Source organism: Pseudomonas shahriarae (assembly GCF_014268455.2).
Taxonomy (GTDB): Bacteria; Pseudomonadota; Gammaproteobacteria; order Pseudomonadales; family Pseudomonadaceae; genus Aquipseudomonas; species Aquipseudomonas shahriarae.
This window is the reverse complement of record NZ_CP077085.1, coordinates 114,744-229,401: the sequence shown is the minus strand read 5'-3', so window position 1 is coordinate 229,401 and position 114,658 is coordinate 114,744. Positions and strand designations below refer to the sequence as shown.

Here is a 114,658-nt window from a genome sequence, read left to right as displayed (position 1 = left end):
ACACCGAAGTGATCGAAGCCTTCCTCGCCCGCACCAGCGGCGCGCGGGAGTTGGACATTGCCACCACCGCCGGCATCAAGCAGTCCCACGGCCGCCAGTTGCTCGCGCAGGAAGGCGGGCACGATGGCTTCTATTACGCCAAGCTGATCAAGATTGCCGCTGCACGCGGTTGAATGATTTTTAAGGGAGTGACCGGATGAAGATCATCATCCTCGGCGCAGGGCAGGTCGGCGGTACGCTGGCCGAGCACCTGGCCAGTGAAGCCAACGACATTACTGTGGTCGACACCGACGCCGAACGCCTGCGTGGCCTGGGTGACCGCCTGGATATCCGCACGGTCCAGGGCCGCGCCTCGTTCCCCACTGTGTTGCGTCAGGCCGGTGCCGACGATGCCGACATGCTGGTGGCGGTGACCAACAGTGACGAGACCAACATGGTCGCCTGCCAGGTCGCTCACACCCTGTTCCACACCCCGACCAAGATCGCCCGGGTGCGTGAAGCGGCCTACCTGACCCGCGCCGGGCTGTTCGACAACGACGCGATTCCGGTGGACGTGCTGATCAGCCCGGAGCAGGTGGTCACCCACTACATCAAGCGCCTGATCGAAATCCCCGGTGCACTGCAGGTGATCGACTTTGCCGAAGGCAAGGCGCAACTGGTGGCGGTCAAGGCCTACTACGGCGGGCCGCTGGTGGGCCAGCAACTGCGCCAGCTGCGCGAACATATGCCGAATGTGGAAACCCGCGTAGCCGCGATTTTCCGCCGCGACCGGCCGATCCTGCCCCAGGGCGACACGGTGATCGAAGCCGACGACGAAGTCTTCTTCATCGCCGCCAAGGCCAATATCCGTGCCGTGATGAGCGAAATGCGCCGGCTCGACGAGAGCTACAAGCGCATTGTCATCGCCGGCGGCGGGCAGATTGGCGAACGCCTGGCCGAGGCCATCGAAAGCCGCTACCAGGTGAAGATCATCGAGATGAACGCCGCGCGCTGCCGCTACTTGTCCGATACCCTCGACAGCACCGTGGTGCTGCAAGGCAGCGCGTCGGATCGTGACCTGCTGATGGAAGAAAATATCGCCGACGCGGATATCTTCCTGGCCCTGACCAACGATGACGAGGCCAACATCATGTCATCGCTGCTGGCCAAGCGGCTGGGGGCGAAGAAGGTGATGACCATCATCAACAACCCGGCCTATGTGGACCTGATCCAGGGCGGCGACATCGACATTGCCATCAGCCCGCAACTGGCCACCATCGGCACCTTGCTGGCCCACGTGCGGCGCGGCGATATCGTCAGCGTGCACTCATTGCGGCGCGGCGCGGCGGAAGCCATCGAGGCGATTGCCCATGGTGACTCCAAGTCGAGCAAGGTGATCGGCCGGGCGATTCGCGATATCGGCTTGCCACCGGGCACCACCATTGGCGCGATCATCCGCGATGAAGAAGTGATCATCGCCCATGACGACACGGTAATCGCCACGGGTGACCATGTGATTCTGTTCCTGGTGGATAAAAAACATATCCGCGATGTGGAGAAGCTGTTCCACGTGGGGTTGAGCTTTTTCTGATCTGACGGAGAGACCGACATGCTCGAATCCCTGGAAAAAATGCTCGCCAAGGGTGTGGATAACTCGCTGCTGCGCTTTGGCTTGGGCAAGGGTTACCTGGACCTGAAAGACAACGCCAAGGCGGCCGAGCATTTGCAGAGGTGCGTCGGGTTTGACCCGAAGTATTCGGCGGCGTGGAAGCTGCTGGGCAAGGCACACGCTGCGCTGGGCGATAAAAGCGCAGCACGCCAGGCATGGGAGCAGGGGATTACAGCGGCCCAGGCCCACGGCGACAAGCAGGCCGAGAAAGAGATGACGGTGTTCCTGAAGAAACTCGACCGCCAAGCCTGAATGGAGATCACAAATGTGGGAGCGGGCTTGCTCGCGAATGCGGTGTATCAGCTACACATTCAGTGACTGAGACTCTGCATTCGCGAGCAAGCCCGCTCCCACATTGGTTTTGCATCGACCTTGAGTCAGTCGCGAATCAGTACCAACGCGCCTCGCCTGGCGGGCGTTTCTTGAAGCGCTTCATGCTCCACATGTACTGGCTCGGGTAGGCGCCGACATAACGCTCCACCACCTTGCTCATCGCCGCGCAGGAGGTGGCCGTGTCGGTGCTGTACATGTCTTCCGGCGCCGCTTCCAGGATCACTTTGTAGCCCGAGCCGTCCGGCAGCCGCAGGGCATGCAGGAACACACCCACCGCCTTATGGCCGGCGAGCATGTTCGGCACGAACTTGCTGGTCAGCGCCTGGGTGGCGAAGAACGGTACGAAAATCCCGGCCGATTCCGCCGGCTCCGGATCTGCAGGAATCCCCACCTGGCCGCCCTTGCGCACTTCCTTGATCACGCTGAGGATGCCTTCCTTGGTCGACGCCGCCACTCGGTTGCCCAGTTGCACGCGTTGCTTGCGCAGCAGGTCATCCACTGCCTTGAGCTTGGGCGGGCGGTAGAAAATGATCGGTTTGCACTGGCTGCAATAGAAGTGGTTCAACACTTCCCAGTTGCCCAGGTGGCTGGTGATGCCGACCACGCCTTTGCCCGAGGCCAAGGCTTGCTGCAGCACTTCCAGGCCTTCGACTTCGCGCACCAGGTCGATGGAGCGCTGGGCCGGCCAGATCCAGGCGCAGGCGCTTTCGGTCAGGGACTTGCCGATATCCATCAGGCTCTGGCCCACCAGGCGCTCACGCTCGGCCGGGTCCATGTCCGGGAAACACTTGGAGAGGTTGATCCGCACCGTGTCGCGGGAGCGGTTGGGGGTTTTCCACATGATCCAGCCAATCGCCGAACCCACGGCTTGCACAGCGCGCCAGGGCAGCAGGGCAAACAATCGCAGAGCGCCTACCAGCAAGGCGCCTTTTAACTTTTCCACAGGTCACTCCTGATCGTGTGTGGTGCGCAAAGCGGCCATTCTAACCGGCGTTGACCAAGTCCGCGTAACGGTCGCAGTCCTGGGTGTGGTCCATGACCATGCCTGAGGCCTGCATGAACGCGTAGCAGATGGTCGGCCCGACGAACGTAAAACCGGCTTTCTTGAGGGCTTTGCTCATGGCTTCGGCCTCTGGCGTAATCGCCGGGACCTGGCTGCGATCCTTGAAATGATTGACCTTGGGCACGCCGCCGACAAACGACCAGAGCAACCCCACCGGATCCTCCAGCGCCAGCCAGGCCGCGGCATTGCGCCGGGTGGCATTGAGTTTCAAGCGGTTGCGCACAATGCCTGGGTCGAGCATCAACTGCTCGATCTCGGCATCGCTCAACTGCGCCAGGCGCTTTGGATCAAAACCGAACAAGACCTTTCGATAATGCTCGCGTTTGCGTAAAACGGTGATCCAGGACAGGCCCGCCTGGAACCCTTCGAGCAAAAGCAACTCGAACAAACCCTGCGCATCGCGCAGCGGCGTTCCCCACTCTTGATCGTGATAAGCCATGTACAGCGGATCTTCAGAACACCAAAAGCAGCGTGGCATAAGGCTCCAGGGAGTGGTGGCGGGGCCGAATCGGGTATACTCCCGCCCTTTAAATCGCAGCCCAAGTAACAGGTGAATTTTGTGAGCCAGCCTACGCCAGCCGTGCGTACCTTCCAAGACTTGATCCTCGCCCTCCAGCAATACTGGGCCGAGCAAGGTTGTGTGGTACTTCAGCCCTACGATATGGAAGTAGGCGCCGGCACTTTCCACACCGCAACATTCCTGCGGGCCATCGGCCCGGAAACCTGGAACGCCGCTTATGTGCAGCCCAGTCGTCGCCCGACTGACGGCCGCTACGGCGAAAACCCCAACCGCCTGCAGCACTACTATCAGTTCCAGGTCGTCCTCAAGCCAAACCCGGACAACTTCCAGGAGCTGTACCTGGGCTCGCTGAAACATGTCGGCCTGGACCCGCTGGTCCACGACATTCGTTTCGTCGAAGACAACTGGGAGTCGCCAACGCTCGGCGCCTGGGGCCTGGGCTGGGAAGTCTGGCTCAACGGCATGGAAGTCACGCAGTTCACTTACTTCCAGCAAGCGGGCGGCATCGAGTGCTACCCGGTGACCGGCGAGATCACTTACGGTCTCGAGCGCCTGGCCATGTACCTACAAGGCGTGGACTCGGTCTACGACCTGGTGTGGGCTGACGGCCCGTTCGGCAAAGTGACCTACGGCGATGTGTTCCACCAGAACGAAGTGGAGCAGTCGACCTACAACTTCGAACACGCCAACGTCGAGAAGCTGTTCGAACTGTTCGACTTCTACGAAAGCGAAGCCAAGCGCCTGATCGAACTGGATCAGCCGCTGCCGTTGCCGAGCTACGAAATGGTCCTGAAGGCATCCCACACCTTCAACCTGCTGGACGCCCGCCGTGCCATCTCGGTAACCGCGCGCCAGCAATACATCCTGCGTGTACGCACCCTGGCGCGTTCCGTCGCCCAAGCCTACCTGCTGGCTCGCGCCAAGCTGGGCTTCCCGATGGCAACCCCGGACCTGCGTGATGAAGTGTTGGCTAAGCTGGAGGCTGCACAATGAGTGCTCAAGATTTCCTGGTTGAACTGGGCACCGAAGAGCTGCCACCCAAGGCCCTGAACACCCTGGCCGATGCATTTTTGGCCGGTATCGAAAAAGGCCTGCAGACTGCCGGCCTGAAGTTTGAAGCCAAGAAGGTCTACGCCGCGCCACGTCGCCTGGCGGTATTGCTGACCGCGCTGGAAACCCAGCAGCCGGACCGCAACATCAACCTCGACGGCCCGCCACGCCAGGCCGCTTTCGATGCCGAAGGCAACCCGACCCAGGCAGCCCTTGGTTTTGCCAAGAAGTGTGGCGTCGAGCTGAGCGAGATCGACCAGAGCGGCCCGAAACTGCGGTTCAGCCAGGTCATCAAGGGCAAGCCAACCGCCAGCCTGTTGCCGACCATCGTTGAAGATTCCCTCAATGACCTGCCGATCCCCAAGCGCATGCGCTGGGGTGCACGCAAGGAAGAATTCGTACGTCCGACCCAATGGTTGGTGATGCTGCTCGGTGATCAAGTCATCGACTGCACTATCCTGGCCCAGAAGGCCGGCCGCGACTCCCGTGGCCACCGCTTCCACCACCCGGAAAACGTGCGCATCACTTCGCCGGCCAACTACCTCAACGACCTGCGTGCAGCCTATGTGCTGGCGGATGCCAACGAGCGTCGCGAGCTGATCAGCAAGCGCACCGAAGAGCTGGCCCGCCTGCAGGAAGGCACGGCCATCGTGCCGCCAAGCCTGCTCGACGAAGTGACCGCGCTGGTTGAATGGCCGGTACCGCTGGTGTGCTCGTTCGAAGAGCGCTTCCTCGATGTGCCGCAAGAAGCCCTGATCACCACCATGCAGGACAACCAGAAGTATTTCTGCCTGCTGGATGTGGACGGCAAGTTGCTGCCGCGCTTTATCACCGTGGCCAACATCGAGAGCAAGGACCCGCAGCAGATCATCGCCGGTAACGAGAAAGTCGTGCGCCCGCGCCTGACTGACGCCGAGTTCTTCTTCAAGCAAGACAAGAAGCAGAAGCTCGAAGACTTCAACCTGCGCCTGCAGAACGTGGTGTTCCAAGAGAAGCTGGGCAGCGTCTACGACAAGGCTGTGCGGGTTTCCAAGCTGGCGGCCTACATCGCGCCACGCATTGGCGGCGACGCCACCCTGGCGGCACGTGCGGGCCTGCTGTGCAAATGCGACCTGGCTACCGAGATGGTCGGCGAGTTCCCGGAAATGCAAGGCGTTGCCGGTTACTACTACGCGCTCAATGACGGCGAGCCTGAAGACGTCGCCCTGGCCCTGAACGAGCAGTACATGCCGCGCGGTGCTGGCGCCGAGCTGCCGACCACCCTGACCGGTGCCGCGGTGGCCATCGCTGACAAGCTGGACACCCTGGTCGGTATCTTCGGCATCGGCATGTTGCCGACCGGCAGCAAAGACCCGTATGCCCTGCGCCGTGCGGCCCTGGGCGTGCTGCGCATCCTGATCGACAAGCAGTTGGACCTCGACCTGACCCAGGCCGTGGTATTTGCCGTCGGCCAGTTTGGTAGCAAGGTCAAGCAAGCCGGCCTGGCCGAGCAAGTGCTGGAGTTCGTATTCGACCGTCTGCGTGCGCGCTATGAAGACGAAGGCGTGGACGTTTCCGTCTACCTGTCGGTACGTGCCCTGCAACCAGGCTCGGCACTGGACTTCGACCAGCGTGTGCAAGCCGTACAAGCGTTCCGCAAGCTGCCGGAAGCCGACGCCCTGGCCGCCGTGAACAAGCGCGTGTCGAACCTGCTGAGCAAGGCCGAAGGCCTGGGCAATGCGGATGTCGACCCTGGCCTGTTTGCCGATGCCAAGGAGTTCTCGCTGAACTCGGCTATCGCCAAGGCAGAAAACGCCGTGAAGCCGCTGATCGCCGAGCGCAACTACGCCGAAGCACTGGCGCGCCTGGCCACCTTGCGTGAGCCGGTGGATGCGTTCTTCGAAGCGGTGATGATCAATGCCGAAGATGCCAGCGTGCGGAAAAACCGCTACGCCATGCTGGCGCGCCTGCGCGGCTTGTTCGTCAATATCGCTGACATTTCGACGCTGAGCTGATCATGTTGAAACTGCTGATTCTCGATCGGGACGGGGTGATCAACTACGACTCCGACGCTTACATCAAGTCGGTGGAGGAGTGGATCCCACTGCCCGGCTCGATCGAGGCCATCGCGCAGTTGAGCAAGGCCGGCTGGACGGTAGCCATTGCTACCAACCAGTCCGGCATTGCCCGCGGCTACTACGACATCGCCACCCTGGACGCCATGCATGCGCGCCTGCGCGCGTTGGTGGCGGAGCAGGGCGGTGAGGTGGGGCTGGTGGTGTACTGCCCCCACGGGCCGGATGAGGGCTGCGATTGCCGCAAACCCAAGCCTGGCATGTTGAAAATCATTTCAGAACATTACAAGGTGCCCCTGGCTGGGATATGGTTCGTCGGGGACAGTCTCGGTGACCTGGAGGCGGCCAAAGCCGTCGACTCTCAGCCAGTTTTGGTAAAGACCGGGAAAGGCGACAAGACCCAGGCGAAAAACCTGCCGGTAGGCACCTTGATTTTTGACGATCTGGCGGCGGTTGCCGCAGAACTTATCAACAACTAGTCGCCCTCGACTTCCTGACCAAGGATTGTTCGGGAGTGCACTTTTAACAGGCGGGCGTTGTCCCGCAACGGTAAATGCTGCCATGTCGATTTTGCAGGCCATCAGAACCTTCTTCTTTTACCTGCTGCTGGGCACCAGTTCGTTTCTCTGGTGCACCCTGAGCTTTTTTATTGCGCCCTTTTTGCCGTTCAAGGCGCGCTATCGCTTTATCAACGTCTATTGGTGCCGCTGTGCGTTGTGGCTGAGCAAGGTGTTTCTGGGCATCCGTTTCGAGGTCAAGGGTGCCGAGAATGTCCCGGACCAGCCCTGCGTGATCCTGTCGAACCACCAGAGCACTTGGGAGACGTTCTTCCTTTCTGCGTATTTCTCGCCCCTGAGCCAGGTGCTCAAGCGTGAGTTGCTGTTCGTGCCGTTCTTTGGCTGGGCCATGGCCATGCTGCGACCGATTGCCATCGACCGCGACAACCCCAAGGCCGCGCTCAAGCATGTGGCGAAGAAGGGTGACGAGCTGCTCAAGGATGGGGTGTGGGTACTGATCTTCCCGGAAGGCACCCGCGTGCCCTTTGGCACTGTAGGCAAGTTCTCCCGAGGCGGTACGGCATTGGCGGTCAACGCCAACCTGCCAGTGCTGCCGATTGCTCACAATGCCGGCAAGTTCTGGCCCAAGGAAGGCTGGGCCAAGCGTAAAGGCACCATCACCGTGGTGATCGGCGAACCGATGTATGCCGAAGGGGAAGGACCGCGTGCAATCGCGGCACTCAATGACCGCGCTGCCGCCTGGAATGAAGCGCAGCAACGGGCCATGGGTTCGCTGCCGCCAGTGCCAGTTGCAGAAGACCAGCCGGTGACCTGACGTTCTGTGGATAACCTGTGTACGGTTTGTTGGCAAAGTGCGTTTTTTAGCTTGTAGGCTTATGATTTTATTACATATTTCTTAAGCTAATAAAACACCGAAAAACGTGCATAAGTTTTTTCGACCGTTGAAGACCGGCCCTCGTGGCCGGTTTTTTATGCACAGCCGTTTGACTCTTCCCACAACGGCAGTCGCAGACTGAAAACCGTGCCTTGACCGACCACACTCTCACAGTCGATCCGGCCGCCATGGCGGTCCACTACCGCCTTGACCATGCTCAGTCCCAACCCCAACCCTTCGCTGCCCTGGGCCGAAACAAACCGCCGGTATTGGCTGAACAGTTCAGGAAGCTCCTCGGCCGCGATACCGGAGCCCTGATCCTGGATGTGACAGGTCAGCCATTGCTCGTTGCGTTCGAGGCGCACCGTCACCGTGGTGCCGGCTGGGCTGTACTTGATCGCATTCTCCATCAGGTTGAACAAGGCACGGGTGAGTAACGATTGATCCGCCAGGACCATTTCCTCACCGGCCGCGTCCAGGTCATGGACCAATTGGATATTTTTCAATTGGGCCAGCAGCACCACCTGGTCAAATGCGTCGAGCACCAGCATGGCAAACAGGCTGGGCTCCAACTGATAACCATCGGACTCGGCCTTGGCCAATTGAACGAACGATTCGGTCAAATTCAATGCGCGTCGCACTTGCTGTTCGATCTGGGTAAATACCAGCGCAACGTCTGAGGCTTCATGGCGCTGCACATCCAGCAACGCGAGGATTGCCGAATGGGGTGCACGCAAGTCGTGGGAGAGAAACCGCAGCAGGGTTTCGCGCTGCTGCTGGGCGTCGCGTTCGATACTCAGGTCGGTCAGGCTCAACAGCCAACCCAGTGCCACATCACCGTCAGCGGGTAACAGCGGGGCCAGTTCCAGGCGCAGGCTGCGTTGCTGAATATCGCGGAACTCGACAATTTCCAGGGCCGACAGCGGCGGGCGTACCTGCCCCTGCAGCGGTGGATAGCCCAATGCCGTCAATTGCTCCAGCAGGTTCTCGGCAATCAGCTCGTTGCCAAACACATCACGGGCGATCCGATTGGCCAGCAGGATCTCTCCCGCGGGATCGGTAATCAGCGTAGCCACGGGCAGGCATTCCAGGCCATCGGCCATAAAGCGCCGGGTATCGCGGGTACGGCTGACGGCTTGCTCCAGGGCCACGATACGCCCCTGCAACACGTCCCCCTTGCTGACAGCGGCACGACGACGCTCCGGCAGCACCTTGGGCTCGCTGTCGAGGCGCGCCAGTTCCCAGCCGAAGTAGGCAAGGATTACGCTCAGGCGGCGCCAGTTCCAGACCAGATAGCCCAGCAGCATGCCGATCAGCGTGGCCGCTGGCGACCACCAGAGCCCCAGGCGCAACATGCCCCAGGAAGCGAGGAGGGCACCTCCCATGCAGCCCAGGGTCAGCCACAGGGCATAACGCGGGCGCAACAACAGCAGGCCCAACAGTAAGGCCACCCACGAGGTGGACAGCAGGGTGGCCAACCAGCCAGGCAAGACGGTAATGCTGCGATCCTGCAGCAGCCCGTTGAGGATATTGGCCTGGATCTCGACGCCCGGTGTGGTGCCGACACTGGCCGAAAGCGGCGTCACATAGCGATCACCCATGCCCGGCGCGGTCGCTCCCACCAGGATGATCCGATCACGCAGCAATTGAGCCGGGACCTCGCCACGCAGAACGCTGACGTACGGCACGCTGGGAAAGCCGTGGTCGGCGGCGATAAACGGAATGCGGATGGCGTTGTCCCGCTGCCAATCGGTTGCATCAGAAGATACTGACAGCCCCGGCATATCCGCAGGCTGGCCAGTCAGCTCGAAGGCCAGCCACGCCAACTGCGGGACCAATTGCCCCGGCGGCCCCTCACGCAAGTAAAGGCTGCGCACAATGCCGTCGCTATCAGCTTCCACGTTGATATGACCGACCCCCCTGGCACAATCACGCAGGGGCTGCACGGGGAGGATTTGCGTGAGGGGTTGCCCCAGGCGCGGCGTGCCTTCGCGAATCAACGGCAGCAGGACATTGCCGGCATTGCAGATGGCCTGGGCCAGGCGTTGATCATTGGCAGGCTCGCGCGCAGGTTCGCTGAAGATTACATCGAGCAGGATCCCGGCGGGTTTGGCGGCACTCAGTCGGTCAATCAGGTCAGCATGCAGGTGGCGCGACCACGGCCATTGGCCAAGCGCCTTGAGACTCATGTCATCAATGGTCACCAGCAGAATGCGTGAGTCCACCGGCAACGGCGTCAGACGCCGCAGGCTGTCATACAGCAGGTTATTGAAGGAAAGCCCAGGGCTCAGGGACAGCAGGGCCGTCATTGGTAGCAGCAGCAGGCTGATCCACAGCCATTCCCGGACCAACCCATTGAACAGGCGTTGGGCCTGGGTCGGCTGACGTTGTTCAGCCCGGCGCCACCACTTCACCGCGTACTACTGCACACGGGTGGCAGGGGGGTAATAGAAGATGTCATAAACGCCTGCCTCTCCTTCCAGTCCTTGTTCATCAAAGGCCGACACGCGCACGTGATAAAACGAGGCCTTGAGTCCAGTGAAGCTCAAGCGCGGTTCACTGGAGAAGTTTTCCTGCTTGATATTCATGAACGTTTTATCGGTGGCCACTTGCGCACGGTAGCGCTGGGCACCCGGTTGCGGGTGCAGGAACAATGTCCAGACCGGCGCATCGCCTTTCTGGCCGTCCTGGCCCATCAGACGCGGGGCGGGCAATAGGTCGATGGTCTTCAACTCGCCCTGCTGCTTGAGCAACACCCCTTGTCGGGCACCGACCTTCAGTTCACCTTCAATCGGGCCCGTCTGCAGTTTTTTCTTGGCCTGTCGGCCCACGGGCAGCGGCTCGGTGCGGCTGGCGGCCACTTGGCCGTTGAGCACCTCTACAACCGATTGCTGATCGTCGTTACGCACACGAAAATGCGTGCCGCGCACGCCGAGCACGCCGACGGGTGTCACGATCTGAAAACGGTCATAGTCGCTGGTACGCTTGAGCACGTAGGCCTCGACCTGGCCTTGTTGCAGGATCACCTGGGGAATCGCCTGTTCTTCCACCAGGTGCAAACGCACCTCCGAGCTGGAAGGCAGGACAATCCGCGAACCATCGCCCAGCAACAGGCTGACAAACGCCGACGGCGAGGTTTTTACGCTTTCCTGTTCATCAATCAGCATGCCTTCTTCCAGCACACTGGGGCGGCCCTTGGCATCCAGCTTCCAGGCTTCACCGTTGAGGTGCTGGACCACTGCCGGCAGCGGTTGTGCCCGGCACATCAGGTTGTCATCAATGTAGGGCGCACGCACAGGTGCAGGCTTGGCCAGAATTTGCGGGCTGTTGATAACCAGCGCCAGGGCCAGGCTTGAGCCCAGCAGGGAAGAAAGGGAATAGTGGCGAGGAAAGAGGGTCATGGCACTCATCAAGGTTCTAGTTCTAAAAGTCCGTCAGACTGTACGTTCAGAAAGCGTCTTGCGGCGGCAGGACCTTGAAGCTTGCCTACGATACCCGATGACGCATCGAACTCGAAAGCCGTAGTAGAAGGGATGAGGCAATAGGAAGGGTGACACATCCCTGTGTCTGCCGGATCGACGATGCCGAACCGGATGTACATCGAAGAAATACTGTCCCTCACATTCCTCCGACAGCAGCCCGTAGCGAACCACGGTCTACAGATAATACGTCCCTGTATCGAGCGCGCTTCCCGCGCACGCCCTTCCTGTGTGTCACTCAGCGAAAGAGAATTTACCTACAAGAGTGGTACATAGGGCGGTAGCGCAATATTTGTTCAGATTCAGAAGATCCAACGTTGGTCCTGGTCGAGCACACTACCGTGTTGAAAAGCCTGAGGGGCGTCCACCTCTCTGAGCCCAGCGTAACCAAGACCGTCTACGGGCTCGGCGTACACTGAAATTTCGTCAAGTGGCGCAGACTGTGCCGGACTGCACGCATCTACCATTTCCGTCCCAAAACCCGTTGCCGCAACCAGTATCAACATCTTTCCCCACACTCTGACCTTCTGCACGAGACTCACGTGTCCCGACAGTGCATAAAACCTGATTGCCATTGATCCTTTTCCTGAGGGGCTTGAGCCGGTATCTTTCCAGCTGGGTACACGATGTTTAACGGCCTTAGGGCTATCTGATATCAGCGTACCGAGAGATGCGAGGGGCATGAGAAACTGGCCATAATTGTTCAGATTCAATGGTGAACCAGTACGCTCTCCTCAACCGTTGCAATACTCTTCAAGAAGAAAGGACCCTGCCATGCGTGTCGCGATACTGGATGACGAACCTGCCGAATTGCGGCGGGTGGAACAGACACTGCGACAAATCCCAAGTGCCTCGGAGCAGCCATGGACGCTGCATTGCTTCGAACGCGGCGAAGACTTGCTGCGCCAGTTGCGTCGGGAAACCTTCGACCTCTTGGTACTCGATTGGCAACTGCCGGACCTGAGTGGTATCGCCATCCTGCGCTGGACCCGTGAACACATGGAAGCCCCGCCTCCCGTGATCATGCTCACCAGCCGCGATGCCGAGAGCGATATCGTCCAGGCGTTGAACAGTGGCGCAGATGACTATGTCAGTAAGCCATTTCGGCCGAACGAACTGAAAGCACGGGTGAGTGCAGTGTTGCGTCGTCACGGCCTGCAGAAATCTACGGCCACTGATGTGTTGATCTTCAATGACCTGACCTTCGACGATGCCGAACTGACCGTCACCCGCGCCGGCAGTCCCATCAACCTGACCGAACGGGAATACCGCCTGGCACGCTGTCTGTTTGCCAACCTGGCTCGCCCGCTGTCCCGGGAATACCTCTACGAACGCTTCTGGACCCATGAAGAGATGGTGTCTTCACGACCGTTGGATACCCATATCTATCGGCTGCGGAACAAGCTGGGGCTGACGCCAGAGCGGGGTTGGCAGTTACTGACCATCTATGGATATGGCTACCGGTTGGAGAGCGTAACCGCAGCTACGGCATAGCCGATGTTCCACGTGGAGCATTTTGGAAGCGCCCGAAATCTGGGCAATAAAAAAGGCCAACGTTAAACGTTGGCCTTTTTTGGTTTCGCAATGGCGTTATCAGAAGTCCAGGTTGGACACTGCCAAGGCATTGCTCTCGATGAAGTCACGACGTGGCTCGACCGCATCACCCATCAGGGTGTTGAAGATCTGGTCCGCGCCAATGGCGTCTTCGATGGTCACACGCAGCATGCGACGCTGGGCTGGGTCCATGGTGGTTTCCCACAGCTGATCCGGGTTCATTTCGCCCAGACCTTTGTATCGCTGGATGGTGTGACGCTTAGTGCTTTCTGCCATCAACCAGTCCAGGGCTTCCTTGAACTCTTTGACCTGTTTCTTGCGTTCGCCACGCTGAATATAAGCGCCGTCGTCCAACAGCGTGCTCAACTGCGCGCCGAGGGTAACCACAGTCTTGTAGTCATTGCTGCCGAAGAAATCGCGGTTGAAGGTGACGTAGTTCGACAGGCCGTGGGAGATAAGTTCGACCTCTGGCAGCCAGACATTACGTTCACGGTCTTCACGCAGGCTGGCTTTGTACACCAGGCCCGACTTCTCGACGGTGCGCAGGCGCACTTCGTACTGGGCCAGCCAATCCTGCATGGCTGCGTGATCGCCCAGCTGTTCCAGGCTCACGGCCGGCAGGTAGATGAAGTGCTCGGTCAGCTCCTGAGGGTACAGGCGCGACAAACGCTTGAGGGTCTTCATCACCATGCGGAAGTCGTTTACCAGGCGCTCCAGCGCCCCACCGGAGATGCCCGGGGCTTCGTCGTTCAAGTGCAGGCTGGCGTCTTCCAGGGCCGACTGCGTCATGTACTCTTCCATGGCGTCGTCGTCTTTGATGTATTGCTCTTGCTTGCCCTTTTTCACTTTGTACAACGGCGGCTGAGCGATGTAGATATAGCCACGCTCGATCAGCTCCGGCAACTGACGGAAGAAGAAGGTCAGCAGCAGGGTACGGATGTGCGAACCGTCGACGTCAGCATCGGTCATGATGATGATGTTGTGGTAGCGCAGCTTGTCGATGTTGTACTCGTCGCGACCAATGCCACAGCCCAGGGCGGTGATCAAGGTGCCGACTTCCTGAGAGGAAATCATCTTGTCGAAACGGGCTTTCTCAACGTTGAGGATCTTACCCTTCAACGGCAGGATGGCCTGGGTGCGACGGTTGCGACCCTGCTTGGCGGAACCGCCAGCAGAGTCACCTTCCACCAGGTACAGTTCGGAAAGGGCAGGGTCCTTCTCCTGGCAGTCCGCCAGTTTGCCCGGCAGGCCAGCGATATCCAGTGCACCTTTACGGCGGGTCATTTCACGGGCTTTACGCGCCGCTTCACGAGCCCGTGCCGCGTCGATCATCTTGCCGACGACCAGCTTGGCTTCGTTGGGGTTTTCCAGCAGGAAGTCGGAGAAGTATTTGCCCATTTCCTGTTCGACGGCGGTCTTCACTTCAGAAGAAACCAGCTTGTCTTTGGTCTGGGAGCTGAACTTCGGATCCGGAACCTTGACCGAAATAATCGCGGTCAGGCCTTCACGGGCATCGTCACCGGTGGTGGCGACTTTGTGCTTCTTCGCCAAGCCTTCAGCTTCGATGTAGGTGTTCAGGTTACGCGTCAGTGCGGAACGGAAACCCACCAGGTGAGTACCGCCATCGCGCTGAGGAATGTTGTTGGTGAAGCACAACAGGTTCTCGTTGAAGCTGTCGTTCCACTGCAGGGCGATTTCCACGCCGATGCCGTCTTCACGCTGGATGTTGAAGTGGAACACCTGGTTGACCGCAGTCTTGTTGGTGTTCAGGTATTCAACGAACGCACGCAGGCCACCTTCGTACTTGAACAGCTCTTCCTTGCCGCTGCGCTCATCCTTGAGGACGATACCCACACCGGAGTTGAGGAAGGACAGTTCACGAATCCGCTTGGCCAGGATGTCCCAGCTGAAGTGGATATTTTTGAATGTTTCAGCCGAGGGCTTGAAGTGAATCTGGGTACCGGTGGTTTCGCTATCACCGACGATTGCCATCGGTGCCTGAGGCACGCCATGCACGTAGGTCTGTTCCCAGATCTTGCCGCTGCGGCGAACGGTGAGGATCAGTTCTTCCGACAGGGCGTTTACCACCGACACACCTACACCGTGCAAACCGCCGGAGACTTTATAGGAGTTGTCGTCAAACTTACCGCCGGCGTGCAGCACGGTCATGATGACCTCTGCTGCCGATACGCCTTCTTCTTTATGCACATCTACCGGAATGCCGCGACCGTTGTCGCGTACGGTGATGGATTCATCCGGATGGATGATGATACTGATGTCGTCGCAATGACCGGCGAGCGCTTCGTCGATGGAGTTGTCGACCACTTCGAACACCATGTGGTGCAGACCGCTACCATCATCGGTGTCGCCAATGTACATACCGGGACGTTTGCGTACGGCATCCAAACCTTTCAGCACTTTAATGCTGGTCGAGTCGTACGTGTTTTCTTCGCTCATGCCTTCACTCCCGATGGTCGTGGGTCTGGGTGATACGGCCTTGTTCCACGTGGAACAAAGCGACTGGCGTTTCCGTCTGCCAGCCTTCCCTCAATAATTCGTGGTCTACACAGGTAATAAATACCTGGCAGCGTAAGTCTTCCAACAAGCGGCATAGCGCGCGGCGGTGTTGCTCATCCAATTCGGACGGCAAGTCATCCACCAGATAAATACACTGACCGCGCCGGGCCTGGCTAACCAAGTGCCCCTGAGCGATACGCAGCGCGCACACCACCAACTTCTGCTGGCCACGGGACAAGATATCCGCGGCATTATGTGCGCCTAACCTAAGGCGCAAATCAGCCCGTTGTGGTCCTGCCTGGGTGTGGCCAATTTGCTGGTCCCGTTGCAAAGAGGTGGCGAGTACTGCACTCAAGTCACGCTCTTTGTCCCAACCACGGTAGTAACTCAGCGTCAGGCCCTCGAGTTCCAACAACTCACTCAAGGTCTGTTCAAAGACTGGTTTCAAGGCTTTGATATAGGTGCGGCGGTATTCATCTATTTCGTCGCTGGCCAGGCACAGTTCACGGTCCCAGGCCGCTTGCGAAGCGGCGTCAAGTGTACCATGCCGCAGCCATGAGTTCCGCTGCCGCAGGGCCTTCTGCAGGCGCTGCCACGTGGCCATGAACCGCGGTTCCACGTGGAACACTCCCCAATCGAGGAACTGCCGGCGGATTTTTGGTGCACCTTCCAGCAAGCGGAAGCTGTCAGGGTTGATCAATTGCAGGGGCAAGATTTCCGCCAGTTGTGCGGCACTGCGCGCATTCTGCCCATCTATACGGATCTGGAACTCCCCTTGACGATCACGGGATATCCCCAGGCTACTATGCCCGCCTTGCGCCAGTTCAACCTGGCCAAACACGGTGCACGCCAATTGTTCGTACTGAATCACGGGTAACAGGCGGGCGCTGCGAAAGGAACGAGCCAGCCCCAGCAAGTGAATGGCTTCCAGCACGCTGGTTTTGCCACTGCCGTTGGCGCCATGGAGGATATTGATGCGGGGGGAGGGGGAGAAGGTCACCGGGTGCAGATTGCGCACCGCGGTGACCGAGACGCGACTGAGGGACATCTAGCTTCTGCTGAGCATGATTACAGGCGCATCGGCATAACAACGTAAGCCGAGTCGTCGTTATCGGATTCTTGCACCAGGGCGCTGCTGTTAGAGTCCGACAGGATCAGACGCACCTGCTCGGTGGTCATCACACCCAGCACGTCCAGCAGGTAGCTCACGTTGAAGCCGATTTCCAGGGAACCGCCGTTGTAGTCGACGCCCACTTCTTCTTCCGCTTCTTCCTGCTCCGGGTTGTTGGCCTGGATTTTCAGCTGGCCGTTGGCCAATTGCAGGCGAATACCCCGGTACTTCTCGTTGGAAAGAATCGCTGTACGGCTGAACGCTTCACGCAGCGCCTGGCGATCACCGATCACCAGCTTGTCGCCACCCTTGGGCAACACGCGCTCGTAGTCCGGGAACTTGCCGTCTACCAGTTTGGAGGTGAAGGTGAACTCGCCCGTGGTGGCACGGATATGGTGCTGGCCCAGGACGATGCTGACGTTACCGTCCGGCTCGGTGAGCAGGCGCGCCAGTTCGAGGATACCTTTGCGCGGCACAATCACCTGGTGGCGGTCCGGCTGGCCGATATCGGCCTTCATCGAACACATTGCCAGGCGGTGACCGTCGGTGGCCACGGCACGGATGATGCCTTCGGAGACTTCCAGCAGCATGCCGTTGAGGTAGTAACGCACGTCCTGCTGGGCCATGGCGAAGCTGGTGCGCTCGATCAAACGGCGCAGGCGGCTTTGCTCCAGGCTGCAGGTCAGCGAACCTGGACCTTCTTCCACCGTCGGGAAGTCATTGGCCGGCAAGGTCGACAGGGTGAAACGACTGCGGCCGGCCTTGACCACCAACTTCTGCTCATCGACCTTGATGTCGATCAGCGCGTCGTTGGGCAGGCTTTTGCAGATATCCATCAGCTTGCGCGCAGGCACGGTGATCTCACCGGGCTCGGCGGGTTCTTCCAGCTGTACACGACCAACCAGTTCGACTTCCAGGTCGGTACCGGTCAACGACAGCTGCTGGCCTTCGACAACCAACAATACGTTGGAAAGTACCGGCAAGGTCTGTCGGCGCTCGACGACGCCTGCGACCAGTTGCAGGGGTTTCAACAGGGCTTCGCGTTGAATGGTGAAATGCATGGTCTAGTCCCTTGCCTTAATAAGCTGCGCTGGTGTTCATCACGTTGTCAGTGTACGCAGCAGGTTCTTGTAGTCCTCGCGAATATCCGCGTCGGATTCCTTAAGTTCGTTGATCTTGCGGCATGCGTGCAAGACCGTGGTGTGGTCGCGACCACCAAACACATCGCCAATTTCCGGCAGGCTGTGGTTGGTCAGCTCCTTGGAGAGCGCCATGGCCACCTGACGGGGACGCGCTACCGAGCGCGAGCGGCGCTTGGACAGCAGGTCGGAAATCTTGATCTTGTAGTACTCGGCCACCGTGCGTTGAATGTTATCCACACTGACCAGCTTGTCTTGCAGCGCCAACAAGTCCTTCAGGGATTCGCGAATCAACTCGATGGTGATGTCGCGACCCATGAAGTGCGAGTGAGCGATGACCCGCTTGAGCGCGCCTTCGAGCTCACGCACGTTGGAGCGAATGCGCTGGGCAATGAAGAAGGCCGCATCGTGGGGCAGATCGACTTTCGCCTGATCGGCCTTCTTCATCAGGATCGCGACCCGGGTTTCCAGTTCCGGCGGCTCTACCGCAACGGTCAGGCCCCAGCCGAAGCGCGATTTGAGGCGCTCTTCCAGACCTTCGATTTCCTTGGGGTACCGGTCACTGGTGAGGATGACCTGCTGGCCACCTTCAAGCAGGGCGTTGAACGTGTGGAAAAACTCTTCCTGGGAACGTTCCTTGCGCGCGAAGAATTGAATGTCATCAATCAGCAGTGCATCGACGGAGCGGTAGAAGCGTTTGAATTCGTTGATTGCATTGAGTTGCAACGCCTTGACCATGTCGGCCACGAAGCGCTCCGAGTGCAGGTACACGACCTTGGCATTCGGGTTCTTCTTTAATAGGTGGTTACCCACAGCGTGCATCAAGTGCGTCTTACCCAAGCCAACGCCGCCATAAAGGAAGAGCGGGTTGTAACCGTGCTTGGGATTGTCGGCCACCTGCCAGGCCGCAGCGCGGGCCAGCTGGTTGGATTTACCTTCGACGAAGTTTTCAAAGGTAAAGGTGCGGTTCAGGTAGCTGGTGTGCTTGAGCGCGCCTTCGACCTGGACCGTACGCTGTTCGGCGCGTACCGGCGCCTGCTGCGAGCTGGCTCCCGCCATCGGGTCAAAGCTGTCGCGGGACGGCTCTTCACTCATTGGCGCATTTTTTTGCGCCACGGATTTGCTCGGGGCGGGCGCAGCGGGGGCGGGTGCGTGGTTAACCGACGCCGCAGTGGCCTGGGCGTGCGATGCAGCGGCGGCCAGCGGCGCATTAGGCGCGGCGCGAGGGGCGGAGCTGCGTTTGCTGCCTATTAATAAGGAGAGTGCTGGAGCCATGCCGTTGCCGTGTTCGTCGAACAATTCGAGAACGCGGCTCAGGTACTTCTCGTTGACCCAGTCGAGAACAAAACGATTGGGTGCGTAGACACGCAACTCGTCGCCTTCGGCTTCGACCTGTAGTGGACGGATCCAGGTGTTGAATTGCTGGGCAGGCAGCTCATCGCGCAAAAGCTCCACGCACTGCTGCCAAAGTTCCACTGACACGGATATCCCCTAAGTTGAAAGCCGGTGAGGCAAAAACAGCCGCCATTGTAGCGGCGAGCGGTCCACTTATCCACATGTAGCTTGCTCAGAGGCCGCCAAGAATCAATGCCTTAAGCGTAAAAAAGGCGACAAATGGTCTGTGCATAAGCTCTGTGGATAAGCGCCCCTAAGCTCGTTGTACAAGTGGGGGCGAAAGTCTGTGGGTAACTGGCCTGTGGATAACTACCCATTCCACACACAGCTTATCCGACAGCGCAGCACAGGCAGAGCACCGTTTCTCCCCCGTGTTGTCATTCTCTGTACAGCACGTGGAATATGGCCTCAAGGCAGTTATCCACAGAAGATCGCGTCCCTAGCTTTTATAAGCTTTACAGAAAAGCTTTAAATAACTTCCTTCTTTATTTTTATATCTATGGCATTGCTCGTCAAAGTCGAACCGCCCGGAATCGGTCTTGATGCCCTCAGATATCTAATTGAAGGAATAGCTGGTTGGAAATTGACCTAGAGGCTTGCTTTCTCTAGAATCCCCGGTCTCTTAAAACGGGGGCCATTCCGGCCCGTTGTGGACGAACCAGGTAACACGCCATGAAACGTACTTTCCAACCAAGCACCATCAAACGCGCCCGTACCCACGGTTTCCGTGCTCGCATGGCTACCAAGAACGGCCGTGCTGTCCTGTCGCGTCGCCGCGCCAAAGGTCGTGCGCGTCTGGCAGTTTGATAATCCGGTACTGGTGGTGAGTCAGGACTTCAGTCGGGAAAAGCGTCTGCTAACCCCCCGGCACTTCAAGGCAGTCTTTGACTCCCCCACCGGCAAGGTTCCGGGGAAAAATCTCCTGCTCCTTGCGCGTAACAACGATCTGGATCACCCCCGTCTCGGGTTGGTGATCGGCAAGAAGAGCGTAAAGCTCTCCGTTGAGCGCAATCGCCTCAAGCGTCTGATGCGCGAATCGTTTCGCCTCCACCAGGACACTCTGGTTGGTTGGGATATTGTTATCGTCGCGCGCAAAGGCTTGGGGGACGTAGAAAACCCCGAATTGATTCAGCATTTCGGCAAGCTCTGGAAACGTTTGGCTCGCACCAGCAAGCCGACTCCAGCAGTCAGCCCCGAAACTGTAGGGGTAGACAGCACTGATGCGTAAACTGGCCCTCGTTCCGATCCAGTTTTACCGCTATGCCATTAGTCCGCTGATGGCCAGCCACTGTCGTTTCTACCCCAGTTGTTCCTGCTACGCGTATGAAGCCATAGAAAATCATGGCCTTCTGCGCGGTGGCTGGCTGACCTTTCGTCGTTTAGGTCGCTGTCATCCGTGGAATCCCGGTGGTTATGACCCGGTTCCGCCTATCCCTACCTCCCGTTCTTCTTCGATGGCCGAGTAATCATGGATATTAAACGCACGATCCTGATCGTCGCCCTGGCAATCGTGTCCTACGTTATGGTTCTGAAATGGAACCAGGACTATGGCCAGGCTGCCCTGCCGACTCAGAATGTTGCTACCAATCAGTCTGCTCCTGCTATTGCAGATGCACCGTTGGGTAACAATGCTTCCGCCAGTGCCGATGTACCCAGCGCGAATGCCGATACCAGCACCCCTGTAGATAACGCGGTCATCACCAATAAAGACCTCATCCACGTCAAAACGGATGTACTGGACCTGGCGATCGATCCACAGGGTGGCGATATCGCCCAGCTGAAATTGCCACTGTACCCACGTCGCCAAGACCATCCGGATGTTCCTTTCCAGTTGTTCGACAATGGTGGCGAGCGTGTTTATCTGGCACAAAGCGGCCTGACTGGCACTGATGGTCCTGATGCTCGTGCTACCGGTCGTCCGGTTTATTCGACCGAACAGAAGACTTATCAACTGGCTGATGGCCAAAACCAGTTGAACGTCGACCTGAAATTCAGTCACGACGGCGTCAATTACATCAAGCGCTTCAGCTTCACGCGCGGTTTGTACGATCTGAAAGTCACTTACCTGATCGACAACACCAGCGAAAAGGCCTGGACAGGCAACCTGTTTGCCCAGCTCAAGCGTGATGGCAGCTCCGATCCGTCTTCCAGCACAGCCACCGGCACCGCGACTTACCTGGGCGCCGCCCTGTGGACAAGTAACGAGCCGTACAAAAAAGTGTCGATGAAAGACATCGACAAGGGCGCGCTGAAAGAAACAGTACAAGGTGGTTGGGTAGCCTGGCTGCAACACTACTTTGTAACCGCGTGGATCCCGAACAGGGGCGAAGCCAACCTGGTCCAGACCCGCAAGGACAACCAGGGTAACTACATCATTGGTTTCACTGGCCCGGCGTTGACCGTTGCGCCAGGTGCCAAGGCTGAAACCAGCGCCACCTTGTATGCCGGCCCGAAAAGCCAGGCCGTCCTCAAGGAGTTATCCCCAGGTCTGGAACTGACTGTGGATTACGGCATCCTGTGGTTCATTGCCCAGCCAATCTTCTGGTTGCTGCAACATATCCACAGCATCGTCGGTAACTGGGGCTGGTCGATCATCTTCCTGACCATGCTGATCAAGGGGATTTTCTTCCCGCTGTCGGCCGCCAGCTACAAATCGATGGCCCGTATGCGCGCCGTTGCACCGAAACTGGCTGCGTTGAAAGAGCAACATGGCGATGACCGGCAGAAAATGTCGCAAGCCATGATGGAGCTGTACAAGAAAGAGAAGATCAACCCGCTGGGTGGATGCTTGCCGATTCTGGTGCAGATGCCGGTGTTCCTGTCGCTGTACTGGGTACTCCTGGAAAGCGTGGAAATGCGCCAGGCGCCGTTCATGCTGTGGATAACTGACTTGTCGATCAAAGACCCGTTCTTTATCCTGCCGATCATCATGGGCGCGACCATGTTCATCCAGCAGCGTCTGAACCCAACACCTCCGGATCCGATGCAGGCCAAGGTGATGAAAATGATGCCAATCATCTTCACCTTCTTCTTCCTGTGGTTCCCGGCTGGTCTGGTTCTGTACTGGGTGGTCAACAACGTGTTGTCGATCTCTCAACAGTGGTACATCACACGTAAGATCGAAGCGGCTGCCAAAAAAGCCGAGGCGTAACTTACTCTGTGGATAACCACTCAAGACGCCCCCTCGTGGGGCGTTTTGCATTCTGTCACTTTTGTCTGGGAAACCGCTGATGAGCGCTCCTCGTGAAACCATCGCTGCCGTCGCCACCGCTCAGGGCCGGGGCGGTGTCGGTATCGTTCGAATTTCCGGGCCGCTTGCCGGCATTGCCGCTAAAGCGATCAGTGGCCGTGAGCTCAAACCCCGGTATGCGCATTACGGGCCTTTCTTCGGCGAGGATCTTGAGGTACTGGATGAGGGCCTGGCCCTGTATTTCCCGGGCCCAAACTCGTTCACCGGTGAAGATGTGCTGGAACTGCAGGGACATGGCGGGCCTATCGTCCTCGACATGCTGCTACAGCGTTGCCTGCAGTTGGGCTGCCGTCTTGCACGGCCTGGTGAATTCAGCGAGCGCGCGTTTCTCAATGACAAGCTCGACCTGGCCCAGGCTGAGGCGATTGCCGATTTGATCGAGGCCAGTTCTGCACAGGCTGCGCGCAATGCCCTGCGCTCATTGCAGGGGGCGTTTTCCCTGCGTGTGCATAACCTCACCGAGCAATTGATCAGTTTGCGCATCTATGTCGAGGCGGCGATTGATTTTCCGGAAGAAGAAATCGATTTTCTTGCCGATGGCCATGTCCTGGCCATGCTGGACAAAGTGCGGGACGAGTTATCCACAGTTTTGAAGGAGGCCGGGCAGGGCGCACTGCTGCGCGACGGCATGACCGTGGTGATTGCCGGCCGGCCCAACGCTGGCAAGTCCAGCCTGCTCAATGCCCTGGCAGGGCGTGAGGCGGCGATTGTTACCGAGATTGCAGGTACTACCCGGGATATCCTTCGCGAACATATCCACATTGATGGTATGCCACTGCACGTGGTCGATACCGCCGGTTTGCGTGATACCGATGACCAGGTGGAAAAAATCGGTGTGGAACGGGCGCTCAAGGCTATCGGTGAAGCGGATCGGGTGCTGCTGGTGGTGGATGCCACCGCGCCGGAGGCCGTCGATCCTTTTGCCCTGTGGCCAGAATTCCTTGAACAGCGGCCTGATCCGGCCAAAGTCACGCTGATTCGCAACAAGGCGGACCTCACGGGTGAGGCGATTGCCCTGGAGGTCAGCGAAGATGGCCATGTCACCATCAGCCTCAGCGCCAAGTCTGCCGGTGATGGCCTGGAGCTGCTGCGCGATCACCTCAAGGCCTGCATGGGCTACGAACAGACCTCGGAAAGCAGCTTCAGTGCTCGCCGCAGGCATCTGGAAGCCCTGCGCCATGCCAGTGCCGCCCTTGAGCACGGCCGTGCGCAGTTGACCCTGGCAGGGGCAGGAGAGCTTCTGGCCGAGGATTTGCGTCAGGCACAGCAGCTTCTGGGGGAGATTACCGGGGCATTCAGTTCCGATGACCTGCTCGGCAGGATCTTTTCCAGTTTCTGCATCGGTAAATAGCCCTTCGTTGTTCACAGACAGGCCATTCGTGCCTGTCTGTTTTGTCCGTTTCAGGACACTCCCGCGTATTTTCTGACAATAACCTCGCCCCGAGGTGGCCTTGCCGTGGGCGAAATTTACCGCGGCTGAGGCTTTTCTGTGGATTAAGCCCTGTGAATAACCGCCCCTGTGCCCAGTTGATAACAGGGCTCGAAACCTGAGTAAAAACCCCTCTGTGGATAACCACCTGTTTAATCCACAGGCTTAAAGCACTTATCCAAGGGCCTCCTTGACACCTAACCACAGACTTTTGAATCTCTGTACACATCGTAAATAAAGGGCTGTAGCAATCTATCCACAGAAAGTAGGCTCAGTAGAAATAAACATAAAAACAAAGATTTAATAAATTTCTCTCTTTTAATTTCTATTATCTGTGATTCATCCACAGCTGGTTAAATTTTGTGCAAAGGGTTCTTTAGGAAGGGCTAAGTCCCTATACTTGCCGCCAAAGCTCTAAAACCAGCTCAACCAATCAATTCCTAATTACCTACATAAGCAGGCACGAGGTGCGTGGTGGATTTCCCTTCCCGTTTTGAAGTGATCGTCATCGGCGGCGGTCATGCCGGTACCGAGGCAGCACTGGCGTCAGCCCGCATGGGGGTCAAAACCCTATTGCTGACGCACAACGTGGAAACCCTCGGTGCCATGAGTTGCAACCCCGCCATTGGTGGGATCGGCAAGAGCCACCTGGTCAAGGAAATCGACGCCCTTGGCGGTGTGATGGCCATGGCTACCGATAAAGGTGGTATTCAATTTCGCGTGCTCAACAGCCGCAAAGGCCCGGCCGTGCGTGCTACTCGGGCACAAGCCGACCGCATTTTGTACAAGGCGGCGGTACGCGAAACCCTGGAAAACCAACCCAACCTGTGGATATTTCAACAGGCAGCGGATGATCTGATCGTCGAGCAGGACCAGGTGCGCGGTGTTGTCACCCAGATGGGTCTGCGTTTCTTCGCAGAATCCGTGGTGCTGACCACGGGGACCTTCCTCGGTGGACTTATCCACATCGGAATGCAGAACTATTCCGGTGGTCGCGCCGGTGATCCGCCGTCGATTGCCCTCGCTCATCGCCTTCGCGAACTGCCACTGCGTGTCGGTCGCCTGAAAACCGGGACCCCGCCGCGTATCGACGGGCGTTCTGTGGATTTCTCGGTGATGACCGAACAGGCCGGGGATACGCCTATCCCGGTAATGTCGTTCATGGGTTCCAAGGAGCAGCACCCCAAACAGGTGAGCTGCTGGATTACCCACACCAATGCGCGTACCCACGAAATCATCGCCGCCAACCTCGATCGTTCGCCGATGTATTCCGGGGTGATCGAAGGTATCGGCCCGCGTTACTGCCCGTCGATCGAAGACAAGATCCACCGCTTTGCCGACAAGGAAAGCCACCAGGTCTTCATCGAGCCGGAAGGTTTGACGACCCACGAGCTGTACCCGAACGGGATTTCCACTTCCCTGCCGTTCGACGTGCAAATTCAGATCGTGCAGTCGATTCGCGGCATGGAAAACGCTCATATCGTGCGTCCGGGCTACGCCATCGAGTACGACTACTTTGATCCACGGGACTTGAAATACAGCCTGGAAACCAAGGTGATCGGCGGCCTGTTCTTCGCCGGGCAAATCAACGGCACCACCGGTTACGAAGAAGCCGGCGCCCAGGGTTTGCTGGCCGGGACCAACGCCGCATTGCGCGCCCAGGGCAAAGACAGCTGGTGCCCGCGTCGCGATGAAGCGTACATCGGGGTGTTGGTCGACGACCTGATTACCCTGGGTACTCAGGAACCGTACCGGATGTTCACCTCCCGGGCCGAATATCGCCTGATCCTGCGCGAAGACAACGCCGACCTGCGCCTGACCGAAAAAGGTCGTGAGCTGGGCCTGGTCGATGACGCGCGCTGGGAAGCGTTCTGCAAAAAACGCGAAAGCATCGAACTGGAAGAGCAGCGCCTGAAAAGTACCTGGGTCCGCCCGGGCACGGAGCAGGGCGATGCCATTGCCGAAAAATTCGGCACGCCACTGACCCACGAGTACAACCTGCTGAACCTGCTGTCCCGTCCGGAAATCGACTACGCTGGCCTGGTCGAAGTAACGGGCGGCGGCGCAGAAGATCCACAGGTGGCCGAGCAGGTCGAAATCAAGACCAAATATGCCGGTTACATTGACCGCCAGCAGGACGAGATCGCTCGGCTGCGCGCCAGTGAAGACACCAAGCTGCCTGTGGATATCGACTACACCGGTATTTCCGGGCTGTCGAAAGAGATTCAAAGCAAGCTGGGGATAACTCGCCCCGAAACCCTGGGCCAGGCCTCCCGTATCCCGGGAGTCACCCCGGCAGCCATTTCGCTGTTGATGATTCATTTGAAAAAACGCGGCGCGGGCCGTCAGTTGGAGCAAAGCGCTTGAGTTCGTTGGTCACCTCGCAACACGCCGAAGAGTTATCCACAGGTGCACGCCAGTTGGGTGTGCACTTGACCGAAACCCAGCACGAATTGCTGTTGGGCTACCTGGCCCTGTTGATCAAGTGGAACAAGGCTTACAACCTCACTGCGGTGCGCGATCCCGATGAAATGGTTTCGCGGCATCTGCTCGACAGCTTGAGCGTGATGCCATTTATCGAGAACGGTCGCTGGCTGGACGTTGGCAGTGGTGGCGGTATGCCAGGCATCCCGTTGGCGATCCTGTTTCCCGAGTCGCAAGTGACCTGCCTGGACAGCAACGGCAAGAAAACCCGTTTCCTGACCCAGGTCAAACTCGAACTCAAGCTGGACAACCTGCAAGTTATCCACAGCCGGGTCGAAGCCTTCACGCCTGAACTGCCCTTCAACGGAATTGTTTCCAGGGCCTTCAGCAGCATGGAGAACTTCAGCAACTGGACCCGCCACCTGGGCGACCTGAACACCCGTTGGCTGGCAATGAAGGGCGTTCATCCAAGCGACGAGCTGTTAGCATTGCCGGCAGACTTCCACCTCGATAGCGAACACGCCTTGGCCGTACCCGGTTGCCAAGGCCAACGCCATCTGCTGATACTGCGCCGCACGGCATGATTGGGAACACAAGCAAGAATGGCTAAGGTATTCGCGATAGCGAACCAGAAAGGTGGCGTGGGTAAAACCACCACCTGCATCAACCTCGCAGCATCCCTGGTCGCTACCAAGCGTCGGGTGCTGTTGATCGACCTCGATCCACAGGGCAACGCCACCATGGGTAGCGGTGTGGATAAACACGGCCTGGAAAACTCGGTCTACGACTTGCTGATAGGCGAGTGCGACCTGGCCCAGGCCATGCACTATTCCGAGCACGGCGGTTATCAGTTGCTGCCGGCCAACCGCGATTTGACCGCGGCGGAAGTGGTGCTGCTGGAAATGCAGATGAAAGAAAGCCGTCTGCGCAGCGCCCTGGCGCCGATCCGCGAGAATTACGATTACATTTTGATCGACTGCCCGCCGTCGCTGTCGATGCTGACGCTCAACGCACTGGTTGCCGCCGATGGGGTGATCATCCCCATGCAGTGCGAGTACTTCGCCCTCGAAGGCTTGAGCGACCTTGTGGATAACATCAAGCGTATCGCTGAGTTGCTCAACCCGAACCTGAAGGTCGAAGGCCTGCTGCGGACCATGTATGACCCGCGCCTGAGCCTGATGAACGATGTGTCGGCGCAGCTCAAGGAACACTTTGGCGACCAGCTTTACGACACAGTGATCCCGCGTAACATCCGCCTGGCCGAAGCGCCAAGCTATGGCATGCCCGCGCTGGCGTACGACAAGTCATCGCGTGGTGCCATTGCCTACCTGGCGCTGGCCGGCGAGATGGTTCGTCGCCAACGTCGCAACTCACGCACCGCTGCAGCCCAGCCAACTTAAGGAATCCCCATGGCCGTCAAGAAACGAGGTCTCGGACGTGGACTGGATGCACTGCTGAGTGGTCCGACTGTCACTTCGCTGGAAGAGCAGGCGGTGCAGGCCGACTCCCGTGAGCTGCAGCACCTGCCCCTGGACCTGATCCAGCGTGGCAAGTACCAGCCGCGCCGGGACATGGACCCGCAGGCGCTGGAGGAGTTGGCGAACTCGATCAAGGCCCAGGGCGTGATGCAGCCGATTGTCGTACGCCCCATTGGCGGCGGTCGGTTTGAAATCATCGCCGGTGAACGCCGCTGGCGCGCCAGCCAGCAGGCCGGCCAGGAAACCATCCCGGCGATGGTGCGCGATGTGCCGGATGAAACGGCCATCGCCATGGCACTGATCGAGAATATCCAGCGTGAGGACCTCAATCCGATCGAGGAAGCCATTGCCCTGCAGCGTTTGCAGCAGGAATTCAAGCTGACCCAGCAGGAAGTGGCCGACGCGGTGGGTAAATCCCGTGTCACGGTTTCCAACCTGCTGCGCCTGATCGCGCTTCCGGAAGTGATCAAGACCATGCTGTCCCATGGTGACCTGGAAATGGGTCATGCCCGTGCTTTGCTCGGGTTGCCGGAAAATCAACAGGTTGAAGGGGCGCGACACGTTGTCGCACGAGGTCTCACCGTTCGTCAGACCGAGGCTCTGGTTCGGCAGTGGCTCAGTGGTAAACCTGCACCGGTCGAACCCACCAAAACTGATCCGGATATCGCGCGCCTGGAGCAGCGCCTGGCCGAGCGGCTGGGCTCTGCGGTGCAAATTCGCCACGGCAAGAAGGGTAAAGGGCAATTGGTTATCGGATATAACTCCCTTGATGAGCTTCAGGGCGTTCTTTCCCACATCCGCTGAAACATTTGCTTATGTAGCGCGCAGTCGGAAATCACTACCTGGCAGTTGAATAGGGGCAGAACCGCCCCTATACTCTGCGCGCATTTTGTCGGCACAAATTATGCCAAGTTATTGATTTCCGGCAGCCGACCATTGAGGAGCAAGAGTGATGGAAACCCGCACGCCAAACACGTTGCCGTTCCATCGCTTGGCCGTTTTTCCGGTTTTATTGGCCCAATTTGTCATTTTGCTGATCGCCGCATTGGCGCTTTGGTACTGGCATGGGGTCGTAGCCGGATATTCAGGACTCTGCGGAGGCCTGATAGCCTTGCTGCCCAATATGTATTTTGCTCACAGGGCCTTTCGGTTTTCCGGCGCCCGGGCAGCCCAGGCTATCGTCCGGTCCTTTTATGCCGGCGAGGCAGGGAAACTGATTTTGACGGCAGTGCTGTTTGCACTGACCTTTGCAGGTGTGAAGCCATTGGCGCCGCTAGCTGTATTCGGCGTCTTCGTGTTGACCCAACTGGTCAGCTGGTTCGCTCCCCTGCTGATGAAAACAAGACTTTCGAAACCTTAGGGCGTTTGAGGCAACCATGGCAGAAACAACCGCTTCGGGCTATATCCAGCACCACTTGCAGAACCTGACCTTCGGTCAGCTTCCCAACGGCGGCTGGGGCTTTGCCCACTCCGCAGCAGAGGCCAAAGAAATGGGCTTCTGGGCTTTCCACCTGGATACTCTGGGCTGGTCGGTCGCATTGGGTCTGATCTTCGTCCTGATTTTCCGCATGGCGGCAAAGAAGGCGACTTCCGGTCAGCCAGGTGCTTTGCAGAACTTCGTTGAAGTATTGGTCGAATTCGTCGATGGCAGCGTGAAAGACAGCTTCCATGGCCGTAGCCCGGTGATTGCACCGCTGGCACTGACCATCTTCGTCTGGGTGTTCCTGATGAACGCCGTCGACCTGATCCCGGTCGACTGGATTCCTCAGTTGGCCATCCTGATCTCCGGCGACCCGCACATCCCATTCCGCGCGGTATCGACCACTGACCCTAACGCTACCCTGGGCATGGCCCTGTCGGTATTCGCGTTGATCATTTTCTACAGCATCAAGATCAAGGGCATCGGCGGCTTCATCGGCGAACTGACCCTGCACCCGTTCGGCAGCAAGAACATCTTCGTTCAAGCCCTGCTGATCCCGGTGAACTTCCTGCTGGAATTTGTCACCCTGATCGCCAAGCCGATTTCCCTGGCTCTGCGACTGTTCGGCAACATGTATGCCGGCGAGCTGGTGTTCATCCTGATCGCTGTGATGTTCGGCAGCGGCCTGCTCTGGCTTAGCGGCCTGGGCATTGTTCTGCAGTGGGCGTGGGCTGTGTTCCACATCCTGATCATCACCCTGCAGGCGTTTATCTTCATGATGCTGACCATCGTCTACCTGTCGATGGCGCACGAAGAGAACCATTAAGACCAGTCTCGACTAGTCTGATGTCCTTCCCGGTGAAACGGGAAGGTGGCCCACCAGGGCTATGAAACGATTTGTTTTACCGCTTTAAAATCTAAAAAACCTAAACCATACGACGTAAAAGTCGGGAGGAAAGATGGAAACTGTAGTTGGTCTAACCGCTATCGCTGTTGCACTGTTGATCGGCCTGGGCGCCCTGGGTACTGCCATTGGTTTCGGCCTGTTGGGCGGCAAGTTCCTGGAAGGCGCCGCGCGTCAGCCAGAAATGGTTCCAATGCTGCAGGTTAAAATGTTCATCGTTGCCGGCCTGCTCGACGCCGTGACCATGATCGGTGTTGGTATCGCTCTGTTCTTCACCTTCGCGAACCCCTTCGTTGGTCAACTCGCCGGTTAATCACTCGTTTTTTCGAGTGATTGGTGTGTTGTGCAACGAACGAGCGAGGTATTGGCGTGAACATTAATGCAACCATTATTGGTCAGTCCTTAGCGTTCTTGATTTTTGTTGTTTTCTGCATGAAGTTCGTATGGCCTCCGGTCATCGCGGCTTTGCACGAACGTCAGAAGAAGATCGCGGATGGACTGGACGCTGCCGCACGAGCAGCTCGCGACCTGGAGTTGGCCCAAGATAAAGCGGGTCAGCAACTGCGCGAAGCGAAGGCTCAGGCAGCTGAAATCATTGAGCAAGCCAAGAAACGCGGTAACCAGATTGTTGAAGAGGCTGTTGAAAAAGCCCGTATCGACGCTGACCGTGTGAAGGTTCAGGCTCAGGCCGAGATCGAACAGGAATTGAACGGTGTCAAAGATGCGCTGCGTGCCCAACTGGGTGCTCTGGCCGTCGGCGGTGCTGAGAAGATCCTGGGTGCCACAATCGATCAAAACGCGCACGCGGAGCTGGTAAACAAACTGGCTGCTGAAATTTAAGCGAGGGCGATCATGGCAGAATTGACCACGTTGGCCCGACCTTACGCTAAGGCAGCCTTCGAGCACGCCCAGGCCCACCAGCAGCTGGCCTCTTGGTCAGCCATGCTCGGCCTGGCTGCAGCAGTGTCGCAAGACGACACCATGCAGCGCGTGCTCAAGGCCCCGCGACTGACGAGCGCAGACAAGGCCGCCACGTTTATTGACGTGTGCGGCGACAAGTTTGATGTGAAAGTGCAGAACTTCATCCACGTCGTTGCCGAAAACGACCGTCTCCCGCTTTTGCCGGAGATTGCCGCTCTGTTCGACCTGTACAAGGCCGAGCAAGAGAAGTCGGTAGACGTTGAAGTGACCAGTGCTTTTGCATTGAACCAAGAACAGCAAGACAAACTCGCCAAGGTTCTCAGTGCACGACTCGACCGGGAAGTGCGCCTGCAAGTTGCGGAAGACCCATCCCTTATTGGGGGTGTTGTCATCCGCGCCGGCGACCTGGTTATCGATGGCTCGATTCGCGGCAAACTCGCGAATCTTGCCGAAGCATTGAAATCTTGAGTTTGAAGGGGCAGCAGAGCAATGCAGCAACTCAATCCTTCCGAAATAAGTGAAATTATCAAGGGCCGCATCGACAAGCTCGATGTGACCTCCCAAGCCCGTAACGAAGGCACTGTCGTCAGCGTATCTGACGGCATCGTGCGGATTCACGGTCTGGCCGACGTAATGTACGGCGAGATGATCGAGTTTCCGGGCGGCGTCTACGGTATGGCCCTCAACCTGGAGCAAGACTCCGTAGGTGCCGTTGTATTGGGCGCGTACACCAGTCTGGCCGAAGGCATGAGCGCCAAGTGCACAGGCCGCATCCTGGAAGTTCCGGTTGGTAAGGAACTGCTGGGTCGCGTTGTCGACGCACTGGGTAACCCTGTTGACGGTAAAGGTCCACTGGGCAACACCGAGACCGACGCGGTCGAGAAAGTTGCTCCAGGCGTGATCTGGCGTAAGTCGGTAGACCAGCCTGTACAGACTGGCTACAAGGCTGTCGATGCCATGATCCCAGTCGGCCGTGGCCAGCGTGAGCTGATCATCGGTGACCGTCAGATCGGTAAGACCGCTCTGGCGATCGACGCGATCATCAACCAGAAAGACAGCGGCATTTTCTGCGTCTACGTAGCGATCGGTCAGAAACAATCGACCATCGCCAACGTGGTTCGCAAGCTGGAAGAAAACGGCGCCCTGGCCAACACAATCATCGTGGCTGCCAGTGCTTCGGAATCTCCTGCGCTGCAATTCCTGGCACCGTACTCCGGTTGCACCATGGGTGAATTCTTCCGCGACCGCGGTGAAGACGCGCTGATCGTTTATGACGATCTGTCCAAGCAAGCAGTGGCTTACCGCCAGATTTCCCTGCTGCTGCGCCGTCCACCAGGCCGTGAAGCCTACCCAGGCGACGTGTTCTATCTCCACTCCCGTCTGCTGGAGCGCGCATCCCGCGTTTCCGAAGAGTACGTAGAGAAGTTCACCAACGGCGCAGTGACCGGCAAAACCGGTTCCCTGACCGCACTGCCGATCATCGAAACCCAGGCTGGCGACGTTTCCGCGTTCGTTCCGACCAACGTGATTTCCATCACCGACGGTCAGATCTTCCTGGAATCGGCCATGTTCAACTCCGGGATTCGTCCTGCTGTGAACGCCGGTGTTTCGGTATCCCGTGTGGGTGGTGCCGCTCAGACCAAGATCATCAAGAAGCTCTCCGGTGGTATCCGTACCGCTCTGGCTCAGTACCGTGAACTGGCGGCATTCGCCCAGTTCGCTTCTGACCTGGACGAAGCGACCCGTAAGCAACTTGAGCATGGTCAGCGCGTTACCGAGCTGATGAAGCAGAAGCAATACGCGCCAATGTCGATCGCTGACATGTCGCTGTCGCTGTATGCCGCTGAGCGTGGGTTCCTGACTGACGTCGAAATCGCCAAGGTCGGCAGCTTTGAACAAGCGCTGATTGCTTACTTCAACCGAGATCATGCCGATTTGATGGCCAAGATCAACGTGAAGGGTGACTTCAATGACGAAATCGACGCTGGCCTGAAAGCCGGTATCGAGAAGTTCAAGGCCACCCAAACCTGGTAAGCCGCAGCGGGAGCCGCAAGGCTCCCGCTTGCTAACCTGATAGGTGTTACATGGCAGGCGCAAAAGAGATTCGCAGTAAGATTGCGAGCATCAAAAGCACGCAAAAAATTACCAGCGCCATGGAGAAAGTGGCGGTCAGCAAAATGCGCAAGGCACAAATGCGCATGTCGGCTAGCCGTCCTTATGCGGAGCGTATCCGCCAGGTAATTGGGCATCTGGCCAACGCCAACCCGGAATACCGCCACCCGTTCATGATCGAGCGCGCCGTCAAGCGTGCAGGTTATGTGGTAGTGAGCAGTGACCGTGGTTTGTGCGGTGGTTTGAATACCAACCTGTTCAAGGCCCTGGTCAAGGACATGGCGGTAAACCGCGAAAACGGCGTCGAGATTGATCTGTGTGTTGTTGGTAGCAAGGGTGCGGCCTTTTTCCGCAACTTCGGCGGTAACGTCGTTGCAGCTATCAGCCACCTGGGTGAAGAGCCGTCGATCAATGACTTGATCGGCAGTGTGAAGGTGATGCTGGATGCATACCTGGAAGGCCGGATCGACCGCCTGTCCGTGGTATCCAACAAGTTCATCAACACCATGACCCAGCAGCCAACCGTGGAGCAATTGATTCCACTGGTGGCGACCCCGGATCAGGAACTCAAGCACCACTGGGACTACCTCTACGAACCAGACGCCAAAGAGCTGCTTGACGGCTTGATGGTGCGCTACGTGGAGTCGCAGGTGTACCAGGCGGTGGTCGAGAACAACGCAGCTGAACAAGCGGCGCGGATGATCGCGATGAAAAACGCTACCGACAACGCCGGTGATCTGATCAGCGATTTGCAGCTGATCTACAACAAGGCGCGTCAGGCTGCGATCACCCAAGAGATCTCGGAAATCGTCGGCGGCGCTGCCGCGGTTTAACGGTTCAAATATTCAGAGGATCCAGCTATGAGTAGCGGACGTATCGTTCAAATCATCGGCGCCGTTATCGACGTGGAATTCCCACGCGACAGCGTACCGAGCATCTACAACGCGCTGAAAGTACAAGGCGCGGAAACTACTCTGGAAGTTCAGCAGCAGCTGGGCGACGGCGTAGTTCGTACCATTGCGATGGGTTCCACCGAAGGCTTGAAGCGCGGTCTGGACGTTGTCGACACTGGCGCTGCCATTTCCGTACCGGTCGGTAAAGCGACCCTGGGCCGGATCATGGACGTACTGGGCAACCCGATTGACGAAGCTGGCCCGATCGATACCGAAGAGCGTTGGGGCATTCACCGTCCAGCACCTTCGTTCGCCGAGCAAGCTGGCGGCAACGACCTGCTGGAAACCGGCATCAAGGTTATCGACCTGGTTTGCCCGTTCGCCAAAGGCGGTAAAGTCGGTCTGTTTGGTGGTGCCGGTGTAGGCAAAACCGTAAACATGATGGAACTGATCCGTAACATCGCCATCGAGCACAGCGGTTATTCCGTGTTCGCCGGTGTGGGTGAGCGTACTCGTGAGGGTAACGACTTCTACCACGAGATGAAGGACTCCAACGTTCTGGACAAAGTGGCACTGGTCTACGGTCAGATGAACGAGCCGCCGGGTAACCGTCTGCGCGTAGCACTGACTGGCCTGACCATGGCCGAGAAGTTCCGTGACGAAGGTAACGACGTTCTGTTGTTCGTCGACAACATCTACCGTTACACCCTGGCCGGTACTGAAGTATCCGCACTGCTGGGCCGTATGCCTTCGGCAGTAGGTTACCAGCCGACCCTGGCTGAAGAGATGGGCGTTCTGCAAGAACGTATCACTTCGACCAAGGAAGGTTCGATCACGTCGATCCAAGCGGTATACGTACCTGCGGATGACTTGACTGACCCGTCGCCAGCGACCACCTTCGCCCACTTGGACGCCACCGTCGTACTATCCCGTGACATCGCTTCCCTGGGTATCTACCCAGCGGTCGATCCACTCGACTCGACTTCGCGCCAGCTGGACCCGAACGTGATCGGCCAGGAGCACTACGACACCGCTCGCGGCGTTCAGTACGTGCTGCAGCGTTACAAAGAGCTGAAGGACATCATTGCGATCCTGGGTATGGACGAACTGTCGGAAACCGACAAGCAGTTGGTATCCCGCGCTCGTAAGATCCAGCGCTTCTTGTCGCAGCCGTTCTTCGTGGCTGAAGTCTTCACCGGTGCCTCGGGTAAATACGTTTCCCTGAAAGACACCATTGCTGGCTTCAAAGGCATCCTCAACGGTGACTACGACCACCTGCCAGAACAAGCGTTCTACATGGTCGGCGGCATCGAAGAAGCGATCGAGAAAGCCAAGAAACTGTAATCCAGGCGCCCGGAAACGGGCGCTCATCAGGTTGAGGCAATCAGATGGCTATGACAGTCCATTGCGATATCGTCAGCGCGGAAGGGGAAATCTTCTCCGGTCTGGTAGAGATGGTAATTGCACACGGCGAGTTGGGTGACCTGGGTATTGCCTTGGGCCACGCACCGCTGATCACCAGCTTGAAGCCCGGTCCGATTACTCTGACCAAGCAGGGCGGGGAAAAGGAGGTGTTCTACATCTCTGGTGGTTTCCTCGAAGTTCAGCCGAACATGGTCAAGGTTCTTGCCGACACCGTGCAACGTGCTGGCGACCTGGATGAAGCCTCCGCTCAGGAAGCCGTCAAGGCTGCCGAGAAGGCTCTGCACGAAAAAGGTGCGGACTTCGACTACAGCGCTGCTGCTGTACGTCTGGCCGAGGCTGCAGCCCAGCTGCGCACGCTCCAGCAGATCCGCAAGAAGTAAGCGGCCAAGCCGTCATGCTTCATGCGCGATTGATTAAAAAGGGTAGCCTCGGCTACCCTTTTTCTTTTTTTGCAAAACACTTCTTTGGTCTGAAGCCGGACCGCCCAGGATTGGTAGCCATTCATGTCTCTTGAAATCGTCATTCTCGCCGCAGGTCAGGGCACCCGCATGCGTTCTTCCCTGCCCAAAGTGCTGCACCCGGTTGCGGGTAACTCCATGCTCGGCCATGTTATCCACAGCGCCCGGCAACTGGAGCCACAGCGTATTCACGTCGTGATTGGCCACGGGGCCGATGCGGTGCGTGAGCGCCTGGCAGCCGACGACTTGAATTTCGTATTGCAGGACAAGCAACTGGGCACTGGTCATGCCACCGCGCAAGCCGTGCCGTTCATCAAGGCCGACACCGTGCTGATCCTCTACGGGGATGTGCCGCTGATCGAAGTGGAAACCCTGCAGCGCCTGCTCAAGCGCGTGGTACCGGGCCAGATGGGCCTGCTCACCGTCGAGCTGGACGACCCGACCGGTTATGGCCGTATCGTGCGCGATGCCGACGGCAAGGTCGCAGCCATCGTCGAACATAAAGATGCCAGTGATGCACAACGGGCGATTACTGAAGGCAACACCGGCATCCTTGCGGTACCGGCCGATCGTCTGGCGGACTGGATGGGCCGCCTGTCGAACAACAACGTTCAGGGCGAGTACTACCTGACAGACGTGATTGAAATGGCCGTCAGCGATGGCTTGGTGGTTGCCACCGAGCAGCCCCACGACCCGATGGAAGTGCAGGGCGCCAACGACCGCAAGCAACTGGCAGAACTGGAGCGTCACTACCAACTGCGCGAAGGCCGCCGCCTGATGGCGCAGGGTGTGACACTGCGTGACCCGGCGCGTTTCGACGTACGGGGCGAAGTCACCGTGGGCCGTGACGTGCTGATTGATATCAACGTGATCCTAGAAGGCCGCGTGATCATCGAAGACGACGTGGTGATTGGCCCGAACTGCGTGATCAAGGACAGCACCCTGCGCAAAGGCGTGGTGGTCAAGGCCAACAGCCATATCGACGGTGCGGTGATGGGTGAAGCCAGCGATGCGGGGCCATTTGCGCGGTTGCGCCCGGGCAGCGTGTTGGGCGCCAGGGCCCATGTGGGTAACTTTGTTGAGCTGAAAAACGCACGGATGGGCGACGATGCGAAGGCAGGGCACCTGGCCTACCTCGGCGATGCAGTGATCGGGGCCCGCAGCAACATTGGCGCCGGCGCCATTACCTGCAATTACGACGGTGCCAACAAATATCAGACGACGATTGGTGAAGACGTCTTTATCGGCTCCAATAATTCACTGGTTGCGCCCGTCACCATTGGCGATGGTTCAAACACCGCGGCAGGCTCAACCATCAACCAGGATGTGGATAAGTCGCAATTGGCAGTGGCCCGCGCCCGCCAACGCAACATCGACGGCTGGAAACGCCCAGTCAAAATCAAAAAGACCTGAGTTATCCACAACCTCATTAGCAACGCCATTCCATTGTGGGAGCGGGCTTGCTCGCGAAGACGGAGTGTCAGTCACTGAACGTGTATCTGATGCACCGCTTTCGCGAGCAAGCCCGCTCCCACATTGGATCTATGTTGTTTTCAAAAAAGTGCACCCGCCGCTTGACGATTTCCCGTCAATAGGTTTTGATTGCCTTCGTTATCTTTCGAACCGAAACTTATCATCACCATGTCGAAACGAAATACACCACAACGACGCCACAACATCCTCACCTTGCTCAACGAGCAGGGCGAGGTGAGCGTGGACGAATTGGCCAAACGTTTCGAAACCTCCGAAGTGACCATCCGCAAGGACCTGGCCGCGCTGGAAAGCAACGGCTTGCTGCTGCGTCGCTACGGTGGCGCCATCACCATGCCCCAGGAACTGGTCGGCGATCCTGCCCAACCGATTTCTGTGCATAAGCGCGCCATCGCCCGTGCGGCGGTCAAGCGCTTGCGTGAACACGCACGGATCATTATCGACAGTGGCAGCACCACCGCCGCGATGATCCCGGAGCTGGGCCATCAGCCCGGCCTGGTGGTGATGACCAACTCCCTGCATGTGGCCAGTGCCCTGAGTGAGTTGGAGCATGAGCCGGTGCTGTTGATGACCGGCGGCACCTGGGACCCGCACTCGGACTCGTTCCAGGGGCAGGTCGCCGAACAAGTGCTGCGTTCCTATGACTTCGACCAACTGTTTATAGGCGCTGACGGCATCGACCTGCAGCGCGGTACCACCACCTTCAATGAATTGCTGGGCCTGAGCCGAGTGATGGCCGAAGTCGCCCGTGAAGTGGTGGTGATGGTCGAATCCGACAAGATCGGCCGCAAGATCCCCAACCTGGAACTGCCCTGGAGCAGCGTCCATACCCTTATTACCGATGATCGCCTGCCGCTTGAGGCCCGCGACCAGATTCAAGCCCGCGGCATTACGCTGATTTGCGCGGCAGTCATCTAGGAGAGAAACCATGTGTGGAATTGTAGGCGCAGTCGCTGAACGAAACGTTACCGCCATTTTGCTCGAAGGCCTCAAGCGCCTGGAATACCGCGGCTACGACAGTGCCGGCGTGGCGGTCTTCAGCAACGCGGGCAAGCTGGAGCGCATGCGTCGTCCGGGCAAAGTCAGCGAACTGGAACAGGCCCTGGCCGGTGAGCCCCTGGCGGGCCGTCTGGGCATCGCCCACACCCGCTGGGCGACCCACGGTGCACCGTGCGAGCGCAATGCACACCCACATTTCTCCGGTGATATTGCGGTGGTGCACAACGGCATCATCGAAAACCACGAAGTGCTGCGTGAACAACTCAAGGGCCTGGGCTACGTCTTTACCTCGGACACCGACACCGAAGTCATCGCCCACCTGCTCAACCACAAGCTCAAGGACCACAGTGACCTGACCACCGCCCTCAAGGCCACGGTCAAGGAACTGCATGGCGCCTACGGCCTGGCTGTGATCAGCGCCAGCCAACCGGACCGTGTGGTTGCCGCTCGTAGTGGCAGCCCATTGGTGATTGGTCTGGGCCTGGGGGAGAACTTCCTCGCCTCTGATCAACTGGCCTTGCGTCAGGTCACCGACCGCTTCATGTACCTGGAAGAAGGCGATATCGCCGACATCCGCCGTGAAAGCGTGGCGATCTGGGACGTCGACGGCAACTCCGTCGAGCGCGAAGCTGTGCAGTACCGCGACGGCGCCGAAGCTGCCGACAAGGGTGAGTTCCGCCACTTCATGCTCAAGGAAATCCACGAGCAACCGGCCGTGGTGCAACGCACCCTGGAAGGCCGTCTTGGCGACAAGCAAGTCCTGGTTAACGCCTTCGGCCCGCAAGCCGCCGAGCTGTTCGCCAAAGTGCGCAATGTGCAGATCGTCGCCTGTGGCACCAGCTACCACGCCGGCATGGTCGCCCGTTACTGGCTGGAAGAACTGGCCGGCATCCCGTGCCAGGTCGAAGTAGCCAGTGAGTTCCGCTACCGCAAGGTGGTGGTTCAGCCCGATACCCTGTTCGTCACCATTTCCCAATCCGGCGAGACCGCCGACACCCTGGCGGCCCTGCGCAATGCCAAAGAGCTGGGATACCTGGCGAGCCTGGCGATCTGCAACGTCAGCATCAGCTCCCTGGTGCGTGAGTCCGACCTGACCCTGCTGACCCAGGCCGGCCGCGAAATCGGTGTAGCCTCCACCAAGGCCTTCACCACCCAATTGGTGGGCCTGCTGCTGTTGACCCTGTCCCTTGGCCAGGTGCGCGGCACATTGGCTGCAGGTGTGGAAGCCATCCTGGTAGAAGAACTGCGTCGCCTGCCCACCCGCCTGGGCGAAGCACTGGCCATGGACAGCACCGTAGAGAAAGTCGCCGAACTGTTTGCCGACAAGAACCACACCCTGTTCCTCGGCCGTGGCGCGCAATACCCAGTGGCAATGGAAGGCTCCCTGAAACTCAAGGAAATCTCCTATATCCACGCTGAAGCCTACCCTGCCGGCGAGCTGAAGCACGGCCCATTGGCCCTGGTGGACGACGACATGCCTGTGGTCACCGTGGCGCCGAACAATGAACTGTTGGAAAAGCTCAAGTCCAACCTGCAGGAAGTACGCGCCCGTGGTGGTCAACTGATCGTGTTCGCCGACGAAAAGGCCGGTATGACCAACGGCGAAGGCACCCATGTGATCAACATGCCGCACATCCACGACACCCTGTCGCCGATCCTCTACACCATCCCGCTGCAGTTGCTGTCGTACTACGTGGCGGTGCTCAAGGGCACGGACGTTGACCAGCCGCGTAACTTGGCCAAGTCGGTGACGGTCGAGTAACGTTTAGCGGTCACGAGAAAGGGTTGAAGCTACGAGATAAAGTCTGTCGGAATGAAATAAAGTTTGTCGCTGGCGCCTCCTGCCCCCCGGTTGAGCAGCCAGCGACGCTTTCCTGCTTGCCTCCTTGCTCTCGACGCCGCTCTAGGTTTTATCGAAAAAATGATCTTAGCTATTCAGCCTGAGGAGACTGTGCGTTCCTTTATGGAAAAACTCCTCGCCCAAATGCAGGGGGGAATTAGTTGCTATGGCTTGAACAAGATGCTTAATAGGCATACTAACTACCCGTTAAAGGAGGTTTTTAAGAGTGTTCAAGATGTCTCCTACTATAGGGTTGAATACATAGGTCATTCGAGGTGCTACGACTTAAATAGAACCCCAACAGGTTTTGTCCTGTTTGTGTTGCCGAAGATATTGAACGCTTAGGGTTTTCCTTCTGGCGACGTGCTCACTGTTGTGAGACTGAAAGTCTGCGCTGATCACGGGAAAAGTTGCTACGAAGTTGCTAGCGCCAATCAGCCGTTCAGGGGGATGTCTCAGCGGCTTTGGCGTAAAGCACGATGACCACACTTCGCCAGACGATGTTCCGGCCACAGGATTTCCAACATGGAGAAACTCCGTGGCCGGCTCGCTTACGCTTACTTGGAAACCGTGCCGGCGGTAATGGCAGGTGCAGCGCTGCGTCGCAAAATCAGGACACCACCTATTGCAGCCAAGGTCGAACCTATCAATACACCGACTTTTACCTCGTCAATCAGGTGAGCTGATCCAGCAAACGCAAGGTTTCCGATGAATAGACTCATGGTGAAGCCGATGCCACACAAGAGCGCAACGCCGTAAAGCTGTGCCCAATTGCTGCCTTCCGGCAGCTTGGCCAAGCCCATACGAATGGCCAGAGCAGCCAATAGGAAAATACCAATCTGCTTGCCCACCAACAAGCCGAGCGCTACACCCAGCGGAACCGGATCGACTAGGTTTTCCATAGAAATACCGGCAAGTGAAACACCCGCATTGGCGAAGCCAAAAATCGGCACCACAGCGAAAGCTACCCACATGTGCAGCTTTTCTTCCAGGAACAGCAGTGGAGACCGGACTTCCTCTTCAGGCTTACCCATTGGGATGCACAGCGCTACAGCGACACCCGCAAGGGTGGCATGCACCCCCGATTGCAGCACGAAGAACCACAGCACACCACCGACCAGCAAATAGGGGAACAATCGTCTGACGCCCCATCGATTCATTGCGATCAGAATGACCAAGGTTGCGAGCGATGCCAGCAACATCGGCATGGAAAGACCAGTGGTGTAGAAAAAGGCGATGATGACCACAGCCCCCAGGTCGTCAATGATCGCCAAGGCAGCGAGAAAAACCTTCAGTGAAGTCGGGACTCGCTTACCCAGCAGCGACAAGACGCCCAGGGCGAATGCGATGTCGGTAGCGGCTGGTATAGCCCAGCCTTTCAAGGTCTCAGAATTACCCCAGTTGATTGCGATGTAGATCAATGCAGGCACAACCATGCCGCCTAAAGCACCAAATCCTGGCAACGCACGCTGGCCCCAAGTGGAGAGCCCGCCTGCCAGTACCTCTCTTTTGATCTCGAGTCCGACCATCAGGAAGAAGATCGCCATCAGGCCATCATTGACCCAATGCTCGACAGACATGCCCAACCAGACACTGTGCAAGGCTGCAAAATAACCTTGCGAGAGAGGCGAGTTGGCCACAATTAGTGCCGCGAGTGCTGCGCCCATCAGTACAAGACCGCCAGCGGATTCCGACGATAGGAAGCGAGCCAGAATTGCGGCAGCTCTAGGGGTTTCGGCTTTAGCTTGATGATTGGTCATCAACATCCTTTGGATCATTTAAAAAGGTAATATATTAACACTTGGCCCGCGCACGCGGGGCGGGGTCTAAACAGCATGAAACAGTTGATGCTGAAGGGCTTAGTTAGCGAGCACTCCTCAACGCAAGCCTCTGAAATAGGGCTTACGCCCAAGCATCCGAAACGATATCAATGCCGTCACTGACTCAATCCACCGTCCCTCTTTCGAATAACTCGATGAGTCGTCCCCCCGCTTGATACCATCCAGCACACTTATATGACGATTTAATGTCTGGAAGGCCTTTGCGTGAATGTTATCCATCGCTGGTTAAGACAACCCCGTGCACGCCTGATCGCCTTGATCGGGTTGGTTCTGATCGTGCCTTTGTGCCTGCGTGCGGCTCTGGGTTGGTCGAATCCACTTGGTTATCTTTCAGATCTGGGAATTGCGAGCCTGCTGATAGTACTCCTGCATCGCCGTCCTTGGTGGTTAGCGCTTCCTGTGTTGCTGGTATGGGGACTTATTACTCTGGCGACTGCCGAACTGGTCAGCGCGGTCGGTAGACTCCCAAACTCCTCTGACCTGCACTACCTGGTCGACCCTCAGTTTTTGGAAAACTCTACAGGTGGTGGTTTCGCCCAGCCTTGGCTGGCCGCCACTCTGATTGTTGGACTGGTAATTTGGCTGATCACGCAGTACCTGGGACGCTTGTCTCCCGCTCCGGGTTTACCACGAAGCGCGTGGGCAGCACCGCTACTGCTATTGATCGCCCATTGGGGTGTGCAGCACCTGTACCCCTCAGAAGAAGACCAGTGGCGCTTGTTCAACCTCCCACATCAGTTAATGGCCGCGAGCGTTGGCGCTGTTCAGGCAAGCGCGGAAGAGTGGCTGGAAGGTGAGGCTGTCGATGAACTACCGAAAATGGCGGGGCTCACTGAACTCGATCTGGACGGACAGAAACTGCTCGCGACACCGGGGCGTGCGCGCAATGTGTTGATCATCGCACTGGAAGGTATTCCCGGCGCCTACGTCGGCGTCAACCGCAAAGCCCTACACAGCAGCTATCAAGAAAACCTCATGCCGAATCTCAGTCGTTGGGCAGAGCGCGGCATGAATACGCCGGATTATGTACTGCATAGCCATCAAACCATTCGTGGTCTGTACGCAATGCTTTGTGGGGATTACGACAAGCTGGACAACGGAACGCCTAAAGGCGTTGAGATGTTGACCCAGAACGAACGGAACCAGGCGTGCCTCCCTGCCCAATTGCACAAGAACGGATTCGCCACGCACTACCTTCAGGGCGCGGGCCTGCGCTTCATGGCCAAAGACAAGATCATGCCGCACATTGGCTTCGGTGCGACCCATGGCCTGGAATGGTTCACCAACAGCAACTACCTGGAGTTCCCTTGGGGCAAGGACGACAAGGCCTTCTTTGAAGGGGCGCTGGACTACGTCGGCCAACTGAAAAAGCAGAAAAAGCCGTGGATGCTGACCCTGCTGACCGTTGGCACCCACCAACCCTATTCGGCCCCTGAAGACTACCTTGAGCGCTACGACACACCCAAGGAGGCCGCCGTCGGGTATCTGGATGATGCTCTCGGGCAATTCCTCAGCGGCCTGGAACGTCAGGGCATCTTGAAAGACACCCTGGTGGTGATCACCTCGGACGAATCCCACGGTATCGATGGAGTGCGCCTGGCTTCCTCTTGGGGCTTCAACCTGATGTTAGCGCCCGAGCAGGATCAGTTGCCTGGGGTAAAGTCTGGAGTCTACGGGCATGTCGATCTGAGTGCTTCGATACTCGACTACTTCGCCTTACCCGTCCCTTCAGCCTTAAGCGGTCGTTCCCTGTTTCGTGACTATGAAACAGGCCGCGAGATCATGTCGTTCACCAACGGCAAGCTGCGCTATCACGATGGCCAAGGCACGTTGACCGAGTGTGACTTTCAACAGCGCTGCCGGAATTACAACAGTGCAGGGTTCATTGCCGATCACGCTACCCTTGCCGGACAGTACGGCGGCAAACGAGCACGAGAAATCACAGCAAGAGCCTTGGCGCTGGATCATTCGCTGATCCGGACACCGTTGAACCAGCATTACCAATTCGGCAGTCCCGCCATCATCCCGCTTCAGGCACAGATCAAGGATGACTGGGCCGACAACCTGATCGGTGCTCAGTATCTGGAAATGCCCAAGGGCTCACAAACACGCGTGCGTCTGACCGTGCGCTCTTTAGATCCCCGGCAGGATGCCTACATCCTGCTGAAAGCCAAGGAGTTGGAGCAGGATGTGCCACTGGGGCTGCCAGCAGAAATGGTCGTCACTGCCGATCAGCCGTTGGAGATGGACTTCAGTTTCGATAATCCGCAGCCGCGTAAGGCGTTCTCGTTCCATCTGTTGGGCTATGGGCTAGGTGCCGTTGAAGTGAGTGACTTCAGCGTGATTACCGAGTTGCTAGAAGCTCCGGAGGCGCTGGAAGAGTCCCAGGTTGATAACGTAGCTAAATCAAGTTAGGGCGTTATGCATAATTAAGATTAAGTTGAGCGCATTAATATGCCGGGTTTAACAAAGCAACACAGGAGTGTTGCAAAAACTGCATGCTATATACTGAATAAACAGAGGTTTATTAAAAGTCAGCAGTAGTATTTATGCCTCCCCGTTTTTGCTTTGCGCAGTATTCGGTTGCCTGCACCATTGGATGAAAATCTAGAAAATTAAATTTTTCACCAAAACATTTTGTCACATTAATTGCTATTGATAATTTGATCTGCATCAGTAATTGCCAACCGGTTGATTGCGTTACATCTATAGTTCCTGTCAGCTGGACGGAACTATAGGATGTAAGACCGAAAAATAATGTTTTCAGTCTTATATTCCCACGCTCGCTCATGATCACCTCAGCCCGTCTCACTTGAGCTGTGCACACAGGAGATACTCATTGATGAAGCAGGTGGTCGACGCATCAACGGAGCAAACACCAATCCCTCCGCATTCCGTGGCCTGGCACTCCCTACCTGCAGAGCAGGTGACAAACCTGCTTGAGGTCAATGAGCATGTCGGGCTGGAGGCCGCCGAAGTTCAAGCGCGGCTTGCCCGCACGGGTTTCAATCGTTTGCCAGAAGCCGCACGGCGACCCGCGTGGCTGCGATTCATGCTGCAATTTCACAACATTCTGATTTATGTGCTTCTAGGATCCGCTGCGATTACCGCGATGCTGCAGCATCTGTGGGACACGGTGGTGATTCTTGCAGTGGTTATTGCAAACGCAATCATAGGTTATGTCCAAGAGGGTAAAGCGGAAAAGGCCATGGACGCTATCCGGCAGATGCTGGCGCCGCACGCCGCCGTGATTCGTGCGAGTCAACGTTTGAGTGTTGTAGGCGAGGAGTTAGTACCGGGCGACATTGTATTGCTGGAGGCCGGAGACAAAGTACCTGCTGATCTACGCCTGCTGCACGTGAATAGACTGCAAATCCAAGAAGCAATTCTCACCGGTGAATCCGTACCGGTAGAGAAACACACCGAACCAGTGGGTGTTGAAGCCGCTCTGGGTGATCGTACCTGCATGGCGTTCAGTGGCACGCTCGTGACTTGCGGCCAAGCAACCGGGGTTGTAATTGCTACCGCAGCAGCAGCTGAAATAGGACGCATCAGTACGCTGCTTGCTGGAGTTGAAACGCTGACCACGCCGCTGGTGCAGCAAATGAATATATTTGCACGTTGGCTGACGATCTTGATCTTGTTAGTCGGCGGCCTTCTGCTCGTGTTCGGCCATTATGTCGGGCACTACGAGTTCACAGAGATCTTCATGGTCGTGGTGGGGATGTCGGTAGCGGCGATACCTGAAGGACTGCCCGCCGTCCTTACCATCACGCTGGCTGTCGGCGTTCGTGCAATGGCTCGCCGCAACGCTATCGTGCGTCGCCTGCCGGCCATCGAAACACTCGGCTCGGTATCCGTTATCTGCACTGACAAAACCGGCACACTGACCCGCAACGAAATGATGGTCGCAACGGTCGTCACGAGCGATCTGCTCTTCACGGTTGATGGTGCAGGTTATCAGCCAGCGGGAAGCATCAGTCTTGCCGATCAGTTAATCGACATATCATCTCACCCCGCGCTCTCAGAATTGGGGCGAGCAGCAGGTCTTTGCAACGATGCCTCGCTGCGCCTGCATGAGGATGTATGGACGGTGGAGGGGGATCCGATGGAGGGGGCCTTGCTGGCGTTTTCCGGAAAAGCTGGAATCGATAGCGATGAAGATCATCGTACCTGGCCACGAACCGATGCCATTCCGTTTGACGCGAAACACCGCTTTATGGCGACCCTCCATCACAATCATGATCGCCATGCCTCTATCTATGTAAAAGGCGCGCCGGAGCAAATACTGGCCATGAGCACGCAGCAGTTCGTAACCGCCGGCGTGACGGAGCCCCTCAACGCGGACTACTGGTACGAACAGGCGAACACTATCGCCGCAAAAGGGCAGCGTGTATTGGCGTTTGCCGCTAGATCAGTTCAGCCAGAGCACACCGTGTTGGAGTTTGGGGACGTGCAAGGGAAGCTAACCTTGTTGGGTATGGTCGGGTTAATTGATCCGCCGAGACCCGAGACGATAGAGGCCGTTCAACAATGCCAGGCGGCGGGCATTGTCGTAAAAATGATCACTGGCGATCATGGCGGCACCGCCGCCGCAATCGGTCGGCAGATTGGCTTGCAAAATCCCGACAATGTGCTGACTGGTATAGACCTGGACTCCATGAACGATGCAGCGCTCAAGGAGGCGGTGAAGAACGTCAATATCTTTGCACGTACCAGCCCTGAACATAAACTCAGGTTGGTCATGCTGCTGCAATCGAATGGCATGACCGTGGCAATGACCGGCGATGGCGTCAACGACGCACCCGCGTTGAAGCGTGCCGATGCGGGTATTGCCATGGGGGGGAAGGGCAGTGAAGCCGCCAAGGAAGCTGCAGACCTGGTGCTGGCCGACGACAACTTCGCATCCATCGTGGCGGCAGTGCGCGAAGGGCGGACAGTCTACGACAACATCAAAAAAGTGTTGAGCTGGACGCTGCCTACCAACGCGGGCGAGACCATGACCATCATCGTGGCCCTGCTGCTCGGCCTTACACTGCCGGTCACGGCGATACAGATTCTGTGGATCAATCTGATTACCGCCGTGACACTTGGCATCGCACTGGCGTTCGAGCCTACCGAAGAAAACACAATGCGCAGACCGCCCCGTTCGCGCAAAGAGCCTCTGATAAGCGGTGCATTGGTTTGGCATATGGTACTTGTTTCAATTCTGTTCCTCTGCGGCGTTTACGGCATTTTTTCTTATGCGCTCGACCGTGGCTACTCCGTGGAGTTGGCCCGTACCATGGCGGTGAATACGTTAGTCGTGATGGAAATATTCCATCTGTTCTTCATTCGTAATCTCTACAGCACATCGCTTACCTGGAGGGGCATTCGTGGCACCAAGGTCGTGTGGATGACCGTCGCAGTGGTGACCTTGGCTCAGTTCGGCATCACCTACGCGCCACCGCTGCAAAAGGTGTTTGCCACAGAAGCGATCCCCTTCCTGGATGGCCTACTTATCATCGGGGTTGGTGTTGCGCTCTTTGCGATCATCGAGATTGAAAAACAGATTCGAATCCGCCTGTCCGAGTAGAACTGATTGCAAGCTGGCAATCCCCAAACGACAAGCATCTTCATGCCACTGAAAGAGGATTTAGAAAATGCATAAAATACTTGTAGCTGTCGATGGTTCCGAGCATTCGGAGCGCGCGGTGCGTTACCTTATTGGGTTGATCCAAGAGGGCGGATTGCTGGGCGGAAGTGTTGAGGTGCATCTGCTGAATGTGCAGCCACTTTTACCAACGCGAATTGCACACGACATGAGTGCGGATGAGATTGATCGTTACTACGGTGATAAAAGTGCTGAGGACTCACAAAACGCTGGGGTGCTTCTGAAGCAGGAAGGGATTGCATTTACACTTCATACCCTACAAGGCGATGCAGCAAGCCAAATCGTGGGGTGCTCCCACTCTTTAGGATGTGACAGCATCATCCTAGGCTCACATGGCAACGGCTTTCTTGCAGGGATTTTTCTGGGCTCTGTTGCGGCAAAGGTGATTCAGCTCTCAGATATACCAATCACCTTAGTCAAATAGGAGATCGTCAAATGCTTGATAGCGCGACCCCATAAGTGGGTGATCAAAGGTGGATGTTCTGGAAAGGCTTTGATCGAGTTGAGTCGTGCGCAACATAAGCCATCGACTTTTCCATGCGTGTGGTTCCCTCGACATTTGATGTTCCGAGCGACTGAGAAGCAAATCACGTGCTCCTCAGTTCCTACTCCCGGCTGATGAATTCAATCTGGAGTGAAACCTGGTTGGGGGTGTACGCAGCTACTGACTTGCGAATTTCTTCCCGCGCCTCATCTGCGCTTCCCTACAGGCCGCGAAAAACGAGGGCATCCTGCGACAGTTTGAATTCTCTAATTTCAAGGGCATGGTTTCAGGATTGAAAACTGTCCCGCTTGGGGCCCCTCGGGGCTCCAAACGACGTCCTTCTCTCCTTACAGCTCCTAGCAAAAGGCGCAATTACAGGTGGAAGTGGCCCGCCGCCTCCGGCTGGTAAAGCACTTTCCTGATTTCAATTCGGCGGGTCCGATCAGAAATCCGCCAGTCGATGGCGTCCCCCTCCTGATAGCCCAGGATGGCGGCGCCGATGTCGGAATACACGGAATGCTTCCCTGCGGTGCTGTCCGCGTCTTCAGGGTAGACCAAGGCCACTTCGATCTCTTCTTCGTCCAGTTGCAGCAAGGCTCTAGAGTTCATCGTGACGACATTGCACGCCACCTGCTGCGGCTTGACGACAATGGCTCGTTCAAGCTCATGTTCGAGTTCAACAACGGTCGGGCCTTGCTCGAGCGCGATTAGGCTTTCGAGCCTGGCCTTGTCGATTTCAGTAATGTAGATCCTGGTGGCGTCGCCAGCGGCACCTTCGCGCAAGAACTGGAGATAGCGCCCCGCCGTCATGGAAAATGACTTCAATGTCGGCGTTTCGCCTTCAAGCAGAAAGCCGCTGCGTAGAAAGGCGTTCAGCGAGCGCGCGTTGTCCGGGTGGATCTTGGCGATGAGCTTCTTGGCCCGCATGTCGAGGAAGGCCAGTTTCATGCCTTCGCGAATCGTGCGGGCGCCAAGGTTCTGGCCCCATTTATCGCTGTCTCCGATGACCAGGACTATCTCGCAATCTGAGCCGGTCTTGATCAGACGGACAAAGCCCACCGGGGCGTCATGTCGGTCATAGGCCATGAAGAATCGGCCGCCCTGGTTGAATAGATGGGTCAGGATCGGCGATTGAGTCCGATCGATGACTTGCTCGATGGAGCGGGAGACATGACGCGAATCGCTCAGATAGCAGGTGACGCGTTCATCCTCCAACCAATCCATCAGCGTCAGCGCGTGCGCCCGAGTAATTTCAGGGCACAGCGAAATGAAAGGCTTGTTCATCTTCATCACACTTACTTGTAAAGGATGGAAGCCCGTCATGGCTTTGGCCATGACGGCTCTTTGGGCAACCGACCATGTTAAGACATAACGCGGGTAATGCCGAACCCTGCTCCTTGGTCCGACCCAGAGGCTCGCCGCAAGCGGTTCCATCAAATGTACGTGGATGTCGTGTGATTACTGGGTGCAGCTGTTTTGCGGTTCCTCTATACGACGCGGCAGGCCCCGAAATACGGGCACTCTTCGCGACAGTTTTAGCTCTCTTTGGGAGCGTCGTTAGCCTTTGGATCGGTGTGACTCAGGTCCACCAATACCGCACCAAATGAAAGAAAATCGGCGCCGCAAAACACACCGAATCCAACCGATCCAGCATCCCGCCGTGTCCTTCGATCATATGCCCCCAGTCCTTCACCCCTCGGTCGCGCTTGATCGCCGACATCACAATCCCGCCGGCAAAGCCCAGCAGGTTGATCAGCAGGGCAATCAGGAATGACTGCCAGGGGTTGAACGGGGTGGTCCACCACAGTGCGGCGCCGATCAGGGAGGACAGCAGGATCCCGCCGACAAAGCCTTCCACGGTCTTCGAGGGTGACAGGTTGGGCGCGATTTTGTGTTTGCCGAACAGTTTGCCGCACACGTACTGCAACACGTCCGAGAGCTGCACCACGATCACCAGGTAGGCGATCAGCAGCAGGTTGCGGCCCTCGTAGCCGACGATGTCGAGGGTCAGCAGGGCGGGTACGAAGGAGACGCAGAACACCGCGATCATCAGCCCCCACTGTACTTTCGATGCGCGCTCCAGGAAGTGCGTGCTGTCGCCGCCCAGCGAGGCAAGGATGGGCAGCAGGAGGAACACGTAGACCGGAATAAAGATCGAGAACAGGCCGTACCAGTCAAAGTAGATCAGCAGGTATTGCAGGGGCAGCGCCAGGTAGAACGCGGCGACCAGTGCGGGGTAGTCGCTGCGGCGGGTGGGCGTGAGGGTGAGGAATTCGCGCAGGGCGTAGAACGACACGGCGTAGAACAGCAGGATTACCGCACCGGTGCCGAGCCAGAAGGCGACGCCGATCACCACCACCATCACCCACCAGGCATTGATGCGGGCGTTGAGGTTGTCGATCACCGCACTGGGTGTGCCACGGGTGCGCAGCTTGAGAATCAGGCCGATCAGCGAGGCGAGCACCAGGATCATGCCGATGCCGCCGAACAACATCAGGGTTTGGCTATCCATGTCAGGAATGCTCCGGGGCGAGGGCGAGCAGGGCGTCGCGGCTGCGGGCAAGAAACAGGGCCTTGTCTTCACCGTCTGCAAGCTGCAGCGGTGCGCCAAAGCTGGTGGTGCACAACAGCGGCAGTGGCAGCACACGGCCCTTGGGCATCACGCGGTTGAGGTTGGCGATCCACACGGGGATCAGTTGCGCCTGTGGGTAACTTTTTGCCAGGTGATACAGGCCGCTCTTGAAGGGCAGCAGGCCATCCTCCAGGTTGCGCGTGCCTTCGGGGAAAATGATCAGCGAATCGCCGTGTTCCAGGGCTTCGAGCATCGGTTGCAACGGGTTATCCACAGGGTCTTTGCGTTCGCGGTCGATCAGCACGCCGTTGAATACCCGGTTGATGATGTAGCGGCGCAGTGCGCTCTTGTTCCAGTAGTCGGTGCCGGCCACCGGGCGCGTGGCCTTGCGCAGGTTCTGCGGCAACGACGCCCACAGCAGCACGAAGTCGCCGTGGCTGCTGTGGTTGGCAAAGTAGATGCGCTGCACGGGTTCTGGGGCGCAGCCCAGCCACAGGCTGCGGGCGCCGGTCACTGTGCGGGCCATGGAGGTAATCAGGGTCGCGACCAGGGGTTCGAACATAAGGATTCCTTATCCGGCGAAGGGCAGCCACGGGCTGGCCAGGATGACGGCCAATGTCAGTAACACTTGCGCACCCAGCAGGTAGGCCTGTTTGCGCAGCAATTTGAGGGCGCCACGCCGGCGTTCGGTCCAGGGCCGGCTTGCGCGGTTGGCGGGTTGCAGGCCCAGGGTTTGCAGAGTCTGGTCCAGCTCGCTGGTGCGTTCTATGTCCTTGGCCATCAGCGCAAACAGGTCGGCATCGAAGGCCACCCGTAGCGCCCAGTACTTTTGCAGCAGCCCGAGGATAATCATCCACAGGCTGAGCAACAGGCAGATCGGTGTGATACTGACCATCAACAATTGCGCCAGGCCAAACAGTACCCCGAGCAGGGTCAGGCCTGTGGATAACTGATCCAGCGAACGGCCGCGGCGCAGCAGGCTGGCGACTACCTGGAGTTGCATATCAGCGGGCATAGGGCAGTGCTCCCAAGGCTTGGCGGTGATCGGCATGCAGGACCACATCCGATCGTGCTGTACGAATAATAGCCAGTGCCTCGTCCACCGTGGCCGCCCGTCCACTGTGCAGCAGCCAGGCGGCCACGGCGCTGGCGCTGCGGGAATAGCCGAGGGCACAGCACACCAGCAACGGGCCGTGCTCGCGCAAGCGCTCGATGGCTTGGGCCGCCTCCAGGCACTGTGCCGGTGTGGGTGCGGTCAGGTCGAGGACGGGCAGGGCATGGTAAGCGCGGCCCTGTGGATAAACAGGCAATTCGGCACACAGATCGACCACCGCATTGAAAGAACTCAGCTGCGCTGGCGTCGGAATTCGCCCCAACCATACGTTATCCACAACCCGGTCAGGCTGCGGATGCTTGCGCGTCCACAGCCGCGAGTTGAGCCACGCCGCCGCGAGATAAGGCGCATACAGCCAGCGTGCTGCCGGGCTGAGGCGGCCATCGGCGCGTTTCTGAAAGCCTGCGGCGCCCAGCAGCCAGTAGTTGAGCGCCACCAGCAACACCGCGACGGCAGGCCACAGCAGCCATAGCCAGGCACCGCCCCCGGTAAAGGCCACTATTGTCAGCACCAGGGCGCCCATGGCGTAGCGCAACCCCAGGCGCCAACGTTTCGGGTCTTTGGCCGGCCGCGCATGCAACAGCGGGCTGGGTTGATCCACCGGCCATAGCCACACACACAGCCAGCCGGCCAGGGCGCCTGTGGGTAAGTCTATAAAGTGGTGTTGGTAAGTGGTCAGCACCGAAATGCCAATCAGCGCGAACCAGCCATGCACCAGCCAGCGCCACAGGCCTTGGCTATGCCGCTGGTACATCACCCACAGGATCACCAGCAAAGCGATATGCAGCGAGGGTGCCTGGTTGAACGGTTTGTCGAACCCGGCCAGTACCGCAAACAGCCAGCCGAACACGCCGTCCATTTCCGGGCGCTCAAAGGTGAAGCGCAGCGGCCATAGCAGGAAGCAGCTCACGGCAATCACCTGCGCACTGAGCAGACGCAGGGCATGTTGCTTGAGCTCATGGCGGCTGTTAGGCAGCAGCAGGGAGAAGCCGTAGAGCAGGTCGATCGACCAGTAGGGCACGATGGTCCAGGCCCAGAACGGCATATGGGTTTCCCAGCCGAATACCAGGGTGCCCACGTCGCTGCGCTGGCTGGTGACCCAGGTGGCTAAGCCGTAGGTGCTGAAAAACAGCGGCGCCAACAGCAGCAGCCAGAGCAGGGCTGGTTTGAAGAGACCTGGTTCGCGCATGGTCAGATCTTCTGCGCCAGCGACACGCTGAAGATGCCCCACTCATCCACACGCTGGGTGATCTTGCGAAAGCCCGCGGCTTCCACCAGTTGATCCATTTCCGCCTGGCTGCGACGGCGCATCACCCAGGCCTGGCCCTGGCGATGGCTGGTCAGGGCGCGGGCGATCAGTTCCAGTTGCGGGTGCCACGGTTGGCCGGTGTACACCAGGTATCCGCCGGGCTCCACGGCTTCGGCCAGCCCTGCCAGGGAACCACCGACCATGGCGTTATCGGCAAACAGTTCGTACAGCCCGGACACCACTGCCAGTGTCGGCGTGGGCGCCAGTGCGGCGAGGTCGGCCCGGTCAAAGGCATCGCCTTTGACGAACTGCGCAATCTCCCCCAGGCCTTTCTCGCGGATCAGCGCGCCACCGTCGCGCACGTTGATATCGCTGTAGTCGCGCAACAGGATTGACTCAGGCAGCGGCGAAACGCCCTGCAAGGCTTCCAGAATGTACCGACCATGCCCTGCGGCAATGTCGACGATACGCACTTCGCGCCCGTCGTCGCGCAGCTTGGCCATGGCCAGGCGCAACAACTCTTCAACATGCAGTTTGCGCTGGCGAATCCCGCGCCAGCCGATGGAGTTCAGGTAGTTGGTATCAATCATCCGCCCCAGCGCGCCCTTGCCGGTGGGGGTATTGCGGTACACGTAGTCCAGGGTACTGCCCGAGTCGAAGCCGGTGTCGAAGCCCAGCTTCACGCCCTCGGACAGCTTGCGGCCCAGGCCCATGCTGGCGCGGGTCATGCGCCAGTACAGGTCGCGCAGGGAGTTGTGCGGCAGCGGCGCGGCGAGGGATTCGGATTCGGCGCAGGTCGCGCCGATCTTGTCGGCGTCCAGCAGGCTGGCGCGGTCCAGCGGGTGCGCGAAGTTTTGCAGGATAAAACGCCTGGCGCTGGCCAGTGCCACGGCGCGGTCACGTTCGCCGAGGGTGTCGTGGAAAAAGCCGGGCAGGATGTGCAGTTCCTTTTTCAGGCTGCCAAGCCGCTCGAAGAACTGTTGCTGGGGTTTGCGGTGCACCACAAAGTCCGAGCCGGAGATCAGCAGTTGGGTCGGCACCTGGATCGCCTGGGCATCGGCGACCACGCGGTCGGCCGCTTCGTACAGGCCCAACAGCACATTTACCGAGATCGCCTTGGTGATCAGTGGGTCTGTGTCATAGGACGCGACACGCTCGGGGTCATGGCTGAGGAACTTGGCCTTGACGTAGCTGTTGACGAAAAAATTGCCGCGAAAGCGCCGCATCAGCGCCAGGCCCGGGCGAGCGAAGGGCACGTAGAGCTTGACCTTGAACGCCGGGGAGGCGAGCACCAGGGCCCTGATATTCGGGGCGTAGTCGTGGACCCAGGTGGCGGCAATCACTGCGCCTACGCTCTGGGCGATCACTGCAAGGTTTTCTGGCGCGATGCCATAGGTGGCGCCGATATGGTCGCAGAAGGTCTGCACGTCCCGCGCGCTGGTGGCAAAGCTCGGGCTGTCGCCACGCTCGCCGGGGGACTGGCCATGGCCACGGGCGTCCCAGGCGAAGAAATCGAACTGTGGCAGGTCCAACTCGTCCACCAGGTGCGCAATGCGCCCGGAATGCTCGTGGCCACGATGGAACAGCAGGATCGCCTGGCGTGGCTCAGGCCCGGTGGCACTGGTCGCGGGCCAATGCCGATAGAAAAGCTCTACGCCGTCATGGGTACTGAAGGTGTGCTGTTGCTGTTCGCGCATCGCAAGATCCTTATGCCGTCGGAGAGATGTCGGATTGTTCTTTGAGGCCCTGGCGCACACGGTTGACCAGGGTGTAGGCGAGCAATGCCGCCACCAGCCACATCACCCCGTCGACCCAGCCGGCGCCGAGCCAGCCCAGGGCCACGCCGGTGGCGAGTACGCCAAGGACAAACGCCCGATCACTCTTGCCCATGGGCCCGTCGTAGCGGCGCGAGGCACCGACCATCGGCCCGAGTACGCCGGCGTATTCGCTGAACACCGCCAGCAGCGTCACCAGCAACACCGGCGCCAGGCTGACCCCGGGGAGCAGGGCAAATGGCAGGATCAGCGCGCTGTCGGCGATCACGTCGCACAGTTCATTGAGGTAGGCGCCCAGGCGTGATTGCTGGCCGAATTCCCGGGCGAGCATGCCGTCGATGGCATTGAGGGCCATGCGCAGGATCATCCACAGCGGGATCAGTACGAACACCCAGGCGTGCTGGGCGAACCCCGCGATCAGCAGGCCGACGAGCAACGACACGATCCCGGCCAGCACGGTGATCTGGTTGGCGGTGGTGCCGTTGTCATACAGGCGCTGCACCAGGGGCCGCAGCAGGTTTTGAAAACGCGGTTTGAGCTGATAGATCGAAATCATGAGGGTGACGCTTCCTTGTCCGTGATCCCACGAAAAATCTGCTGTGAGTGTGACGATAAATCGCGGTGCGCACTAGTGATGGCTCCTACAACGGTTCAGGAAACCAGGAAAATTTTCACGGCGCTGTAACGCCCCTGCGGCACCTCACTCTAGTGCTGTGTCGGGACTGGACAAACCGTTCAGCCGACCCCCTACAGACCCATGAGGAATACCACAATGAACTTCAAGAACGCTGTTTCCGGTGCTGCCCTGGCCATTGCTGCCGCCACGATGTTTGCCGGTGTCGCGACCCAGGCGCAGGCCGCCGATGAGGCGAACGTGCATTGCTACGGCGTGACCTCCTGCAAAGGCATGAACGACTGCAAGACCGCTGAAAACGCCTGCAAAGGCCAGGCTGTCTGCAAGGGCCATGGCTTCAAGGCAATGACCAAGGCCGCTTGCGATGCGGCTGGCGGCAAAGTCGGCGAGTAACCGCGAATACGTGATCCCGCAGCGGTGTGCACGTCGCTGCGGACACTTTCCAGGAGTTCGTCATGTCGGTATCGGTTCCTTGCCTGGGCTACGGCCTGGGGCTACGCAGTCATTACTATCAACACATCATCGAGCAGTCGCCGGAGGTGGACTGGTTCGAAATCGTCTCCGAGAATTATCTGGTCCAGGGCGGCAAGGCCCTGTACTACCTGGACGCCATCGCCGAGCGTTATCCGCTGGTGATGCATGGGGTGTCCCTGTCCATTGGCGGCCCCCATGCCCTCGATAGGGACTACCTCAAGCAACTCAAGCAATTGGCCGACCGGGTCAAGCCGGCATGGGTCTCCGATCACCTGTGCTGGAGCCGGGGCAACGCCCATCAACTGCATGACTTGTTGCCGCTGCCCTACACCGAAGAAAGTCTCTACCACGTCGCCACCCGTGTGCGGCAGGTACAGGCGGTGCTGGAGCGGCCGCTGGTATTGGAAAATGTCTCCAGCTATGTGCGATCCAAGGCCGATGAATTCACCGAGTGGGAATTTCTCAGCGCCTTGAGCCACCTCAGCGGTTGCGAGCTGCTGTTGGACGTCAACAACGTGTATGTCAGTTCGCGCAACCATGGCTTCGACGCCTGGACCTTTATCCGCAACCTGCCGCCGCAGAGCATCCGCCAACTGCATTTGGCCGGGCATATGGACTACGGCGACTACGTGGTCGATACCCATGACCATCCGGTGTGTGATCCGGTGTGGCAGCTGTTTCAACAGACACTGGAACACCTGGGGCCAGTGGCGACGTTGCTGGAGCGCGATGACCATTTCCCGCCGTTTGCCGAGCTGCTCGACGAGTTGGGCAAGGCCCGTGAGTTGGGGGCGGATGCCTTGGCCCGGAGGTCGCTATGCGCCTGACCGACTGGCAACTGGCGTTTGAACGGCATTTATTGGCAGACGCCGACGACACTGGCTTTGCCGGCACCTTGATCGGTGGCCCGACACTGGATGTCGACACCGGCCTGGCGATCTACCACAACGCCTATCGGGCCCGTTTGCTGGAAGTGATGCAGGGGGATTTCCCGGCGGTGTGGCATTGGCTGGGGGACGACGAGTTTGCCGGGCTGGTGGTGGCCTATGTGCAGTGCTATCCATCCACGCATTTCAGCCTGCGCTGGCTGGGGCAACGGTTTGCAGACTTTATCGACGAGCATCTGGTCGCCGAACAAGCCGCCCCCCTGGTGGAGCTGGCGCGCCTGGAATGGGCCTTTACCCTGGCGTTTGATGCGCCTGCGGGCCAACCCCTGACTCTTGAAGACATGGCCCGGCTGGCGCCCGAGGCCTGGCCGTTATTGCAGGTTGAGTGGACGCCGGCGGTGCAGCAAGTGCTGTGTCGCTTCAACAGCCTGCAGATCTGGCGTGCGGTCAAGGCGCAGGCTGGGTTTCCCGGTAGCCAGGCGTTGCCGCTGGCCGAGGTGTGCCTGATCTGGCGTCACCAACAGGTGTGCCGTTACCGGAGCCTGGAGCCTGCCGAGGCGTACGCCCTGGCCGGGATGGCCGACAGCGGGTGGAGTTTTTCAGAACTGTGCGCCGAATTGGCAGTCACTTATCAAGAGGGCGCGCCGCTGCAAGCTGTCACGTGGTTGAAACAGTGGGTTGAGGACGGTTTGCTGCAACGTCGGGCACCATAAAAGGGCGTTATCGAACCGATAGCCTGCTAATTTTTGTGGATGGTCTACCCTCATTTCGGACGTCTGAAACAAGGGGGGACTACTCATGCTCGCGCAACTTCCACCGGCCTTACAGAATCTTCAGCTACCGCTGCGTCTGCGACTCTGGGATGGCCATGAATTCAACCTGGGCCCGGAGCCCAGCGTTACCATCGTGGTCAAGGACCCGGTGATGGTGACGCAACTGACCCACCCCACGCTCGATTCCCTGGGCGCTGCTTTCGTTGAAGGCAAACTGGAGCTGGAAGGCTCGATCAGCGATGTGATCCGGGTGTGTGACGAATTGAGCCACGCCCTGCTCGAGGAGGACGAGCACGCCGGCCCGGTGCGTTCGATTCACGACAAGGCTACGGATGCGGCCGCGATTTCCTACCACTATGACCTGTCGAACGAGTTCTACCAGCTCTGGCTGGACCGCGACATGGCCTATTCCTGCGGTTACTTCGAGACCGGCAGCGAATCCCTCGACCAAGCCCAACAAGACAAATTCCGCCACCTGTGCCGCAAGCTGCGCCTGCAGCCTGGGGAGTACCTGCTGGATGTCGGTTGTGGCTGGGGCGGGTTGGCGCGTTATGCGGCCCGCGAGTTCGGGGTCAAGGTGTTCGGCATCACCCTGAGCAAGGAACAATTGGCACTGGCCAAGGAGCGGGTAATCGCTGAGGGCCTGGAAGACCTGGTTGAGTTGAAATTGCTCGACTACCGCGACCTGCCCCAGGACGGGCGGTTCGACAAAGTCGTCAGCGTCGGCATGTTCGAGCACGTCGGCCACGCCAACCTGGCGCAGTACTGCCAGACCCTGTTCGGCGCCGTGCGTGAAGGGGGGCTGGTGCTCAACCACGGCATCACCGCCAAACATACCGATGGCCGCCCGGTGGGGCGCGGTGCCGGCGAGTTTATCGAGCGTTACGTGTTCCCCAATGGTGAGCTGCCGCACTTGGTGATGATCAGCGCCGAAATCAGCGAAGTCGGCCTGGAAGTGGTCGACGTGGAAAGCCTGCGCCTTCATTACGCACGCACCCTCGACCACTGGAGCGAACGCCTGGAAGACAACCTGGAGGCGGCGGCAAAAATGGTCCCGGCCCAGGTACTGCGCATCTGGCGCCTGTACCTGGCGGGTTGCGCCTATGCGTTTGCGCGTGGGTGGATCAACCTGCACCAGATCCTGGCGGTCAAGCCCCTTGCCGATGGCAGCCATGAGTTGCCGTGGACGCGGGAAGATCTCTACCGCTGAGCCAACCGATGGCTGAGTGTGGGAGCTGGCAAGCCAGCTCCCACATTCTGTCCGGCGCAATTTATAAGATAGGGGAAATCAGCCGCGCCACGCGCATGCCCAGTTGCTGCAGGCGGCGGGTCTGCTGGCTTTCTTCCTGGCTGGTTTCGTGGGCCTGGGCGAAGTCATCCAACAGCATGTGTTCCACCTCGCTGGCGAAGGCTTCGTCGACGGTCAGCAGCATCACTTCGAAGTTGAGGCGGAACGAGCGGTTGTCCAGGTTCGCACTGCCGATGGCGCTGATTTCGCGGTCTACCAGCACCACTTTCTGATGCAAAAAACCCGGTTTGTAGCGGAACACCCGGACCCCGGCGCGCACCGCTTCAATCGCGTACAGGCTGGAGGCGGCGTACACAATGCGATGGTCGGGGCGTGACGGCAGCAGTAAGCGCACGTCCACGCCACGCAACACCGCCAGGCGCAGCGCGGCAAATACCGCTTCATCGGGGATGAAATACGGGCTGGTGATCCACACACGCTCAGTCGCCGCATGAATGGCTTCGACGAAAAACAGCGAACAGGTTTCATACGGGTCCGCCGGACCGCTGGCCAGTAATTGGCAGAGCACGCCGTCATCGGCATAGGTATCGGGCAGGATCAGCGGCGGCAGTTCGCGCGCGGCCCAGAACCAGTCTTCGGCAAACGATTCTTGCAGGCACGCCACCACGGGGCCGCTGACTTGCACATGGGTGTCGCGCCAGGGGGCGAGCGGCGGCTTCTTGCCCATGTATTCGTCGCCGACGTTATGCCCGCCGACAAAACCGGTCAGGCCATCGACCACGACAATCTTGCGGTGGTTACGGAAATTCACCTGAAAGCGATTGAGCCAGCCGCTGCGGGTGGCAAACGCCTTGATCTGCACCCCGGCATCGCGCAGCGATTGCACATAGCGGTGGGGCAGGGAGTGGCTGCCGATGCGGTCATACAGCACGTAGATGGCTACACCTTCGGCGGCCTTGGCCCTGAGCAGTGCATGCAATTGGCGCCCCAGTTCATCGTCATGAATGATGAAGAACTGCACCAACACGGCAGTCTTGGCGGCGCGGATGGCGTCGAAGATGGCGCTGAAGGTGGCGTCGCCATTGACCAGCAAACGCACCTGGTTGTTCGCCAGGCACGGCATGCGTCCCAGCTTGGGCATGGCGCGCAGGGAGGCGTAGGCCTGGGAGTTACGTGCAGCCAGGGCTTCTTCGACCCAAGGGCGCCAATTCAACTCAGTGATTGCCTTGTGCATTTCCTGGTTGGCCTGGCGCCGCGCCTGGATATAGGCATCGAAGCTGCTGCGGCCAAAGATCAGGTAGGGGATCAGCGTCAGGTACGGCATGAACATCAGCGACAGTGCCCAGGCGATTGAGCCTTGGGCGGTACGCACGGTGAGCACCGCGTGCAGGGCAGCCAGCGAGCCGAGAAAATGCAGGGTTGCGATGAAGTAGCCAAGCAAGTGCGGGCCGAAGAAATCCATGGGCAACGGTACTCCTGACAATCCAATGCGTAACAGACCATGTTCGGCGGCGATTGTCGCTATTTTATTGAGCATGCAACGCCGACCACTTTACGACGTCTAACGCCGACAATTACCCAGGAGTTACCCGATGAATGCTCGTCTGCTTGGTTTGGCCATGGTTGTTGGTTTGACGCTGCCGGTGGCAGCGCAGGCGCAGATGTTGGCGCCGGGCTTGTGGGAATTGACCACCAGCAATATGAAAGTCGATAACCAGAATCTGCCGGACTTGTCGTTGATCCTCGGTCAACTGAAGCAACAGATGACCCCGGAACAACGCGCAATGCTGGAAAAACAAGGCATCACCATGGCTGGCAAGGGCGTGCAGGTCTGCCTGACCCCGGCCCAGGTGGCCTCTGATTCCATCCCGCTGACCGACCCGCAATCGGGTTGCAAGCAAGAGGTCACAGACAAGACCGGCAACCAGTGGAAATTCCGCTTCAGTTGCCCGAAAGCCCAGGGCACTGGCGTGGCCACGTTCCAGAGCCAGAAGGCGTTCACCACCACGGTCAACGGTACTTTCAATGCCACTGGCGTGCAGCAGAACGGCAGCCTCGACACCCATGCACAGTGGCTGGGCAACGACTGTGGCACGGTCAAACCCCGGGCCTGAACGGCTCCTGGGTTTTAGCGCAGAAAATGCAGGGGCAGCCCCTGGCAACTGTCGATCACCTGCCCCTGGTGCCAGGCCACATGGCCTGACACCAGAGTAGTGCTGACGCTATGGCGAAAGCTGCGCTCGGCAAAGGGTGTCCAGCCGCAGCGGGCGAGGATCGGTTGGCTGCTCACCGGTTTGCCTTCGGGCTCGGGTTTGATCAGCACCAGGTCGGCCCAGTAGCCCTCGCGCAGGTACCCCCGGTCGGGAATGGCGAACAGGTCGGCAACGCGATGACTGGTTTTCGCTACCAATGTGGTCAGGGGCAACAGGCCGTCCGCCACCAACTCCATCAACGCCGGTAGCGCATGTTGCACCAGGGGTAACCCCGCTGGTGCCTCGCGGTATGGCCGCTGTTTTTGCTCCCAAGTATGAGGTGCGTGGTCGGTGCCGATCACATCCAGGCGATTGCTCAGCAGTGCCAGGCGCAGGGCATTGCGGTCGGCCCGGGTTTTGATCGCCGGGTTGCATTTGATCTGGTGGCCGAGGCGGGCGTAGTCGCGGTCGTCGAACAGCAAGTGGTGCACGCACACTTCTGCCGTGATGCGTTTTTCTGCCAGCGGTTTATCTTCAAATAACGACAGTTCCCGGGCGCTGGTCAGGTGCAGCACATGCAAGCGCGTGCCGTGGCGGCGCGCCAGCTCCACGGCCAGGGATGAGGACCGATAGCAGGCTTCGGCGTCGCGAATCAGCGGGTGGGCGACGGCGGGGATCGCCTCGCCAAACCGGTTTCGCAAGCGTTGTTCATTGGCCTGGATGCTCGGCGTGTGCTCGCAATGGGCGAGGAGAATGGTCGGCACCTCTGCAAATAAACGCTCCAGGACGCGTGGATCATCCACCAGCATATTGCCGGTGGAGGCGCCCATAAACACTTTGACCCCGGCGACCTGCCGCGGATCAAGGGCAGCCACGGTGTCGAGGTTGTCGTTGCTGACACCAAAGTGAAACCCGTAATTGGCTACCGAGTGCAGTGCGGCGCGGCGTTTTTTGTCGGCCAGAGCTTCCAGGGTCAAGGTCGCGGGCTGGGTGTTGGGCATATCCATGAAACTGGTAATGCCCCCGGCCACTGCGGCGCGGGACTCGCTGTAAAAACTGCCTTTGTCCGGCGCGCCAGGTTCGCGGAAATGCACTTGGTCGTCGATCATGCCCGGCAGCAGCCATTGGCCTTGGGCATCAATCTCAATCTCGGCCGTTTGCCCCTGGATGCTGCCGGCGATTTTTTCGATACGGCCGTTGGCGACCAGCACGTCGGCATCGAATTCCTGGCCTTCATTCACCAGGCGGGCGTTGCGGATCAGCAAGCGGCTCATGTTTAGAACTCGTTTTGCAGGGCTTTGTAGCCGCGCACCAGGTCGACATTGGTACGCGCCACGTCTTCGGAAAACTCCGATGCGCTGACGCTCACGGGCGGGAACTGCGACAGGTCGGTGTTGGGGCCGATGCGCGTGGTGGACGGCACGTAGAACGCGGCGGGCAAGTCGCGGCCATCGACCACCGAGTTATGCCGCACCACGCAGCCATCACCGACCACACAGTTGAACAGCACACTGTTGAAGCCGATAAACACCCGGTCGCCGACAGTGCAGGGGCCGTGGACAATCGAGCGATGGGCGATGGAGCTGAACTCGCCGATAGTCACCGCCGCACCGGATTTGGAGTGGATCACCACGCCGTCCTGGATATTGGAATTGGCGCCGATGGTGATCGGGTCCATGTCGCCGGTGGCATCGACTTCGTCGGCGCGGATCACCGCATAGGGGCCGACAAATACATTCTCGCCGATGATCACCTTGCCGCAGATGATCGCGGTTTTATCGACGTAGGCCGACTCGGCAATGACCGGCAGATCGCCGGAAGGGTTCTTGCGGATCATGCTGTAGGTTCCTTGAGAGGCGCGGTGATGATGTGCACTTGATCGTTTTCGATAGCGTTGTAAAAACAGGTGGGTCGGCCGGTGTGACAGGCAGGGCCTTGTTGGTCGACGATCAGCAACACGGCATCGCCGTCGCAATCCAGGCGTGCTTCGATCAACTGCTGCTGGTGGCCAGAGCTTTCGCCTTTGCGCCACAACTGCTGGCGCGAACGTGACCAGTAGCAGACCTGGCCGCTGGCGAGGGTCTCGTCGAGGGCCTGGCGGTTCATCCAGGCCAGCATCAACACTGCGCCGCTGCCGTGTTGCTGGGCGATGGCGGCGATCAGGCCGTCACTGTTCCACGGCAGGGCATCCAATACGGGGGCCAGGGGAAAACGGCTACCCACGGCTGCCGCTTCCAGGTCGAGCATCGTCAGCTTCATGGGGTGCCCGAGGCGCCTCTCGTCCAATGGCTTTCGGCCACGGCGTCATGGGCGTGCAGGCTTTCGGCGTGGATGACTTTGAGTTGGATGGCTTGCACCGCATCCGAGCGTTTCAGTGCCAGGTTCAAGCGGCGCGCGGCGTCTTCGCAAAACATCAGGTTCTGGCCGTTGGCCAGGGCGAACGCCTGTTCATCGGCGCGCTTTACAGCGGTTTGTACGGCGGTGCCGAGGGCTGCTTCGGCCTGGTCGATCAAGGCTGTCAGGGGTAAGGCTTGGACGTCGGGTTGCAGATGGACCTGCAACAGCGCACTGCTGCGTTGGCTATGGGGCGTGGCGACGATGCCATTGGCGCTGCCAAGCCAGGCCAGTACATCTTCGTGTTGCAACGACTTGTTGCCGAAGTGATCGACAAATTGCTGTTGAATCAACTGCCTGGCGAGGGCCGCAGAGCATGGGCAGGTGGAAGAGTAGGTCACGTCAATTTTTAGTTCCACGTGGAACATCTGTTTTTCCAGACGCGCTTCGATGGTCACCGGGTAAGTCTTCCAGCCCGATAGCGGGCTGACCAACGCCGGGCGTTTGAGCAGCAAATCGGTGTGAATCCGCAGGTAGGCGCTGCTCGATAACCCTTCATGGCTATCGAGAAATCGCTGCAACACCTGACGCAGCAGCGCCGGTTGCAGGTCTTGTTGCTCGAGCATTTCCAACGCCAGGTACAGGCGCGACATATGAATGCCCCGCGCCTCGCCGTCATCCAGGCTCACGCCGGCATCGGCCTTGGCACTCAAACGTTGGCCGTCGATCAGGATGGGAAGAGCAATGCCGCACATACCCACCCAGTCGAGGGGCAAGGCTTGGCGAGAAGCCTGCGCGGCGATATCGGGCAGAGTCAGCGCATTCATGAGCAGGTCCATCGTTGGAGATAATCTGACATGTTATAGTATAACAATTAGATCGACGATGATTTTTCTACGACCGCTCTAGCACCCGCTGATACGGCTGCAGGTGAACTTGGCGCTGGAGCCTCCGGAACTGGAGAACCGGTTGATCGTGGTCCAGCCCACACGCCGTGTGTAGCCGACCCACGCCTCACCGTCTGAGGCCAGACCGGTAAAGAACGTCAATTGGCCGTAGCGGCTATTGGTCTGCGCCCAGTAACGCTTGCCGATCACCTCGAATCCGCGCAAATACGTGGTGTTGCCTGCGGTCGCGACACTGTAGGCATTGCCCTGGGAATCGACACAGGCCAGCAGGGTGGCGCTGCGGGTGCACGTGGCCAGGGGGCTGGCTACTTGGGCGCCGGCCTGGGTCGCTACCAGCAGCAACACACCGCATAACAGGGATTTCATCGCGTTTCTCGGGGCCTGGAGGCGTTCAAGGATTGCGCCCTTCGTCGTGACGGGCAAGAGGGGATTAGCTTATTTGCATTGTTATACTATAACATCAAAATACAGCCTGACCCGTGAACCGACCTGATGACTGAACAAGACCTGCTCGCTCAACCACCTGCTGATTATATGAATGAGGCCCAGCAGGCCTTTTTCCGCGAGCTGTTGTTGGCTCAGCGCTATGACCTGCAAGCGCGCATCGAAGCCGAGTTCATCGTGCTGCGCGAGCAGGAACCCCATAGCGATCCCGCCGATATCGGTAGCGCCGAAGAACAGCGCCAATGGCAACTGCGTCTGCTGGAGCGGGAAAAGAAGCTGCTGGACAAGATCGACGAGGCCCTTGAGCACCTCGCCCGTGGTGAGTACGGCTGGTGCCGTGAGACAGGCGAGCCGATTGGCCTCAAGCGTCTGTTGCTGCGGCCCACGGCCACCCTGTGTATTGAAGCCAAAGAACGTGAAGAGCTGCGCGAACGCCATCAACGGGCGATTTGACCGGCCAACCTGATGAGGAACACCCGATGACCGACCGTCTACCCGTAACCGTGCTGTCCGGCTTTCTCGGCGCCGGTAAAAGCACGCTGCTCAATTACGTCCTGCGCAACCGCGAAAACCTGCGAGTGGCGGTGATCGTCAACGATATGAGCGAAATCAACATTGATGGCGCTGCGGTGCAGCGCGACGTCAGCCTCAATCGCGCCGAAGAAAAACTGGTGGAAATGAGCAACGGCTGCATCTGCTGCACTTTGCGCGAAGACTTGCTCGTTGAGGTCGGAAAGCTCGCCAGGGAGGGTCGGTTCGACTACCTGCTGATCGAATCCACTGGCATTTCCGAACCGCTGCCCGTGGCAGAAACCTTCACCTTTCGCGATGAAAACGGTCAGAGCCTGGCCGACATTGCGCGTCTGGACACCATGGTCACCGTGGTCGACGGCATGAACTTCCTGCTCGACTACCAAGCCGCCGACAGCCTGGCGTCACGGGGCGAAACCCTGGGTGAAGATGATGAGCGTTCCATCACCGACCTGTTGATCGAGCAGATCGAGTTTGCCGACGTCATCCTTATCAGCAAGATCGACCTGATCAGCAGCCACGAACGTGAAGAACTGGTGGCCATCCTTGAACGCCTGAATGCCCAGGCGCGCATCATTCCCATGGTCATGGGCGAAGTGCCGCTGGCCGAGATCCTCAATACCGGGCGTTTTGACTTCGAGCGCGCGGCCCAGGCGCCGGGCTGGCTGCAGGAACTGCGTGGCGAACATGTGCCGGAGACTGAAGAATACGGCATCGCCTCCACGGCCTATCGGGCGCGCCGGCCATTCCATCCCCAGCGTTTTTTCGACTTTATCGACCGCCCGTGGGTCAACGGCAGGCTGCTGCGCTCCAAGGGATTTTTCTGGCTGGCCAGCAAACATCGCGACGCCGGCAGTTGGTCCCAGGCCGGTGGCTTGATGCGCCATGGTTTTGCTGGTCGCTGGTGGCGCTTTGTGCCCAAGAGCCAATGGCCCGAGGACCAGCAAAGCGTCGCGGCGATCATGGAGAACTGGCAACTGAGCACCGGCGATTGCCGCCAGGAACTGGTGTTTATCGGGCAGAACATCGACTTCGTGCGCCTGCGCGCGGAGTTGGACGCGTGCCTGCTGACCGACGATGAAATGGCCCAGGGCGTCGAAGGTTGGCGCCTGCTGGTCGATCCTTTTGGCCCTTGGTATGAGGAGGCAGCCGCCTGATGTTGGCCCCTGTGATTCAACTGCGCCCGGTGATTCGCCAGACCCGTGGTGAAACCCCGTTGGCGCTCGCCGATATCCTCGATAACGGGGTGAACCTGGCGCTGTGGCAGCGTCAGTTGCCGCTGCATATCGCCGAGTTTGGTGCGTTGCTGGTCTCGCTGAACGAGCCGCTGGCAGAATCGCTGGTGGTTGAGTTGGACAGTGAAGATGCTGAGCCCAACTTGCAGGGCTTGGCCGCAGGTTGTCGTGACCTTGAGGGCTACGACGGGTTTATCGCCGATGTGGCATGGCTGGTCAGCGCCTTTGCCTGCCTGCTGGGCGCCAAGCGTATTGGCGTGCGGTTAAGGCTGTTGGACAAGGCCATGTGCCCGCGTTTTCACGTCGATCATGTGCCCGTGCGCTTGATCACCACCTATGCCGGTATCGGCAGCCAATGGTTGCGCGAAGGGGTGATGGACCGACGTCAGTTGAGTCAGGCGGACGCGGAGCCCACCGAGCGCATCGAACAAATCCACTGCGGTGAAGTCGCCCTGCTCAAAGGCGAAAAGTGGCGTGGCAATGAAGGCTACGGCTTGATTCATCGTTCGCCGGCGCTGGCCGCCAATGAACGACGGCTGATTCTGACGCTGGATTGGCTGGCATAACCGGGTAGGATCAATCGTCTCTACACGGCCTGAATAATGTCCACGATGCTGCAGAATATTCCCACGCATGTGATTGCCGGCCCCTTGGGGGCTGGCAAGACCAGCTTGATCAAGCACCTGTTCACCCAGCGCCCGGCCAATGAGCGTTGGGCGGTGTTGATCAATGAGTTCGGGCAGATTGGCCTGGATGCTGCGCTGCTGACCCTGGATGACGACGGTATTGCCATCGGCGAAGTGGCCGGTGGCTGTTTGTGCTGTGTGAATGGTGCGCCATTCCAGATAGGGCTAGGTCGCCTGCTGCGTAAGGCCAAGCCGGACCGCCTGTTTATCGAACCCTCAGGGTTGGGGCACCCGGCGCAATTGCTGGCGCAGTTGCGCCAGGCGCCCTGGCAAACCGTGCTGGCCGTCCAGCCTTGTGTGCTGGTCCTGGATGCCCAGGCACTGGCGGCAGGCAGACCGTTGCCCGACGCGCAACGCGAGGCATTGGCCAGTGCCGGGTTGCTGGTGCTGAACAAGGAAGAAGGGCTGGATGCCGCGCAACGCAGCGTTATCGAAAACACATTACCAGCCTGCGAGGTTTACTGGACTCGACAGGCGCAACTGCCATTGGTCCGCCTGCCAGGGTTCGGCGCACAGGCCGGAGCGCCTGTGGATAACGTTGAAGTGCCCAAGGGGTTGACGCAAATCCCGGCAATCTGGAGCGATCCGTGCGTGCCGATTTGCCTGCACCAGGCGCAGGAAGGCGGCTGGAGCATCGGTTGGCGCTGGCACCCGAGCCAGCAGTTCGATCCCGCGTTGCTGCGGCAATGGTTGCAGGGCCTGGACTGGCGCCGTGCCAAATTGGTTATCCACAGCGCAGATGGTTGGGTTTCGGCCAACGCTGTGGATAACACCATGCTCACTTGGCAGCCCAGCGAATGGCGCCGGGACTCACGCATCGAGCTGATCTTCAGTGAAGAGAAGGACGTGGCAGAACTGCAAAAGGCCCTGGCCGCTTGCCGTCAGTGACGGCTCTTGCCGTGCTCCTGACGCCACTGGCTCAGTTCAATCACTTCGGCGCTGGGCGGCGGGGTCTTTATTTCAAACGGGTAGGGCGCCAGTTCGATCTGCGCACTGTGGGCCCCAAACTGGGTGATGGTGCCAGGGTGGCGGGCCTCACCGGTCACGGTGAACTCAAAGTTGTAGACCCGCGCCAAACGCCGGCGGCCGCTGGCGTCCTTGACGAAGCCGATGCGTTTCAAGGCCACGGCGCCGTCGAGCAATTCGATGTCGAGCTTGGCGCAATGCTGTTTGACCCTCTCCAGCGCACGCTCGCGCAAGCCGTGGTTGTGCCACACCCAGGCGGCAGCCGCCGCCACTAGCATCAGCACAAAGATATTTCCCAGGGTCAGCATGCGATTTGCTCCAACAAAGTAAGGCCAGCTTAACTGTGTCTCCGGTCTGTCGTACAGGATGCTTTTAGTCGCATACTGCGCGGCCAGAATTCAACGGTTTTACGGAAGTTTCCTGCATGAAACGCACACCTCATCTGCTTGCGATCCAGTCCCATGTGGTCTTCGGCCATGCCGGCAACAGCGCCGCCGTATTTCCCATGCAGCGAGTGGGGGTGAATGTCTGGCCGCTCAACACCGTGCAGTTCTCCAACCATACCCAGTATGGCCACTGGGCGGGAGAAGTGTTGGCGCCGCAGCAAATTCCGGCGCTGGTGGAGGGGATTGCGGCGATTGGCGAACTGGGCAACTGCGATGCGGTGCTGTCCGGCTACCTGGGCAGCGCCGCCCAGGGGCGGGCGATCCTGAGCGGTGTGGCGCGGATCAAGGCGATCAACCCCAGGGCCCTGTACCTGTGCGACCCAGTGATGGGCCATCCGGAAAAAGGCTGCATCGTACCCCAGGAAGTCAGTGATTTTTTGCTGGACGAAGCGGTGGCCATGGCCGACTTTCTGTGCCCCAACCAACTGGAGCTGGACAGCTTTTGCGGGCGTAAACCGCAGTCGCTGTTCGATTGCCTGGGTATGGCGCGTGCCCTGCTGGCGCGTGGGCCCAAAGCGGTGCTGGTCAAGCACCTGGACTACCCGGGCAAGCTGGCGGACGGTTTCGAAATGCTGCTGGTGACGGCCGAAGGCAGCTGGCACCTGCGCCGGCCGCTGCTGGCATTTGCGCGCCAGCCGGTGGGGGTGGGCGACCTGACATCGGGCCTGTTCCTGGCGCGGGTGCTGCTGGGCGACAGCCTGCTGGCCGCGTTCGAGTTCACGGCGTCGGCTGTGCATGAAGTGCTGCTGGAAACCCAGGCATGCGCCAGTTACGAGTTGGAATTGGTACGGGCCCAGGACCGCATCGCCCATCCGCGCGTGCGCTTTGAAGCCACGCCGATCAGTCTGTAACACCCAAAATCCCCCTGTAGGAACTGGCAAGCCAGCCCCTACAGGGGGATTGTGTTTTACAGCGCGTCGGCTTTGATTTCCTGGTAGCGCTTCTCCAGCTCCTGGCGAATCTGCCGGCGCTGTTTGCCCTGGATAAACCGGCGCTTGTCTTCACTGTTCTGTGGCTGCAACGCTGGCACGGCGGCCGGTTTGCGGGCGTCGTCGACGGCAACCATGGTGAAGAAGCAACTGTTGGTATGGCGCACCGAGCGCTCGCGGATGTTCTCGGTGACCACCTTGATCCCCACTTCCATCGACGTGTTGCCGGTGTAGTTGACCGAAGCCAAAAATGTCACCAGTTCGCCCACATGGATCGGCTCACGAAAAATCACCTGGTCCACCGACAGTGTGACGACATAGCGGCCGGCATAACGGCTGGCGCAGGCGTAGGCCACTTCGTCGAGGTACTTGAGCAGGGTACCGCCGTGGACATTGCCTGAGAAATTGGCCATGTCAGGGGTCATCAATACCGTCATCGACAGCTGGGCGTTTCCGGGTTCCATAGCACACTCACGGTTGTAGGCATTGGTTGGGGGGGGGCACCTCTGCGGATGCTCGAATCATTACAGCGCCATCCCTAACGGGACGCCGGGACGGGGCTTGCCGTCACGCCCAGGGCGATCTGTTTCCATATATTGCACCGGCTTTCTGCCGCAAGTCGCGGTGTTACCCTTGAAAAGCCCATTTCAAGGGCATTTCTTACGAATAAGGCAGACTTTTCCTTCCGCATATTGCGCGCCGTTGTGGCGGCTGCCTGGAATTCGGGACAGTGCCAGTACCCTCAAGGAGCCCCTCGCCATGCACGCCATCAGTTTTATCCAGGACTTGGCCGTGATCATGCTCGTGGCAGGGGTGGTGACCATCCTGTTCCATCGCTTCAAGCAGCCGGTCGTCCTGGGGTACATCGTCGCCGGCTTTATCATCGGCCCGCACACCCCGCCTTTCGGCCTGATCCACGACGAAGACACCATCAAGACCCTGGCCGAGCTGGGGGTGATTTTCCTGATGTTCTGCCTGGGCCTGGAGTTCAGCCTACGCAAGCTGTTCAAGGTCGGCGCCACGGCGTTTATCGCGGCCTTCCTGGAAATCATCCTGATGATCTGGATTGGCTATGAAATTGGCCAATGGTTCGACTGGAACACCATGGATTCACTGTTCCTCGGTGCGATCCTGGCGATTTCCTCGACCACCATCATCGTCAAGGCGCTCAACGACCTGAAGATGAAAAACCAGCGCTTTGCCCAACTGATCTTTGGCGTGCTGATCGTCGAGGACATCCTGGGCATCGGCATCATCGCCTTGTTATCGAGCATCGCCGTCAGCGGCACGGTCAGCTCCGGCGAGGTATTTTCCACGGTCGGCAAGCTCTCACTGTTCATGATCGTGGCCCTGGTGATTGGCATTTTGCTGGTGCCACGCCTGCTGGCCTACGTGGCCAAGTTTGAAAGCAACGAGATGCTGCTGATCACCGTCCTGGGCCTGTGTTTCGGCTTCTGCCTGCTGGTGGTCAAGCTGGAGTACAGCATGGTGCTGGGCGCTTTCCTGATCGGTGCGATCATGGCCGAGTCCCGGCAGTTGCTGAAAATAGAACGCCTGATCGAGCCGGTTCGCGACATGTTCAGTGCCATCTTCTTCGTTGCCATTGGCTTGATGATCGACCCGCAGATCCTGCTGCAATACGCGTGGCCGATTGCGGTGATTACTGTGGCCGTGGTGCTGGGCAAGATGCTGTCCTGTGGCCTTGGCGCGTTTATCGCCGGTAATGACGGCCGCACCTCGTTGCGGGTGGGCATGGGCCTGTCACAGATCGGCGAATTTTCTTTCATCATTGCGGCGCTGGGGATGACCTTGCAGGTCACCAGCGACTTTCTCTACCCGGTGGCGGTGGCCGTTTCCGCCATCACTACGTTGCTCACGCCATACCTTATTCGTGGCGCCGACCCATTGTCCTTGAAGATCGCGGCTGTGATGCCACAGCGTCTGAGCCGGGTGTTTGGCATGTATGGCGAATGGCTGCGCAGCATTTCGCCCCAGGGCGAAGGCGCGATGCTGGCGTCGATGATCCGCAAGATCATCTTGCAGGTAGGGGTAAACCTGGCGCTGGTGGTGGCGATCTTCTTTACCGGCAGCTTCTTCGCCGCGCGCATTGGAGGGTATCTGGAAGGCTGGATCAGTGATCCGAGCTGGCAGAAGGCATTGATCTGGGGTGGTGCGTTGCTACTGTCGCTGCCGTTTCTGATTGCCGCATATCGCAAGCTCAAGGCGCTGTCGATGCTGCTGGCGGAAATGAGCGTGAAGCCGGAAATGGCTGGGCGCCATACCCAACGTGTACGGCGGGTGATTGCCGAACTGATCCCGATTCTCTCGCTGCTGGTGATCTTCCTGCTATTGGCGGCCTTGTCGGCCAGTATTTTGCCGACCAACAAGTTGCTGGTATTGATTGCGGTGGTGACGGCCGCAGTGGCTGCCGTGCTCTGGCGCTGGTTCATCCGCATCCATACGCGCATGCAAGTGGCCTTGCTGGAAACCCTGGATAATCACAAGGACACGCCGGAGCATTGAGCGTATGTGGCGAGGGGGCTTTGCACACCGCCCCCTTGTCACTGGTTTTGGCTCAGCTTTCCAGCCACACGTCCCGCGCCCAGTGCCACACCGATTCCCATGACTCTTCGGTTACCAGTTCTTCTTCGCCGGACCACAAGACCACCGTGCCGTCTTCTTCGACGCAGTAGTAGTCGTCGCCATCCTGGCAAATCGGGATCAGTTCGCGAGGCACGCCGATATCCCAGGCATTGGCGGCGACTTCCGGCAGGTAAGTGTGGGACTGGGGGTCGGTGATGGTCACCGGCTCCAGGCTGCCATACACCACATCGCTGACGGTCAGCAGGAATTCCTTGAACACAAACGGGATGTTGATAAACAGCTGTTCTTCGACTTCCACCAACTGGTCTTCGTCGGGCAGTTCCAGAGGAACCGGTACCGGTTCGTTGGCTTCACGCAATTGTTCGATAACTTCTTCCACGGCCGGGATCCTCATGCTAAATGGCGCGGTTTATAGGGGCGTTTTATACAGTAGCTCGCTATAAGTGCAACCGCGAAATAGAAACCCCGGGGTTATTGGTTAAAACTGCTTTTCCAGCTTTAGGCTGATGCTGTTTTTATCGTAGGAATAAAGCCAGTCGACATTGCTGACGATCTTTGTACTTGCCCCGTCAGACTGGGCACCGCCTCTAGCCAGGCCCTGCGGCTGGGCAATACGCAGCACGCCGACTTTTCCACAGGCAAAAAAACACCCCGGCTGTGCAGGCTTCTTAAAGCGCTGCACAAGACCGGGGTGTTCGTTACAGCAGGCTGTAGGCCTTTGCGGATCAGCCGTTCTGGCGGATACCGGCTACCAGCCATGGCTGGTTTTCGCCCTGTGGACGTTCCATGTTCCAGCTTTCGCTGAACACTTCGCCCTGGTCGAAGCGCGAGGTCTTCGACACACCGCTGAAGGTCAGGGTGGCGATGGTCTTGTCGGCGCGGTCATCCACACCTTCCAGTTGTACGCGCAGGTCGTCGATATAGGTCGACTGGAAAGCGTCGCCCAACTCGGCACGTTCGCGCTTGAGGAACTCCAGCAGTTGCGGGGTCACGAACTCGGCGATCTTGTCCATTTCGTTGGCGTCCCAGTGTTGCTGCAGGGACTGGAAGTGGTTGCGGGCCGCTTCGACGAAACGCTCTTCGTTGAACCAGGCTGGCGCATTGATCACCGGACGGGCGGCAGCAGCCGGTGCCGCCGAGCCGCCGAAGATCGAACCCATGGCAGGCTTTTGCTCGAACACTTCACGCTGCATCGGCGCGCCGGCTGGAGCCAGGTGCTCCTGCTGCTTGCGGCGACGGGCGGCGATAAAGCGGAAGATCACAAAGGCGATGACGGCCATGATCAGGATGTCGAAGATCTGCATGCCCTGGAAGCCGCCGCCCATGAACATGGAAGCGAGCAGGCCACCGGCAGCGATACCGGCCAGAGGGCCCAACCAGCGCGAAGCACCGCCGGCCTTGGCAGCAGCGCCTGCGGCACCGGCTGCACCTGCGGTGGCAGCCGCTCCGCCCATGCCGCCAGCGGCTGGGGCCATTTGGCTGGTCTGGTGGCTCGGCGCTGCGCCGGAGCTTTTACCGCCACCGAAGCGTTTGGCGTTGGCGTCGAGGCTCATCGTCAGGCCGATGCACAACGCCATGGCGATGCTAAGAAAACGTTTCATAAAGGGAATTCCCATTTGTGGATTGCACGCGCGCCATGTTGCACAGGTGTAGAGGCAGTGGCTAGCGGCATAATGTTTCGGGCTTTTGCGTAAGACCTATTCGGAATGGTCTGTAGGACTAATTACAGATATTGGCCCGTACGTGTGAAAAACAAGGGCAAGGCGACCCATTACACTGAGGTAGAGCGTCCGGTCGTTCCCACGCAGAGCGTGGGAACGCTCAGTCAGACCGCTTCGAGCTTGGCGTAACCCATCATCAACCACTTGCTGCCTTCGGCGAAGTTCACCTGCACTCGGGCCTGGGCCCCGGCGCCTTCGAAGTTGAGGATCACCCCTTCGCCAAAGATCGCATGCCTGACCTGCTGGCCAAGGCTGAACGGGGTCTCGGGAATTTCCGAACCGGCAAACATGCTGCTGGAGTTCTGCTGCTGGCCGCCGCCAAACGGCCGGCTGACGCTATTGGACAAGCGCACTTCCTGAATCAGCCCTTTCGGCACTTCCCGTACGAAACGCGAGACCTTGTTGTAGGTTTCGCTGCCATACAGGCGCCGTGTCTCGGCGTAGGTCATCACCAGGTTCTGCATCGCCCGGGTGATACCCACGTAGGCCAGGCGGCGTTCTTCCTCAAGGCGGCCGGGCTCTTCCAGGCTCATCTTGTGCGGGAACAGGCCTTCTTCCATGCCCACCAGGAACACGTAGGGGAATTCCAGGCCCTTGGCACTGTGCAGGGTCATCAACTGCACGCTGTCTTCGTGCTCGTCGGCCTGGGTATCGCCCGCTTCCAGGGAGGCATGGCCGAGGAACGCCGCCAATGGCGACAGGTCGGCATCTTCCTCACTGTTCTCGAACGCGCGGGCGGCGCTGACCAGTTCCTCAAGGTTTTCTACCCGGGCCTGGCCTTTCTCGCCTTTTTCCGCTTCGTGATAAGCAATCAGGCCGGACTGTTCGATCACGGTCTGGGTCATCAGGTGCAGCGGCATTTCCAGGCACTTGGCGGCGAGGCTGTCGATCAACTCGACAAACCCACCCAAAGCCCCGGCAGCGCGGCCGGTCAGGCCTTTATTGGCGATCAGCAGGCGCATGGCCTCCCACATCGACACATCGCTGTGACGCGCATGCTCGCGGATCGCCTCGACGGTTTTCTCGCCGATGCCCCGTGCCGGTACGTTGATCACCCGCTCCAGCGCTGCATCGTTGCCGCGGCCTTCCAGCAAACGCAGGTAGGCCATGGCGTTCTTGATTTCCGCACGCTCGAAGAAGCGTTGGCCGCCATAGATGCGATACGGGATGCGCTCGCGCAGCAAGGCTTCTTCCAACACCCGCGATTGGGCGTTGGAACGGTACAAAATAGCGATATCGCTGCGGGCCAGCCCGGTTTTCAGGGCGCTTTCAATGGTTTCGACCACATAGCGCGCTTCGTCGTGCTCGTTGAAGGCGGCGTAGAGGTTGATCGCCTCGCCTTCGCCGCCATCGGTCCACAACTCCTTGCCCAGGCGCCCGGTGTTATTGGCGATCAAGGCGTTGGCGGCCTTGAGGATCCCGGCGGTGGAGCGATAGTTCTGCTCCAGGCGAATAGTCTCGGCGTCGGGGAAGTCGTCGGAGTACTGGTAGATGTTCTCGATTTTCGCGCCGCGCCAGCCGTAGATCGACTGGTCGTCGTCGCCCACCACCATCAGGCTGTCGCCGCCCTTGGCCAGCAGGCGCAACCAGGCGTACTGCACGGCGTTGGTGTCCTGGAACTCGTCCACCAGGATGTGCCGGAAGCGCTTCTGGTAGTGCGCGAGCAAACCGGGGTTGTCACGCCACAGGTCGAGGGCGCGCAGCAGCAGTTCGGAGAAGTCGATGACGCCGGCTCGCTGGCAGGCCACTTCATAGGCTTCATAAATGCTGCGCATGGTGGCCAGGAACAGGTCGCCACTGGCCTGGATATGTTGCGGGCGCAGGCCTTCGTCTTTCTGGCCGTTGATAAACCACTGGGCCTGGCGGACCGGCCAGCGTTGTTCATCCAGGCCCAACTCGCGGATTACCCGCTTGACCAGGCGTTGCTGGTCATCGCTGTCGAGAATCTGGAAGGTCTGGGCCAGGCCCGCCTCCTGCCAGTGGGCCCGCAACAGGCGGTGCGCCAGGCCGTGGAAGGTGCCGACCCACATCCCGGCCGGGCTGATGCCCATCAACTGCTCGATGCGGTGGCGCATCTCGGCAGCGGCCTTGTTGGTGAAGGTCACCGACAGGATCGAATGCGGGGACGCGTTCTCGACCTGGATCAACCAGGCGATACGGTGCACCAGCACGCGGGTTTTACCGGAGCCAGCACCGGCCAGGACCAACTGACGGCCAACGGGGGCTGCTACGGCCTGGCGTTGGGCATCGTTGAGGGAGTTCAGCAAAAGGGAGAGATCATCGCGCATCGGCGCATTCTAGGGTGCCGGGGGAAGGGGGGCAAATCCCATTGCCGGGTGGTCGCTACAAAAAAACCGCCGGCGCTGTTCAATCGGTAAATATTCCAGCCACGGTGATGACTGGTAAGTCATCGTCTGTAGCCCGCGCCCTGTCTTGTTCAGCCCCTCTGGGTCCATGGTTTGCGGGGGTTTATTCGCGGATTTTTATGATCCAGAGCAGTTTGGTCTGCCCGTCTGCTTGTGTATGCTCCGTCGACGTTTCGGGCTCACCATTATAAGAACACTGCCTATGACCCTCAGCACTGACTTGCCCGGCCCTTCTGTCGCGCCGGAGCAGGTTATCCGCAAGCACTACGCCATGGAGATGGCGGTCGAGCGCACGCGTCTGTTGTACCAGGGGTCGTTGCTGCCCACGTTATTGATGCTGATTAACGGTCTGGTCTGCGCCTGGTTGCTCTGGAGCCCGCAGCGTTATGTGCTGGTCGGCAGTTGGCTGGTGTGGTTGCTGGCCCTGGTGGCGATGCGCGTGATCCAGGTGGCGGCCTTCGACAGCGCCTTGCCCAGCCGACAGGCTCAGCCGGTCTGGCGGCGGATGTTCATGCTCGGTTCGGCGGCCAGTGGCCTGACCCTGGCGAGTGCGGCCATTGCCCTGGTGCCCTTGGATAGCTTCGTGCAGCAGGCCTGGGTCTTTGGCCTGATTGGCGCGGCCACTTTATCGGCCAGCGTGGCTTACGCCGTGAGTTTGCCGGCGTTTTTGTCGTTTGCCTTGCCCTGCCTGGTGCCCACCATCCTCTATCTATTCTGCAGCGGCGAACCGCAACTGCAGGGTTGGAGTTACCTGGGCCTGATCCTGCTGGCATCCCTGAGCCTGGTGGCATGGCAGGTCAACCGCCTGATCCAGCGCGGTTTGCTGCGGCGCTTCCAGAACCAGGCCCTGATCGAGCACTTGCAACAGGCGCGTCAGCGTAGCGAGCAGTTGAATCAGGACCTGGTGCGCGAGGTCGAGCAGCGCCGCCAGATCGAGCAGGAACTGCGCGAGGCCCAGGTCGGCCTGCAACAGCGCGTCGAACAGCGTGGCCAGCAATTGGACGCCGCCAGCCTGGCCCTGAGCAAAAGCGAGGCGCGCCTGGCCATGGCGTTGCAGGCCAGTGAGCTGGGATTGTGGGACTGGAACCTGCAAACCGATGAAGTCCACCACACCCAACTCAAGGAGTTGTTCGGCCTGGAGCCGGAATACGTCACGGCGATGCTGCGCGACCTCAAGCCACGCCTGCACCCGGACGACTTGCCGCTGCTCAAGTACGCGCTGGTGGAGCACTTGAAAGGGCGCAGCGAGGACTATCAGGTGGAGTACCGCGTGCGCCATGGCGACGGGCGCTGGGTGTGGATCGAGGACCGCGGGCGCGCCGTAGAGCGCACCGCCAGCGGGCGCGTGACGCGCATGCTCGGTACCCGGCGCGATATCAGCGCCGGCAAGGCGGTGGAAGAGCAGTTACGGCTGGCGTCCACGGTGTTCGAGGCGGCCAGCGAAGGCATCGTGATCCTGGACCCGGAGTACGTGTTGATTGCGATCAACCAAGCCTTCAGCCGTGTCACCGGCTTTGATATCGACGACATGCTGGGGCGCAATGTCGTGGAGTTGCCGTGCAGCCGCGACGCTCGCCGGCACTTCCCGGTGATTCGCCAGGCCCTGTTGAACCACGGCAGTTGGCAGGGTGAACTGGTAGAGGCGCGCAAGAACGGCGAGCTGTACCCGCAATGGCTGCAATTGAGCGTGGTGCGCGATGTTCGGGGAAATGTCAGTCATATCGTGGGCTTCTTCGCCGATTTGTCCGCCCGCCGCGAGTCCGAGGAGCGCATGCGCTACCTCACCCATTACGACGAACTGACGGGCCTGGCCAACCGCTCGCTGTTCCGCGAGCGCCTTCGTGAGGCCCATCAACGGGTGCGTCAAGGCGGCCGCAGCCTGGCGTTGCTGCATATCAACCTGGACCGCTTCAAGCTACTCAATGACAGCCTGGGCCACGAAATTGCCGACCAATTGCTGCAAAAAATGGCCAGGCGCCTGATCAATGCCTTGCCGGAAGCCGACACCATTGCGCGACTGTCTGGCGACGAATTCGCGGTGTTGTTCGACGCCTATGGCAGCCTGTCGAGCCTGGCGCGGGTGGCCACCCGACTCTTGGCCAAACTGCGGGTGCCGGTGGCGGTGGAGGGGCATGAGTTGGTGGTCAGCGCTTCAATCGGTGTCAGCCTGTTACCGGATAACGCGCGGGAAATTTCCGCATTGGTCAGCCAGTCAAACATGGCCATGCAACACGCCAAGCATCTGGGCGGCAATAACTTCCAGTTCTATACCGACAGCTTGCAGGCCAGCACCCTTGAGCGTTTGCAGCTGGAAAACCAGTTGCGCAAAGCCATTGATGAGCGCCAGTTGAAGGTGTTCTACCAACCCAAGCTGTGCCTGGCCACCGGCAAGATGAACGCCGCCGAGGCGCTGGTGCGCTGGGACCATCCGCAGTGGGGCAGCGTGCCGCCGGGTGATTTTATCGGGCTGGCGGAAGAGACCGGGTTGATCGTGCCATTGGGCGAGTTTGTATTGCGCCAGGCCTGCTGGCAGGCCTGTGAATGGCAGCGCCAGGGCCTGGCGCCGATCCGCGTGTCGGTCAACCTGTCGGTGCACCAGTTGCGCCAGGGCAAGTTGGTCAGCCTGGTACGCCAGGTGCTGGACGAAACCGGGTTGGCCCCGCAGTACCTGGAGTTGGAGCTGACTGAAAGTCAGTTGCTCGACAGTGTCGAGCACATCATCGCCACCTTCCAGCAACTGCGCGATCTGGGGGTGAAGCTGGCCATCGACGACTTTGGCACCGGCTATTCGTCCCTCAGTTATCTCAAGCGCATCCCGGTGGATTACGTGAAGATCGACCAGACCTTTATCCGCGGCCTGGGCCAGGGGCGTGAAGACTTGGCGATTACCCGGGCCATCATCGCCATGGCCCATGGGTTGTCGCTCAAGGTGGTGGCCGAGGGTGTGGAAGATCAGCAGCAGCTGGATTTCCTGCGCGCTGAAAACTGCGATGAGGTGCAGGGCTATTTGATCAGCCGGCCGATCGAGGCCGAAGGACTGGCGGATTTGTTACGGAAAAATGCAGATTTTCCTGACGGCTAGCCAGGCGCCATCGGGTGCTACATCGCATTTGCCCGCTGATTCAGGGGGCAGTAGGGCGATTTAGTGATGCATCGAGCGGGCAAATCAGCAATTCTTGTAGTATAACTACAAGCTTGCTACATCCCTGGCGTCTGCCAATAACAAGAGTCCTGCCCTTTGAACCTGTTGCAACATATCGCCCAGTCGCGCCACCTGTTACGCAAATCGGAACTCAAGGTTGCCGATCACGTGCTGCTTGACCCTGCGGCCGTGATGCACAGTTCCATGGCTGACCTTGCCCACAGCGTGGGGATCAGCGAGCCGACCATCGTGCGCTTCTGCCGCGCCATCGGTTGCTCGGGGTTCCAGGACTTGAAGCTGAAACTGGCCCAGAGCCTGGCGGCCGGTGCCAGCTTCGGGCAGTTCGCGATTCATGAAGACGACTCCGTCGCCGACTACAGCCTGAAAATTTTCGACACCACCCTGCACACCCTGATGGAAGTGCGGGAGAAGCTCGACCCGATCGAGCTGCAAAAAGCCGTGACTGCCATGTCCCAGGCCCAGCGCGTGGAGTTCTATGGCTTTGGTGCGTCGGGTGCGGTGGCGGCGGATGCCCAGCACAAGTTCTTCCGTCTGCTGCTGACGGCGGCGGCCTACAGCGACCCGCATATGCAGGCGATGTCGGCGGTGACGTTGAAACCCACCGATGTGGCGATCTGTATTTCCCAGTCGGGCCGCTCCAAGGACTTGCTGATCACCGCCAACCTGGTGCGTGAAAGCGGCGCCTCACTGATCACCTTGTGCCCGAGCCAGACGCCATTGGCGGAGCTGTCCACGGTCAACCTGGCGATTGATGTGCACGAAGACACCGAGATCTACACCCCGCTGACCTCGCGGATTGCCCACCTGGTGGTGATCGACGTGCTGGCGATGGGCGTGGCCATGGCGCGTGGTCCGAGCCTGGTCAACCACCTCAAGAGCGTCAAGCGCAGCTTGCGCAGCCTGCGGCTGTCGCCCAAGTCCGTCAAAGCCCTCGACGACTGACCCAAGGTGGCACTCGGTCAACTGTGAGAGCAGGCAAGCCAGCTCCCACAGATTTGCTCGGTGTTGCACCGGCAAGATTCATCGTCCTGTAACCCGCGTGCCGCCAAACCGTCATCCCCCGCGCCCATCCTGAACTCCCCGTACTCGCATTGGGAGACTCGAAATGGCCCGGCACTACGAAGACAGCACCAGCACCGTCAAAACCCGTCGTCAGCAGGAAGACCAGCGCCGCATGGCGTTCCGTCGTGCAATTGAAGACCGTTGTGACCAGCGTCAACTGCTGCAGAGCATCAGCGACTATCCGGAGCTGCACTGGCAGGCGCCCGCGGCTGCCCAGCGAAGCGTTCAGCCAGCACGCTGATCTGCACCCGCTCGCTGCGGATAAAGCCCAGGAACGCATGGGCCACCGGTGACAGGCGCTTGGCCTTGGCCTGCACCAGGCACCAGCTGCGGTACAGCGGCAGCTCTTCCACCGGCAACTCCTTGAGCCCGCCGGTGGCCAGCTCCAGGTTCAGGGCGTGGCGCGTCAGCAGGGCCACGCCCAACCCCGCCACGACGCACTCGCGCTGTGCCTCGGCCGAGGCCACTTCCACCGTCTGGGTGAAGTGCACGCGCTTTTCCTTGAAGTACTCCTCGCAGGCCAGGCGCGTCCCGGAGCCCGGCTCGCGCAGCAGCAAGGTGTAGGGTTCCAGATCCTGCAGGCGCAATGGGCCTTGCAGGCTCAGTGGGTGGTCCGGCGGGGCCACCGCGACAATCGGGTTGTTGAGAAAGGGCAAAAATTCCAGGCCCATGTCCTGCGGCACCATGGACATGATCACCAGGTCGTCACGGTTGTCCGACAGCCGGCGGATCACCTGGGCGCGGTTGACCACCGTGAGGTGCAACTGCACCTCGGGATGCTGGCGCTTGAAGGCGGCGAACAAGTGCGGCACGAAGTACTTGGCACTGGACTCCACCGCCAGCTTCAATTGCCCCTGCAGCGAGCCCTGCATGTCCGAGAGCTGCATATCAAGGTTTTCCAGGCGCCCGAAGATGTCCCGGCTGGCCCGCTGCAGGGCTTCGGCGGCTTCGGTCATGTAGAGCTTTTTGCCCACGTAGTCGAACAACGGTTGGCCGACCAGCTCTTCGAGCTGGCGAATCTGTAGGCTGACGGCGGGTTGTGTAAGGGACATTTCCTCGGCAGCGCGGCTGTAGGAGCGCAAATCGCAGACTTCATTGAAGATCTGTAATTGACGTAATGTCATACGCATCAGTGACTTACGCATAATTCAAAGCGGCTCGCAGGGGGCTGTGGGGTCAACTATAAGTCTTTACTTATACACAACCCAATAATTATTGATTTTTGTTAATCCCTAAGTGCGCATAGTGTGTGTCTGGCGACTGACCTGAAACATTTAGTCACGCGCCGACCTGGTCTAGCAGGTCGAAGAACGCAGCAATCGGCTCAAGGGAATTTCCAAGTGATAACAAAGATCCTGATCGCCAACCGTGGTGAGATTGCCGTCCGCATTGTGCGGGCCTGTGCCGAAATGGGTATTCGTTCGGTGGCGGTGTATTCCGACGCTGACCGGCACGCCTTGCACGTCAAGCGCGCCGATGAGGCCCACAGCATTGGTGCCGAGCCCCTGGCCGGTTACCTGAACCCGCGCAAGCTGGTGAACCTGGCTGTGGAAACCGGCTGCGACGCGTTGCACCCTGGCTACGGCTTCCTCTCGGAAAACGCCGAACTGGCGGACATTTGCGCCGAACGTGGAATCAAATTCATTGGTCCATCGGCCGAAGTCATTCGCCGCATGGGCGACAAGACCGAAGCGCGCCGCAGCATGATCAAGGCCGGCGTGCCGGTGACGCCGGGCACTGAAGGCAACGTCGCCGACATCGCCGAGGCGCTGACCGAAGGTGACCGCATTGGTTACCCGGTGATGCTCAAGGCCACCTCCGGTGGTGGCGGTCGCGGCATTCGTCGCTGCAACAGCCGTGAAGAACTCGAACAAGCCTTCCCCCGCGTCATCTCCGAGGCCACCAAGGCCTTTGGTTCGGCGGAAGTGTTCCTGGAAAAATGCATCGTCAATCCCAAGCACATCGAGGCGCAGATCCTCGGCGACAGCTTTGGCAACGTGGTGCATCTGTTCGAACGTGATTGCTCGATCCAGCGCCGTAACCAGAAGCTCATCGAAATCGCCCCCAGCCCCCAACTGACCCCCGAACAGCGTGCCTACATCGGCGACCTGTCGGTGCGTGCGGCCAAGGCCGTGGGCTATGAGAACGCCGGCACCGTGGAGTTCCTGCTCGCCGAGGGCGAGGTGTACTTCATGGAGATGAACACCCGGGTGCAGGTGGAACACACCATCACCGAAGAAATTACCGGCATTGATATCGTTCGCGAGCAGATCCGCATCGCGTCCGGCCTGCCGCTGTCGGTAAAACAGGAAGATATCCAGCACCGTGGGTTTGCGTTGCAGTTCCGTATCAACGCCGAAGACCCGAAGAACAACTTCCTCCCAAGCTTCGGCAAGATCACCCGTTACTACGCCCCCGGCGGCCCCGGCGTGCGTACCGACACGGCAATCTACACCGGCTACACCATCCCACCGTTCTACGACTCCATGTGCCTGAAACTGGTGGTATGGGCGTTGACCTGGGAAGAAGCCATGGACCGCGGCCTGCGTGCCCTGGACGACATGCGCCTGCAAGGCGTGAAGACCACCGCCGCCTACTACCAGGAAATCCTGCGCAACCCGGAATTCCGCAGCGGCCAGTTCAACACCAGTTTTGTGGAAAGCCATCCTGAGCTGACCAACTACTCGATCAAGCGCAAACCCGAAGAGCTGGCCCTGGCCATCGCCGCCGCCATCGCCGCCCACGCAGGCCTGTGAGGAATATAACAATGAGCAAGAAGATCTTCGTTACCGACACCATCCTGCGCGACGCCCACCAATCGTTGCTGGCCACCCGCATGCGCACCGACGACATGCTGCCGATCTGCGACAAGCTCGACAAAGTCGGCTACTGGTCCCTGGAAGTCTGGGGCGGCGCGACCTTCGACGCCTGCGTACGCTTCTTGAAAGAAGACCCGTGGGAGCGCCTGCGCAAACTGCGCGCCGCGTTGCCCAATACGCGCCTGCAAATGCTGCTGCGTGGGCAGAACCTGCTGGGCTACCGCCATTACAGCGACGACGTGGTCAAAGCCTTCGTGGCAAAGGCAGCGGTAAATGGCATCGACGTGTTCCGTATCTTCGACGCCATGAACGACGTGCGTAACCTGCGCGTGGCCATCGAAGCGGTAAAAGCGGCCGGCAAACACGCCCAGGGCACCATCGCCTACACCACCAGCCCGGTGCACACCGTCGAGGCGTTCGTGGCCCAGGCCAAGCAGTTGGAGTCCATGGGGTGCGACTCCATTGCGATCAAGGACATGGCCGGCCTGCTGACCCCGTATGCCACTGGCGAACTGGTCAAGGCGCTGAAGGCCGAGCAGAGCCTGCCGATCTTTATCCACTCCCATGACACCGCCGGTTTGGCCGCGATGTGCCAACTCAAGGCTATCGAAAACGGTGCCGACCATATCGACACCGCCATCTCCAGCTTCGCCTGGGGCACCAGCCACCCGGGTACCGAGTCGATGGTCGCCGCCCTCAAAGGCAGCGAATTCGACACCGGCCTCGACCTGGAGCTGTTGCAGGAGATCGGTCTGTACTTCTATGCCGTGCGCAAGAAGTACCACCAGTTCGAAAGTGAATTCACCGCCGTCGACACCCGCGTGCAAGTCAACCAGGTGCCGGGTGGGATGATTTCCAACCTGGCCAACCAGCTCAAAGAGCAGGGCGCCCTCAACCGCATGAGCGAAGTGCTGGCGGAGATCCCACGGGTACGTGAAGACCTCGGCTTCCCGCCGCTGGTCACGCCAACCTCGCAAATCGTCGGCACCCAGGCGTTCTTCAACGTGCTGGCCGGCGAGCGCTACAAGACCATCACCAACGAAGTGAAGCTGTACCTGCAAGGCGGCTACGGCAAGGCGCCGGGCACGGTGAACGAGAAGTTGCGTCGCCAGGCCATCGGCAGCGAAGACGTGATCGACGTGCGCCCAGCCGACCTGCTCAAGCCGGAAATGACCAAGCTGCGTGGCGAAATCGGCGCGTTGGCCAAGTCCGAAGAAGACGTGCTGACCTACGCGATGTTCCCGGACATCGGCCGCAAGTTCCTTGAAGAGCGCGACGCCGGCACCCTCGCCCCAGAAGTATTGCTGCCGATCCCGGAAGCCGGCGGCGTGGCCCGTGCCGGCGGTGAAGGTGTGCCGACCGAGTTCGTGATCGACGTGCACGGCGAAAGCTACCGCGTGGATATCACCGGTGTTGGCGTCAAGGCCGAAGGCAAGCGTCACTTCTACCTGTCCATCGACGGCATGCCGGAAGAAGTGGTGTTCGAACCGCTCAACGAATTCGTCGGCGGCGGCACCAGCAAGCGCAAGCAGGCCAGCGAGCCGGGCCATGTGAGCACGGCGATGCCGGGCAATATCGTGGATGTGCTGGTCAAGGAAGGCGACGTGGTCAAGGCCGGCCAGGCTGTGCTGATCACCGAAGCGATGAAGATGGAGACGGAAGTGCAGGCGGCCATCGCCGGCAAAGTCACCGCCGTTCACGTAGCCAAGGGCGACCGGGTCAACCCGGGTGAAATCCTGATCGAAATCGAAGGCTGATCCCCAGCCTTCGAGACTACCGCTTAATCCTCGGGGGGGCATGTGCCCCCTTTTTTTTCGTCTGCAAACCGTGCGAAATCAGAACGTCAGGGTCCATTGGCCCATCACGGCCTGGTTGCTGCTGCGTGCGCCAAAATCGCCGGTGTAGGTCAGGCCCACGCTCTGGGTGGTCGATACGCCCAGCCCCAGCCCGGCTTGCAGGGCCATGCTATTGCGGTCCAGGGCAGTGCCCTCGATGGTGAAATCGCTGTTGAACACCGACCTGTCCACCCAGGCCGAGGACTGGCGCACGCGGTTGCCGACATCGCCATACAGGTGTTTCCAGCGGGCGCTGAAATGGGGTTTGAGGGGCATCTGGTTGTCCAGGGTATAGAGGCTGGTCATGCGCAGGCCGAAGGTGCTGCTCAGGTTCTGCTGGGTCTGCTCGCCGACATTCAGGGCGCTGAGGCCGCCTTTTTCCTTGAAGCGCTCGCGCTGGTAGCGCTGATAACCGATACCCGCGAACGGTTCGACGGTAAAACTGCCGTGGTCCGCGCGATAGCCCATTTCGCTGAAAACCGTCTGGCTTTGCGCGGTGTACTTGCCCTTGAGTTGTTCGCGATGGTCGATGAAATCAAAATCCACGCTGCGCTTGTTCAACCCGGCGTGGTTGCTGTGGATCGCCCCCAGGCGCAAGGCCAGCGGCCCATCCTGGCGCACCGCGTAAGCCCCCAGGTGCCAGCTGTCGAGCGCGGCCTTGAAGCGTTTGGCGCTCAGGTCACTGGTCGTCTTGGCCCCCATCACACCCATGCGCCAGGCGGGGTCCACGGCCCAATCGGCGCCCAGCACCACGCCCTGGTTACGCTGTTGCAAATCGCCACCGCCGTGCTGGCCGTCCAGGCTGCCGGCGTTGCCCAGGCCCTGCAGCCAGACACGACCGTTGGCATCGCCGCTCACGTCGCTCATGGCCGCCAGCAAACTGCTCTGCAGTGGCTTCAGGCTGTTCTGGGTGGCGCTGCCCAGGTTGGCGTTCTGGCTGGCAGCCAGTTGCTCCAGCACCGCGCCGATTCTTCCAGGGGCCAGGTTGCCCATATAGCGGGCGTCATCTGCAATCAGATACTTTTCTCGCGCGCTCAGGTCGCCCGACTCCAGCACCGCATCCACCGCACGGTCCAGCACCTGGGCCACAGCCCGGCCATTGCCGGTGGTGGCGTAGTCAATGAAATAAAAAGGACTGGCCGGTTCAGGTTCGCTGGGCGGCGACCCCATATCCCCGCGTGCAGCGGCCAGTTGAATGCTCAACGCACTCAGCGCGAAAGTGATGACAAGGGCGAGTCGTTTGGATGTGCAGGGCATAGGTCCGAACCTCTGAGATGTGAGGCGGGAAATTTAGCGAGGCGCTGGAGGGATAACTGTCAGGGTAAGCGTTTGCGGTTTGCGGGAGAGATCTTCAGTGCCAGGTGAATAAAGGCGTAAGGGTTGTGGCCTGGAGGAAGGTGTATTTTATTGGATACACGCGCCTTGTTGATCGAGAGTGTGGAGCAGGGCCTGGCCGAAGGTACCCTGCAGGTCGGCGAAGCCTTGCGCCGGCTGCGTGTGGAGGTCACCGGCCTGCACCAGACTCCGTTCGCCAGGATGTGCAGGATTTCCCTGCGCACCCTGGTGCATATCGAGCACGGTGAGGGCAATCAGACGCTCAAGTCGTTGAACGCGGTGTTCCGGCCGTTCGGCTTGCAGATGGGCGTGGTCAAGGTTCGGCGTCCGTTGAGCTGAACGTCAGCCCCGGCATTCAGTCAGGGTTTTCGCCTGTCCATCGGCCGTCTGGTTAGCCTCCCCAAGCCAGGCCTCAAACCCGGCGCCGACCTTCGGCCACTCTCCATCGAGGATCGAGTACCACGCCGTGTCGCGGTTCTGCCCCTTGACCACCATATGCTGGCGGAACACCCCTTCAAAACTGAACCCCAGGCGCTCGGCTGCGTATTTGGAGCGGGCGTTACCGTTGTTGCACTTCCATTCCAGGCGCCGGTAGCCCAGCTCAAACGCGTGCCGGGCCAGCAGATACACGGCCTCGGTGCTTTTCGGTGAGCGCTGCATTGGGGCGCCGAAGGTGACGTGGCCGATTTCGATGCGGCCCTGGGCCGGGACGATCGACATCAGGCTAAGGATGCCCTGCACGTCGCCGCTGGCGCGGTCGATCACGCTGAAAAAGTACGGATCGCTATTGGCCGCGTGGTTGTTTAGCCACGCATCAAAAGCGGCGCGCTCGGTAAACGGGCCGTAGGGCAAATAGTCCCACAGCTTGGGGTCGGCACCGGGGCCCTGGAGGGCTTGCCACAGGCTATCGGTGTGGCGGGCCGGGTCGAGTTTTTCCAGGCGGATAAAGCGCCCTTCGATCAGTTGGGCGGTGGGCGCCGGGGCGCCTTTCCAGTCTGCGAGTGAGGTCGACATGCTGTGCTCCTTAAAGGCCTTTGCGAAACTGGATAAAGCCGGGACGTTCGGCGATGCGTTCGTATAACGCAATCGCAGTGGCATTGGTCTCATGGGTCAACCAGTGGACCTTGCAGCACCCCTCGGCCTTGGCGGTGGTGTAGACGAATTCGATCAATTTGCGACCAACTCCGGCACCGCGCTGGGTGGCGTCCACGAACAGGTCTTGCAAGTAACAGGAGCTTTCGATGCTCCAGTTGGAGCGGTGATAGATGAAGTTGACCATACCCACCGCCTTGCCGTCCTGCCAGGCCAGGGCCGAATGGGTCGGCTCGTTGCGGTCGAGCAGGCGTTGCCAGGTGCTGGTGCTGACGGCGTCCGGCAACTGCGTGTCGTAGAAGCGCAGGTAGGCCTGCCACAGTGGCAACCAGGCAGCGTGGTCGGCGGCTTGCACCCGGCGGATGTCGATCTGGCTCATGAAGGCTCCTTGGGAATGAATCGGGCGAGGGTTTGGTCACGCACGTCAAAGCTTGCGGCCAGCCCTTCGCGTACGCCGGCGATATCCGCCGCGCTGCGGTTCTGGCTGAGCTTGCGCTTGCCTTGCAGGCGCTGGATCGGCAGGGCGAACCCGACGATGGCCTTGAGCATGCCGTCGATGTAGTCCGCCGGGGCATCGCTGACTTTCCACGGTTGGGCGCGCCCGTTTTCGTGGCGGTCGGTCAGGGCGCTGACCAGTGTGAGCAGGCGCTCGGCATCGGTGAACACCTCGGCCTGGCCATAGGCGTGGACCGCCAGGTAATTCCAGGTGGGCACCACTTTGCCGTGTTCGGCCTTGGCCGGATAAAACCCTGGGCTGACATAGGCCTCGGCACCGGCAAAAATCACCAGGGCCTCGCTGCCGTTCTGCAGGTCTTGCCACTGGCGATTGGCCTTGGCCAGATGGCCGTAGAGGGTGCCATTGGGTCCTTCATCGGGGTTGAGCAGCAGCGGCAAATGGCTGGCCTGCAGGCCGTGCTCGCCAAAGGTCACCAACTGCGCCAGGCGCGTGTGCCGGATCAGTTGCTGCAGTTCGGGCAAATCGTCGAGGGCAAAGGCGCGAGGCGTGTACATAAATATTTTCCTTGGCGAATGCCTGCATCCTAGGCAGGCTAATGGTCTGTTGTAAGAGCCATCTCAGGCCAATTTCATAGGTCCAATATGTCGCCCATGTCATTCAACCCTGCGGGTATTGAGCTGGATCGCCGTCAGGGCCTGACACGCCAGCTGTACGAGGCCCTGCGCCAGCGGGTGCTGGATGGGCGGCTGGCCAGTGGGACCCGGCTGCCCGCCAGCCGGGATCTGGCGGCGGCGTTGTCGATTTCCCGCAACAGCGTGGTGCGGGCCTACGATCAGTTGTATGCCGAAGGCTTTATCGAAGGACGGGTGGGCGATGGGACCTATGTGGCGCAATTGCCCACCACCGACCCGGGCACAAAAAAATTATCCACAAAAGTGTCCACAGGGTTATCAACAGGCTTATCCCCAGCCTTATCCACAAAACCCGCAAATATAACTGGGAATTTATCCAGTGAAGTTATCCACAGTCCCGCTCTGGGTCGTCTGGAAAACAACCATTTACCGCTGCCACCCAGTGGCCCTCCACGGGCTTTTCGTGTCGGTGTACCGGCCTTCGATCTGTTCCCGTTTGACGTCTGGGCCAAGCTGAATGCGGCTTTTTGGCGCAAGCCTGACCTGCAACAACTGTGTTACGGCAACCCGGCGGGGGATGAGCGATTGCGTGGGCTGATCGCGGCTTACTTGCGCAGCTCGCGAGGCATGCAATGCACCGCTGAGCAAATTGTGATCACCAGCGGCGCGCAACAGGCAATCAGCCTTTGTGCACAGCTACTGGTGGGCCCTGGGGATAGCGTGGCAATTGAAAATCCCGGCTACCGGGCGGCAGGGCATGCGTTTGCCAATGCCGGGGCAAAACTCCAGGGCGTGGAGGTGGACGCAGAGGGCATCGACTGCACGGCATTGAACGCGCTCAACGATTGCCGCCTGGCCTATGTCACGCCTTCCCACCAGTACCCGACGGGGGTGGTCATGAGCCTGGCCCGGCGCCTGGAGTTGCTGGCCTGGGCCGAGCGCACGGGCGGCTGGATCATCGAGGATGACTACGACGGTGAGTACCGTTACAGCGGCGCGCCCCTGGCACCGCTGGCGGCCCTGGATCGCAGTGATCGGGTGCTCTATGTGGGGACTTTCGGCAAAGTCGCGTTCCCGGCGTTGCGCCTGGGTTATCTGGTGCTGCCGCCGGGCTTGGTGAGCGCCTTCACCCAGCGGCGCGCCGTGGACGTACGGCATTCGGAGGTCAGCACCCAGGCGGTGATGGCCGAGTTCATGGCAGCGGGGCACTTCCAGCGGCACATCCGGCGCATGCGCCGCGCCGCCTTGAGTCGTCGCAATGTCTTGCTGGCCGGTTGGCCCGACGACGTGCCTGGCGTGGGTAGCCTGCCCGGTGTCGCGGCAGGCTTGCACCTCACAGTACGGGTGCAAAGCCTGGCCCGTGAGGCGCAGTTAGTCGCCCAGGCCCTGGCAGCGGATGTAGAAATCAACGCCCTGAGCAGCTATTGGCTGCCCGACACCCACTCGGCACCGGCCCAGCGCGCCGGCCTGGTGCTGGGGTTTGCCGCCGTGCCCGAAGCGGCTATCGCCCAGGCCCTGGCGCGGCTGCGCAAGGCCTGGCAGGTGGGTTGATCTGGGAGCCGATCGCTTTCGGTGAGGCGCCGCCGGGGCCGGAGAGGGGGCTCCCCGGCCATGATTGCTCAGGTCCCGGACTTGATCTTGGTCCAGGCGCGGGTCCTGGCGCGCTCGGCGTCACGGGCCAGCGGCTTGAGGGTGTAGAGCGTAGCCATCGCCGCCTCGGTCGGGTACAGGTTAGGGTTGTTGCGGATCGCCGGATCCACCAGCCCGGTCGCGTCCTTGTTCGGGTTGGGATAGCCGACAAAGTCGCTGATGGGCGCAATGACCTGGGGTTGCAGCAGGTAATTGATAAAGGTGTAGGCGTCCTGCGGGTTTTTCGCGCCCTTGGGAATGGCCAGCATATCGAACCAGATCGGCGCGCCCTCTTTGGGCAGGCGCATGTCGACAATCACCCCGTTCTTGGCTTCCCTGGCGCGGTTGGCCGCCTGGGAGAAACTGCCGGAGTAGCCGACGGCCACGCAAATGTCACCGTTGGCGATATCGGCCATGTACTTGGAGGAGTGGAAGTAGGTGATGGAGGGGCGGATCTTCATCAGCAACGCTTCGGCTTTTACATAGTCCTTGGGGTTGCTGCTGTTGGGGTCCAGGCCCAGGTGCTGCAAGGCCAGGGGCAGGATTTCCGATGGCGAATCCAGCAGCGCGACCCCGCATTGCTTGAGCTTGCTGATGTTCTCGGGCTTGAAGATCAAGTCCCAGCTGTCCACCGGCGCGTCGGCCCCCAGCACGGCCTTGACCTTGTCCGGGTTAAAGCCAATCAGGATGGTGCCGTACATATAGGGCACGGCGAATTTATTGCCCGGGTCGTTGGCTTCAATCAACTGCATCAGCTTGGGATCGAGGTGGTTCCAGTTCGGCAACTGGCTGCGGTCCAGGGGTTGGAACACCCCGGCCTCGACCTGCTTGGCCAGGAACACGTTGGACGGCACTACCACGTCGTAGCCGGAGTTGCCGGTCAGCAGCTTGGCCTCCAGGGCCTCGTTGGTGTCGAAGATGTCGTAGATCAGTTTGATCGCCGGGTTCTGGGCCTTGAAGTCGTCCAGGGCCTTGGGGGTGATGTAGTCGAACCAGTTATAGACCCGCAGGGTTTTTTCTTCGGCGTGGGCGGCGGTGCTCAGCACGGCGGCACAGAGCACAAGCGACTTGAGCATGTTCATTGGGCAGCCCCCTCAAAACCTTCGAGAACGTTGACGGCATTGATGCCGATTTCTTCCACCGCATAGCCGCCTTCCATCACAAACAGCGTCGGCTTGCCCAGGCGAGCGATACGCGCACCCATGGCCAGGTAGTCCGGGCTGTCGAGCTTGAACTGCGAGATGGGGTCGTCCTTGAATGTGTCGACGCCCAGGGACACGACGATGATGTCCGCGCCATAGCCTTCGATTGCCTGGCAGGCCTGCTCCAGCGCGGCGCTCCAGGTGTCCCAGGCGGAACCGGCCGGCAGTGGGTAGTTGAAGTTGAAGCCTTCACCGGCACCGTCGCCCAGCTCATCGGCGTAGCCGAGGAAAAACGGAAACTCTGCCTCCGGATGCCCGTGGATCGAAGTGAACAGCACATCACTGCGCTCATAGAAAATCGACTGGGTGCCGTTGCCGTGGTGGTAATCGACATCGAGGATCGCGACCTTTTTGTGGCCCTGATCGAGAAAGGCCTGGGCGGCGATGGCGGCGTTGTTGAGGTAGCAATAACCGCCCATCAAGTCACTGGCGGCATGATGCCCCGGCGGGCGGCACAGGGCGAAGGCACTGTGGGCACCGTTTTGGATCGCGTGTTGTGCGGTCAGCGCGACCTGCGCTGCGCTGTAGGCGGCTTGCCAGGTGCCGGCGGTGATCGGCGCACCGCCATCGAAGCTGTAATAGCCCAGTTGGCCATGCAGGCTGGTGGGTAATACGCGGCGCAGGGTGCGGGCGGGCCAGGTGTAGGGCAGCAGGTCACCGTCCTGGCCGAAGGCCGTCCAGCGTTGCCAGGCCCCTTTGAAAAACTCCAGGTAGTCGCGGCTGTGAACACGTTGCAGCGGCGCCAGGCCGAAGTCCTGCGGCGCTTGCACCGGGCCCAGTTCACGGTCCTTGACCCGTTGCAGCACATGGTCGGCGCGCGAAGGCATTTCGAAGCAGGGCATCAACTGGCCGTCCATCAATTCGCAACGGCCATGGTGCAGGTGGTGATCGTCCGAGTAGATCGTCAGCATTTTTATTGTTCTCCGCAGGCAGCTTGGGATGCCTTGCAGTGTTGCGGTGTACGCAGGTTTGGAGAACGGCAGGAGCGGCCAAAAGGGGATAAATATGGCCAAATTGTCTGTCCGAAATTCGCCCCTACATGGGGCGTCATGCTCGAAATTGACTCGGCGCTACACCGCTCCAGCGTACAAAGGCATGCCGGAAGCTTGCGGTCTCACTGAAACCCAACTGCTCGGCGATGCGGTAGATCGGCCACTGGTCTTGCGCCAACAGTTGCTTGGCGCGCTCAAAGCGCAGTTCGTCCAGCAGTTCCTGGTAGCTGCAGCCCAGGTCATGCAGGTGCCGGCGCAGGGTGCGGGGTGAACAGTTCATCTGCTGGGCCAGGCCATCCAGCCCGGGGGCGGCGTGCAGTTGCGCCGCGAGCAACTGGCGCACCCGCCCCAGCCAGGCCTCGCGCCCGGTGAATTCGGTGTTCTGTTTGCGGCAGCGCTCGGCCATTGCCCGGTGGGTCACCGTGTCGGCCAGGGGCAACGGTTGGGCGAGCCAGCGTTGGTCAAAGGCGAACGCATTGGCAGTGGCCTGGAATTGCAGCGGGCAGTCGAAACACTCGGCGTAGCGCGCCTGATAATCCGGCGCGGCATGCTCAAAGCGCGCACCCAGCAGCGGCAGCGGGTGGCCGAGCAAGTCGTCACAGATTACCTTCAGCGATCCCAGGCACAGCTCCACATTGAAGGCGGTCAGTGCCGGGCTCTCGCGGTAATCGCTGGCGGTGAACCAGATACGCTCGCCGTCTTGCTCCAGGCTCAGCTCGAACAGTGTTCCCAACAGCGCCGGATAACGCAGGGCCAAGCGTAAAGCGTCACCGAAAGTGGCACTGGTGAGCAGCGCATAGCCGAGCATGCCGTAGGCCGATACGTGCATCCGTCGCCCCACGATCAGCCCGATATCACGCTGCAAGGCCACGGCATTGGCGCACACCTGCATTTCCTGGTGCGTGGCGATGCGTGTGTCGGCGCGGCTCAAGTCCGCCGCACAGATGCCACTGCCGGCCAGCAGCGCTTCGGCGGGCAAGCCTTCGGCCTTGAAGGTGCTGAGCACCAGGGAAACGGCATTGAGGGTGGTGAGGTGGGAGTGCAGCATGGGAACTTCCAGCCAGGGGATGGCTGGAAGTGGAGCAAGTTATATGCCGCTCAGCTCAGTTCACCGCACAGGTCCAGTTCGACCAGACGCCGTACTGCGTCGTTGGGCAGCCCGGCGCCGAGCAGGGCTTGCAGCTTGCCGAACACAGCTTCGCGGGTCATGCCGCCACCGGACAACACGCCGACCCCACGCAAGCGGCTGCCCGCTTCATACACGTCCAGTTCCACGCCACCTTCATGGCATTGGGTGATTGCGACCACCACCACGTCCCGATCCAGCGCGCGCTGCAGGCTGGCAAGGAACGCCGGGTTATCGCTGGGCCCGGTGCCGCTGCCAAAGCATTCGAGCACCAGCGCCTGGATGCCGCTGGCGACCAGGGCGTCCAGTTGCCCGGCATCAATGCCCGGCACCAGCGGCAACACACCGACATTGGCCAGGGCCTTGGGCTGGCGGTAGTCCAGGGCGGCGGGCAGGGCCTGGGCCTTGGCCACGCCACCGTTGCGCTGCAGTGCAGCAAAGGGATGGCGGCCAAAACTGCGGATTTTCGCGCAGCGGGTCGGCGCCATCAGTGCGCCGTGGAAGTACAGGTGCACGCCGGGCGCGAGGCCTTCGCCCAACGCTGCCAGGGCGCCGCTGACGTTTTCCCAGGCATCGCTGTCAGGCACGCCGGCCGGCAGCATTGAACCGGTGAACACTACGGGCGACGGTAGGCCCAGCAGTTGGAAACTCATGGCTGCCGCGCTGTAGGCCAGGGTGTCGGTGCCATGCAAAATCAGCACGCCACCGCAGCCCTCGTCCACAGCCTCGACCACGGCGCTGCGCAGGTGCTGCCAGTAGGCGGGCGTCATATTGGCGCTGTCGATCAGCGGCGACATTTCCCGAAAGCGCCAGGCTGGCGCTGGCAGGTGGGCAAGCTGTTCGCGCATGCGCGCTTCAAAGCCCGAAGCGGGCGCCAGGCCGTTGGCGCTGGCCTGCATGCCGATGGTGCCGCCGGTGTAGAGCACCATGATGGTGTTAGCTTTGGACATCGAAGAATCTCCTGAACGAAAAACGCCGCCGGGCCCAGAGCATGCCCAAGGCCGGGCGGCGTGTCATCTATCTAGGCTCAGCGTTGCACTTGGGCGTTCAGTTCAGCAGTCGCTTGAGCCGTTGGCTCCGGCTGCACCGGGTTGGCCGGCCAGGCCTTGCGGTCCAGGTCCAGGTCAGGGAACTGGCTGGAATCGAACACCGGGGTCTTGATGCCCGCCGCGCGCTGGCTGTCGTAGTCGTTGAGGATGCGCATAGCGATCTTGAACAGGAACGCCAGGGCGAACAGGTTGACGAACGCCAGCATGGTCATGGTGATGTCGGCGAAGGCGAACACGGTGCTCAGGTTCTCGATCGAACCCCAGAAGATCAGCACCAGCACCAGCGCGCGATAACCGATCAGCACCTTGCGGTTGTTGCCCACCAAAAAGCGCAGGTTGCTCTCGCCCAGGTAGTAGTTGTACATGATCGAGGTGAACACGAACAACGCCAGGGCCACCGAGATAAACATCCGGCCCCAGTCACCGACCACCGCCGCCAGGGAGTTCTGGGTCAGGGCAATGCCGTCGCCTTCAAAGCCTGGGGTGTAGAAGCCCGAGAGCAGGATCAGCAGGGCGGTGCAGGTGCAGATGATGAAGGTGTCGAGGAACACGCTGAACGCTTGCACCACACCTTGGGCGACCGGGTGTTTCACCGAGGCCACGGCTGCCACGTTGGGCGCGCTGCCCAGGCCCGCTTCGTTGGCAAACACGCCGCGCTTCACACCCATGATGATCGCGCTGCCCACCAGGCCGCCGAAGGCCTGGTCCAGGCCAAAGGCGCTCTTGACGATGGTCGCGAGCATGGCCGGTACCTGGTCGAATTGCAGCACGATCACGTAGACCGTCACCGCGATATAAACCAGGGTCTTGACCGGCACCAGCAGGTCGGCAATCGAGGCAATGCGCTTGATCCCGCCGATAAACACCAGGCCCAACAACACCGCCAGCGCCAGGCCGGTGTAGGTGGTGTCGAAGCCAAAGGCGTTGTTCAGCGAGTGGGTCACGGCATGGGCTTGCAGGCCATTGAAGGCGAACCCGAAGGTCACCAGCAGCAGAAACGCCATGACCATCCCCAGCCAGCGTTTTTGCAGGCCGTGCTGGATGTAATAGGCCGGGCCGCCACGGTAGGTGCCTTCGGCGTCGGTACGTTTGTAGAGCTGGCCCAGGGAGCACTCGATAAAGCTCGAAGACATGCCCACCAGCGCGGTGACCCACATCCAGAACACTGCGCCCGGGCCGCCCAGGGTCACGGCGATGCCGACCCCGGCGATGTTACCGGCACCCACCCGCCCGGCCAGGCTGAGCATCAGCGCCTGGAACGAACTGAGTTGGCCGGCACTGCTTTTCAGGCTGTCGCGAAACACCGCGAACATATGAAAGAAGTGACGAAACTGAACGAAACGCGAGCGGATCGTGAAGTAACCACCGAGCCCGACAATGAGCACGATCAGTACTTTTCCTGAGAGGAAGTCGTTGATGACTTCTAGCATGGAGTATTCCTCGCTGTTTTCTGTAAAGGCAAAAGCCGGACGGCTCGACTCCACACCATTTCGCAGACAGCACGATAGGTGGGGCGAGGGCTCGTCCCGGTTCCATGTCGCGGGTTGTTATTAGTTCGGCGTTCGCATGCGGCTGACGATCGTGCATGCGAAGAGGGGCGGCACTATACCTAGGTGTGCGCCAGCCGTCTGCAAGCAGCGCAATTGAGCGAGGAATGGTCGAGCGTCACACTGACCTAATGTGGGAGCTGTTGAGCTTTGGCGAGGTTGCGATAGGCATGAGTCTTTACACAACTCTTTTCTCTGGTGCTTATTGGGTTTGTGTACATATCCGTTGCTGGGGTTACGGCGGCTATTGGTTCCGCTCTTACAGCGGGTCACTTTTGGAAAAGAGCCCTGTACGGACCGGACACATAGTGGACACATGTGCGGGGACATAGTTGACACATTATGAACCATAGTCCGGTTTGCTCACGTCGATCGTTCGTAGGAAATGGTGGCAGAAGTAGACGTCAAAGAGCCCGTCACTTTCAGGGTTAGGCCGAACTGCGATGTGCTGCCCAACCAGCCCCTTGGCAATGCTGAAGTAACGTTTCTGAAAGCGAAATCGGCTGTGATAAACCTTGGCCAGCACATCATCCGGCCCATATTCAAACTCCGATAGCTGCTGCGGATAAGCCCAGGGGCTTGCTCGATACCGGTCCATAGGCACCTTGTAGTCCAGTGCTTGGTGAGGGCGTTTTAAGTTATAGACCTCACGCCATTGATCAAACGCTGTTTGAGCATCCTTGATCGTGGAGAATTGACGCCCATCAAGCACCTCGGCTTTGAGTGAACGATGGAAGCGCTCAATCTTTCCATTGGTTTGAGGGTGATAAGGACGACTGAAGCTGATCCTGATCCCCAAGCGAATCAACCAGATACTTAATTCTGTGATTTCCCCAGGGTTGCGTGGCGAGCCCCATGGCGGCCCATTGTCAACGTTGATGCGAGCCGGTAAACCAAAGCGCTGGAATACCTCGATCATCTTTTCCTTCACTGTGATTCCACGCTCGTTATCACAAGCTTGAATCGCCAAATTGAATCGTGAGTGATCGTCCAACAACGTCAGCGGATGGCATCGGCCTTCTTGCGTCGGGAAGTGCCCTTTGAAATCCATCTGCCAAAGATCGTTAGGTGCATCGTGTTCAAATCTCAGCTTTGCTTCTTGTTCCTTCTGAACAGGCTGAATCAGCCCGCATCGGTGCAGAACATTGGTGACAGTGCTAGGAGCAATCTGCTTTTTCAAAAGGCTGCTGATTGTACGTCCGCCCCAAGCGGGATGTGCTCGCCTAAGCGCTATGACTTCCGCTTCCAGAGCTGGCGCGGTTAGCTTTGGGCTAGTCGCAGGTTTTCGGGACTTCTCTTGCAGTCCAGACTGCCCCTGCATTTCATAGCGTTTCAACCACTTATAGGCCGTTTGCGGACTGATGCCGAACCGTCGACACAGCTCTCGTTTATTGCTGCCGGGTTGCCGTGCTAAGGCAATGAACTCTTCTTTCAGGCTCATGGTATCTCTCGTGTCCCAGGGCATGATGGCTTTCCGGCGAAGTTGGCTCGCCAAAAGTGTCCACCATGTCCCCGCACACCCGTCAACCATGTGTCCGGTCCGTACAAAGAGCGCGAAAGTAACCAAAGCGCTTTTTCCCCACCACTCGGTGCCTCGCCTAGGCTCGGTGTGCCCGTCATCCGACATTGATTTGGGGGGCCGCCGCGATGGGCCATCCATGGCCCAGCGCGGCTAACCCGGCGTCCTGCCGGGTTACCCCCCAAATCAATATCGGATGACGGCCAGCGTGGTTTAACGGGGCGCCTCAGATCAAAAGCAAAGCGAGACGGCCTGACAGCCGACCTGATCGTCTAGGCGTACGCTTATACCTGTGGGAGCTGGCTTGCCTGCGATGGTGGTGTATCAGTCGATAAATGTATTGGCTGATGTACCGCCATCGCAGGCAAGCCAGCTCCCACAGGGAATGCAGCTTCGCGCTCTGGCTTTGCTGTTGCTGTGGCTCTGCTTTTGATCTGGCTTTTGATCTTGATCTAAGGCGCCCCGTTAAACCACGATGGCCGCAGGCAGGTATTGCGCAGTGGGCACCCCGGCATGGATGCCGGGGTAGCCGCGACACGGCCATGGATGGCCGATCGCGGCGGGCCCACGGAGCAATGCCTGACTGCGGGCATGCCGAGCCTAGGCGAGGCACCGAGTGGTGGGGCAAGAGCGCTTTGCTTACTTTGGCGCTCTTCCAAAGTGAGCCGCCGTAAGGGCGGAACCCTAAGTGGCCATGACCGCAGCAATGGATATGTACTCACACCCCACAACCAAAAAAGAGCAAGTCGTGTAGATACTCATGCCTATCGCAACCTCGCCAAAGCTCAACAGCTCCCACCTTTGATTTTTGTTGCCTGGTTAGAAGTAGTAACCAATATTCACGTTGGTGCGGTAATACCACTCGTTGCTGCCCACCGAGCTGGTATTGGTAAAGCCGCTGCCATTCTCGGCCCCGCCATAGGGGTTGGCGTTGCGCGCCCAGGTAAAGTCGACCCAGGCCATCACCGGCATCGCCAGGAACTGCGCGCCCACGGTGAACATCTGCGAATCATCCCAGGCGCTCTTGTCTTTCATCATCCGGCTGTAGTCGGTGTACAACTTGACCTTCTTCAACTGCCCCAGCGTCGGCGTGTAGACGTCATAGCCGAGGTTGATCGAGGCGAGGGTGGCCTTGGATGCGATCAGGTACGCGGGGGTCAGGCCGTTGCCACCCATCAGCACCGAGTCCTTGCTGACGCCGGTGGGGTTTTCAGGGTCGTATTCGTAGCGGATGGCCTGGCTGGTAACGGTCCACAGCCCCTTGTTGATGATGGCGTGTACACCGGCGGCCCAGTAGTCGCCGTCGTCCCGGGTGGTGGCGTTGTACAGCTGGGCGGTGGCCAGCGAGGCGCCGATCTCGGTTTTCCAGCCATCGCTGTTGAAGGTCCGTGCTACGCGGGCGTTGAGTTGGTTGCGCTTCTCGTTGTCCTGGCGCGATTGGATCGCGGCAATCGCATTGTCCTTCAGGTCGGCGTAACGCCCGACTTCAGGCGAATAGCGAAGGTCGCTGGGCAACATGCGCGGGAAGAAGCCAAGCTGCACGTCCCAGTCCTGGTCCTTGTAGCTGTACTTGAGGCCGGTGCCGGCACTTGAGGCATAGCCCATGAAAAACGGCAGGTGGTAACTCCAGCCAAATTGCGGATACGGCTCCAGGCCAAACGGCTTGAACGGCGCTCCCAGTTGCACGTTGGAGTTGGCATTGAGCCGATAGCCGACGAAACCACGGTCGATGGAGCGCTTGCCGTCGTCCTGGAACCAGTAGCCGATATCGCTGTAGAGGCTCTTGTAGGTGGCCTGCACGTCCAGGCGGAACGTGTCGAAGAGGAAGCGGCCATTGTTCTCGGTGGTGTCCCAATGCTCGTCGCGATAGTTGGTACGCAACGCACCGCCGATATCCAGGCTGGCGTCGCCGGCCTCACTGCGCCAGGCAATATGCGGGAATGGTTTATTGGCGGCGTTGGCCCGCACCGGTTCGGAAGGGATGGGTTCTGCGGCGAAACTGCTGAAACTGGCAAACATCAATCCTGCACACAAGACACGCTTCATAGAGACCTCTCTACCGGGTAATCGGCAACACTCGTCCGCTTGCCTTTAAAGGCAACTAAGGAGGGAGCGGGTCTTACCGGGTTTAAGTGTTGGTTATTATTGTTTTATCGGCGAAACGCCGTTTAATCAGTGAATGCACAGGGGTAGAGCAGGAAGTGTGCCAGGCGGCGTATTTACTGGGGTTTTATAAAAACCTGCTTGAAAACAATTGTTTATATGGGAAACAAAGCGCTTTGTATAACCCATGAAACAACCTGTAAGTGCGGTAACAAAGTTGCTCGGGATAGGTGCGTCTTTATTGCACGCTGCCAATGAAACGGGCAATTTTGTGTTTTACGGGTGAATAATAAGTTGCCTACTTATTTACTCGATAGATCGTCTGCCTGACATCGTGGCGAGGGGACAAGCCCCCTCGCCACAACAGCCCCACCACCGAGCCTATGCAGACTAAAGGTCCAGCACCAAGCGCCGGCTCTTGCAGCCCGAAACGCACACCATCATCGACGTGTTCGCCGCACGCTCGGCCTTGGTCAGTACCCCGTCGCGGTGGTCGATCTCGCCTTCCACCACCCGCGTTTCACAGGAGCCGCACACCCCCTCGCGGCAGCTGTGGTCAATGTCGCAACCGGCTTCGAGCAACACATCCAGCAAACTCAAACCGGGCTCCACCGACAGCGTCTTGCCGGACTTTTTCAGCTCCACGCTATAGCGGCTCTGGGCATCTTCGCTGGGCGGCAGTTCGGCGGCGGTAAAGCGCTCGATATGCGCATGGGGATAACCCAGGCGCTCACAGGTGCCCTCGAACGCATCCAGCATCGGCGTCGGCCCGCAGCAGTAGAAGTGCGTATCTGCCGGCTGGCCAGCGAGGTAGGCGGCGAGGTCCGGCGGCACGCCTTTCTCGTCGTTGAAGTGGTACACCACCCGCGCATCCAGGCCGTTCAAGGCTTCCACCAATGCCGCTTCCTGGCGCGAGCGCGCGCAATAGATCAGCTCGGCGGATTTTCCCTGGGCCAGCAACTGGCGGAACATGCAGTAGATCGGGGTAATGCCGATGCCACCGGCCACCAGCACACTGTGGCTGGCGCTCAGGTCCAGCGCGAAGTTGTTGCGCGGCGCCGAGATCGACAGCGGCATGCCGACCCGCAGTTGGCTGTGCACATATTCCGAGCCGCCGCGGCTGTTGCGGTCACGCAGGATGCCCACGGTGTAGCGCCCCTGGTCGCTGGGGGAGTTGAGCAGCGAGTAGCTGCGCACCAGGCCGTTGGCCAGGTGCAGGTCGATGTGCGAGCCGGCCTCGAACGGCGGGAACACGGTATCGCCCAACGGCCGAAACTCCACGCTGATGATGCCTTCGGCTTCATAGCGCAGGGTATGCACGCGGGCATTGAGCAGGGAGGGCTTAGACATCATTCACCTCTGTGACGGTACGCAGGTCGACATCGAGCCGGGCACTGGCCTCGATCTCGACCCGTAGTTCAGGAAACACCAGTGCGTTGACGGCCACCAGGGTGGACGTGGGAAACACGGCCTGCCCGGCGAAAAAATCCCGTCGGGCGCGGCCCACTTGGTCTTTGTCGGCGATATCAGTGAGGTACACCGTCAGCCGGTAGATATTGCCCACGTGCCCGCCGGCCGCCGTCACCAGCGCCTGGATCTTGCCCAGCACCACCAGGGTCTGGGCGTAGCAATCCAGGGGGGCCTCGCGGCTGGCGGGGTGCGCGGTCATCCCCGACATCACCACTTCGCGGCCGATCAGCAGCGCATTCGACCAACTGGCCCCGGCGGGCGCCACCACGACCGCGTTCATGGCAGTTGCTTCGCGTCGATCAGTTCAAGCTGGGCCTTGGCCGCGTTTTTCAGGTAACGGCGCATGCGCACCACGCCCAGGTCGTGCTGGTAGAGGTTTTCGCGCTGGTTGGCGTCCGGCTCCATGAATTCCAGCAGCACCCGATCCTGCTCCAGCACGGCCCAGTGCCGCGCTTCCAGGCGGTTCTTGTAAAGGAAGCGCCAGGTGTCGCGCTGCCAGCCGGTCAGCGGTCGGCAGCGCCAGTGGAACACCGCCGAGAGCGCGCGGCTGCTCGGCGTGTAGCTGCCGATAATGGTGAAGTTGCCGCCCGGGCCGCCGGTTTTCGGGTAGGGGATTTCCAGGCGCAGCCAATGGCAGCCGTTGTCCATGAACTCGGTCCAGTCGAAGTTCACCCCGCGCTGGCCTTCCTTCTCGAAGAAGAACCCGTTGTCGGTGTCGCGGGTGACGAACTTGGCGGTGGCTTCGCCTTCACTCATCGAGTGCGACATCTTGTGCAGGTAGGTGCCGTGCATCGGGTCCATGACGTTGTCGATCACGTAGCGGTAGTCGCCTTTCCACTCGGTGTAGCAGACGAAGCTGCTCCACTCCGGCGAGGTCAGTTGCTCGGGCAGCACCAGTTCCGGCGGGGTCTCTAAATGCGCGTCGGTGGCATTGAACAAAAAGATCGCGCCTGCCGCTTCGCGGGTATGGAACATGCGGGTCGGGCGGCTGCCTTCGAGTTTGCAGCCGGGGCTGCCGGGCACCTTGGTCACGGTGCCGTCACAGCGCACTTCGACGCCGTGATACGGGCATTGCAGGCGATCACCCAGCACCGGGCCCTGGGACAGCGGCGCGCCGCGATGGGGGCAATGGTCTTCGAGGGCGTGTACGCGGCCATCGTTGTCGCGCCACAGGGCGATCTTGTAGCCGAGGCGGCGCACCGACACCGGCTTCTCCCCCAACAGGTCCGAAGGCAACACCGGGAACCAGAGGTCTTTGAGGCCATTGGCCAGATGGTTTTCAACAGGGTCGACGGTCAATTGCATAGTCATTGTTCTATTCCTTCTGCCGGGTCATTCGCCCAGCCGGGCCATCAGGGTTTGATAGGCATCTGCCGTCCACTCGCCGCTGGTCAGCGGGCAGGGCGGGCCGGCCAGGTTGAGGTGGGCGAGCAGCGCCGGCAGCTCGGTCACGCCGTTGCCGAAGGCGCGTTCGATGGAGTCGCCCAGCAGCTCTTCAAACTGGGTATTGGGCCGTTTGCGCGCCTGATGGGGCTCGAGGAAGCGTTCGGTAGTGCTCATGTCATTGACCTCCGTTGCGTACCCGTTCGCGGATGGTTTCGCGCACGGGGATAAAGTCGTATGTCGGGAAAACTTCAGTGCTGAACACGCCCCACGCCGAGCGCTCAAGCTCGACGTTAAGGGCTGGCAGCAGGCTCGGCGGCAAGCGCAGGGTGACGATCTGGCCCAGGCCCATGGCCACGGTCCAGCTCACCAACTCCACGCCCTGCGGTGGAAAACGCTCCCACCAATCCTGCTGCTTCATATGCCGCTGAATGTCTTCCAGGTTCTTCGATTGGTCGTGCTTGAGCAGCACGGTCACCAGCAAGCTGTCGCTCATGTTCAGGCCGCGCTTTGGGTGGGGATGGTCCAGGCGTCGTAGCCATAGACCCAATCGGCGTTGCCGCCGTCCTTGAGCCACTGGTTGCCCCGCGAGCCGATCTGGATCTGGCTGGTGCGTTCCAGGCGCGCCTGCTGATAGCCCTGCAAGGCCGCGGCGACCTGGGACGGGCTGTCGAGGTCTTGCAGGTAACGGGCGAGCACCACCGCATCCTCGATGGCCTGGCCGGCACCCTGGGCCATGAACGGCATCATCGGGTGGCAGGCATCGCCCAGCAGGGTGATCGGGCCCTTGGACCAGAACGGCAGCGGGTCGCGCTCATACAGCGCGGTCTTGAGCACATCGCTGCACGCATCCAGCAGGGCACGGGCGTCGGGGTGGAACGCCTGATAGTGGCTGCGCAGCTCGTCGGCATCGCCAGCGCTGGTCCACGACTCTTCGTGCCAGCTGTCCTGGGCGGTGGTGGCGAAGATAAAAATATCTTTGCCCTGGTTGAGCGGGAACGTAACGATCTGGCTCTGCGGGTTGGGGCCCCACCACTTGGTAAAGGCCTGGATATTCGGCACATGGGCCACCAACTCGGCCGGCACCACCGCGCGGTACGCCACCACCCCGGTAAAGCGCGGGTGCTCTTCGCCAAACAGCGCGTTGCGCACCACCGAGTGGATGCCGTCGGCGCCGATCAGCACATCGCAGCGGTGCTGGCTGCCGTCCTTGAAGTGCAGGCAGATGCCGTCGTCAGTGTGCTCAACCCGCTCGGCGCGCTTGGCGAATTGCACCTGCTCCAACGGGAACACTTCGGCCAGGGCAGCCAGCAGGTCGGCGCGGTGGATGGTCAGTTGCGGGGCGCCGTACTTTTGCTCGGCGGCGTCGGACATTTCCAGGCGTGAAGTCTCTTCGCCGCTGTCCCACATCCGGCTGATGCGATGGGTCGGCCGGGCGGCCGGGATGCGCACGGCGGCGCCAATCCCCAGGCCATCCAGCGCACGTACCGCGTTGGGGGTGAGGTTGATGTCGGCGCCGACCCGCAAAAAGGCCTTGGACTGTTCAAACACGGTGACCTGGTGACCGGCGCGGTGCAGGGCGATGGCGGCGGTCAGGCCGCCGATACCGGCACCGGCGATAGCAATATTCAGGGAAGGCATGGGCGACTCCTGCTCAGGATTTGGGTTTGTCGGTGAGGAACTTGCCTTGCGGCGCCTCGACGTGTTGTTGGCGCCGGGTATTGCCGTCGATACCGCCGGCAATTGCCCATTCGGCGAACACCGTGGGGCCCGGCTCAAAGGTGCGTGGCTGCCATTCGCCGGTCAGTTGATCTTCGTCGGCGTAGTACTCCACCAGCGCGCCGGCGGGGTTCTTGAAGTACCAGAAAAACGCCGAAGACACCGGGTGACGCCCAGGGCCGATCTCGGTCGGCCAGCCGCTGCGGGACACGTGCATGCCACCGCCAAACACCTCGTGCACATCGCGCACGGTAAAGGCCACATGGTTCAGTCCCGCCCGTGGCGCCGGCAGTTGCAGCATGAACAGGTCGTGGTGGCCACCTTCCTCGGCGGTGCGCAAAAAGGCCCCGCGATCCGGATAGCGGTCCGAGGCCTGGAAGCCGAAACGCTCGTGGTAGAAGGCTTCGCAGGCGTTCACGTCCTTGACGAAAAACACCACGTGACCGACTTCAATCGGCGTGGCGCGCTCGTAGATCGGCGCCGCCTTGTTGATCCGGCCCTTGGTCTGCCAGGTGTTGTGGCCGCTGCACTCGATCTCCAGCTCGCGCTTACGCGTGACTTGCAGGCGGATCGCTAGGCCGTTGGGGTCGGTGCAGCCGATGCGCCCGTTGCCTTCGACAAACCCCGGGTCGTTGGCGATGCGTTCGGCGTACAGCGCAAGGTCCGCCGCGTCGGCCACGCCCCACACCACTTCACGCACGGTGGAGCCGGCCTCGATGGCGGGCGGCAGGCCGGGTTTGTTCAGGTCGGCGAGCACTACGCGGCAGCCATTGAGGGTCTCGAAGATCACCTCATCGGGTTGCGTGCTGACCTGGGTCAGGCCCCAGTCGCTGAAAAAACGCACGCAGGTGTCGAGGTCCTCGACGCCATAGGTGACTTCATCAATACCTAAAACGCTCATCACGCTACCTCGTGTGGCACACCGGCCCAGGCCAGTGGCTGTTGGTTCATGCCCCAGTAGAGGCTCTTCTGTTCCATGTATTGCAGGATCCCCAGGCGGCCTTTTTCGCGGCCCAGGCCGCTGTCGCGCCAACCGCCGAACGGTGTGGAAATCGAGAACTGTTTGTAGGTGTTGATCCACACGGTGCCGGCCTGCAAGCGCCGGCCCAGGGCCCAGGCGCGCTTGTAGTCGCGGGTCCAGATGCCTGCCGCGAGGGCGTACAGGCTGTCGTTGGCCTGCTCCAGCAATTGCTCTTCGTCGTCGAAGGGCATGGCCACCAGCACCGGGCCGAAGATTTCTTCCTGGCATACCTGTTGTTGGTTGTGCAGGCCCTCAAGAATGGTCGGCGGGTAGAAGTAGCCCTGGTCATACAGGCCACCGCTGGGGCGCTGCCCGCCCAGGCGCAGGCGCCCGCCTTCGGCCAGGCCGAGGGCGACATAACGTTCCACCGATTCACGATGGCCGGCGCTGATCAGCGGGCCCATCTGCGTGTTTTCGTCGGCCGGGTCGCCCATGCGCAGGTTCGCGGCGGCGGCTACCAGGCGTTGCATAAAGGGCTCGTACAGGGCGCGCGCGACAAACAGCCGCGAGCCGGCAATACAGGCCTCGCCCGAGGAGCTGAAAATGCCGTAGAGCACGCCCGCCACTGCGTGGTCGAGGTCGGCGTCATCAAGGACGATGGTCGGCGACTTGCCGCCCAGCTCCAAAGACACCGGCATCATCTTGTCGGCGGCGATATGGGCGATGTGCTTGCCAGTGCGGGTGCCGCCGGTGAACGACACGCGCTTGACCAGCGGGTGGCGGGTCAGGGCGTCGCCCAGCAGCGAGCCCTTGCCGGGCAGCACGCTGATCAGGCCCTTGGGCAGGCCGGCCTCTTCGCACAGACTGGCCAGGCGCAGGGCCAGCAGCGGGGTGATTTCCGCCGGTTTGATCACCACCGCATTGCCCGCCGCCAGGGCTGGCGCGACCTTCTGCGCCTCGCTGGCAATCGGTGAGTTCCACGGGGTGATCGCGGCGACCACGCCCATCGGCTCATACACGCTCATGCTGACGAAATCACCGCGCGACGGGGTGATGGTTTCTTCCAGGGTTTCGCAGGCGGCGGCGAAGAACTGGAAAGTGCCGGCCGCACTGGCCACCAGCGCACGGGTTTCATTGATCGGCTTGCCGTTGTCCTGGCGTTGCAGCTGCGCCAGTTCCTCACTGTGCAGGCGGATCAGCTCGGCGATGCGGTACAGCACACCGGCCCGCTCATGGGGTTTGCGCTGGGCCCAGCCGCTGTGCAGGAAGGCCTGGTGCGCGCCCTGGATGGCGTCTTCCACATCCTGCAAATCGGCAGCGTTAAGCCAGGCCACGGCCTCGCCAGTGGCCGGGTAGCGGCTGGCGTAGCGCTCGCCACGGCCCAGGCGCCAGTGGCCGGCGATGCAGATCGGTAAAGTCTGTTCGAGGGTCATCGACGGGCTCCTAAATTGAGATGGCATGGGCGTGGTTGCCCAAGGCACGGACCACGCTGTACACGGTCAGCGCCGAGGTCTTGGGGTTGGCCAAAAGCGGCTTGCCGCGCAGGCTCAACTCGAAACGGCCAAAGGCGCCACGGGCTTCGAAGTGGTGGACGTTTTCGTCGCTGTGGGGGTCGGCGATCAGCGTGACGTGGGTGCGATCCAGGCCCAGCCCGGCCAGGGACAAGGTGGCCGCAACGTTGGCGTTTTTCGGGTACAGCCGCGCGGCCTCACGGGCACTGCCCTGGAAGATCACCGTGGCTTCGCGGATGCTGTCCAGGTCGCAAGCCTGCTCGCCGGGAGTGTTCTTCCAGGCGCGGGCTGGCTTGCGCCCGGTGTAGTTGACCGAGTCCAGGCCGCCGACCTTGGCCGCCGACAACGCATCAATACCGCCAATCGCCCCGGGCAGCAGCTCGATGCGGGTCTTGCCGCGCTCGGCGGCGGCCTCCAGGCGTTCCACCAGGCCCACTTCGGATAAGGCGCCGACCGACACAATCAGGCAGGCAATCCCACGCTCCAGGGCCGGCAGCACATGCTCTTCGATGGCGCGGTGGCCGGCGCACTCCACCAGCAAATCCGGGCGCGTATCGGCCGGCAAGGCGGTCAGCACCTGCGGCGGTTGTTTGAAACTGGCCAGGCGCTGGCGCACCAGGGCTTCGGAGCCCTCGGAAGCGATGACGTAATCCACGCACAACTGCGGATCGTTCTCCAGCAGCTCCAGCACGCCGACGCCAATGGCGCCGCAGCCGATCATGGTGATATGCAACATGCGACGATCCTCAGGCGGTGGCCTTCTGGGCTTTGGTTTCGCTGTTGGGCGGGCCGGCGAACTGGGTGGCGAAGTTGCCCACGCTGAGCATGTCCACTTCCAGCAGGAACGGGCCGGGCTGGCTCAAGGCGCTGTCAACCACCTTGCCGAAATCCTTGAGGTCGGTGACCAGGCCATGGCGCAGGCCCATGGATTCGGCGAGCTTGGTGTAGTCCGGGGTGTGCAGGTCGACATAGCAATGCCGGCTGCCGTAGACCGCGTCCTGGATATTGCGGATCACCCCGTAGCGCTGGTCGTTCATCAGCAGAATCACCAGGTTGGCGCGCTCCTGGACCAGGGTCGCCAGCTCACCCAGGTTGAGGATGAAACCGCCATCGCCCGCCAGGGCAAACACCTTGCGCTCGGGCGCGGTTTCAGCGGCTGCCACCGCGGCACCGATGCCCATCGCCAGGCCCTGGCCAATACCGCCGCCCAAGGCGTGAACCCCGGCGCGTGGGTGGTACAGGTTGAGCAGGCGGTTGCCCCAGATGCTGTTGGACAGGGTCACATCGCGCACCCAGGAGAAGTTGCGCCCGGTGCTGGCCTGCAATTGCTCGACCATCGCCGAGTACGGGCCTAGGTCCGCGACCAGTTGGCTGCGCGACTGTTCACGCACGGCCTTGAGTTCGGCGAGGAACTGCGGGTCGGTGTGCAGGCGGCCTTCCAGGCGGTCAGCCAACCCTTCCAGGGCCAGGGCCGCGTCGCCACAGATAAACAGTTCGCTGGCATAGCTGCGGCCTTCGATGGCCGGGTTGGCGTCGATGCGCAGCGTGTTCTGCGGCAGCTTGAGCGCGTACTTGAAGGTCTCATTGCTGCGCAGGCGCGACCCGGCGATCAGCAGTGCATCGCAGGTTTGCAGGAACTGCTCGACCCGCTTGTTCTGCGAAAAGGCCCCCAGGCAACGTTCGTCGTCTTCGTTAACCACGCCGCGACCCTGGGTCGAGGTGATCACCCCCACGCCCATCGCCAGCAGGCGCTTGACCTGCGCCCCGGCATGCCGCGCGCCGCCGCCGAGCCAGAGCATCGGGCGTTTGGCACTGGCCAGGCGCGCGGCCACCAGGTCGAGGGCTTCCGGTGCCGGCACAGCGACCGGGATCGGCAGTGGCGACAGGTCGGTGGGCATTGGGATAAAGGCCGACTGGATGTCGATCGGGATCTCGACGCTGACCGGGCCGGTGGGCGCGGTCAGCGCGGTCTGCACCGCGAGCTTCAGGGTGCTGATGGCGGTCTCGACGCTGCGCACGCGGAAGGCGGCCTTGGACACGGCCTTGAGCATGTTCAACTGGTCGCGGGCTTCGTGGATATACGCCAGTTCCTGGTCCAGGTACGGCGTCTCGATCTGCCCGGTGATGTGCAGCACCGGGGTGCCGGCAGTCTGCGCTTCAACCATGGCCCCAGCCGCATTGCCGGCGGCAGTGCCGGTGGAGGTCAGGCACACGCCCAGGCCACCGGTGGTGCGGGCATAGGCGTCGGCCATGTTGGCGGCGCCGGCTTCACCCCGGGCCATGACAAAGCGGATATTGCCGCGCACGGCGAAGGCATCGAGGATCGGCATGTTGTGGATCGAGATCACGCCGAACGCGGCCTTGACGTCGCATTGTTCGAGAAAGGCGGTGATGGCAGCGCCCACGGTGACAGTGTTTTCATTACGCATGGCGGGACAGGCCTCCAGAGACATCGATATGGCTGCCTGTGGTGTAAGCCGACAGAGGCGAGGCCAGAAACAGGATCGCGCGGGCCGCTTCAATCGGCAGGCCCAGGCGCCCCAGGGGAATATGTTTTTGTTGGGCCAGGCGGGCGGTCCATTGCGCCCAGTCGAGGTCGCGTTCTTCACGCGCTTCGAAGCGGCGGCGCCATTGCCCGGACTCCACCAGGCCAATCAGGATGCCGTTGACGCGGATGCCTTGCGGGGCGAACTCGGTGGCCATCGAGCGCACCAGGTTCTTGATCCCGGCGCGGGCGGCGGAGGTGGCGACCATGTGCGGTTCCGGCTGGCTGGCCAGCAGCGAGTTGACGCAGACAATCGCGGCGTCGGCCTGGCTTTGCAGCTGCGGCGTGAAGGCGCGGACCGGGTTGATCACCGAAAAAAACTTCAGGTGCAGCTCTTCGGTCCAGGCGCTGTCGGTGGTGTCGGCAAAGGTCGAGACCCGGCCTTGCCCGGCGTTGTTGATCAGCACGCTGGCGGCGCCCAGCGCGGCCAGGCTGGCGCTGGCAAAGGCGTTGACCGATTCGCCATCGAGCACATCGCACACCTGGGCCAGCAGTTGGCCTTGCGGGAAACGTTGGCGCAGGTCGCTTTCGGCACGGCGCAGGCGCTCTGCATCGCGGCCGCAAAACGCAACGGCCGCACCGGCTTCCAGCAGCAGTTCGACGCATGCCAGGCCTATGCCCGAGGAGCCTCCGGTGACGATTGCGGTGCGGCCCTGCAATGAATAAAGGCTCATCTCAATCTCTCATCAAGGCAGTGACGCGGGGCTGCCCGCTGTGGGCGCCGCCGTTGTAGTTGAGCAGGCGCGACAGCTCGTCGGCGCTGCGCCGCACTTGGTTCAGCAGCTCTTCAAAATTCACATGACCGATCTGCGTGGTCGGGATGGTCACGCCGAGGGCGGCCACGATGTCGCCGCTCTGGTCGCGCACGGGCGCGGCCACTGTGGAAATCGCCGATTCAAAGAACCCTTCGCCGCTGACAAAGCCGCGCTGGCGGTCGGCCTGGAGCATGTCGAACAGCTCCATCACGGTTTTCGGGGTGCAGTGGGAGTGCTGTTCCAAGTGCTCCTCGGGGTACAGCTCGCGCAGTTCGGCCAGTGACAGGTCTTCGAGGAGAATGCGCCCCAGCACCGTGGCATGGGCCGGCAGGCGGGTGCCGACGTTGACCGCGTTGGAGAACACCGAAGGCGGCGACACCTTGGCCACGTACACGATGGAACGCCCGTCGCGCACCACCAGGTTGCTCGGGTAGTTAACCCGGTCGCACAAACGCGCCAGCAGTGGCTGGCCGAGTTCGGTCAGCTCCAGCGACGCCAGATACTCGAAGCCCAGGCGCAGCACCGACATGCCCAGGCGGTACTCGTTGCCGCTGCGGGTGACGAAGCCCATGGTTTCCAGGGTGGTCAGCAAGCGGAAAATCGTCGAGCGCGGCAGCGCCAGGCGCCGCGCCAGTTCCGGCGCGGTCAGGGTCCGGTTGCGCCGGCTGAACTCGCAGAGCAGCAACAAGCCGCGCTCCAGGCCCGGCACGATGTATTTGTCCTGAGCATCCTTCAGCAGATCTGAGTCGTTCATAGGGTTCTACCTGTCAGGGATTGTTTGAGGGCGTAGGCCAGGCGACCGGCAACCACCAGCGGTTGTTCGATGGGGCTGGCATGGCCTGCGTCGGCGATCAGGTTGAAGCTGGCACCCAGGGCCTTGGCCACGCCCAGGCAGGTGTCGGGTGGGGTGATGCTGTCGGCTTCGCCGCAATGCACCTCGCAGGGCATTGCAGGTTGGCCGTGGCGCAGCAAGTCGTCGCCGCACAGCAATTCGATGGCCTGGCGATAGCCCAGCGGGTTCAGGCGGGCCATGTTCCAGTGCACCCAGGCCAACGCTTGGGGCTGGGCACTGGGCGAGAGCATGTGGGCGCTGCGCTGCTCGGCCAGCCCGGCGATGCCCAGGCGTTGCAGGTTGTCCAGGCGTTGCTGGCGCACTTGCTGGCGCTGCGCGTTGCGCTCGGGCGCGCCATAGCCACGAGCGGGGCTGATCAGTACCAGGCGGCTCACGCGTCTGGCCTGGGCACTGCGGGCCAAGGCCAGGGCGGTCAGTGCGCCCAGGGAATGGCCGACCAGCGCGCACTCGTCCACCTCCAGCGCATCGAGCATCTGCACCAGGCGCGCGGCGTATTGCTCGGCCTTGGGTACTTGCGATTCCAGGGGGCTGGAGTCGCCATAGCCGGGCGCGTCCCAGGCGATGACCCGCGCCTGGGCCGCCAGATGTTGTGCCACCTGCAGCCAGGACGCCGCGCCGGAGCCTATGCCGTGCAGCAACACCACTGCCGGTCCCGTGCCGCATACCCGCAGGGCCTGCTGGCCTCCTGCTGACGCGACCCGTTGCTGGGGGAAATCGCGCTGCAGTTGGGCTTGCAGGTCGGCCGTCGGCGCGGCGTGCGTGAGTCCTGGCAACATGGGCTTACCCGCGCTTGATCGAGGCCAGAGGGTGCTCTGGCGGATAGGTCGGGGTGATCGGTTTTTTCGCGCCGAGCATCACGCACATCAGCGCGTCTTCATCGCCGATGTTGATCTCTTCGCGGTACACGCCGGGCGGCACGGAAATCACGTCGCGGTCGGTGAGGATGGTCTCGAAGCGCTCGCCGTCCTTTTCCAGCACCACCTTGAGTTTGCCGCGCAGCACGAAGAACACTTCTTCGACGTCAATGTGCAGGTGCGGCGGGCCTTCGTGGCCGGCCGGGATGACCATGGTGGAAAAGGTGAAGTGCTCCGACGGGATGGTGTTCATGTCGGTGCTGATGCCAGTGCCGCCCGTGCCGATGTAGCGCATTTGCGCGCGGCGGAACTTGGGGTCGTAGTCAGCCTGGAACTTCAGGGCATCCCAGTCGTACTTGCGCGTCTCGTAACGGGCGATGCGCGTGCTCATCCAGCTTTCCAGGCTGGCGCCGGCAGGGCGGTCCCAGCTTTTCGGGGTGTCGTTTTGGGCAGATAGATCAGTCATGACAGTCTCCAGATCAAGGCATGACGAACCCGCCGTTGACCGGCAGGGTTTGTCCAGTGATAAAGCGGGCAAGGTCGGACAGCGCGAACAGCACGGCGCCGCTGACGTCTTCGGGCAATTGCGGGCGTTGCAGGGCCCGTTGGTCGTTGTACAAACGGTGACGCGCCTCGGGCACGTAGGCGGTGGCTTCCACCAGCACCAGGCCGGGGGCTATGGCGTTGACAGTGATGTTGTCGCTGCCCAGCTCCCGCGCCAGACTGCGGGTCATGGCGATGATCGCGCCCTTGCTGGCGACATAGGCCAACAGGTTCGGCGCGCCCCACAGCGGAGTGTCCGAGGCCAGGTTGACGATGGCGCCCTGGCCGCTGGCGCGCAGGGCCGGCAGGCAGGCGGTGGTCATCAGCCAGGTGCCGCGCACGTTGACCTGCATCACCTGGTCCCAGGTGTCGATGCTCAATGCTTCGCAGCCCTTGCCGCCGGAGTTGGTGATCGAGGCGTTGTTCACCAAGCCATCGAGGCCGCCCAGCAGGCTGATCGTCGCGTCGACACAGGCCTGGATCGACGCGGGTTGGGCCAGGTCGACGGTGACGGCCTGCACATCCAGGCCCAGCGCCCGCAATTCACAGGCGGCCTGCTGCACACGTTCGTGCAGCACATCGGCAATCACCACTCGGGCACCGGCCTGGCCGATGGCCTGGGCAAAGGCATAGCCCAGGCCACGGGCGCCACCGGTGACCAGCACGCGACGGCCTGCAAGCAAAAGGTCATGGCGGCTCATCATTGGGTGCTCAACATGGCTTTGGGCATGTAGTGCAGGACGCGTTTTTCCGCCCACACCACTGCGCCGTAGGCGATCACCCCAATCAGGGTCAGCGCGACAATGGCGACGAACACCCCGGCGGTATTGCCCTGGCCCTCGGCGTCCACCAGCAAAAAGCCCAGGCCCTGGTTGCCGCCGACCAGTTCACCGACGGTGACGCCGATCACGGCCAGGGTCGAGGCAATGCGCAGGCCGGAAAACAGTGCGGCCATGGCCGAGGGGAACTCCACCAGGCGGAAGATCTGCCAGCGGTTGGCGTTCATGGTGCGTACCAGGTTGATCATGTCCGGGTCGACGGTGCGTATCGCCGAGAGCACGTTGATCATCACCGGGAAAAACACGATCAGGATCGCGATCAGAATCTTCGGGTAGATGGTGTAGCCCAGCCACATCACGAACAGCGGCGCGAAGGCGACTTTCGGCGCGATCTGCAAGGCCAGGATGTACGGCGACAACATGGCCTCGGCAGCCGGCGACAGGCCCAGCGAGACACCGATCACCACCCCCAGCAGGGCGCCGAGGGCGAAGCCGACAACGATCTCCAGCGCGGTGATCAGGGTGTGTTGCAGCAGGCCGCCGGTCTGCCACATCACCAGGCCTTCCTGGGCTACGCGGCTGAGTTTGGGCATGACGAACTCGGGCATGCCGAGCAGGCCGGGGCCCCATTGCCAGAGGACCAGGAACAGGATCAGCAGCGCGACGCTACCGAGCACGGAGTTATTGTTTTTCATCGTGTACGTACCTCAATGTCCCGGTGGTTCACTGTGCGGCGACCGGGCTGTCGACGAATTGGTTGGTGAAGAGGTCTTCAAGTGGGGTCGCCTGGGTGACGATGCCTTCGCTGACATAGAACTGCAGGACCTTGTCCAGGTGCTGCGGATCGATGTGCCCGAGCACGGCCTGCTTGGCGTAGACGTGTTCGACGTAGAGCTTGAAGATCTTCTCCAGCGAGTCCTCCTTGCCGGCATACGCCGGTACCGCCTTGGCGAAGGTCACGGCAGCGGCGCGCGGGTCCTGGATGATGTCGCGCATGCCTTGCAGGGTGCCCTGGACCACGCCGCGCACGAGCTTGGGCTGGTTCTTGATGGCGTCGTCGGAAGCGAGAATCGCCTGGGCCATGCTTTCGAAGATCTGGTCCTGGGGGATCAACTTGATCTGCACCCCGGCTTCCTCGGCATTGATCACCCAGTCCGGCACCCCGGCCATGGCCTGGGCCTTGTTGGCGGAGAACAACTGCCAGACGCCGGCGGGGCCGGCGGCCTGGATGTTCACGTCGTTCTTGCCCAGCCCGGCTTTGCGCAGCGAAGCGAGCAGGGCGTAGTAGGTGGTGTCGGAGTACGACATCACCGTCATGGTCTTGCCCTTGAGGTCGCTGATGCGGTTGATGTTGTCC

General features: G+C 60.2%; 108 protein-coding genes (2 of these 108 only partly in view). 50 read left to right on the top strand and 58 right to left on the bottom strand.

Features of this window, described 5'->3' with window-relative positions; all coding sequences use genetic code 11:
* The 3 genes in view from rsmB to HU773_RS01040 are tightly spaced (at most 23 nt apart) and all read left to right on the top strand, a layout consistent with a single transcriptional unit that may run on beyond the window.
* Positions 1-173, top strand: the final stretch of a protein-coding gene (gene rsmB, locus HU773_RS01050) for a 16S rRNA (cytosine(967)-C(5))-methyltransferase RsmB (RefSeq protein WP_169989912.1). It extends 1,138 nt beyond the left edge of the window; only the last 173 of its 1,311 coding nucleotides appear in the window; the start codon falls outside the window, past its left edge; its stop codon occupies positions 171-173.
* A 23-nt stretch (positions 174-196) separates the two neighbouring features.
* Complete coding sequence (gene trkA / locus HU773_RS01045) at positions 197-1,570, top strand: Trk system potassium transporter TrkA (protein WP_057957876.1); 1,374 nt, start codon at positions 197-199, stop codon at positions 1,568-1,570.
* Positions 1,571-1,588: 18 nt separating this feature from the next.
* Positions 1,589-1,900 (top strand): tetratricopeptide repeat protein, encoded by a 312-nt coding sequence (locus HU773_RS01040; protein WP_057439283.1) that lies wholly within the window; start codon positions 1,589-1,591, stop codon positions 1,898-1,900.
* 136 nt (positions 1,901-2,036) lie between these two features.
* Here the strand turns inward: HU773_RS01040 and HU773_RS01035 are convergent, their stop codons facing one another.
* Both HU773_RS01035 and HU773_RS01030 read right to left on the bottom strand, forming a co-directional pair.
* A complete protein-coding gene (locus HU773_RS01035) occupies positions 2,037-2,924 on the bottom strand; it encodes a lysophospholipid acyltransferase (RefSeq protein ID WP_057439284.1) in 888 nt (295 codons plus the stop codon).
* A gap of 40 nt (positions 2,925-2,964) precedes the next feature.
* Entirely contained in the window at positions 2,965-3,522 is a 558-nt protein-coding gene (locus HU773_RS01030) for a DNA-3-methyladenine glycosylase I (protein ID WP_057439285.1), read from the bottom strand.
* Positions 3,523-3,603: 81 nt separating this feature from the next.
* Between HU773_RS01030 and glyQ the strand changes: the two genes are divergently transcribed.
* From glyQ to HU773_RS01010, 4 genes are all read left to right on the top strand, one after another.
* The gene (glyQ, locus tag HU773_RS01025) at positions 3,604-4,557 is read left to right on the top strand and encodes a glycine--tRNA ligase subunit alpha (protein WP_003213601.1); all 954 of its coding nucleotides are present in this window, start codon (positions 3,604-3,606) and stop codon (positions 4,555-4,557) included.
* On the top strand, positions 4,554-6,608 hold the full coding sequence (gene glyS / locus HU773_RS01020; protein ID WP_057439286.1) for a glycine--tRNA ligase subunit beta: 2,055 nt from the start codon (positions 4,554-4,556) through the stop codon (positions 6,606-6,608). The genes glyQ and glyS overlap by 4 nt, the downstream gene beginning before the upstream one ends.
* Positions 6,608-7,147 (top strand): D-glycero-beta-D-manno-heptose 1,7-bisphosphate 7-phosphatase, encoded by a 540-nt coding sequence (gmhB, locus tag HU773_RS01015; RefSeq protein WP_169960480.1) that lies wholly within the window; start codon positions 6,608-6,610, stop codon positions 7,145-7,147. Before glyS ends, gmhB begins: the two co-directional genes overlap by 1 nt.
* An 82-nt stretch (positions 7,148-7,229) precedes the next feature.
* A complete protein-coding gene (locus HU773_RS01010) occupies positions 7,230-8,000 on the top strand; it encodes a lysophospholipid acyltransferase family protein (RefSeq protein WP_057957875.1) in 771 nt (256 codons plus the stop codon).
* 155 nt (positions 8,001-8,155) lie between these two features.
* Here HU773_RS01010 and HU773_RS01005 read toward each other — a convergent pair whose 3' ends face one another.
* Positions 8,156-10,474, bottom strand: coding sequence for a CHASE2 domain-containing protein (locus HU773_RS01005; RefSeq protein WP_120731109.1), 2,319 nt, complete (start codon positions 10,472-10,474; stop codon positions 8,156-8,158).
* 6 nt (positions 10,475-10,480) lie between these two features.
* Positions 10,481-11,461: a FecR family protein gene (locus HU773_RS01000; RefSeq protein ID WP_437181143.1), complete on the bottom strand. Its 981-nt coding sequence runs from the start codon at positions 11,459-11,461 to the stop codon at positions 10,481-10,483.
* Between the two features lie 852 nt (positions 11,462-12,313).
* On the opposite strand from HU773_RS01000, the gene HU773_RS00995 reads away from it, so the two are divergent.
* A complete protein-coding gene (locus HU773_RS00995; protein ID WP_128593097.1) occupies positions 12,314-13,033 on the top strand; it encodes a response regulator transcription factor in 720 nt (239 codons plus the stop codon).
* Between the two features lie 99 nt (positions 13,034-13,132).
* On the opposite strand, the gene gyrB is transcribed toward HU773_RS00995, so the two are convergent.
* The 4 genes from gyrB to dnaA are packed head-to-tail and all read right to left on the bottom strand — an operon-like array spanning position 13,133 to position 19,342.
* The gene (gene gyrB / locus HU773_RS00990) at positions 13,133-15,550 is read right to left on the bottom strand and encodes a DNA topoisomerase (ATP-hydrolyzing) subunit B (RefSeq protein WP_128593098.1); all 2,418 of its coding nucleotides are present in this window, start codon (positions 15,548-15,550) and stop codon (positions 13,133-13,135) included.
* Positions 15,551-15,554: 4 nt separating this feature from the next.
* The gene (gene recF / locus HU773_RS00985; RefSeq protein ID WP_029290195.1) at positions 15,555-16,658 is read right to left on the bottom strand and encodes a DNA replication/repair protein RecF; all 1,104 of its coding nucleotides are present in this window, start codon (positions 16,656-16,658) and stop codon (positions 15,555-15,557) included.
* A gap of 20 nt (positions 16,659-16,678) precedes the next feature.
* Positions 16,679-17,782, bottom strand: coding sequence for a DNA polymerase III subunit beta (dnaN, locus tag HU773_RS00980; protein ID WP_057439291.1), 1,104 nt, complete (start codon positions 17,780-17,782; stop codon positions 16,679-16,681).
* A 39-nt stretch (positions 17,783-17,821) separates the two neighbouring features.
* On the bottom strand, positions 17,822-19,342 hold the full coding sequence (gene dnaA, locus HU773_RS00975) for a chromosomal replication initiator protein DnaA (RefSeq protein WP_057957870.1): 1,521 nt from the start codon (positions 19,340-19,342) through the stop codon (positions 17,822-17,824).
* Positions 19,343-19,927: 585 nt separating this feature from the next.
* Here dnaA and rpmH point away from each other — a divergent pair.
* The 21 genes from rpmH (at position 19,928) to glmS (ending at position 40,221) form a co-directional block, all read left to right on the top strand.
* Positions 19,928-20,062: a 50S ribosomal protein L34 gene (gene rpmH / locus HU773_RS00970; protein WP_003213577.1), complete on the top strand. Its 135-nt coding sequence runs from the start codon at positions 19,928-19,930 to the stop codon at positions 20,060-20,062.
* A gap of 16 nt (positions 20,063-20,078) precedes the next feature.
* On the top strand, positions 20,079-20,483 hold the full coding sequence (gene rnpA / locus HU773_RS00965) for a ribonuclease P protein component (RefSeq protein WP_029290189.1): 405 nt from the start codon (positions 20,079-20,081) through the stop codon (positions 20,481-20,483).
* Positions 20,476-20,721 (top strand): membrane protein insertion efficiency factor YidD, encoded by a 246-nt coding sequence (gene yidD / locus HU773_RS00960; protein ID WP_010465488.1) that lies wholly within the window; start codon positions 20,476-20,478, stop codon positions 20,719-20,721. The genes rnpA and yidD overlap by 8 nt, the downstream gene beginning before the upstream one ends.
* Before the next feature lie 2 nt (positions 20,722-20,723).
* A complete protein-coding gene (gene yidC, locus HU773_RS00955; protein WP_057439292.1) occupies positions 20,724-22,406 on the top strand; it encodes a membrane protein insertase YidC in 1,683 nt (560 codons plus the stop codon).
* Positions 22,407-22,485: 79 nt separating this feature from the next.
* Positions 22,486-23,856 carry a tRNA uridine-5-carboxymethylaminomethyl(34) synthesis GTPase MnmE gene (gene mnmE, locus HU773_RS00950; protein ID WP_057439293.1) on the top strand — a complete coding sequence of 457 codons (1,371 nt, stop codon included), beginning with the start codon at positions 22,486-22,488 and terminating at the stop codon, positions 23,854-23,856.
* Positions 23,857-24,408: 552 nt separating this feature from the next.
* Positions 24,409-26,301, top strand: coding sequence for a tRNA uridine-5-carboxymethylaminomethyl(34) synthesis enzyme MnmG (mnmG, locus tag HU773_RS00945; protein WP_115129449.1), 1,893 nt, complete (start codon positions 24,409-24,411; stop codon positions 26,299-26,301).
* Entirely contained in the window at positions 26,298-26,942 is a 645-nt protein-coding gene (rsmG, locus tag HU773_RS00940; RefSeq protein ID WP_057439294.1) for a 16S rRNA (guanine(527)-N(7))-methyltransferase RsmG, read from the top strand. The genes mnmG and rsmG overlap by 4 nt, the downstream gene beginning before the upstream one ends.
* Before the next feature lie 18 nt (positions 26,943-26,960).
* Complete coding sequence (locus HU773_RS00935) at positions 26,961-27,758, top strand: ParA family protein (RefSeq protein WP_005792605.1); 798 nt, start codon at positions 26,961-26,963, stop codon at positions 27,756-27,758.
* 9 nt (positions 27,759-27,767) lie between these two features.
* On the top strand, positions 27,768-28,640 hold the full coding sequence (locus tag HU773_RS00930; protein ID WP_057439295.1) for a ParB/RepB/Spo0J family partition protein: 873 nt from the start codon (positions 27,768-27,770) through the stop codon (positions 28,638-28,640).
* Positions 28,641-28,788: 148 nt separating this feature from the next.
* The gene (locus HU773_RS00925; protein WP_010565865.1) at positions 28,789-29,196 is read left to right on the top strand and encodes a F0F1 ATP synthase subunit I; all 408 of its coding nucleotides are present in this window, start codon (positions 28,789-28,791) and stop codon (positions 29,194-29,196) included.
* Positions 29,197-29,212: 16 nt separating this feature from the next.
* The gene (atpB, locus tag HU773_RS00920) at positions 29,213-30,082 is read left to right on the top strand and encodes a F0F1 ATP synthase subunit A (protein ID WP_049710820.1); all 870 of its coding nucleotides are present in this window, start codon (positions 29,213-29,215) and stop codon (positions 30,080-30,082) included.
* Between the two features lie 133 nt (positions 30,083-30,215).
* Positions 30,216-30,473 carry a F0F1 ATP synthase subunit C gene (atpE, locus tag HU773_RS00915; protein WP_002555987.1) on the top strand — a complete coding sequence of 86 codons (258 nt, stop codon included), beginning with the start codon at positions 30,216-30,218 and terminating at the stop codon, positions 30,471-30,473.
* Positions 30,474-30,529: 56 nt separating this feature from the next.
* Complete coding sequence (locus HU773_RS00910) at positions 30,530-31,000, top strand: F0F1 ATP synthase subunit B (protein ID WP_008439543.1); 471 nt, start codon at positions 30,530-30,532, stop codon at positions 30,998-31,000.
* 12 nt (positions 31,001-31,012) lie between these two features.
* A complete protein-coding gene (locus HU773_RS00905; RefSeq protein ID WP_057439298.1) occupies positions 31,013-31,549 on the top strand; it encodes a F0F1 ATP synthase subunit delta in 537 nt (178 codons plus the stop codon).
* A 21-nt stretch (positions 31,550-31,570) separates the two neighbouring features.
* On the top strand, positions 31,571-33,115 hold the full coding sequence (gene atpA, locus HU773_RS00900; protein WP_029290137.1) for a F0F1 ATP synthase subunit alpha: 1,545 nt from the start codon (positions 31,571-31,573) through the stop codon (positions 33,113-33,115).
* Positions 33,116-33,165: 50 nt separating this feature from the next.
* On the top strand, positions 33,166-34,026 hold the full coding sequence (gene atpG / locus HU773_RS00895) for a F0F1 ATP synthase subunit gamma (RefSeq protein WP_057439299.1): 861 nt from the start codon (positions 33,166-33,168) through the stop codon (positions 34,024-34,026).
* Positions 34,027-34,053: 27 nt separating this feature from the next.
* Entirely contained in the window at positions 34,054-35,430 is a 1,377-nt protein-coding gene (gene atpD, locus HU773_RS00890) for a F0F1 ATP synthase subunit beta (RefSeq protein WP_015886645.1), read from the top strand.
* A 44-nt stretch (positions 35,431-35,474) separates the two neighbouring features.
* A complete protein-coding gene (locus HU773_RS00885) occupies positions 35,475-35,891 on the top strand; it encodes a F0F1 ATP synthase subunit epsilon (protein ID WP_057439300.1) in 417 nt (138 codons plus the stop codon).
* A gap of 123 nt (positions 35,892-36,014) precedes the next feature.
* On the top strand, positions 36,015-37,382 hold the full coding sequence (gene glmU / locus HU773_RS00880; protein ID WP_120734384.1) for a bifunctional UDP-N-acetylglucosamine diphosphorylase/glucosamine-1-phosphate N-acetyltransferase GlmU: 1,368 nt from the start codon (positions 36,015-36,017) through the stop codon (positions 37,380-37,382).
* A gap of 228 nt (positions 37,383-37,610) precedes the next feature.
* Positions 37,611-38,378, top strand: coding sequence for a DeoR/GlpR family DNA-binding transcription regulator (locus tag HU773_RS00875; protein ID WP_029290123.1), 768 nt, complete (start codon positions 37,611-37,613; stop codon positions 38,376-38,378).
* Between the two features lie 10 nt (positions 38,379-38,388).
* Positions 38,389-40,221, top strand: coding sequence for a glutamine--fructose-6-phosphate transaminase (isomerizing) (glmS, locus tag HU773_RS00870; RefSeq protein WP_057961234.1), 1,833 nt, complete (start codon positions 38,389-38,391; stop codon positions 40,219-40,221).
* A gap of 635 nt (positions 40,222-40,856) precedes the next feature.
* On the opposite strand, the gene nhaA is transcribed toward glmS, so the two are convergent.
* Positions 40,857-42,059, bottom strand: a complete 1,203-nt coding sequence (gene nhaA / locus HU773_RS00865; RefSeq protein ID WP_057961239.1) for a Na+/H+ antiporter NhaA — start codon at positions 42,057-42,059, stop codon at positions 40,857-40,859.
* 285 nt (positions 42,060-42,344) lie between these two features.
* On the opposite strand from nhaA, the gene HU773_RS00860 reads away from it, so the two are divergent.
* The gene (locus tag HU773_RS00860; protein WP_128593102.1) at positions 42,345-44,555 is read left to right on the top strand and encodes an LTA synthase family protein; all 2,211 of its coding nucleotides are present in this window, start codon (positions 42,345-42,347) and stop codon (positions 44,553-44,555) included.
* A 112-nt stretch (positions 44,556-44,667) separates the two neighbouring features.
* Here HU773_RS00860 and HU773_RS00855 read toward each other — a convergent pair whose 3' ends face one another.
* Positions 44,668-44,931 carry a hypothetical protein gene (locus tag HU773_RS00855; RefSeq protein ID WP_128593103.1) on the bottom strand — a complete coding sequence of 88 codons (264 nt, stop codon included), beginning with the start codon at positions 44,929-44,931 and terminating at the stop codon, positions 44,668-44,670.
* Positions 44,932-44,982: 51 nt separating this feature from the next.
* Between HU773_RS00855 and HU773_RS00850 the strand changes: the two genes are divergently transcribed.
* Entirely contained in the window at positions 44,983-47,715 is a 2,733-nt protein-coding gene (locus HU773_RS00850) for a cation-transporting P-type ATPase (RefSeq protein WP_152988018.1), read from the top strand.
* 67 nt (positions 47,716-47,782) lie between these two features.
* Positions 47,783-48,217, top strand: a complete 435-nt coding sequence (locus HU773_RS00845; RefSeq protein ID WP_057961231.1) for a universal stress protein — start codon at positions 47,783-47,785, stop codon at positions 48,215-48,217.
* Between the two features lie 432 nt (positions 48,218-48,649).
* Here HU773_RS00845 and HU773_RS00840 read toward each other — a convergent pair whose 3' ends face one another.
* The 7 genes from HU773_RS00840 to HU773_RS00810 form a co-directional block, all read right to left on the bottom strand.
* Entirely contained in the window at positions 48,650-49,612 is a 963-nt protein-coding gene (locus HU773_RS00840) for a bifunctional GNAT family N-acetyltransferase/nucleoside diphosphate kinase regulator (protein WP_169989914.1), read from the bottom strand.
* A gap of 244 nt (positions 49,613-49,856) precedes the next feature.
* On the bottom strand, positions 49,857-50,789 hold the full coding sequence (locus HU773_RS00835) for a phosphatidate cytidylyltransferase (protein WP_120734380.1): 933 nt from the start codon (positions 50,787-50,789) through the stop codon (positions 49,857-49,859).
* Position 50,790: 1 nt separating this feature from the next.
* Complete coding sequence (locus tag HU773_RS00830) at positions 50,791-51,411, bottom strand: lysophospholipid acyltransferase family protein (protein ID WP_057440592.1); 621 nt, start codon at positions 51,409-51,411, stop codon at positions 50,791-50,793.
* A 9-nt stretch (positions 51,412-51,420) separates the two neighbouring features.
* The gene (locus HU773_RS00825; protein ID WP_057961225.1) at positions 51,421-51,864 is read right to left on the bottom strand and encodes a hypothetical protein; all 444 of its coding nucleotides are present in this window, start codon (positions 51,862-51,864) and stop codon (positions 51,421-51,423) included.
* The gene (locus HU773_RS00820) at positions 51,854-53,152 is read right to left on the bottom strand and encodes a phosphatase PAP2/dual specificity phosphatase family protein (RefSeq protein ID WP_057961224.1); all 1,299 of its coding nucleotides are present in this window, start codon (positions 53,150-53,152) and stop codon (positions 51,854-51,856) included. Before HU773_RS00820 ends, HU773_RS00825 begins: the two co-directional genes overlap by 11 nt.
* A 2-nt stretch (positions 53,153-53,154) precedes the next feature.
* The gene (locus HU773_RS00815; RefSeq protein ID WP_057440589.1) at positions 53,155-54,909 is read right to left on the bottom strand and encodes a bifunctional alpha/beta hydrolase/class I SAM-dependent methyltransferase; all 1,755 of its coding nucleotides are present in this window, start codon (positions 54,907-54,909) and stop codon (positions 53,155-53,157) included.
* Between the two features lie 10 nt (positions 54,910-54,919).
* On the bottom strand, positions 54,920-55,543 hold the full coding sequence (locus HU773_RS00810; RefSeq protein WP_057961223.1) for a CDP-alcohol phosphatidyltransferase family protein: 624 nt from the start codon (positions 55,541-55,543) through the stop codon (positions 54,920-54,922).
* Between the two features lie 216 nt (positions 55,544-55,759).
* Here HU773_RS00810 and bufA2 point away from each other — a divergent pair, with 216 nt between their 5' ends.
* The 4 genes from bufA2 to cfaB all read left to right on the top strand — a co-directional run bounded on the left by bufA2 (position 55,760) and on the right by cfaB (position 58,965).
* Entirely contained in the window at positions 55,760-56,014 is a 255-nt protein-coding gene (bufA2, locus tag HU773_RS00805) for a BufA2 family periplasmic bufferin-type metallophore (protein ID WP_057440587.1), read from the top strand.
* A gap of 62 nt (positions 56,015-56,076) precedes the next feature.
* Positions 56,077-56,922, top strand: coding sequence for an MNIO family bufferin maturase (bufB, locus tag HU773_RS00800; protein ID WP_057961222.1), 846 nt, complete (start codon positions 56,077-56,079; stop codon positions 56,920-56,922).
* Positions 56,913-57,695: an HvfC/BufC N-terminal domain-containing protein gene (locus tag HU773_RS00795; protein ID WP_057961221.1), complete on the top strand. Its 783-nt coding sequence runs from the start codon at positions 56,913-56,915 to the stop codon at positions 57,693-57,695. Before bufB ends, HU773_RS00795 begins: the two co-directional genes overlap by 10 nt.
* An 85-nt stretch (positions 57,696-57,780) precedes the next feature.
* A complete protein-coding gene (gene cfaB, locus HU773_RS00790; protein ID WP_057961220.1) occupies positions 57,781-58,965 on the top strand; it encodes a C17 cyclopropane fatty acid synthase CfaB in 1,185 nt (394 codons plus the stop codon).
* Between the two features lie 61 nt (positions 58,966-59,026).
* Here the strand turns inward: cfaB and cls are convergent, their stop codons facing one another.
* Entirely contained in the window at positions 59,027-60,466 is a 1,440-nt protein-coding gene (gene cls, locus HU773_RS00785) for a cardiolipin synthase (RefSeq protein ID WP_057961219.1), read from the bottom strand.
* A gap of 130 nt (positions 60,467-60,596) precedes the next feature.
* Here cls and HU773_RS00780 point away from each other — a divergent pair, with 130 nt between their 5' ends.
* Complete coding sequence (locus HU773_RS00780; RefSeq protein ID WP_057961218.1) at positions 60,597-61,118, top strand: DUF3617 domain-containing protein; 522 nt, start codon at positions 60,597-60,599, stop codon at positions 61,116-61,118.
* A gap of 14 nt (positions 61,119-61,132) precedes the next feature.
* Here the strand turns inward: HU773_RS00780 and HU773_RS00775 are convergent, their stop codons facing one another.
* From HU773_RS00775 to HU773_RS00755, 5 genes are all read right to left on the bottom strand, one after another.
* Positions 61,133-62,470, bottom strand: coding sequence for a dihydroorotase (locus HU773_RS00775; RefSeq protein WP_057961217.1), 1,338 nt, complete (start codon positions 62,468-62,470; stop codon positions 61,133-61,135).
* Positions 62,471-62,472: 2 nt separating this feature from the next.
* Positions 62,473-63,033 carry a gamma carbonic anhydrase family protein gene (locus HU773_RS00770; RefSeq protein ID WP_115129320.1) on the bottom strand — a complete coding sequence of 187 codons (561 nt, stop codon included), beginning with the start codon at positions 63,031-63,033 and terminating at the stop codon, positions 62,473-62,475.
* Positions 63,030-63,455, bottom strand: coding sequence for a phosphoribosyl-AMP cyclohydrolase (hisI, locus tag HU773_RS00765; RefSeq protein ID WP_057961216.1), 426 nt, complete (start codon positions 63,453-63,455; stop codon positions 63,030-63,032). Before hisI ends, HU773_RS00770 begins: the two co-directional genes overlap by 4 nt.
* Positions 63,452-64,357 (bottom strand): GTP cyclohydrolase FolE2, encoded by a 906-nt coding sequence (gene folE2, locus HU773_RS00760; protein WP_057440581.1) that lies wholly within the window; start codon positions 64,355-64,357, stop codon positions 63,452-63,454. The genes hisI and folE2 overlap by 4 nt, the downstream gene beginning before the upstream one ends.
* Positions 64,358-64,435: 78 nt before the next feature.
* Positions 64,436-64,804 carry a glutamine synthetase gene (locus HU773_RS00755; RefSeq protein WP_186625699.1) on the bottom strand — a complete coding sequence of 123 codons (369 nt, stop codon included), beginning with the start codon at positions 64,802-64,804 and terminating at the stop codon, positions 64,436-64,438.
* Between the two features lie 126 nt (positions 64,805-64,930).
* On the opposite strand from HU773_RS00755, the gene dksA reads away from it, so the two are divergent.
* The 4 genes from dksA to HU773_RS00735 are packed head-to-tail and all read left to right on the top strand — an operon-like array spanning position 64,931 to position 68,222.
* Positions 64,931-65,335 (top strand): RNA polymerase-binding protein DksA, encoded by a 405-nt coding sequence (dksA, locus tag HU773_RS00750; RefSeq protein WP_186625698.1) that lies wholly within the window; start codon positions 64,931-64,933, stop codon positions 65,333-65,335.
* Positions 65,336-65,361: 26 nt separating this feature from the next.
* The gene (gene zigA, locus HU773_RS00745) at positions 65,362-66,570 is read left to right on the top strand and encodes a zinc metallochaperone GTPase ZigA (protein ID WP_186625693.1); all 1,209 of its coding nucleotides are present in this window, start codon (positions 65,362-65,364) and stop codon (positions 66,568-66,570) included.
* Entirely contained in the window at positions 66,570-67,214 is a 645-nt protein-coding gene (locus tag HU773_RS00740; RefSeq protein ID WP_057440577.1) for a DUF1826 domain-containing protein, read from the top strand. Before zigA ends, HU773_RS00740 begins: the two co-directional genes overlap by 1 nt.
* Before the next feature lie 45 nt (positions 67,215-67,259).
* Positions 67,260-68,222 carry a CobW family GTP-binding protein gene (locus tag HU773_RS00735; protein ID WP_186625705.1) on the top strand — a complete coding sequence of 321 codons (963 nt, stop codon included), beginning with the start codon at positions 67,260-67,262 and terminating at the stop codon, positions 68,220-68,222.
* On the opposite strand, the gene HU773_RS00730 is transcribed toward HU773_RS00735, so the two are convergent.
* Positions 68,216-68,608 (bottom strand): DUF3301 domain-containing protein, encoded by a 393-nt coding sequence (locus HU773_RS00730; protein WP_057440575.1) that lies wholly within the window; start codon positions 68,606-68,608, stop codon positions 68,216-68,218. The two genes, HU773_RS00735 and HU773_RS00730, sit on opposite strands and share 7 nt — an antisense overlap.
* A gap of 116 nt (positions 68,609-68,724) precedes the next feature.
* On the opposite strand from HU773_RS00730, the gene pdxY reads away from it, so the two are divergent.
* The gene (gene pdxY / locus HU773_RS00725) at positions 68,725-69,597 is read left to right on the top strand and encodes a pyridoxal kinase PdxY (protein WP_057440574.1); all 873 of its coding nucleotides are present in this window, start codon (positions 68,725-68,727) and stop codon (positions 69,595-69,597) included.
* 56 nt (positions 69,598-69,653) lie between these two features.
* Here pdxY and HU773_RS00720 read toward each other — a convergent pair whose 3' ends face one another.
* Positions 69,654-70,139: an acyl-CoA thioesterase gene (locus HU773_RS00720; protein ID WP_057961210.1), complete on the bottom strand. Its 486-nt coding sequence runs from the start codon at positions 70,137-70,139 to the stop codon at positions 69,654-69,656.
* 295 nt (positions 70,140-70,434) lie between these two features.
* Here HU773_RS00720 and HU773_RS00715 point away from each other — a divergent pair, with 295 nt between their 5' ends.
* Positions 70,435-72,198 carry a cation:proton antiporter gene (locus HU773_RS00715; RefSeq protein WP_057961209.1) on the top strand — a complete coding sequence of 588 codons (1,764 nt, stop codon included), beginning with the start codon at positions 70,435-70,437 and terminating at the stop codon, positions 72,196-72,198.
* Between the two features lie 52 nt (positions 72,199-72,250).
* Here HU773_RS00715 and HU773_RS00710 read toward each other — a convergent pair whose 3' ends face one another.
* The 4 genes from HU773_RS00710 to uvrD all read right to left on the bottom strand — a co-directional run bounded on the left by HU773_RS00710 (position 72,251) and on the right by uvrD (position 76,288).
* On the bottom strand, positions 72,251-72,658 hold the full coding sequence (locus HU773_RS00710; protein WP_029290059.1) for an SMI1/KNR4 family protein: 408 nt from the start codon (positions 72,656-72,658) through the stop codon (positions 72,251-72,253).
* 99 nt (positions 72,659-72,757) lie between these two features.
* Positions 72,758-72,901 carry a hypothetical protein gene (locus HU773_RS00705; RefSeq protein WP_164844818.1) on the bottom strand — a complete coding sequence of 48 codons (144 nt, stop codon included), beginning with the start codon at positions 72,899-72,901 and terminating at the stop codon, positions 72,758-72,760.
* 103 nt (positions 72,902-73,004) lie between these two features.
* A complete protein-coding gene (locus HU773_RS00700; protein ID WP_029290048.1) occupies positions 73,005-73,880 on the bottom strand; it encodes a Tim44 domain-containing protein in 876 nt (291 codons plus the stop codon).
* Positions 73,881-74,104: 224 nt separating this feature from the next.
* Positions 74,105-76,288, bottom strand: a complete 2,184-nt coding sequence (uvrD, locus tag HU773_RS00695; RefSeq protein ID WP_057961208.1) for a DNA helicase II — start codon at positions 76,286-76,288, stop codon at positions 74,105-74,107.
* 280 nt (positions 76,289-76,568) lie between these two features.
* Between uvrD and HU773_RS00690 the strand changes: the two genes are divergently transcribed.
* The 3 genes from HU773_RS00690 to HU773_RS27315 all read left to right on the top strand — a co-directional run bounded on the left by HU773_RS00690 (position 76,569) and on the right by HU773_RS27315 (position 80,832).
* Positions 76,569-79,448: a GGDEF domain-containing phosphodiesterase gene (locus HU773_RS00690; RefSeq protein ID WP_057961207.1), complete on the top strand. Its 2,880-nt coding sequence runs from the start codon at positions 76,569-76,571 to the stop codon at positions 79,446-79,448.
* A gap of 156 nt (positions 79,449-79,604) precedes the next feature.
* Complete coding sequence (hexR, locus tag HU773_RS00685; protein WP_029290040.1) at positions 79,605-80,471, top strand: transcriptional regulator HexR; 867 nt, start codon at positions 79,605-79,607, stop codon at positions 80,469-80,471.
* Positions 80,472-80,634: 163 nt separating this feature from the next.
* Positions 80,635-80,832, top strand: a complete 198-nt coding sequence (locus HU773_RS27315; RefSeq protein WP_057444237.1) for a PA3496 family putative envelope integrity protein — start codon at positions 80,635-80,637, stop codon at positions 80,830-80,832.
* On the opposite strand, the gene HU773_RS00680 is transcribed toward HU773_RS27315, so the two are convergent.
* On the bottom strand, positions 80,762-81,736 hold the full coding sequence (locus tag HU773_RS00680) for a LysR family transcriptional regulator (RefSeq protein WP_186625691.1): 975 nt from the start codon (positions 81,734-81,736) through the stop codon (positions 80,762-80,764). The two genes, HU773_RS27315 and HU773_RS00680, sit on opposite strands and share 71 nt — an antisense overlap.
* Before the next feature lie 195 nt (positions 81,737-81,931).
* Between HU773_RS00680 and HU773_RS00675 the strand changes: the two genes are divergently transcribed.
* Together HU773_RS00675 and oadA are read left to right on the top strand one after the other, a co-directional pair.
* Entirely contained in the window at positions 81,932-83,347 is a 1,416-nt protein-coding gene (locus HU773_RS00675; protein WP_029290035.1) for an acetyl-CoA carboxylase biotin carboxylase subunit, read from the top strand.
* An 11-nt stretch (positions 83,348-83,358) separates the two neighbouring features.
* On the top strand, positions 83,359-85,167 hold the full coding sequence (oadA, locus tag HU773_RS00670) for a sodium-extruding oxaloacetate decarboxylase subunit alpha (protein ID WP_120734366.1): 1,809 nt from the start codon (positions 83,359-83,361) through the stop codon (positions 85,165-85,167).
* Positions 85,168-85,245: 78 nt separating this feature from the next.
* Here oadA and HU773_RS00665 read toward each other — a convergent pair whose 3' ends face one another.
* The gene (locus HU773_RS00665; protein WP_057961204.1) at positions 85,246-86,502 is read right to left on the bottom strand and encodes an autotransporter outer membrane beta-barrel domain-containing protein; all 1,257 of its coding nucleotides are present in this window, start codon (positions 86,500-86,502) and stop codon (positions 85,246-85,248) included.
* A 150-nt stretch (positions 86,503-86,652) separates the two neighbouring features.
* On the opposite strand from HU773_RS00665, the gene HU773_RS00660 reads away from it, so the two are divergent.
* Positions 86,653-86,919 carry a helix-turn-helix domain-containing protein gene (locus HU773_RS00660; protein WP_057961203.1) on the top strand — a complete coding sequence of 89 codons (267 nt, stop codon included), beginning with the start codon at positions 86,653-86,655 and terminating at the stop codon, positions 86,917-86,919.
* A gap of 3 nt (positions 86,920-86,922) precedes the next feature.
* Here the strand turns inward: HU773_RS00660 and HU773_RS00655 are convergent, their stop codons facing one another.
* From HU773_RS00655 to HU773_RS00645, 3 genes are read right to left on the bottom strand one after another with little or no spacing between them, the layout of a single operon-like run.
* Positions 86,923-87,594, bottom strand: a complete 672-nt coding sequence (locus HU773_RS00655) for a GNAT family N-acetyltransferase (protein ID WP_057961202.1) — start codon at positions 87,592-87,594, stop codon at positions 86,923-86,925.
* A 10-nt stretch (positions 87,595-87,604) separates the two neighbouring features.
* Positions 87,605-88,051: a GNAT family N-acetyltransferase gene (locus HU773_RS00650; RefSeq protein ID WP_186625689.1), complete on the bottom strand. Its 447-nt coding sequence runs from the start codon at positions 88,049-88,051 to the stop codon at positions 87,605-87,607.
* A complete protein-coding gene (locus HU773_RS00645; protein ID WP_186625686.1) occupies positions 88,048-88,683 on the bottom strand; it encodes an FMN-binding negative transcriptional regulator in 636 nt (211 codons plus the stop codon). The genes HU773_RS00650 and HU773_RS00645 overlap by 4 nt, the downstream gene beginning before the upstream one ends.
* Before the next feature lie 87 nt (positions 88,684-88,770).
* Here HU773_RS00645 and pdxR point away from each other — a divergent pair, with 87 nt between their 5' ends.
* Positions 88,771-90,312 (top strand): MocR-like pyridoxine biosynthesis transcription factor PdxR, encoded by a 1,542-nt coding sequence (pdxR, locus tag HU773_RS00640; protein WP_186625684.1) that lies wholly within the window; start codon positions 88,771-88,773, stop codon positions 90,310-90,312.
* A 68-nt stretch (positions 90,313-90,380) separates the two neighbouring features.
* Here pdxR and HU773_RS00635 read toward each other — a convergent pair whose 3' ends face one another.
* The 24 genes from HU773_RS00635 to HU773_RS00520 form a co-directional block, all read right to left on the bottom strand.
* Entirely contained in the window at positions 90,381-91,472 is a 1,092-nt protein-coding gene (locus HU773_RS00635) for a polyamine ABC transporter substrate-binding protein (RefSeq protein WP_057440563.1), read from the bottom strand.
* Positions 91,469-92,503, bottom strand: a complete 1,035-nt coding sequence (locus HU773_RS00630; RefSeq protein WP_057961198.1) for a histone deacetylase family protein — start codon at positions 92,501-92,503, stop codon at positions 91,469-91,471. The genes HU773_RS00635 and HU773_RS00630 overlap by 4 nt, the downstream gene beginning before the upstream one ends.
* 136 nt (positions 92,504-92,639) lie before the next feature.
* The gene (locus tag HU773_RS00625) at positions 92,640-93,632 is read right to left on the bottom strand and encodes an AraC family transcriptional regulator (protein WP_057440561.1); all 993 of its coding nucleotides are present in this window, start codon (positions 93,630-93,632) and stop codon (positions 92,640-92,642) included.
* A gap of 50 nt (positions 93,633-93,682) precedes the next feature.
* A complete protein-coding gene (locus HU773_RS00620; protein WP_120734359.1) occupies positions 93,683-94,660 on the bottom strand; it encodes an asparaginase in 978 nt (325 codons plus the stop codon).
* Positions 94,661-94,737: 77 nt separating this feature from the next.
* Entirely contained in the window at positions 94,738-96,189 is a 1,452-nt protein-coding gene (locus HU773_RS00615; RefSeq protein ID WP_057961196.1) for an alanine/glycine:cation symporter family protein, read from the bottom strand.
* 457 nt (positions 96,190-96,646) lie between these two features.
* Positions 96,647-97,771, bottom strand: a complete 1,125-nt coding sequence (locus tag HU773_RS00610; RefSeq protein WP_057961168.1) for an IS481 family transposase — start codon at positions 97,769-97,771, stop codon at positions 96,647-96,649.
* A gap of 873 nt (positions 97,772-98,644) precedes the next feature.
* Entirely contained in the window at positions 98,645-99,871 is a 1,227-nt protein-coding gene (locus HU773_RS00605) for a hypothetical protein (RefSeq protein ID WP_057440559.1), read from the bottom strand.
* Between the two features lie 447 nt (positions 99,872-100,318).
* Positions 100,319-101,278 carry a PDR/VanB family oxidoreductase gene (locus HU773_RS00600; RefSeq protein ID WP_057440558.1) on the bottom strand — a complete coding sequence of 320 codons (960 nt, stop codon included), beginning with the start codon at positions 101,276-101,278 and terminating at the stop codon, positions 100,319-100,321.
* Positions 101,271-101,678 carry a Rid family hydrolase gene (locus HU773_RS00595; RefSeq protein ID WP_169989488.1) on the bottom strand — a complete coding sequence of 136 codons (408 nt, stop codon included), beginning with the start codon at positions 101,676-101,678 and terminating at the stop codon, positions 101,271-101,273. The genes HU773_RS00600 and HU773_RS00595 overlap by 8 nt, the downstream gene beginning before the upstream one ends.
* On the bottom strand, positions 101,675-102,709 hold the full coding sequence (locus HU773_RS00590; protein ID WP_057440556.1) for a Rieske 2Fe-2S domain-containing protein: 1,035 nt from the start codon (positions 102,707-102,709) through the stop codon (positions 101,675-101,677). The genes HU773_RS00595 and HU773_RS00590 overlap by 4 nt, the downstream gene beginning before the upstream one ends.
* 21 nt (positions 102,710-102,730) lie before the next feature.
* Positions 102,731-102,958: a recombinase-like helix-turn-helix domain-containing protein gene (locus HU773_RS00585; RefSeq protein WP_034116488.1), complete on the bottom strand. Its 228-nt coding sequence runs from the start codon at positions 102,956-102,958 to the stop codon at positions 102,731-102,733.
* A 1-nt stretch (position 102,959) separates the two neighbouring features.
* Positions 102,960-103,277, bottom strand: coding sequence for a hypothetical protein (locus tag HU773_RS00580; protein ID WP_057440555.1), 318 nt, complete (start codon positions 103,275-103,277; stop codon positions 102,960-102,962).
* 2 nt (positions 103,278-103,279) lie between these two features.
* Positions 103,280-104,422, bottom strand: coding sequence for an FAD-dependent monooxygenase (locus HU773_RS00575; RefSeq protein WP_057440554.1), 1,143 nt, complete (start codon positions 104,420-104,422; stop codon positions 103,280-103,282).
* Between the two features lie 13 nt (positions 104,423-104,435).
* Complete coding sequence (locus HU773_RS00570) at positions 104,436-105,401, bottom strand: VOC family protein (protein ID WP_115129304.1); 966 nt, start codon at positions 105,399-105,401, stop codon at positions 104,436-104,438.
* Positions 105,401-106,894: an aldehyde dehydrogenase gene (locus tag HU773_RS00565; protein WP_057440552.1), complete on the bottom strand. Its 1,494-nt coding sequence runs from the start codon at positions 106,892-106,894 to the stop codon at positions 105,401-105,403. The genes HU773_RS00570 and HU773_RS00565 overlap by 1 nt, the downstream gene beginning before the upstream one ends.
* 10 nt (positions 106,895-106,904) lie before the next feature.
* Positions 106,905-107,708 carry an aspartate dehydrogenase gene (locus HU773_RS00560; protein ID WP_057444232.1) on the bottom strand — a complete coding sequence of 268 codons (804 nt, stop codon included), beginning with the start codon at positions 107,706-107,708 and terminating at the stop codon, positions 106,905-106,907.
* A gap of 10 nt (positions 107,709-107,718) precedes the next feature.
* A complete protein-coding gene (locus HU773_RS00555) occupies positions 107,719-109,401 on the bottom strand; it encodes a thiamine pyrophosphate-binding protein (protein WP_057440551.1) in 1,683 nt (560 codons plus the stop codon).
* Positions 109,394-110,191 carry an SDR family oxidoreductase gene (locus HU773_RS00550; protein WP_186626153.1) on the bottom strand — a complete coding sequence of 266 codons (798 nt, stop codon included), beginning with the start codon at positions 110,189-110,191 and terminating at the stop codon, positions 109,394-109,396. The genes HU773_RS00555 and HU773_RS00550 overlap by 8 nt, the downstream gene beginning before the upstream one ends.
* Before the next feature lies 1 nt (position 110,192).
* Positions 110,193-111,026: an IclR family transcriptional regulator gene (locus HU773_RS00545; protein ID WP_057440549.1), complete on the bottom strand. Its 834-nt coding sequence runs from the start codon at positions 111,024-111,026 to the stop codon at positions 110,193-110,195.
* Positions 111,023-111,901, bottom strand: a complete 879-nt coding sequence (locus tag HU773_RS00540; RefSeq protein WP_186626152.1) for an alpha/beta fold hydrolase — start codon at positions 111,899-111,901, stop codon at positions 111,023-111,025. The genes HU773_RS00545 and HU773_RS00540 overlap by 4 nt, the downstream gene beginning before the upstream one ends.
* A gap of 4 nt (positions 111,902-111,905) precedes the next feature.
* Entirely contained in the window at positions 111,906-112,445 is a 540-nt protein-coding gene (locus tag HU773_RS00535; protein ID WP_029289969.1) for a cupin domain-containing protein, read from the bottom strand.
* A 13-nt stretch (positions 112,446-112,458) separates the two neighbouring features.
* Positions 112,459-113,223: an SDR family oxidoreductase gene (locus tag HU773_RS00530; protein ID WP_115129446.1), complete on the bottom strand. Its 765-nt coding sequence runs from the start codon at positions 113,221-113,223 to the stop codon at positions 112,459-112,461.
* Entirely contained in the window at positions 113,223-113,996 is a 774-nt protein-coding gene (locus HU773_RS00525) for an ABC transporter permease (protein ID WP_057440547.1), read from the bottom strand. The genes HU773_RS00530 and HU773_RS00525 overlap by 1 nt, the downstream gene beginning before the upstream one ends.
* A gap of 28 nt (positions 113,997-114,024) precedes the next feature.
* Positions 114,025-114,658, bottom strand: partial view of an ABC transporter substrate-binding protein gene (locus tag HU773_RS00520; RefSeq protein ID WP_057961189.1) — the 3' portion only. Its footprint extends 359 nt past the window's final position; only the last 634 of its 993 coding nucleotides appear in the window; its start codon lies off the right edge, out of view; its stop codon occupies positions 114,025-114,027.

Excerpts from the sequence above, each read along its gene's own strand:
- trkA (WP_057957876.1), top strand. The coding sequence starts at position 197 with ATGAAGATCATCATCCTCGGCGCAGGGCAGGTCGGCGGTACGCTGGCC.
- HU773_RS01040 (WP_057439283.1), top strand. The coding sequence starts at position 1,589 with ATGCTCGAATCCCTGGAAAAAATGCTCGCCAAGGGTGTGGATAACTCG.
- HU773_RS01030 (WP_057439285.1), bottom strand. The coding sequence starts at position 3,522 with ATGCCACGCTGCTTTTGGTGTTCTGAAGATCCGCTGTACATGGCTTAT.
- glyS (WP_057439286.1), top strand. The coding sequence starts at position 4,554 with ATGAGTGCTCAAGATTTCCTGGTTGAACTGGGCACCGAAGAGCTGCCA.
- HU773_RS01010 (WP_057957875.1), top strand. The coding sequence starts at position 7,230 with ATGTCGATTTTGCAGGCCATCAGAACCTTCTTCTTTTACCTGCTGCTG.
- HU773_RS01000 (WP_437181143.1), bottom strand. The coding sequence starts at position 11,461 with ATGACCCTCTTTCCTCGCCACTATTCCCTTTCTTCCCTGCTGGGCTCA.
- HU773_RS00995 (WP_128593097.1), top strand. The coding sequence starts at position 12,314 with ATGCGTGTCGCGATACTGGATGACGAACCTGCCGAATTGCGGCGGGTG.
- gyrB (WP_128593098.1), bottom strand. The coding sequence starts at position 15,550 with ATGAGCGAAGAAAACACGTACGACTCGACCAGCATTAAAGTGCTGAAA.
- recF (WP_029290195.1), bottom strand. The coding sequence starts at position 16,658 with ATGTCCCTCAGTCGCGTCTCGGTCACCGCGGTGCGCAATCTGCACCCG.
- dnaN (WP_057439291.1), bottom strand. The coding sequence starts at position 17,782 with ATGCATTTCACCATTCAACGCGAAGCCCTGTTGAAACCCCTGCAACTG.
- rpmH (WP_003213577.1), top strand. The coding sequence starts at position 19,928 with ATGAAACGTACTTTCCAACCAAGCACCATCAAACGCGCCCGTACCCAC.
- yidD (WP_010465488.1), top strand. The coding sequence starts at position 20,476 with ATGCGTAAACTGGCCCTCGTTCCGATCCAGTTTTACCGCTATGCCATT.
- yidC (WP_057439292.1), top strand. The coding sequence starts at position 20,724 with ATGGATATTAAACGCACGATCCTGATCGTCGCCCTGGCAATCGTGTCC.
- mnmE (WP_057439293.1), top strand. The coding sequence starts at position 22,486 with ATGAGCGCTCCTCGTGAAACCATCGCTGCCGTCGCCACCGCTCAGGGC.
- HU773_RS00935 (WP_005792605.1), top strand. The coding sequence starts at position 26,961 with ATGGCTAAGGTATTCGCGATAGCGAACCAGAAAGGTGGCGTGGGTAAA.
- HU773_RS00930 (WP_057439295.1), top strand. The coding sequence starts at position 27,768 with ATGGCCGTCAAGAAACGAGGTCTCGGACGTGGACTGGATGCACTGCTG.
- HU773_RS00925 (WP_010565865.1), top strand. The coding sequence starts at position 28,789 with ATGGAAACCCGCACGCCAAACACGTTGCCGTTCCATCGCTTGGCCGTT.
- atpB (WP_049710820.1), top strand. The coding sequence starts at position 29,213 with ATGGCAGAAACAACCGCTTCGGGCTATATCCAGCACCACTTGCAGAAC.
- atpE (WP_002555987.1), top strand. The coding sequence starts at position 30,216 with ATGGAAACTGTAGTTGGTCTAACCGCTATCGCTGTTGCACTGTTGATC.
- HU773_RS00905 (WP_057439298.1), top strand. The coding sequence starts at position 31,013 with ATGGCAGAATTGACCACGTTGGCCCGACCTTACGCTAAGGCAGCCTTC.
- atpA (WP_029290137.1), top strand. The coding sequence starts at position 31,571 with ATGCAGCAACTCAATCCTTCCGAAATAAGTGAAATTATCAAGGGCCGC.
- atpG (WP_057439299.1), top strand. The coding sequence starts at position 33,166 with ATGGCAGGCGCAAAAGAGATTCGCAGTAAGATTGCGAGCATCAAAAGC.
- atpD (WP_015886645.1), top strand. The coding sequence starts at position 34,054 with ATGAGTAGCGGACGTATCGTTCAAATCATCGGCGCCGTTATCGACGTG.
- HU773_RS00885 (WP_057439300.1), top strand. The coding sequence starts at position 35,475 with ATGGCTATGACAGTCCATTGCGATATCGTCAGCGCGGAAGGGGAAATC.
- glmU (WP_120734384.1), top strand. The coding sequence starts at position 36,015 with ATGTCTCTTGAAATCGTCATTCTCGCCGCAGGTCAGGGCACCCGCATG.
- HU773_RS00875 (WP_029290123.1), top strand. The coding sequence starts at position 37,611 with ATGTCGAAACGAAATACACCACAACGACGCCACAACATCCTCACCTTG.
- glmS (WP_057961234.1), top strand. The coding sequence starts at position 38,389 with ATGTGTGGAATTGTAGGCGCAGTCGCTGAACGAAACGTTACCGCCATT.
- nhaA (WP_057961239.1), bottom strand. The coding sequence starts at position 42,059 with ATGACCAATCATCAAGCTAAAGCCGAAACCCCTAGAGCTGCCGCAATT.
- HU773_RS00855 (WP_128593103.1), bottom strand. The coding sequence starts at position 44,931 with ATGAGCGAGCGTGGGAATATAAGACTGAAAACATTATTTTTCGGTCTT.
- HU773_RS00850 (WP_152988018.1), top strand. The coding sequence starts at position 44,983 with ATGAAGCAGGTGGTCGACGCATCAACGGAGCAAACACCAATCCCTCCG.
- HU773_RS00845 (WP_057961231.1), top strand. The coding sequence starts at position 47,783 with ATGCATAAAATACTTGTAGCTGTCGATGGTTCCGAGCATTCGGAGCGC.
- HU773_RS00840 (WP_169989914.1), bottom strand. The coding sequence starts at position 49,612 with ATGGCCAAAGCCATGACGGGCTTCCATCCTTTACAAGTAAGTGTGATG.
- HU773_RS00835 (WP_120734380.1), bottom strand. The coding sequence starts at position 50,789 with ATGGATAGCCAAACCCTGATGTTGTTCGGCGGCATCGGCATGATCCTG.
- HU773_RS00830 (WP_057440592.1), bottom strand. The coding sequence starts at position 51,411 with ATGTTCGAACCCCTGGTCGCGACCCTGATTACCTCCATGGCCCGCACA.
- HU773_RS00825 (WP_057961225.1), bottom strand. The coding sequence starts at position 51,864 with ATGCCCGCTGATATGCAACTCCAGGTAGTCGCCAGCCTGCTGCGCCGC.
- HU773_RS00820 (WP_057961224.1), bottom strand. The coding sequence starts at position 53,152 with ATGCGCGAACCAGGTCTCTTCAAACCAGCCCTGCTCTGGCTGCTGCTG.
- HU773_RS00815 (WP_057440589.1), bottom strand. The coding sequence starts at position 54,909 with ATGCGCGAACAGCAACAGCACACCTTCAGTACCCATGACGGCGTAGAG.
- HU773_RS00810 (WP_057961223.1), bottom strand. The coding sequence starts at position 55,543 with ATGATTTCGATCTATCAGCTCAAACCGCGTTTTCAAAACCTGCTGCGG.
- bufA2 (WP_057440587.1), top strand. The coding sequence starts at position 55,760 with ATGAACTTCAAGAACGCTGTTTCCGGTGCTGCCCTGGCCATTGCTGCC.
- bufB (WP_057961222.1), top strand. The coding sequence starts at position 56,077 with ATGTCGGTATCGGTTCCTTGCCTGGGCTACGGCCTGGGGCTACGCAGT.
- HU773_RS00795 (WP_057961221.1), top strand. The coding sequence starts at position 56,913 with ATGCGCCTGACCGACTGGCAACTGGCGTTTGAACGGCATTTATTGGCA.
- cfaB (WP_057961220.1), top strand. The coding sequence starts at position 57,781 with ATGCTCGCGCAACTTCCACCGGCCTTACAGAATCTTCAGCTACCGCTG.
- cls (WP_057961219.1), bottom strand. The coding sequence starts at position 60,466 with ATGGATTTCTTCGGCCCGCACTTGCTTGGCTACTTCATCGCAACCCTG.
- HU773_RS00780 (WP_057961218.1), top strand. The coding sequence starts at position 60,597 with ATGAATGCTCGTCTGCTTGGTTTGGCCATGGTTGTTGGTTTGACGCTG.
- HU773_RS00775 (WP_057961217.1), bottom strand. The coding sequence starts at position 62,470 with ATGAGCCGCTTGCTGATCCGCAACGCCCGCCTGGTGAATGAAGGCCAG.
- HU773_RS00770 (WP_115129320.1), bottom strand. The coding sequence starts at position 63,033 with ATGATCCGCAAGAACCCTTCCGGCGATCTGCCGGTCATTGCCGAGTCG.
- hisI (WP_057961216.1), bottom strand. The coding sequence starts at position 63,455 with ATGAAGCTGACGATGCTCGACCTGGAAGCGGCAGCCGTGGGTAGCCGT.
- folE2 (WP_057440581.1), bottom strand. The coding sequence starts at position 64,357 with ATGAATGCGCTGACTCTGCCCGATATCGCCGCGCAGGCTTCTCGCCAA.
- HU773_RS00755 (WP_186625699.1), bottom strand. The coding sequence starts at position 64,804 with ATGAAATCCCTGTTATGCGGTGTGTTGCTGCTGGTAGCGACCCAGGCC.
- dksA (WP_186625698.1), top strand. The coding sequence starts at position 64,931 with ATGACTGAACAAGACCTGCTCGCTCAACCACCTGCTGATTATATGAAT.
- zigA (WP_186625693.1), top strand. The coding sequence starts at position 65,362 with ATGACCGACCGTCTACCCGTAACCGTGCTGTCCGGCTTTCTCGGCGCC.
- HU773_RS00740 (WP_057440577.1), top strand. The coding sequence starts at position 66,570 with ATGTTGGCCCCTGTGATTCAACTGCGCCCGGTGATTCGCCAGACCCGT.
- HU773_RS00735 (WP_186625705.1), top strand. The coding sequence starts at position 67,260 with ATGCTGCAGAATATTCCCACGCATGTGATTGCCGGCCCCTTGGGGGCT.
- HU773_RS00730 (WP_057440575.1), bottom strand. The coding sequence starts at position 68,608 with ATGCTGACCCTGGGAAATATCTTTGTGCTGATGCTAGTGGCGGCGGCT.
- pdxY (WP_057440574.1), top strand. The coding sequence starts at position 68,725 with ATGAAACGCACACCTCATCTGCTTGCGATCCAGTCCCATGTGGTCTTC.
- HU773_RS00720 (WP_057961210.1), bottom strand. The coding sequence starts at position 70,139 with ATGGAACCCGGAAACGCCCAGCTGTCGATGACGGTATTGATGACCCCT.
- HU773_RS00715 (WP_057961209.1), top strand. The coding sequence starts at position 70,435 with ATGCACGCCATCAGTTTTATCCAGGACTTGGCCGTGATCATGCTCGTG.
- HU773_RS00700 (WP_029290048.1), bottom strand. The coding sequence starts at position 73,880 with ATGAAACGTTTTCTTAGCATCGCCATGGCGTTGTGCATCGGCCTGACG.
- uvrD (WP_057961208.1), bottom strand. The coding sequence starts at position 76,288 with ATGCGCGATGATCTCTCCCTTTTGCTGAACTCCCTCAACGATGCCCAA.
- HU773_RS00690 (WP_057961207.1), top strand. The coding sequence starts at position 76,569 with ATGACCCTCAGCACTGACTTGCCCGGCCCTTCTGTCGCGCCGGAGCAG.
- HU773_RS27315 (WP_057444237.1), top strand. The coding sequence starts at position 80,635 with ATGGCCCGGCACTACGAAGACAGCACCAGCACCGTCAAAACCCGTCGT.
- HU773_RS00680 (WP_186625691.1), bottom strand. The coding sequence starts at position 81,736 with ATGCGTAAGTCACTGATGCGTATGACATTACGTCAATTACAGATCTTC.
- oadA (WP_120734366.1), top strand. The coding sequence starts at position 83,359 with ATGAGCAAGAAGATCTTCGTTACCGACACCATCCTGCGCGACGCCCAC.
- HU773_RS00665 (WP_057961204.1), bottom strand. The coding sequence starts at position 86,502 with ATGCCCTGCACATCCAAACGACTCGCCCTTGTCATCACTTTCGCGCTG.
- HU773_RS00655 (WP_057961202.1), bottom strand. The coding sequence starts at position 87,594 with ATGTCGACCTCACTCGCAGACTGGAAAGGCGCCCCGGCGCCCACCGCC.
- HU773_RS00650 (WP_186625689.1), bottom strand. The coding sequence starts at position 88,051 with ATGAGCCAGATCGACATCCGCCGGGTGCAAGCCGCCGACCACGCTGCC.
- HU773_RS00645 (WP_186625686.1), bottom strand. The coding sequence starts at position 88,683 with ATGTACACGCCTCGCGCCTTTGCCCTCGACGATTTGCCCGAACTGCAG.
- pdxR (WP_186625684.1), top strand. The coding sequence starts at position 88,771 with ATGTCGCCCATGTCATTCAACCCTGCGGGTATTGAGCTGGATCGCCGT.
- HU773_RS00635 (WP_057440563.1), bottom strand. The coding sequence starts at position 91,472 with ATGAACATGCTCAAGTCGCTTGTGCTCTGTGCCGCCGTGCTGAGCACC.
- HU773_RS00630 (WP_057961198.1), bottom strand. The coding sequence starts at position 92,503 with ATGCTGACGATCTACTCGGACGATCACCACCTGCACCATGGCCGTTGC.
- HU773_RS00625 (WP_057440561.1), bottom strand. The coding sequence starts at position 93,632 with ATGCTGCACTCCCACCTCACCACCCTCAATGCCGTTTCCCTGGTGCTC.
- HU773_RS00620 (WP_120734359.1), bottom strand. The coding sequence starts at position 94,660 with ATGTCCAAAGCTAACACCATCATGGTGCTCTACACCGGCGGCACCATC.
- HU773_RS00615 (WP_057961196.1), bottom strand. The coding sequence starts at position 96,189 with ATGCTAGAAGTCATCAACGACTTCCTCTCAGGAAAAGTACTGATCGTG.
- HU773_RS00610 (WP_057961168.1), bottom strand. The coding sequence starts at position 97,771 with ATGCCCTGGGACACGAGAGATACCATGAGCCTGAAAGAAGAGTTCATT.
- HU773_RS00605 (WP_057440559.1), bottom strand. The coding sequence starts at position 99,871 with ATGAAGCGTGTCTTGTGTGCAGGATTGATGTTTGCCAGTTTCAGCAGT.
- HU773_RS00600 (WP_057440558.1), bottom strand. The coding sequence starts at position 101,278 with ATGTCTAAGCCCTCCCTGCTCAATGCCCGCGTGCATACCCTGCGCTAT.
- HU773_RS00595 (WP_169989488.1), bottom strand. The coding sequence starts at position 101,678 with ATGAACGCGGTCGTGGTGGCGCCCGCCGGGGCCAGTTGGTCGAATGCG.
- HU773_RS00590 (WP_057440556.1), bottom strand. The coding sequence starts at position 102,709 with ATGACTATGCAATTGACCGTCGACCCTGTTGAAAACCATCTGGCCAAT.
- HU773_RS00585 (WP_034116488.1), bottom strand. The coding sequence starts at position 102,958 with ATGAGCACTACCGAACGCTTCCTCGAGCCCCATCAGGCGCGCAAACGG.
- HU773_RS00580 (WP_057440555.1), bottom strand. The coding sequence starts at position 103,277 with ATGAGCGACAGCTTGCTGGTGACCGTGCTGCTCAAGCACGACCAATCG.
- HU773_RS00575 (WP_057440554.1), bottom strand. The coding sequence starts at position 104,422 with ATGCCTTCCCTGAATATTGCTATCGCCGGTGCCGGTATCGGCGGCCTG.
- HU773_RS00570 (WP_115129304.1), bottom strand. The coding sequence starts at position 105,401 with ATGAGCGTTTTAGGTATTGATGAAGTCACCTATGGCGTCGAGGACCTC.
- HU773_RS00565 (WP_057440552.1), bottom strand. The coding sequence starts at position 106,894 with ATGACCCTCGAACAGACTTTACCGATCTGCATCGCCGGCCACTGGCGC.
- HU773_RS00560 (WP_057444232.1), bottom strand. The coding sequence starts at position 107,708 with ATGTTGCATATCACCATGATCGGCTGCGGCGCCATTGGCGTCGGCGTG.
- HU773_RS00555 (WP_057440551.1), bottom strand. The coding sequence starts at position 109,401 with ATGCGTAATGAAAACACTGTCACCGTGGGCGCTGCCATCACCGCCTTT.
- HU773_RS00550 (WP_186626153.1), bottom strand. The coding sequence starts at position 110,191 with ATGAGCCTTTATTCATTGCAGGGCCGCACCGCAATCGTCACCGGAGGC.
- HU773_RS00545 (WP_057440549.1), bottom strand. The coding sequence starts at position 111,026 with ATGAACGACTCAGATCTGCTGAAGGATGCTCAGGACAAATACATCGTG.
- HU773_RS00540 (WP_186626152.1), bottom strand. The coding sequence starts at position 111,901 with ATGTTGCCAGGACTCACGCACGCCGCGCCGACGGCCGACCTGCAAGCC.
- HU773_RS00535 (WP_029289969.1), bottom strand. The coding sequence starts at position 112,445 with ATGACTGATCTATCTGCCCAAAACGACACCCCGAAAAGCTGGGACCGC.
- HU773_RS00530 (WP_115129446.1), bottom strand. The coding sequence starts at position 113,223 with ATGAGCCGCCATGACCTTTTGCTTGCAGGCCGTCGCGTGCTGGTCACC.
- HU773_RS00525 (WP_057440547.1), bottom strand. The coding sequence starts at position 113,996 with ATGAAAAACAATAACTCCGTGCTCGGTAGCGTCGCGCTGCTGATCCTG.